The organism is Prosthecobacter sp., from assembly GCF_034366625.1.
Classification (GTDB): domain Bacteria; phylum Verrucomicrobiota; class Verrucomicrobiia; order Verrucomicrobiales; family Verrucomicrobiaceae; genus Prosthecobacter.
Window position 1 is genome coordinate 1 of the sequence record NZ_JAXMIH010000019.1, and the last position, 114,117, is coordinate 114,117.

99 protein-coding genes and 2 tRNA genes (1 of these 101 only partly in view) are annotated in these 114,117 nt (G+C 60.1%); 51 read left to right on the forward strand and 50 right to left on the reverse strand.

Annotated elements, in window-relative coordinates; genetic code table 11:
* Positions 1-87: 87 nt before the first annotated feature.
* Together U1A53_RS18890 and U1A53_RS18895 are read right to left on the reverse strand one after the other, a co-directional pair.
* Entirely contained in the window at positions 88-690 is a 603-nt protein-coding gene (locus tag U1A53_RS18890) for an alpha/beta hydrolase-fold protein (RefSeq protein WP_322283391.1), read from the reverse strand.
* Between the two features lie 147 nt (positions 691-837).
* Positions 838-1,170 (reverse strand): hypothetical protein, encoded by a 333-nt coding sequence (locus U1A53_RS18895; RefSeq protein WP_322283393.1) that lies wholly within the window; start codon positions 1,168-1,170, stop codon positions 838-840.
* Positions 1,171-1,299: 129 nt separating this feature from the next.
* Between U1A53_RS18895 and U1A53_RS18900 the strand changes: the two genes are divergently transcribed.
* Positions 1,300-4,428, forward strand: coding sequence for an SIR2 family protein (locus U1A53_RS18900; protein ID WP_322283395.1), 3,129 nt, complete (start codon positions 1,300-1,302; stop codon positions 4,426-4,428).
* Between the two features lie 46 nt (positions 4,429-4,474).
* On the opposite strand, the gene U1A53_RS18905 is transcribed toward U1A53_RS18900, so the two are convergent.
* The 3 genes from U1A53_RS18905 to U1A53_RS18915 all read right to left on the reverse strand — a co-directional run bounded on the left by U1A53_RS18905 (position 4,475) and on the right by U1A53_RS18915 (position 8,600).
* A complete protein-coding gene (locus U1A53_RS18905; RefSeq protein ID WP_322283397.1) occupies positions 4,475-6,496 on the reverse strand; it encodes an ATP-dependent helicase in 2,022 nt (673 codons plus the stop codon).
* 259 nt (positions 6,497-6,755) lie between these two features.
* Positions 6,756-8,066, reverse strand: a complete 1,311-nt coding sequence (locus U1A53_RS18910; protein ID WP_322283399.1) for a Gfo/Idh/MocA family oxidoreductase — start codon at positions 8,064-8,066, stop codon at positions 6,756-6,758.
* A gap of 78 nt (positions 8,067-8,144) precedes the next feature.
* Positions 8,145-8,600, reverse strand: coding sequence for a hypothetical protein (locus U1A53_RS18915; protein WP_322283400.1), 456 nt, complete (start codon positions 8,598-8,600; stop codon positions 8,145-8,147).
* 216 nt (positions 8,601-8,816) lie between these two features.
* Between U1A53_RS18915 and U1A53_RS18920 the strand changes: the two genes are divergently transcribed.
* Positions 8,817-10,010 carry an acyltransferase family protein gene (locus U1A53_RS18920; protein WP_322283401.1) on the forward strand — a complete coding sequence of 398 codons (1,194 nt, stop codon included), beginning with the start codon at positions 8,817-8,819 and terminating at the stop codon, positions 10,008-10,010.
* Positions 10,011-10,079: 69 nt separating this feature from the next.
* Here U1A53_RS18920 and U1A53_RS18925 read toward each other — a convergent pair whose 3' ends face one another.
* Together U1A53_RS18925 and U1A53_RS18930 are read right to left on the reverse strand one after the other, a co-directional pair.
* Positions 10,080-11,369, reverse strand: a complete 1,290-nt coding sequence (locus tag U1A53_RS18925) for a DUF1501 domain-containing protein (RefSeq protein WP_322283402.1) — start codon at positions 11,367-11,369, stop codon at positions 10,080-10,082.
* Between the two features lie 24 nt (positions 11,370-11,393).
* Complete coding sequence (locus U1A53_RS18930) at positions 11,394-13,487, reverse strand: DUF1549 domain-containing protein (RefSeq protein ID WP_322283403.1); 2,094 nt, start codon at positions 13,485-13,487, stop codon at positions 11,394-11,396.
* 182 nt (positions 13,488-13,669) lie between these two features.
* On the opposite strand from U1A53_RS18930, the gene U1A53_RS18935 reads away from it, so the two are divergent.
* Positions 13,670-14,503 carry a DUF3806 domain-containing protein gene (locus U1A53_RS18935; RefSeq protein ID WP_322283404.1) on the forward strand — a complete coding sequence of 278 codons (834 nt, stop codon included), beginning with the start codon at positions 13,670-13,672 and terminating at the stop codon, positions 14,501-14,503.
* An 82-nt stretch (positions 14,504-14,585) separates the two neighbouring features.
* Here U1A53_RS18935 and U1A53_RS18940 read toward each other — a convergent pair whose 3' ends face one another.
* Positions 14,586-15,998, reverse strand: coding sequence for a sulfatase-like hydrolase/transferase (locus U1A53_RS18940; RefSeq protein WP_322283406.1), 1,413 nt, complete (start codon positions 15,996-15,998; stop codon positions 14,586-14,588).
* A gap of 145 nt (positions 15,999-16,143) precedes the next feature.
* Here U1A53_RS18940 and U1A53_RS18945 point away from each other — a divergent pair, with 145 nt between their 5' ends.
* The 11 genes from U1A53_RS18945 (at position 16,144) to U1A53_RS18995 (ending at position 30,405) form a co-directional block, all read left to right on the forward strand.
* A complete protein-coding gene (locus U1A53_RS18945; protein WP_322283408.1) occupies positions 16,144-18,429 on the forward strand; it encodes a M48 family metallopeptidase in 2,286 nt (761 codons plus the stop codon).
* Between the two features lie 89 nt (positions 18,430-18,518).
* Positions 18,519-20,789 carry a hypothetical protein gene (locus U1A53_RS18950; protein ID WP_322283410.1) on the forward strand — a complete coding sequence of 757 codons (2,271 nt, stop codon included), beginning with the start codon at positions 18,519-18,521 and terminating at the stop codon, positions 20,787-20,789.
* A complete protein-coding gene (locus U1A53_RS18955; protein WP_322283412.1) occupies positions 20,786-21,346 on the forward strand; it encodes a hypothetical protein in 561 nt (186 codons plus the stop codon). Before U1A53_RS18950 ends, U1A53_RS18955 begins: the two co-directional genes overlap by 4 nt.
* Positions 21,343-22,284 (forward strand): metallophosphoesterase, encoded by a 942-nt coding sequence (locus tag U1A53_RS18960; protein ID WP_322283413.1) that lies wholly within the window; start codon positions 21,343-21,345, stop codon positions 22,282-22,284. The genes U1A53_RS18955 and U1A53_RS18960 overlap by 4 nt, the downstream gene beginning before the upstream one ends.
* A gap of 85 nt (positions 22,285-22,369) precedes the next feature.
* Positions 22,370-22,897, forward strand: coding sequence for a hypothetical protein (locus U1A53_RS18965; protein ID WP_322283415.1), 528 nt, complete (start codon positions 22,370-22,372; stop codon positions 22,895-22,897).
* Positions 22,898-22,908: 11 nt separating this feature from the next.
* The gene (locus tag U1A53_RS18970) at positions 22,909-23,352 is read left to right on the forward strand and encodes a hypothetical protein (RefSeq protein WP_322283417.1); all 444 of its coding nucleotides are present in this window, start codon (positions 22,909-22,911) and stop codon (positions 23,350-23,352) included.
* Positions 23,353-23,356: 4 nt separating this feature from the next.
* Positions 23,357-24,016 carry a phosphoribosylanthranilate isomerase gene (locus tag U1A53_RS18975; RefSeq protein ID WP_322283419.1) on the forward strand — a complete coding sequence of 220 codons (660 nt, stop codon included), beginning with the start codon at positions 23,357-23,359 and terminating at the stop codon, positions 24,014-24,016.
* Positions 24,017-24,108: 92 nt separating this feature from the next.
* Positions 24,109-28,224: an SUMF1/EgtB/PvdO family nonheme iron enzyme gene (locus tag U1A53_RS18980; RefSeq protein WP_322283421.1), complete on the forward strand. Its 4,116-nt coding sequence runs from the start codon at positions 24,109-24,111 to the stop codon at positions 28,222-28,224.
* A 54-nt stretch (positions 28,225-28,278) separates the two neighbouring features.
* Complete coding sequence (locus U1A53_RS18985) at positions 28,279-29,769, forward strand: DUF1501 domain-containing protein (RefSeq protein WP_322283423.1); 1,491 nt, start codon at positions 28,279-28,281, stop codon at positions 29,767-29,769.
* Positions 29,770-29,873: 104 nt separating this feature from the next.
* A complete protein-coding gene (locus U1A53_RS18990; RefSeq protein ID WP_322283425.1) occupies positions 29,874-30,248 on the forward strand; it encodes a DUF423 domain-containing protein in 375 nt (124 codons plus the stop codon).
* An 84-nt stretch (positions 30,249-30,332) separates the two neighbouring features.
* A tRNA-Phe gene (locus tag U1A53_RS18995) sits at positions 30,333-30,405 on the forward strand.
* Positions 30,406-30,420: 15 nt separating this feature from the next.
* Here U1A53_RS18995 and U1A53_RS19000 read toward each other — a convergent pair.
* The 3 genes from U1A53_RS19000 to pssA form a co-directional block, all read right to left on the reverse strand.
* The gene (locus tag U1A53_RS19000) at positions 30,421-30,822 is read right to left on the reverse strand and encodes a hypothetical protein (protein WP_322283427.1); all 402 of its coding nucleotides are present in this window, start codon (positions 30,820-30,822) and stop codon (positions 30,421-30,423) included.
* A 35-nt stretch (positions 30,823-30,857) separates the two neighbouring features.
* Positions 30,858-32,081 (reverse strand): hypothetical protein, encoded by a 1,224-nt coding sequence (locus U1A53_RS19005; RefSeq protein ID WP_322283429.1) that lies wholly within the window; start codon positions 32,079-32,081, stop codon positions 30,858-30,860.
* Positions 32,082-32,145: 64 nt separating this feature from the next.
* Positions 32,146-33,018, reverse strand: a complete 873-nt coding sequence (gene pssA / locus U1A53_RS19010; RefSeq protein WP_322283430.1) for a CDP-diacylglycerol--serine O-phosphatidyltransferase — start codon at positions 33,016-33,018, stop codon at positions 32,146-32,148.
* A gap of 103 nt (positions 33,019-33,121) precedes the next feature.
* On the opposite strand from pssA, the gene U1A53_RS19015 reads away from it, so the two are divergent.
* From U1A53_RS19015 to thiE, 4 genes are all read left to right on the forward strand, one after another.
* Positions 33,122-33,685 carry a rhodanese-like domain-containing protein gene (locus tag U1A53_RS19015; protein ID WP_322283433.1) on the forward strand — a complete coding sequence of 188 codons (564 nt, stop codon included), beginning with the start codon at positions 33,122-33,124 and terminating at the stop codon, positions 33,683-33,685.
* Between the two features lie 9 nt (positions 33,686-33,694).
* Positions 33,695-34,183: an iron-sulfur cluster assembly scaffold protein gene (locus U1A53_RS19020; protein WP_322283434.1), complete on the forward strand. Its 489-nt coding sequence runs from the start codon at positions 33,695-33,697 to the stop codon at positions 34,181-34,183.
* Between the two features lie 54 nt (positions 34,184-34,237).
* Complete coding sequence (sufT, locus tag U1A53_RS19025) at positions 34,238-34,795, forward strand: putative Fe-S cluster assembly protein SufT (RefSeq protein WP_322283435.1); 558 nt, start codon at positions 34,238-34,240, stop codon at positions 34,793-34,795.
* A gap of 208 nt (positions 34,796-35,003) precedes the next feature.
* Positions 35,004-35,648, forward strand: coding sequence for a thiamine phosphate synthase (thiE, locus tag U1A53_RS19030; RefSeq protein ID WP_322283436.1), 645 nt, complete (start codon positions 35,004-35,006; stop codon positions 35,646-35,648).
* On the opposite strand, the gene U1A53_RS19035 is transcribed toward thiE, so the two are convergent.
* Positions 35,626-38,445: an insulinase family protein gene (locus U1A53_RS19035; protein ID WP_322283437.1), complete on the reverse strand. Its 2,820-nt coding sequence runs from the start codon at positions 38,443-38,445 to the stop codon at positions 35,626-35,628. The two genes, thiE and U1A53_RS19035, sit on opposite strands and share 23 nt — an antisense overlap.
* Before the next feature lie 180 nt (positions 38,446-38,625).
* On the opposite strand from U1A53_RS19035, the gene U1A53_RS19040 reads away from it, so the two are divergent.
* Positions 38,626-39,822 (forward strand): adenylate/guanylate cyclase domain-containing protein, encoded by a 1,197-nt coding sequence (locus U1A53_RS19040; protein WP_322283438.1) that lies wholly within the window; start codon positions 38,626-38,628, stop codon positions 39,820-39,822.
* 16 nt (positions 39,823-39,838) lie between these two features.
* Here the strand turns inward: U1A53_RS19040 and U1A53_RS19045 are convergent, their stop codons facing one another.
* Entirely contained in the window at positions 39,839-40,711 is an 873-nt protein-coding gene (locus U1A53_RS19045; protein WP_322283439.1) for an alpha/beta hydrolase, read from the reverse strand.
* A 175-nt stretch (positions 40,712-40,886) separates the two neighbouring features.
* On the opposite strand from U1A53_RS19045, the gene U1A53_RS19050 reads away from it, so the two are divergent.
* The 6 genes from U1A53_RS19050 to dhaL all read left to right on the forward strand — a co-directional run bounded on the left by U1A53_RS19050 (position 40,887) and on the right by dhaL (position 45,092).
* Positions 40,887-41,762 carry a hypothetical protein gene (locus U1A53_RS19050; protein WP_322283440.1) on the forward strand — a complete coding sequence of 292 codons (876 nt, stop codon included), beginning with the start codon at positions 40,887-40,889 and terminating at the stop codon, positions 41,760-41,762.
* 30 nt (positions 41,763-41,792) lie between these two features.
* Complete coding sequence (locus tag U1A53_RS19055) at positions 41,793-42,410, forward strand: ribonuclease HII (RefSeq protein WP_322283441.1); 618 nt, start codon at positions 41,793-41,795, stop codon at positions 42,408-42,410.
* A complete protein-coding gene (locus U1A53_RS19060) occupies positions 42,407-42,937 on the forward strand; it encodes a YraN family protein (RefSeq protein WP_322283442.1) in 531 nt (176 codons plus the stop codon). The genes U1A53_RS19055 and U1A53_RS19060 overlap by 4 nt, the downstream gene beginning before the upstream one ends.
* A 69-nt stretch (positions 42,938-43,006) precedes the next feature.
* Positions 43,007-44,020, forward strand: coding sequence for a dihydroxyacetone kinase subunit DhaK (locus U1A53_RS19065; RefSeq protein WP_322283443.1), 1,014 nt, complete (start codon positions 43,007-43,009; stop codon positions 44,018-44,020).
* 12 nt (positions 44,021-44,032) lie between these two features.
* Positions 44,033-44,395, forward strand: a complete 363-nt coding sequence (locus U1A53_RS19070; RefSeq protein WP_322283444.1) for a Crp/Fnr family transcriptional regulator — start codon at positions 44,033-44,035, stop codon at positions 44,393-44,395.
* A 61-nt stretch (positions 44,396-44,456) separates the two neighbouring features.
* On the forward strand, positions 44,457-45,092 hold the full coding sequence (dhaL, locus tag U1A53_RS19075) for a dihydroxyacetone kinase subunit DhaL (protein ID WP_322283445.1): 636 nt from the start codon (positions 44,457-44,459) through the stop codon (positions 45,090-45,092).
* Here dhaL and menD read toward each other — a convergent pair.
* Together menD and U1A53_RS19085 are read right to left on the reverse strand one after the other, a co-directional pair.
* Positions 45,079-46,617 carry a 2-succinyl-5-enolpyruvyl-6-hydroxy-3-cyclohexene-1-carboxylic-acid synthase gene (gene menD, locus U1A53_RS19080; RefSeq protein WP_322283446.1) on the reverse strand — a complete coding sequence of 513 codons (1,539 nt, stop codon included), beginning with the start codon at positions 46,615-46,617 and terminating at the stop codon, positions 45,079-45,081. The genes dhaL and menD overlap by 14 nt on opposite strands.
* Entirely contained in the window at positions 46,614-47,633 is a 1,020-nt protein-coding gene (locus U1A53_RS19085; RefSeq protein WP_322283447.1) for a chorismate-binding protein, read from the reverse strand. Before U1A53_RS19085 ends, menD begins: the two co-directional genes overlap by 4 nt.
* Positions 47,634-47,731: 98 nt before the next feature.
* Between U1A53_RS19085 and U1A53_RS19090 the strand changes: the two genes are divergently transcribed.
* Both U1A53_RS19090 and U1A53_RS19095 read left to right on the forward strand, forming a co-directional pair.
* The gene (locus tag U1A53_RS19090; protein WP_322283448.1) at positions 47,732-49,261 is read left to right on the forward strand and encodes an SIS domain-containing protein; all 1,530 of its coding nucleotides are present in this window, start codon (positions 47,732-47,734) and stop codon (positions 49,259-49,261) included.
* 42 nt (positions 49,262-49,303) lie between these two features.
* Entirely contained in the window at positions 49,304-50,755 is a 1,452-nt protein-coding gene (locus U1A53_RS19095) for a DUF1501 domain-containing protein (protein WP_322283449.1), read from the forward strand.
* A 54-nt stretch (positions 50,756-50,809) separates the two neighbouring features.
* Here the strand turns inward: U1A53_RS19095 and U1A53_RS19100 are convergent, their stop codons facing one another.
* Positions 50,810-51,514, reverse strand: a complete 705-nt coding sequence (locus U1A53_RS19100; protein ID WP_322283450.1) for a C4-type zinc ribbon domain-containing protein — start codon at positions 51,512-51,514, stop codon at positions 50,810-50,812.
* Positions 51,515-51,617: 103 nt separating this feature from the next.
* Here U1A53_RS19100 and U1A53_RS19105 point away from each other — a divergent pair, with 103 nt between their 5' ends.
* Positions 51,618-52,529, forward strand: a complete 912-nt coding sequence (locus U1A53_RS19105; RefSeq protein WP_322283451.1) for a sugar phosphate nucleotidyltransferase — start codon at positions 51,618-51,620, stop codon at positions 52,527-52,529.
* 11 nt (positions 52,530-52,540) lie between these two features.
* On the opposite strand, the gene U1A53_RS19110 is transcribed toward U1A53_RS19105, so the two are convergent.
* From U1A53_RS19110 to U1A53_RS19130, 5 genes are all read right to left on the reverse strand, one after another.
* Entirely contained in the window at positions 52,541-53,869 is a 1,329-nt protein-coding gene (locus tag U1A53_RS19110) for a glycosyltransferase N-terminal domain-containing protein (RefSeq protein WP_322283452.1), read from the reverse strand.
* Positions 53,850-54,431, reverse strand: a complete 582-nt coding sequence (gene rsmD, locus U1A53_RS19115; RefSeq protein WP_322283453.1) for a 16S rRNA (guanine(966)-N(2))-methyltransferase RsmD — start codon at positions 54,429-54,431, stop codon at positions 53,850-53,852. Before rsmD ends, U1A53_RS19110 begins: the two co-directional genes overlap by 20 nt.
* Before the next feature lie 118 nt (positions 54,432-54,549).
* Positions 54,550-55,542 carry a Fic family protein gene (locus U1A53_RS19120; protein ID WP_322283454.1) on the reverse strand — a complete coding sequence of 331 codons (993 nt, stop codon included), beginning with the start codon at positions 55,540-55,542 and terminating at the stop codon, positions 54,550-54,552.
* Positions 55,543-55,713: 171 nt separating this feature from the next.
* Entirely contained in the window at positions 55,714-56,109 is a 396-nt protein-coding gene (locus U1A53_RS19125; RefSeq protein WP_322283455.1) for a DUF2750 domain-containing protein, read from the reverse strand.
* 88 nt (positions 56,110-56,197) lie between these two features.
* Complete coding sequence (locus U1A53_RS19130; protein ID WP_322283456.1) at positions 56,198-57,331, reverse strand: PQQ-binding-like beta-propeller repeat protein; 1,134 nt, start codon at positions 57,329-57,331, stop codon at positions 56,198-56,200.
* A gap of 51 nt (positions 57,332-57,382) precedes the next feature.
* On the opposite strand from U1A53_RS19130, the gene U1A53_RS19135 reads away from it, so the two are divergent.
* Positions 57,383-57,931, forward strand: coding sequence for a hypothetical protein (locus tag U1A53_RS19135; RefSeq protein WP_322283457.1), 549 nt, complete (start codon positions 57,383-57,385; stop codon positions 57,929-57,931).
* Between the two features lie 99 nt (positions 57,932-58,030).
* On the opposite strand, the gene U1A53_RS19140 is transcribed toward U1A53_RS19135, so the two are convergent.
* On the reverse strand, positions 58,031-58,921 hold the full coding sequence (locus U1A53_RS19140; protein ID WP_322283458.1) for a peptidyl-prolyl cis-trans isomerase: 891 nt from the start codon (positions 58,919-58,921) through the stop codon (positions 58,031-58,033).
* A 152-nt stretch (positions 58,922-59,073) separates the two neighbouring features.
* On the opposite strand from U1A53_RS19140, the gene U1A53_RS19145 reads away from it, so the two are divergent.
* The 3 genes from U1A53_RS19145 (at position 59,074) to U1A53_RS19155 (ending at position 62,736) form a co-directional block, all read left to right on the forward strand.
* Complete coding sequence (locus tag U1A53_RS19145; RefSeq protein ID WP_322283459.1) at positions 59,074-60,021, forward strand: D-alanyl-D-alanine carboxypeptidase family protein; 948 nt, start codon at positions 59,074-59,076, stop codon at positions 60,019-60,021.
* Between the two features lie 66 nt (positions 60,022-60,087).
* Positions 60,088-61,290, forward strand: coding sequence for a hypothetical protein (locus tag U1A53_RS19150; protein ID WP_322283460.1), 1,203 nt, complete (start codon positions 60,088-60,090; stop codon positions 61,288-61,290).
* A gap of 111 nt (positions 61,291-61,401) precedes the next feature.
* Positions 61,402-62,736 carry a DUF1501 domain-containing protein gene (locus U1A53_RS19155; protein ID WP_322283461.1) on the forward strand — a complete coding sequence of 445 codons (1,335 nt, stop codon included), beginning with the start codon at positions 61,402-61,404 and terminating at the stop codon, positions 62,734-62,736.
* 60 nt (positions 62,737-62,796) lie between these two features.
* On the opposite strand, the gene U1A53_RS19160 is transcribed toward U1A53_RS19155, so the two are convergent.
* Complete coding sequence (locus tag U1A53_RS19160) at positions 62,797-63,684, reverse strand: prenyltransferase/squalene oxidase repeat-containing protein (RefSeq protein ID WP_322283462.1); 888 nt, start codon at positions 63,682-63,684, stop codon at positions 62,797-62,799.
* 111 nt (positions 63,685-63,795) lie between these two features.
* Between U1A53_RS19160 and U1A53_RS19165 the strand changes: the two genes are divergently transcribed.
* The 7 genes from U1A53_RS19165 to U1A53_RS19195 all read left to right on the forward strand — a co-directional run bounded on the left by U1A53_RS19165 (position 63,796) and on the right by U1A53_RS19195 (position 70,980).
* Positions 63,796-63,880: transfer RNA gene (locus U1A53_RS19165), tRNA-Leu, on the forward strand.
* On the forward strand, positions 63,871-64,608 hold the full coding sequence (locus U1A53_RS19170; RefSeq protein WP_322283463.1) for a ubiquinone/menaquinone biosynthesis methyltransferase: 738 nt from the start codon (positions 63,871-63,873) through the stop codon (positions 64,606-64,608). Before U1A53_RS19165 ends, U1A53_RS19170 begins: the two co-directional genes overlap by 10 nt.
* A 95-nt stretch (positions 64,609-64,703) precedes the next feature.
* A complete protein-coding gene (locus tag U1A53_RS19175) occupies positions 64,704-65,606 on the forward strand; it encodes a sugar phosphate isomerase/epimerase (RefSeq protein ID WP_322283464.1) in 903 nt (300 codons plus the stop codon).
* Between the two features lie 36 nt (positions 65,607-65,642).
* On the forward strand, positions 65,643-66,218 hold the full coding sequence (locus U1A53_RS19180; protein WP_322283465.1) for a DJ-1/PfpI family protein: 576 nt from the start codon (positions 65,643-65,645) through the stop codon (positions 66,216-66,218).
* Between the two features lie 62 nt (positions 66,219-66,280).
* On the forward strand, positions 66,281-68,422 hold the full coding sequence (locus tag U1A53_RS19185; protein WP_322283466.1) for a c-type cytochrome: 2,142 nt from the start codon (positions 66,281-66,283) through the stop codon (positions 68,420-68,422).
* Positions 68,423-68,523: 101 nt separating this feature from the next.
* Complete coding sequence (locus tag U1A53_RS19190) at positions 68,524-69,966, forward strand: hypothetical protein (RefSeq protein WP_322283467.1); 1,443 nt, start codon at positions 68,524-68,526, stop codon at positions 69,964-69,966.
* A 138-nt stretch (positions 69,967-70,104) separates the two neighbouring features.
* On the forward strand, positions 70,105-70,980 hold the full coding sequence (locus tag U1A53_RS19195; RefSeq protein WP_322283468.1) for a DUF4159 domain-containing protein: 876 nt from the start codon (positions 70,105-70,107) through the stop codon (positions 70,978-70,980).
* Between the two features lie 379 nt (positions 70,981-71,359).
* Here U1A53_RS19195 and U1A53_RS19200 read toward each other — a convergent pair whose 3' ends face one another.
* The 6 genes from U1A53_RS19200 to U1A53_RS19225 all read right to left on the reverse strand — a co-directional run bounded on the left by U1A53_RS19200 (position 71,360) and on the right by U1A53_RS19225 (position 77,466).
* On the reverse strand, positions 71,360-72,352 hold the full coding sequence (locus U1A53_RS19200) for a hypothetical protein (protein ID WP_322283469.1): 993 nt from the start codon (positions 72,350-72,352) through the stop codon (positions 71,360-71,362).
* A 158-nt stretch (positions 72,353-72,510) separates the two neighbouring features.
* Positions 72,511-73,680: a class I SAM-dependent rRNA methyltransferase gene (locus U1A53_RS19205; protein WP_322283470.1), complete on the reverse strand. Its 1,170-nt coding sequence runs from the start codon at positions 73,678-73,680 to the stop codon at positions 72,511-72,513.
* Between the two features lie 454 nt (positions 73,681-74,134).
* Complete coding sequence (locus U1A53_RS19210) at positions 74,135-75,121, reverse strand: zinc-binding alcohol dehydrogenase family protein (RefSeq protein WP_322283471.1); 987 nt, start codon at positions 75,119-75,121, stop codon at positions 74,135-74,137.
* Positions 75,122-75,136: 15 nt separating this feature from the next.
* On the reverse strand, positions 75,137-75,859 hold the full coding sequence (locus U1A53_RS19215; protein ID WP_322283472.1) for a murein L,D-transpeptidase family protein: 723 nt from the start codon (positions 75,857-75,859) through the stop codon (positions 75,137-75,139).
* 120 nt (positions 75,860-75,979) lie between these two features.
* Positions 75,980-77,014: a polymer-forming cytoskeletal protein gene (locus tag U1A53_RS19220; protein WP_322283473.1), complete on the reverse strand. Its 1,035-nt coding sequence runs from the start codon at positions 77,012-77,014 to the stop codon at positions 75,980-75,982.
* Between the two features lie 83 nt (positions 77,015-77,097).
* A complete protein-coding gene (locus U1A53_RS19225; protein WP_294385304.1) occupies positions 77,098-77,466 on the reverse strand; it encodes a polymer-forming cytoskeletal protein in 369 nt (122 codons plus the stop codon).
* Positions 77,467-77,746: 280 nt separating this feature from the next.
* Between U1A53_RS19225 and U1A53_RS19230 the strand changes: the two genes are divergently transcribed.
* The 3 genes from U1A53_RS19230 (at position 77,747) to U1A53_RS19240 (ending at position 81,060) form a co-directional block, all read left to right on the forward strand.
* The gene (locus tag U1A53_RS19230) at positions 77,747-78,925 is read left to right on the forward strand and encodes a beta-ketoacyl synthase N-terminal-like domain-containing protein (protein WP_322283474.1); all 1,179 of its coding nucleotides are present in this window, start codon (positions 77,747-77,749) and stop codon (positions 78,923-78,925) included.
* A 150-nt stretch (positions 78,926-79,075) separates the two neighbouring features.
* Positions 79,076-79,861, forward strand: a complete 786-nt coding sequence (locus U1A53_RS19235; protein ID WP_322283475.1) for a glycosyltransferase family 2 protein — start codon at positions 79,076-79,078, stop codon at positions 79,859-79,861.
* A 95-nt stretch (positions 79,862-79,956) separates the two neighbouring features.
* Positions 79,957-81,060, forward strand: a complete 1,104-nt coding sequence (locus tag U1A53_RS19240) for a glycosyltransferase family 4 protein (RefSeq protein ID WP_322283476.1) — start codon at positions 79,957-79,959, stop codon at positions 81,058-81,060.
* Positions 81,061-82,219: 1,159 nt separating this feature from the next.
* On the opposite strand, the gene U1A53_RS19245 is transcribed toward U1A53_RS19240, so the two are convergent.
* The 10 genes from U1A53_RS19245 to U1A53_RS19290 all read right to left on the reverse strand — a co-directional run bounded on the left by U1A53_RS19245 (position 82,220) and on the right by U1A53_RS19290 (position 92,273).
* A complete protein-coding gene (locus tag U1A53_RS19245; protein WP_322283477.1) occupies positions 82,220-83,446 on the reverse strand; it encodes a type II secretion system F family protein in 1,227 nt (408 codons plus the stop codon).
* An 82-nt stretch (positions 83,447-83,528) separates the two neighbouring features.
* Entirely contained in the window at positions 83,529-84,083 is a 555-nt protein-coding gene (locus U1A53_RS19250) for a prepilin-type N-terminal cleavage/methylation domain-containing protein (RefSeq protein ID WP_322283478.1), read from the reverse strand.
* Positions 84,080-85,702, reverse strand: a complete 1,623-nt coding sequence (locus U1A53_RS19255; RefSeq protein ID WP_322283479.1) for a hypothetical protein — start codon at positions 85,700-85,702, stop codon at positions 84,080-84,082. Before U1A53_RS19255 ends, U1A53_RS19250 begins: the two co-directional genes overlap by 4 nt.
* Positions 85,703-85,711: 9 nt before the next feature.
* Positions 85,712-86,695 carry a hypothetical protein gene (locus U1A53_RS19260; protein WP_322283480.1) on the reverse strand — a complete coding sequence of 328 codons (984 nt, stop codon included), beginning with the start codon at positions 86,693-86,695 and terminating at the stop codon, positions 85,712-85,714.
* Entirely contained in the window at positions 86,692-87,534 is an 843-nt protein-coding gene (locus U1A53_RS19265) for a hypothetical protein (RefSeq protein ID WP_322283481.1), read from the reverse strand. Before U1A53_RS19265 ends, U1A53_RS19260 begins: the two co-directional genes overlap by 4 nt.
* A gap of 3 nt (positions 87,535-87,537) precedes the next feature.
* Positions 87,538-88,149 (reverse strand): hypothetical protein, encoded by a 612-nt coding sequence (locus U1A53_RS19270; RefSeq protein ID WP_322283482.1) that lies wholly within the window; start codon positions 88,147-88,149, stop codon positions 87,538-87,540.
* 24 nt (positions 88,150-88,173) lie between these two features.
* On the reverse strand, positions 88,174-88,728 hold the full coding sequence (locus U1A53_RS19275; RefSeq protein ID WP_322283483.1) for a hypothetical protein: 555 nt from the start codon (positions 88,726-88,728) through the stop codon (positions 88,174-88,176).
* A 14-nt stretch (positions 88,729-88,742) separates the two neighbouring features.
* Entirely contained in the window at positions 88,743-89,612 is an 870-nt protein-coding gene (locus tag U1A53_RS19280; RefSeq protein WP_322283484.1) for a hypothetical protein, read from the reverse strand.
* On the reverse strand, positions 89,599-90,663 hold the full coding sequence (locus tag U1A53_RS19285; RefSeq protein ID WP_322283485.1) for an ATPase, T2SS/T4P/T4SS family: 1,065 nt from the start codon (positions 90,661-90,663) through the stop codon (positions 89,599-89,601). Before U1A53_RS19285 ends, U1A53_RS19280 begins: the two co-directional genes overlap by 14 nt.
* A gap of 20 nt (positions 90,664-90,683) precedes the next feature.
* Positions 90,684-92,273 carry a choice-of-anchor K domain-containing protein gene (locus U1A53_RS19290; RefSeq protein WP_322283486.1) on the reverse strand — a complete coding sequence of 530 codons (1,590 nt, stop codon included), beginning with the start codon at positions 92,271-92,273 and terminating at the stop codon, positions 90,684-90,686.
* Between the two features lie 196 nt (positions 92,274-92,469).
* Here U1A53_RS19290 and U1A53_RS19295 point away from each other — a divergent pair, with 196 nt between their 5' ends.
* Positions 92,470-94,506, forward strand: coding sequence for a hypothetical protein (locus U1A53_RS19295; RefSeq protein ID WP_322283487.1), 2,037 nt, complete (start codon positions 92,470-92,472; stop codon positions 94,504-94,506).
* Here the strand turns inward: U1A53_RS19295 and U1A53_RS19300 are convergent, their stop codons facing one another.
* The 7 genes from U1A53_RS19300 to U1A53_RS19330 form a co-directional block, all read right to left on the reverse strand.
* Positions 94,507-95,481: a ThuA domain-containing protein gene (locus U1A53_RS19300; RefSeq protein ID WP_322283488.1), complete on the reverse strand. Its 975-nt coding sequence runs from the start codon at positions 95,479-95,481 to the stop codon at positions 94,507-94,509.
* A 90-nt stretch (positions 95,482-95,571) separates the two neighbouring features.
* Entirely contained in the window at positions 95,572-96,330 is a 759-nt protein-coding gene (locus U1A53_RS19305) for a DUF1326 domain-containing protein (RefSeq protein WP_322283489.1), read from the reverse strand.
* Between the two features lie 126 nt (positions 96,331-96,456).
* The gene (locus tag U1A53_RS19310; RefSeq protein WP_322283490.1) at positions 96,457-96,660 is read right to left on the reverse strand and encodes a hypothetical protein; all 204 of its coding nucleotides are present in this window, start codon (positions 96,658-96,660) and stop codon (positions 96,457-96,459) included.
* A gap of 63 nt (positions 96,661-96,723) precedes the next feature.
* On the reverse strand, positions 96,724-97,137 hold the full coding sequence (locus U1A53_RS19315) for a hypothetical protein (RefSeq protein ID WP_322283491.1): 414 nt from the start codon (positions 97,135-97,137) through the stop codon (positions 96,724-96,726).
* A gap of 7 nt (positions 97,138-97,144) precedes the next feature.
* The gene (locus tag U1A53_RS19320) at positions 97,145-97,663 is read right to left on the reverse strand and encodes a hypothetical protein (protein WP_322283492.1); all 519 of its coding nucleotides are present in this window, start codon (positions 97,661-97,663) and stop codon (positions 97,145-97,147) included.
* 13 nt (positions 97,664-97,676) lie between these two features.
* Positions 97,677-98,051, reverse strand: a complete 375-nt coding sequence (locus tag U1A53_RS19325; RefSeq protein ID WP_322283493.1) for a hypothetical protein — start codon at positions 98,049-98,051, stop codon at positions 97,677-97,679.
* 40 nt (positions 98,052-98,091) lie between these two features.
* Positions 98,092-99,132 carry an aldo/keto reductase gene (locus tag U1A53_RS19330; RefSeq protein ID WP_322283494.1) on the reverse strand — a complete coding sequence of 347 codons (1,041 nt, stop codon included), beginning with the start codon at positions 99,130-99,132 and terminating at the stop codon, positions 98,092-98,094.
* A gap of 126 nt (positions 99,133-99,258) precedes the next feature.
* On the opposite strand from U1A53_RS19330, the gene U1A53_RS19335 reads away from it, so the two are divergent.
* The 8 genes from U1A53_RS19335 to ybeY all read left to right on the forward strand — a co-directional run bounded on the left by U1A53_RS19335 (position 99,259) and on the right by ybeY (position 108,430).
* Complete coding sequence (locus tag U1A53_RS19335; protein WP_322283495.1) at positions 99,259-101,796, forward strand: bifunctional serine/threonine-protein kinase/formylglycine-generating enzyme family protein; 2,538 nt, start codon at positions 99,259-99,261, stop codon at positions 101,794-101,796.
* 79 nt (positions 101,797-101,875) lie between these two features.
* Positions 101,876-103,240: a coproporphyrinogen-III oxidase family protein gene (locus tag U1A53_RS19340; protein ID WP_322283496.1), complete on the forward strand. Its 1,365-nt coding sequence runs from the start codon at positions 101,876-101,878 to the stop codon at positions 103,238-103,240.
* On the forward strand, positions 103,224-103,790 hold the full coding sequence (locus U1A53_RS19345) for a hypothetical protein (RefSeq protein WP_322283497.1): 567 nt from the start codon (positions 103,224-103,226) through the stop codon (positions 103,788-103,790). Before U1A53_RS19340 ends, U1A53_RS19345 begins: the two co-directional genes overlap by 17 nt.
* 124 nt (positions 103,791-103,914) lie before the next feature.
* Positions 103,915-104,739, forward strand: coding sequence for a hypothetical protein (locus tag U1A53_RS19350; RefSeq protein WP_322283498.1), 825 nt, complete (start codon positions 103,915-103,917; stop codon positions 104,737-104,739).
* Between the two features lie 30 nt (positions 104,740-104,769).
* The gene (locus tag U1A53_RS19355) at positions 104,770-105,213 is read left to right on the forward strand and encodes a hypothetical protein (protein ID WP_322283499.1); all 444 of its coding nucleotides are present in this window, start codon (positions 104,770-104,772) and stop codon (positions 105,211-105,213) included.
* Positions 105,213-106,238 carry a PhoH family protein gene (locus U1A53_RS19360; RefSeq protein ID WP_322283500.1) on the forward strand — a complete coding sequence of 342 codons (1,026 nt, stop codon included), beginning with the start codon at positions 105,213-105,215 and terminating at the stop codon, positions 106,236-106,238. The genes U1A53_RS19355 and U1A53_RS19360 overlap by 1 nt, the downstream gene beginning before the upstream one ends.
* Positions 106,239-106,268: 30 nt before the next feature.
* The gene (locus U1A53_RS19365; protein ID WP_322283501.1) at positions 106,269-107,981 is read left to right on the forward strand and encodes an HDIG domain-containing metalloprotein; all 1,713 of its coding nucleotides are present in this window, start codon (positions 106,269-106,271) and stop codon (positions 107,979-107,981) included.
* Positions 107,981-108,430 (forward strand): rRNA maturation RNase YbeY, encoded by a 450-nt coding sequence (gene ybeY / locus U1A53_RS19370; protein WP_322283502.1) that lies wholly within the window; start codon positions 107,981-107,983, stop codon positions 108,428-108,430. The genes U1A53_RS19365 and ybeY overlap by 1 nt, the downstream gene beginning before the upstream one ends.
* Positions 108,431-108,557: 127 nt before the next feature.
* Here the strand turns inward: ybeY and hisH are convergent, their stop codons facing one another.
* The 4 genes from hisH to U1A53_RS19390 form a co-directional block, all read right to left on the reverse strand.
* The gene (gene hisH, locus U1A53_RS19375) at positions 108,558-109,187 is read right to left on the reverse strand and encodes an imidazole glycerol phosphate synthase subunit HisH (protein ID WP_322283503.1); all 630 of its coding nucleotides are present in this window, start codon (positions 109,185-109,187) and stop codon (positions 108,558-108,560) included.
* The gene (gene hisB / locus U1A53_RS19380) at positions 109,187-109,789 is read right to left on the reverse strand and encodes an imidazoleglycerol-phosphate dehydratase HisB (RefSeq protein ID WP_322283504.1); all 603 of its coding nucleotides are present in this window, start codon (positions 109,787-109,789) and stop codon (positions 109,187-109,189) included. Before hisB ends, hisH begins: the two co-directional genes overlap by 1 nt.
* A gap of 75 nt (positions 109,790-109,864) precedes the next feature.
* Positions 109,865-111,298, reverse strand: coding sequence for a DUF1501 domain-containing protein (locus U1A53_RS19385; RefSeq protein ID WP_322283505.1), 1,434 nt, complete (start codon positions 111,296-111,298; stop codon positions 109,865-109,867).
* Between the two features lie 13 nt (positions 111,299-111,311).
* Positions 111,312-114,117 carry the 3' portion of a DUF1553 domain-containing protein gene (locus U1A53_RS19390; RefSeq protein ID WP_322283506.1) on the reverse strand. 170 nt of this gene lie beyond the right edge of the window, so the window shows 2,806 of its 2,976 coding nt (coding positions 171-2,976); its start codon lies beyond the right edge, outside the window; it ends in the stop codon at positions 111,312-111,314.

The following is a 114,117-nucleotide window of genomic DNA, read 5'->3' on the forward strand; positions in this document are numbered from 1 at the left end:
TGATCGCTTCTGGTGAATGGCCGCTCTTGGCGATCAATACGTCCAGCGCTTCATCAAGCGCTTGGTCTTCATTCGTTTTGGGTCTTCTCATCTGTTCCTGTCCTCGGTCTTGCCCCTCCACACAAACTTTCTGACAGGCTCCTGTGCTCCGCTCCAGAGGGCAACATCGCGAAGAAGAAGTCCCTTTCGGGGGAGTCCGCCCACGCTCAGCCAGAAGCGGTTCGGTGTCGTTGGCATCGCGGGGAGGGATTCGGCGAGCCATTCGTCCTGCCACCACGCGGAGGGCGACTGCGCCAGCACACCGGCAAAGACGCCGGGATGCCGCAGCGCGGTGAACACGGCCTGCAAGGCACTCAAACTCAGCCCGCACAGAAACAGCCGCTCAAACCGCCCCGCCTCCCGCTCGATCCACGGCGGCATCTCCCGCGCCAGGAAGTCCGCGAAGGCCGCGTTGCAGGTGTAATCCGCCTGCCGCCCCGCCGCGCTCGCATTCGTCAGATAGACACACGTCACCGGCTTCAACGCACCCGTCGCTTTCGCCTCGAGGATGGCCGGAGCCTTCACGCGCTCCGTGTACAGCTCGCCATCGAGAAACAGCAGGCAGTCCTTCGCTTCGACATTGGTGGAGCGATGAATCCACGCCTTGCGCGGCGCGGGGAGAATGGTGCTGGGGATTTGGTGTTCGGTCATGAAGGCATTAAAACACTTTTGAGTGGCCTACGGAACACGCGGAACAAACGGAAAGAGGAATCCGCACCGATGGAGTCGATTCAAACCCATCTTTCAGTGAATCTGTCTTCCGCGTATTCCGTGTGTTCCGTAGGCCCTCATTTCTTTTCAAATCCTGATCTCCGGGCCTTCCTCCCGTCGCAGGAGCGTCCATGAGGAGCCTTGGCGGCGGAAGGTGTGGCGGACTTGGGTGAGGTTGGGGGATTGGTGGACGATGTAAAGGGCGGTGGTGATCGTGTCGGCGGTTTGGGACTCGATGTCGATGGTTACGCGAGTGGCGAGGGCGTCGTCGGAACGGCGATGGCTCCAGGTGAGCGAGGGCCAGTCCTTCACCGGGGCGGTGTAGGTCTCGACAGCATGCCGCAGCGTGAAGCCGGGCAAATCCCGTTGCAGCGGCGGCGCGGGGAGGTGGACGCTGTGGATGGAGTGTTCGGTGATCACTTGGAATCTGGATGTGCTGCGATTCAAACCGGAGAGCAAGTTCCAGCTCTCTTCCTGAATCCTTGTTGCCATCCCAACTGGCCTCCGCTTTGATGGCAAAGCCTCATAGGAGAATTCCGAAACACCACTGTGATTAAGCTCCTCGACAAAGCCGCGCTCATCTCAATCGCCCGCTACTGCGACCACCCGATTGCATTCCTAGTAGGCGCACCTTTGTCTGGTGATACAGGCGGCGGCGTTCCCGGCGTTGCACCGATGCTTGAACTTGTTCGTGAAGAAATCTGCAAGCGAGCCGCGCCAGAACTTCCGCGCTATAACGCTGCGATGGCAGGAAAATCCGGCGGTGACGCCTACCAAGCAGCGATGGAGTGGTTGCAAGGGAATGTTGGTCAGCCCGCCGTGAATCGCGTCATTGAGGCTGCGGTCTTAAAAAGCCGAAAGGCCGGCACCGACTCGAACTTCGCCAAAAACGGCAAGGACTGCGACTGGTATATCCCAGCCGGCACACAGCAACTCGCGCAACTTGTCTGTCGGGACCTGAGCCAACCGAAGCCTCATTTTCCTGGCCCCATCCTCACGACTAACTTCGACCCCCTGCTGTCTCTCGCGATTGAGTCGTGCAAGGCGCGGGCGCTCTGGCGTGTCGTTCAGTCAGACGGCAAACTTGCAGATGTTCGTGAGAGTGGCGCAGTGGAGGTCATCCACCTTCACGGTTTCTGGCGCGATTCCGACACGTTACACACATCGGCTCAACTGACTTCAGAACGTCCCGACCTTCGGGATTCTCTTCGCAGAATCCTGAAACAGAAAACTCTCATTGTTGCGGCCTATGGTGGCTGGGATGACGTGTTCGCCCGGACTCTCGCCAAGGTTGCCGCTGAAGATGACGCTCAGTTGAACGTCATCTGGTGTTTCCGCGAAACCGATGAGGCCGCGGTGAACTTGAAATACAAGGAGCTGTTTGAGCGAGTCGCGCCCGCCATCACTCGGGGCCGCTTCCTCTGCTACGGCGGCATAGACTGCCATTCCATCTTCGGTGAGATCGCAGGCGTTGCGCCAAGCACACCCGCTGCCGCAGCGGTCATCACGCCCCCGCTGGCTGGGTGGGAACTCATTGACTCACCTTACCTCGCTGGCCTGTCACCGCTCCGCCCCGAGGAAGTCATCCGATACTTCGACGGGGCGACTCCGACTTGGCGGCACGCAATCTCCGCAGACATCCCGCGCCGGGCCGCCGTTGCGGAGATAGCCAGACGATTCGCTTCCGCTCGAACCGTCAAAGACGACGGTTCACTGCAACTCATCCGGGCCGCTGGTGGCGAAGGCAAGACGACGCTTCTCCTGCAAGCCGCCGCCGATGCCGTGAACAGCGGAAGCTGGAATGTCCTCTGGCGACCGACCACTCGTGTGGGTCTGCCACCCGAGCACGTCATTTCCCTGAACCCTGCCAAGCACTGGCTCATCGTCGCCGACGACGCCGAGAATCTTGTGAAGGACTTTCGTGAGGCCGCGCGGCTTCTTCACGCCGCCGGGCATTCACACGTTCACTTCCTGTTCGCCGCGCGAGACTCGGACTGGCTCTACTTTCGGTGTGAACAAGACGCACGGACGGCGTCGTTGAAGCGGCATGAAGACATCACGCTGAAAATCTTGAGGCCGGAAGACGCGAACGTGCTCGTCGAAGCGTGGCGCAAATGCGGTGCCGACGGCTTGCGCGAGCTTGCATCCTTGGGCACGGCGGACGAGCAGGTGACCGCGCTCCTGCACGCGGTGCAAGGCGATGCCCCGGAGCGTGACGAAGGCTCATTCTTTGGCGGATTGCTCGCCGTGCGCTTCGGGCCGGAAGGACTGCGGAACCACGTCGTCTCCCTGCTCACCCGGTTGAAGGAGGAGAAGATTCAAAAAAGCGACCGCACTCTTTTCGATGCGCTCGTTTACGTCGCCGCATGTCATGCCGTCGGCATTCCCGGACTCGATGAAAAAGTCCTCGCCGACTTGGTCGGCGTGGACCGTCAGTGGGTGCAAACGCTCGTCGTGGATTTGCTGGGTGAAGAAGCGGCAGCCGTCCGAAGCGCCGGGCATGTGTTCACCCGACACCGCAAAGTAGCCGCCGCAATCCTGGTTGCTGCGGAACAAGCCTTGGGAGCCAATATCGCAGAAGTCTGGAGTGCCATCGTTCGCCAGACCGTTCAGACGAGTCGGGACGGTGGAGTCAGTCGCGAAACCCATTCGAAAATCATCCACGCCGGTCCACGGCTACAGCGCGAACTGCCGCACCAGTTCAGCGAACAACGTCGAAAGGAAATAGCCGTCGCGGCGGCGAGGGCCGACATCGCTGCCGAACCTGAAAGGCTTTGTGCATTGGTTGACCTCGGAAAGACCTATCGGAGCGCTGGCGATATTGAAGCAGCGATTAGACTGTTCCGCGAAAACCTTCCTGCCCTTCCAACCAAAGTCGACTATCAGACCGACGTTCGTGGATACTGGTATGAATGGGGCGGGGCGGAGGGACGGCGTGGATCTGAAAAACTGAATGCACTACAAAGCGCCTGGGTGTGTGGACTATCTCTTTCGGACCACATAAAAGCGGAAATCACGGATGAGCGGGTAAAACTGAGTTGCGCTGGAACCGGAGTTGCATTCGGAAACCTTGCACAAGCGCGCTCTGATTGTCCGTTTGCGCTTGCTCGGCGGGCAACGGCTTATCTTGGCTTACTCGCAAACCCGGATGAAAAAGGCAGGCGCTTTTTCATGTCTGACCACCGAGCGGCGGACAAGATTAACACACCTCAACCGAAGACCATCGAAGAAGCGATTGGTTGGCTGACGACCGCCGTAGCCCAAGCGGGTCGCGAACTCCAAGACCCGTTCCTGAAGGCCCTGCTCAAGCCCGAGCAAGTCTCCTTCAACATGCTCCGCGAATTCCTCAATCCAGCCCCGCCTCCCTGCCCGCGTCCCAAGCAACACGAACACGCCCGACGCGCAGCCGCCAGTATCCCAGTGACGAGCACTGCAAATCCGCAACTTCACAAAGCGCCATCACTCGATGATCGGATGCGTGAAGCGGTTGAAAAAGTCGCAAAAAAAGCATGGGAAGCCGCTTCTTCTGAGACCACAGATGAAGAACGTCTGGCAAAAGCCAAACGTGTCGCGGGAGACTTATTCAATGGACTCTCTCCTCATGTGCGCCGCCAAGTTGCAAACTACTTCACTTCTCAAAAGTGGAGGCCATTGATCGAACGTGAACCAAAAAAATGAGGCAAGTAAGTGTGCTCATGGTGACACCTTGCCCGCACGAAGCGCGCTACCACCCGCTCTTCACATTCCACACCTCGACCAAATCCTTCGGCAGATCGGTGATGAAGCGTGAGGGACGCATCATGATGTCACCGTCTCTCGCCTGGTGGTTGATGACGGGGTAGGTGAGATACAGCTCGTCCTTGGCTCTTGTCACCGTGACATAGAAGAGGCGGCGTTCTTCTTCGAGGGCGGTGTCGCCGCCTTCGTCGATGGCGCGTTTGTGGGGGAACATGCCGTCGGCGAGCCAGATGGCGAAGACGACTTTCCATTCGAGGCCTTTGGCCTGATGGCCGGTGGTTAACGTGACGGCGTCGCGGTCCTGCTGCTGCTGGTCGGGTTTGTTGTCGGTATCGACGCCGCTGAGCAGGGAAAGCTGGCTGAGGAATTCGAGGGGATCGGTGAAGCGGTCGCTGAAGTTGCTGAGCTGTTCGAGATCCTGCTGGCGCTGTTCGTAGTTTTTGAACTTGGTCTTCATGTAGTCCTCATACACGCCTTCGACGATGCTGCGGATCATCAAAGCGGGTGCGGCGGGTCGGCCTTCGGCACCGATCATTTCATCGAGCACGTAGGCGACCTGATCCCAGGTTTCCTTGGCCTTCTTCGGCACTTTGAGCGGCAGCAGGATCTCGGAGAAGCTGGCGGGCATGGCTTCGGACTTAGCGGCGTCGGTTTTGAGCCAGTCGGTCCACAGCTTGACGGCGCTGGCGTTGCCGATGCCGGGGATGAGGCGGACCATGCGCATGAAGCTGACCTCGTCCTGGCGGTTCACGGCAAACTTCATGAAGGCGGCGACGTCTTTGACATGCGCCTGCTCGAAGAAGCGCAATCCGCTGGTGATCTGGAACGGAATGCCGCGCTGGGTGAGTTCCATCTGCACCTCCATGCTGTGGAAGTGGGCGCGGTAGAGGATGGCGATGTCGTTGAGGTCGAGGCCCTGCTCGTCCTGCAACTCGAGGATGCGTTGGGCGATGAAGGCGGCCTGCGCGGAGGAGGAATCGAGCGCGACGAGGGCGGGCAGCGTGCCGCTGGACTCGCGGGCAGGGCGCAGGGTCTTCGGCACCTGGCCGCGATTCATGGCGATGGCGGCATTGGCGAGATTCAGTACCTCGGGGACGCTGCGGTAGTTGATCTCGATCTTGTGCGTGCGGGCACGGGGCCAGTGCTCGGCGAAGTTGAGGATGTTCGAGACATCGGCACCGCGCCAGGAGTAGATGGACTGCGCGTCATCGCCCACGACCATGAGATTGCCCTGCGGGCCGGTGAGCAGCTCGATGAAGCAGCACTGGAGGCTGTTGGTGTCCTGATACTCATCGACGAGGATGAACTCGAACTGGCGGCGGTAGCGCTCCAGCAGGTCGTCGTTTTCCTCCAAGAGCTGGACAGTGAGCGACAGCAGATCGTCGAAGTCCATGCAGTTGGTCTCGCGCTTCTTGTCCTGGTAGAGCTTGCGCAGCTTCAAGATGCCCTCGGCGACTTGCTCAAAGTAAGGATAACGCGAGGTGATGATCTCGGGGAGCTTGCAGAGCGTGTTGTCGGCGAGCGAGTAGATGTCGCCGAGGACTTCGGCCTTGGGGAACTTGTAACTGGTGACGTCGATGCCGCTAGCACCGATGACGGTCTCCATGAGGTCTTTTTGATCCTCGCGGTCCATGATGGAGAATCCTTTGCGGTAGCCGAGGCGCTCGGCGTTGTAGCGCAGCAGGCGATTGCCGATGGAATGGAAGGTGCCGCCCCAGAGGCGCGTGGTGTCCGTGGTGACGAGCGCCTGCACGCGCTCCAGCATCTCGCGCGCGGCCTTGTTGGTGAAGGTGAGCAGCAGGATGGACTCCGGCGGGATGCCATTGTCCAGCAACCACGCCACGCGGTAGGTCAGCGTGCGCGTCTTGCCCGATCCCGCGCCCGCAATGACCAGCGCCTGCCCCGGCGGGCTGGTGACGGCGGCGTACTGCTGCTCGTTGAGCTCCGCCTTGTAGTCGATGCGTGGGGCGGAGTCGTGCGTGCTGTGCAGCGTGTAGTTGCGGGGCATGGGGGGAGGTAGAGGGAGGCGGTCGAGAGGTCAAGGGATCGTCAAGTCGGCTGCGCCGGTCAAGGCGGGGTCAAGGTGGGAGCGGATCGGCAAAATCCTACTCCTACTCGTCCTCCTACTCCTCCTCGATGGTTGCGGGTGAATCGAAGCCACGAGATTCGAGCTTCACGAAAGCAGGTTCAGCGCGGGCTTGGAATCGCTGGGTGTGGCTCAGCGGAAGAATAGAGGACGAGTAGGAGGACGAGTAGGATTGCTTCGCCTACACGGGATATTTCCACTCGCCGCGATACGCGCGGCTCAGCAGTTTGCTCGCCTCCGCATCCCCAACGATCTCTTCCTTCTCCGCATCCCACTGGATGCTGCGGCCGGCTTTGTAGCTGAGCATGCCGAGCATGGGCAGGCAGGAGGAGCGGTGGGCGCTTTCGATGTCGGCGACGGGTTTCCGCTTTTTCTCGATGGCGTCGATGAAATCAGCCCAGAGGAGGGCGATGTTGTGGCCGTCGGGTTCTTGAAGCTGGTGGTTGCCGTGCTTCTCGCCGCTCTTCGGATCGACGGGGTAAAAGGTCCAGCCGTCGCGCCAGCCGATGTGCAGCACGCCTTTCTCGCCGTAGAAGTAGCAGCCGATCTTGTGCTTCTCGTTGTTGTTGTCGGCAAATTTGCGGTGCTCCCAGGTGGCGGTGAACTGCTCGAACTCGAACGTGGCCATCTGATGATCCGGCGCGTCGGTGGTCTGCTCCTGGTCATTGAGCACAGCAGGACCGGCGATGTTGCGGCCGCCGGTGCAGAAGACTTTCTTCGGGCCCTTCTCACCGCTCCATAGAAGCACTTGGTCGAGCCAATGCACACCCCAGTCGCCCATGGTGCCGTTCGCGTAATCGAGGAAGTGCCGCCAGCCGCCGGGATGCAGCTTGGTGTTGAAGGGGCGCATCGGCGCCGGGCCGCACCACATCTCCCAGTCCATTCCCTCGGGCACCTGGCTGTTCGGCTTCGGCTGTTCAGCGCCGCCCTTGCTGATCGCGAAGGCGCGCACCATGCCGACCTTGCCCACGGCACCGGACTTGAGGAAATTCATCGCCTCGACGTGATGCGGGCCGATGCGGCGGTGCAAACCGACCTGCACGACGACTCCGGCCTCACGCGCGACCTTCACCATCGCCTTGCTCTCGTTGATCGTGTGTCCCGTCGGTTTTTCCACCAGCACATGCGCGCCCGCTTTGCACGCGGCGATGGTTTGCAGTGCATGCCAGTGATCCGGCGTGGCGATGATGACGATCTCGGGCTTCTCCTTCTCCAGCAGCTCACGGTAGTCCTTGTACAGTTTTGGATCGTCGCCGGAGAGGCCGTTCACATCGTCACCGGCATTCGAAGCGACGTCCTCATGCGCATCGCACAGCGCACAGACCTTGATGCGGCCAGAAGCGAGCGCCTCCTTCAAAAGGTTCATCCCCCACCAGCCGGAACCGATCAAAGCCGTGCGATACTTCTTTGCCGGATCTGCGCCAAAGATGTGAAACGACGAGGCGGCAAAGGCTGCCGTAGTAGCAGAAAGGAAATGGCGGCGGGAGGTCATGGTGGAGGACGATGAAAGCATGCGGAGCAGGAAAACGCCATCAGTTCACGCAGCTTTGCATGTTTGCTCATTCCCCACTCACGGATAGCGGAACTCGACCTTTCGAATGTCCGTCCGCGCTGGAATCTTCACCAGCCAGTAGAACGCATTCTCGTCGAAGATGATCGCCGGCTTGTAATCAAACCAGGGCGTCCAGTGCAGATCGCCATAATAAACCTGGATCGGGGGTTCGGTGAACGGATAAAGAACGGGATGCAGATTCAGGAGTTGCGCCGTGCGTTTGCCGTCTTTGAAGGTCCATTTGCCCTGGAGCGCGAACAGGGTCGCTCCATGGGCAATGTATGACTTTTCATCCGCATACAGCTCATGACGGAAGGTGCCGTCGGCATTGAAGTTCAGCGACTCGACATGGCCCTGTTTGCCGCGATACACATACTCGCCTGGAAACTTTTTCGGATCATCATGATCACACGAAGCCAGACCGACCGTGAGAACGATCCCAAGGAAGCCCAAAGCCCGGCGGCAGGATGGCATCCGTGACGATGCGCGAGTTGAACCACTATGCAAACACGTTCATCGCCGGCTTGCCTTTGTCGCCGACGATGAAAGCATGCGTCGCAGAAAACGCCAGATGTCCAGGAGACTTGCTCGAAACGGGACGCTTCGGAATGTGCCCAGTGCCCAGTGCGCGATTGCGGGCAGGCGTGGCTAAGCGCTTGAGTTTTGCCGGGTGATGCGTGAGAGGGAAGCATGTCCAACAAGGCGGAACGTCTTTACTTTTTAGACAACATGAGATCTCTCGTGGCCATCTGGGTGGTGGTGCTGCACGGAGCGATCAGCTACATGGAATATGGACCGCCCTATTATGCGGTGATCGATTCGCAACGCAGTGTGGTCTTCTCGCTCATGGTCATGCTGGTGGAGCCCACCTTGATGACGGCGATGTTTTTTATTGCCGCTTACTTTGCACTGCCGTCGCTGGCTGCCAGAGGGGCGGGGGAGTTCTTGAAGAGCAAGTTTCTCCGAATCGGCGGCCCCTGGGTGCTGGGAGTGCTGCTGGTGAATCCGTCTGCGGATTATCTGATTTACCTGGCCCGGAAGAATCCGATCGGATGGTTTGAGTTCTGCACCGGCGAGTTCTGGCGGCTGCATTACCACCAGGGGCCTTACTGGTTCCTGGGGGTGCTGATGGTGTTCTTTGTGCTGTTCACACTGGCCTGCAAGGTGATGCCGGGGCTGATGAGACGACCTGATCGTGTCTGGATCCCGTCCTGGTGGATGCTGGTCGTCTTTTGGGCGGTCATGACGCTCGGCATGTTTGCGGTGCAGGCAGTGTGGGACACGCACGGGCGGTTTCACATCTTTGGTCATATTGTGGCCGTCATGCCCCACCGGATTCACATTTACTCGAGCTTTTTCATCCTCGGGCTGGTGGCGTGGCGCAATCGCTGGTTCACTTCCGAGGGCTACAATCCCCGGCCTGCGCCGTGGCTGGTGCTGCTCGGGGTTTCCATGGCGCTTTATGCCGCCATCCTCGGCCTCGGGACCGACGAACGCTCTCTAGAAACCTTGGCGCGGGTGCTGCACTTGGACAGCGAGTCCTCGACACTGCATGCGGCATCGCAAATGAAGCCTGTGTTGAAGCTGCTGACCGCTGCCGTGTTCAATGCCTTGAGCCTGTCCGGGTTGCTGGGAGTGGGGGCGTTGTTTAAGCGCTGCTTCAATTCCCCCGGTCCTGTTCAGCGCAGCCTCGCGGCCAATTCTCTGGGCATCTACTTCATCCACCCGGTGGTGCTTTATCCCATCGCCTATCTCTTCCTGGACATCACCACACTGCCGCTGGCGGTAAAATTCTCCGTTGTGGTCAGCCTGGGCTTTTTCCTGTCGTGGGCGGCGAGCGCCTTGATTTTGCGCAAGGCTCCTTTGTTGCGACAGCTCTTCTGAACAAGATTCAAAGGGAGCCCGTGAGCATTGGGTGCTTCGGATGCGGAGGATGTCCTGAACACATCATCCTCACGCAAACACGTCCATCACCGGCTTGCCTTTGTCGCCGACGGTGAAGGGGCGGTTGCTGGGGGACATGACAACTTCATCGACGGGCAGGCCGAGGCTCCAGCCGATGGTGCTGAGGAAGTCCTGCGGGCTGGTCTGTTTGTCGGCCACGGCCATGCCTTCCTTGTCACTGGAGCCGTAGATGAAGCCGCCTTTGATGCCGCCACCGGCGAGCAGGGTGGAGAAGACCTTCGGATGATGGTCGCGTCCGGCGTTGCCATTGATCTTGGGGCCGCGTCCGAATTCGGAGCAAAGGACGACGAGCGTGCTTTCGAGCAGGCCGCGTGACTGGAGATCTTCGAGCAGGGCGGAGAGAGCCACGTCGAGCTCGGCACCGTGCTCTTCGAGACCTTCCTCAATGTTGTTATGCATGTCCCAGCCACCTTTGGCGACTTCGATGTAGCGGATGCCTTTCTCAACGAGGCGACGTGCGAGCAGGCAGCCCTGGCCGAATTTGTTCTGGCCGTATTTTTCACGGAGCGCGGCGGGTTCGTCGTCGAGGCGGAAGGCTTCGAGATCCGTGCTGGACATGATGCTGACGGTTTTCTCGTAGAACTGGGTGTAGCTCTTCACCCCAGCGGTTTGGAAGCGCTCGCGGAAACCGGCGTCGAGCTTGTCGAGCATGGCGAGGCGCTTGGAGAGCACATCGGGGGTGGCGTCGCTCTGCGAGTATTGCAGGCCGGCATCGGGATCGAGGATGGGCAGCGGGGCGAAGCTGGAGGGGAAGAAGCCGTTGCCGTTTTGCGGCTGACGATTGATGCAGACATTGGAGGGCAGCGTCTTGTGGCTGCTGCCTTTGAAATGCTGCGCCCAGGCGCCGATGTTCGGGTGCTTGATGGTGCCGCGCTCCTCGTAACCGCTACGGATGACGTATTGACCTGCCGCATGCACGCCGGTCTTTGAGGTCATGCTGCGGATGATGCTGATTTTGTCCGCATGCTTCGCGAGATTTTCCATGGTGCCACCGAGCTGGAAGTCGGCCTTCGTTTTGATCGGCGCTTTAGGTCCCTGTGTCGGTCCGTCTTTCGGATCAAGTGTGTCGATGTGCGACATGCCGCCGATCATCTGTAGGAAGATGATGTTCTTGGCCTTGCCGAAGCCGGGACCGCTGACAGGTGTAGCGGCGGCGGTTTCTGCGGCAAATCCATGACGTGCGGCTCCGTGCAGCACGGTGACGCCGAGTGTTGCTTTGGCCCAGCGTTCGCAGAAGGTCCGGCGGGTGATCGAATCGAGTTGGTTTTGAAGGTTCATGGAGTGGCGACGTTGAAGGTTTGATTATTCCACGAAGACGAATTCGCGTGTGTTGAAGAGCACCCAGCTCAAATCACGCATAGTGAGGCCGGAACCGATGGCACCGACAGCGTCGGCGAGTTCGTCGGGCTTGGGTTTGCGGCTGAAGAAGCTGAGGTAGAGGCTCTCGATCTGCTGCTCGGGCGATTTTTGCGCGGAGGCCGTTTTGATGACGAGGGAATCGTTCTGGCCGATGACGCGCTGCGCTTCGCCGTTCATGAGCATGAGCACCTGCGGGATGCTGCCTTCATCACTGTTGCTGTCGGCGATCTGGCGGTCGCTCTGGCCAAACATGCGGAGGAAATGCTGGTCACGCTCCGGCTGCGGGAGTTCGGAGGCGCGGGCGAGGACGAGGCCGTCGCGCACAGGCGGGGCGACGGTGAGGTCTTCCTCACCACCACTGGCGGGCTGCATGCGCATGCGCTTCTTCTTGGCGTTGTTCTTCGGATTGCCGCCATTCGGGCCGCCATACTGGCGCATACCGGTGATGGCGTTTTCAATCTGCGTCTTGATCGCGTCAGGCGAGGCGTCCTTGCCGAAGTCGATGTTCATGACCTTGGCGTAGGTTTCACCGCGATTGGCTTTGAATTTGTCCACATCGGCACCGACGACGAGCGTGGCGCAGGAGTCCCAGGCCTGTTCGGCGCTCATGCGGCGTAGAATTGGGCCGGGGAAAAGATACGCGCCGCTGTCGGCCATCTCGTGGCTGGTGGCCTCACGCTGATAAGTCTGCGTGTTGTAGAGCAGGCGCATGAACTGCTTCAGATCAAACTTCAGGCGCACCATCTCGGCGGCGAGGTGGCGCAGCAGCGGTGGATTCACAGAAGCTTCGGGATCATCGAGATCGGTGACGGGTTCGCGCACACCGATGCCGAAGGCGCGCTTCCACAGGCGGTTCGCAATGGTCATGGCGAAGCGTGGATTGTCCGGCGAGGTCATCCATTTGGCGAACTGGGCGCGGAGATCCTCCTCGCTCTTCGTTTGCACGCCTTGGTAGGCCTTGGTGTTCTTTGTGTCGCCCCAAGTGACGAGCTTGGGTTTGACCGGTTCGCCGGGCTTGCCGTCAGGATACTTGTAATCATCCGGCAGCTTGAGGTCGTTTTCCGTGCCGTCATCCACGGCCATGGCATTCACGCGGAGCAGATTCTTGGCCTGCTGCTGCAAACGGCGGTCATCGAGCGAGGCGAGCACCTTGCGCATTTCCTGCATGCCGTAGCCTCCTTTGGAACCGCGTGTGCCGAAGGTCTCAGTGGCACCGAAGAAGGACGCCATTTCATAGAACTGGCGCTGCGTCCAGTCGGCGAAGGGATGGTCATGGCACTGGGCGCAGGAGACGTTCGCGCCGAGGAAGGTGCTGAGCGTGAGGCTGAGATTGTCGAGGCGCATGCCGGCATCGCGCAGGAGGTAGCCAGTGGCTCCATTGTCGAGCAGACGGCCATCGGCGGTCATCATGCTGTAAACCATCTTGTCCCACGGGATGTTGTCGGCGATCTGGCTCTTCATCCAGTCCTGGTAGGTGTAGAAGCGGGCCTTCTGCGCCAGATCGGCCACGCGCATCATGTCAGCGAAGTAATTGAAGAGGTGGCTGTTGTAGCCATCGGAGTTGAGCAGCTTATCGATGACCTTCGCGCGCTTGGAGAGGCTGGTGTCATTGATGAATTCGAGCGCTTCCTCGCGGGTGGGAATGCGACCGACGACGTCGAGATAGACGCGGCGCACGAACTGCTCGTCGGAAGCGAGCGGATTGGACTTCTGCCCGGCTTTCTTCAAGCCACCATCGACCAGCATGTCGATGCGTGCGGCGGCCTGGGCGAGGTTTGGGTCAGCAGGGATGCCGAGACCTTCGGGCTTGAGTGTTTTGGCGGCCTGCTGGTCTTCGGCGGAGAGTTTTTCGAGCGGGAGGCGATAGACGTAGCCGTTGCGGACTTGCAGGAAGACATTGCCGCTTTCGATGCCGCGGAAGGTGGCCTCCAGCTTGCGGCCCTGGGAGTCGGTCCAGGTTCGATAAACCTCATTTTCGGCCAGCAGGCTGGTGGCAAGCAAGGTGCAGGCAAGGGGGAGAAGAAGGCGCGTTTTCATAAGCAGATCGTCCGGTGTTCCGGTCGGATGCGCGATGAAACGATGAGGGAGCCGGGAAGTTGCAACAGATTCTGCCTCAATCGGGGACATGAGCCTGCCTATCATCGATTCACTGGCACCGGTGCTGGATATAAAGGTGCTGACAAACCGTCAAAGGTGTTAATCATCTGAGCAGTTAGCGCATGAAACACTTTGCAATCGGAGACGGCCACAAACGTATTACCACGCCAGATCGGTACCGTGCTGATCGCGAGTCAGACCAGACGACTGTGTTGTGGGATCCAGAACATGTCGATATCGTAATCCGTGTTTCAGTGATCACAGTCGCCCCGAAGGACAAAGCCGAAGAAGATCTGGCATTCTGGCGGACGATTAAGAAAGCCCAAGTGAACAATAGCAAACCCAAGGCCGACGGCAAAAAGGCCATCTATGCATATCGGGAGGCTTCTTCAGCGGCCAATGACTTTCTCCATTTTTACGAAGTGGGTCTGGGCAATCACTTTTGTGTTTTCTCCATAACTGTCGCGGAGTCCGAGGAGCATTCGCCTGCGTTCGCGGAGGCTCGTGCTGACCTAGAGGACATGATTCACACACTTGTGGAGCGCGGTGAAGGTGAGCAATTTACCTGTGGTCTTTTGGAGTGCGAGTTCGAGCGGATTGACGAATCTGTATCCTCGCTGCTCCCGACCGGTCTTGATGATTCGTCATGGACTGCTCTTCAGAAAGAGTTTGATCGGGCTTTTGACGATAGGAATGAAGAATTGGCAGGCCGAGTTGGATTGGTATTTGGTGAAATGATGAGGAGTGAAATTCCTTCATTGTCATGGTCAGCAAAAATCGATGCTGACGGCAGCGCCCGAGCACTTGACCTCGCTGAATCAGGTATTTCGATATTCCCCGAAGACATGATCCTGAAGCGATTTGACCGCAACGAACGGCTCGATCTCAGGCAATTTTTATCCGACACGGTTGATACCATGGAAAGAATATTTCGCGAACATCAAGAAGAGCGCTGACAAGCGGGGCTGCACCTAGCGATTCCGTTGATTATCGAGCAAGAGTTCGGGGCTTCCGAGCCTAGTGGCGTTAAGCCTCGACTTACTTCGTGTGCAGCTTGGCCTTCGAGCCGCCGCCTTTCCAGATGTCGTATTTGGGATCGGCGTAAGTGGCGAAGAAGGTTTCGAGCTGTTTGGCGAGATCGGCTTTGATCTCGTCGGTGCCGGGCTGGCCGAACTGGTTGAAGCGTTCCATGGGGTCGGATTGCATGTCGTATAGTTCAAAGGGGCCATCGGGGAAGCGGGCGACGTATTTCCAGCGCTCGGTGCGGATGGCGCGGGTGGTTTCCATCTCGTAGCAGACGGTGTTGTCCCAATTGGCGAGTTGTTGGCCGCGCAGGGCAGGGGAGAAGTCGCGGCCTGGAGATTTGGGCTGCTGCGGCATTTTTTCGGCGAGACTGAGGTGGGCGAGGACGCTGGGCATGAAGTCGTAGTTGCTGACGAGGGCGTCACAGGTCTGGGCAGGCGGGATTTGGCCGGGATGGCGGAAGATGAGGGGGATTTGCATCATCAACTCATGCGCGCCGGTGGGGCGGAAGTGATCGCCCATGCCCCACATGCCGTTCTGGCCGCCCATCCAGCCTTGGTCGCTGGAATAAACGACGAGGGTGTTGTCATCGAGGCCGTTGGCTTTGAGCGCGGCCATGATCTCGCCCACACCGTCATCGACACCGCTGACCTCGGCGGCCATGCGGCGGCGCCCGGCATCGGTGTTGTGAAATTCTTTGTTGGCGTGCTGCCAGGGGTGCATGGTGTCGCGCGGGAAGGAATGCAGCGGTTTGTCGGCGTAGTAGGCGGCGTGGCGATTTTTGGCCTCGTTGAGCATGAGTTTGCCGAGCGAATAAGGGCCGTTGTAGGCGAGGTAGAGGAAGAAGGGCCGGTCTTTGTGCTGCTGGATGAACTCGATGCCCTTGCGGGTCCAAAGATCGGTGGTGTAGCCGGGTTCGGCGCGCTGTTGACCGTCTTCGATGATCTGCTGGTCGTAAAACTCGCGCGTGCTGCCGTCGGGCTTCGTGGTCCAGGTGGTGAAGCCTTCGCTGGGCGTCATGTTGGCCCCGAGATGCCATTTGCCGCTCAATCCGCAGGTGTAACCGGCATCGCGCAAGACTTCGCCAAGGGAGGTGAACTCCTGGAGCGTGTTGTAGGCCGCCGGCCCCATCATGAACTTGGGATCGAGGAAGGAGTGAACGCCATGCTGCGACGGGATAAGGCCAGTGAGAAAGGTGGCCCGCGTAGGGGAGCAGACGGGGTTGCTACTGAGCGCATGAGTGAAGCGGATGCCCTCGGCGGCCAGCTTGTCGATGTGCGGGGTGCGGATGTCGGGATTGCCGTAGCAGCCAAGGGTCCACGCGCCTTGGTTGTCCGTGAGAATGAAGACGAGGTTTGGCGGACGCTGAGCCGCAGTGGCAGACCCAAAGCAGGCGGAAAGGAGAGCGAGGAAGCAGGCGGCCTTCATGGGAGGGAAACGGTTTATGGGCGGCAAACTTGCCCGTTGGAAGAACCGAAAGGCTGGCAAATGCCAATAATTAACTAGAATTACCATATTAAACGAGGTTAATTATGTGCCATTGAGCCGGGGTTTCGCCGGTTTTTGCCCCTCCATGTCCGCACCCAACGCCCCACCGCAACCCGCCAAGCCAGTGCGCATCGCACCGTGGCGCGGGCCGTTGCATTTTGGCCTGTTGGTGATTTCCGCCGTGGTTTCGCTGACCTTGCAGTTCACCTACCTGCTGCTGGTCGTGGGATTATTCCTGTGGATGTGCTGGCAGGTTTATCTCATCACCGGCAGCATGGCGCGGACGGGATTGTTCCAATGGCGCATGATTCCGGAGCTACTGAAGTTTGCCTTCATGGGCGTCACGTGGGTGCTCATGCTGCGCCCGCTCCGCCCACGGCCCAAACATGCGAAGGTGGCGATCCAGATCACCGCCGCCACGCAGCCGCAGCTTTTTGAGCTCATCCACACCCTCTGCTGGCATCTCCGCGCGCAACCTCCCACGCAGGTGTGGCTGGACACGACGATTTCCGTGCGCAGCTCGATGTTCGGCGGTCTTCTCGGCATTCTCACCGGTCAGACGATGCTGCATCTCGGCCTGCCGGTGGTCTCGGTGATCACCTCGCGCGAACTCAGCGGCCTGCTGGCCCATGAGCTCAGCCACAATGCCGGCGGCATGAGCACGATCTTTGTGCATGCCGTGCGCGAGATGAACGCGTGGTTTTTCCGCGCGGTGATGGAGCGTGACGAATGGGAGATGCATCTGCGCGAGAAGCCGAAAAAAGAATCCGAGTGGCGCAGGCAGGGCCGCAGAATCGTTCGCGGCTGGATGTGGGCGGCCAAGATTCCCTTCATGATCCTGGCGCTCGCATCACGCACGGTTAGCGCGGTGACCTTGTGGCTCATCACACGTTCGGCGGAACGCTGTGGTGCCAATGTGATCGGCGAACTCATGTATGACCGCATGCAGCGCAAGCTCTCACTGCTCGGCGCGGCGTGGAAGGCGGCGGAGCAGGAAATTCAGCGCGGTGTTATTCAACATCGCCTGCCGGAGAATCTCTCGCTCCTCATGGCGCGTCATGTGGCAGCGGCGGCCAAGGCCAGGGCTTCTGCCCGTGCTGAATCTGAAGAGGGACCGCCTGAGCCGAAAGCCGAGGGCAAACCAGCGAAAGGAGCCGGACTCGTCGCCTATCTTTCGCATGCACAGCCTGCGGCCTCGGTGATGCGGCAGTTCGTCGATCTCTCGCGCCAGGTCACTTACTTTTATTACCAGCATGACCTCGGGTTGAATCTCCACGAGCACCGCATGGTCGCGGATGAGGAGGTCATTCATCAAAACCGTCGTGAGGAGGATGCGCTGCTGGTCATTCGTCGTTATTTCGGCGGACTCGCGCACCCCGAGCGTGCCATGTGCGGTCTCGGCAGCACGCCGGCGAGTGCCACGGCACGAAGTGAACTCCAGCGCGAGATTTTGCGCGTGCGCGATGAGATCGTCGTCTGGGGGCCGCAGTTCAAAATGGCGCTGCAGGAATGGAATCAGGCCTGGCAGCGCCGTCGCGATCTGGAGGCCGCCGCCACACTCAGCCTCGCCGGATTCACCGTCTCACGCATGCAGTTTGGCACCGAGGACGCCAGCCCGAACGCATTGCGTGCCGAGGCCGCGCGCCAGCGCATGGTCATGGAGCACATGGAAGGGCCGCTGCAGGAGCGTGAGCGCATTTTGGAAGGCCGCTTCGCCGCCGCGCTCGGCATGCTGTGGTGGAGTGAAATCACCGATCTCAACGAGTGGTTGCGCAAGCGCCGCAAAGATCTGCCCGCGTGGGTGACGATCTACGAGGCGATGGCCGGGGCGCTGCCCTCCTTCCGCGAACTGCTCACCACCTTCTTCGCCTTCCAGACGCTCGGCGCGAAGTTCGCCAACGTCGATGATCCCAGCGCCTTCCTCACGGCGTTGCAGTCCGTCGTGCCGAAAATGCTCAACCTCGTGCGCCAGATCGTTTCCACGATGGACGGCGCGCCTTATCCTTTCACGGACAGCGGCCGGATCACCTCGCTGAATGATCATCTGCTGCCTGCTCCTTTGCCAGAAATGCCCGGTGTTTCGATGACGCTGCTGGATGCGTCCAGCATGCGTGCCATCGCCTTGAAAATGGCCTCCCAGGCCTCCGAATGCATCGCTCCGTATGTCGATGCCTTCCTCGGTCTCTACCATCGCGCCTTCGCCTGGCTGGCCGAATCCGCCGAACGCACCGAAACACACTTCGTCGGCGCCCTCAGTCTCGGCTCCGCCACGGAAATCCTCCTGCCGGACGAGTTCACCACCCAGCGCCTCGGCATGAAGTCGAGATCTCCTGATGCCATTGCCGCGTGGAAACCGCCGGTGTCGGCGTGAGGAACCAGTGCTTCGTTCAAAACGAAACGCTGGCTTGAACATCCGGCGCAAGGCAGGATAGTCGCCGCACCTTTCCTTCCAGCGCCCCCATGTCGGAGCCGAGTCAATTCAGGCATTATCAAATCGTTCAGGACGCCGACGGCAACAACGTCGAGCTGGTTCGCAATGCCGAACAGGTGGCCGTGCTGGCCTTTGACATGCAACATCTCGGCTACGTCCACTGCCATGTGCTGCTGGAGCCGCTGTCCAACCGCGCCTCCTTTGAAGAGGCCTGCAAATCACTGCAAAAGCGCGGCCATCCGGCGCTGGCGCGCATGATCGAGTTTGGTGAGGACGAGGGAAACCCCTTTTACATCACCAGCAATATCGACGGCGAAGCCCTGCGCGGCTATCTGGCCCGCCAGCAGGAGGTTCCCGGCTGGCTCGCGGTCATGATCGCCTGCCGTGCGCTGGAAACGGCCGTGGCGGTGTGCGAACGCGGCGAATTCCTCACCGAATCACCGCTCGACAGCTTCCGCGTCGTGCAAACCGCGCCGCAGGCCGTGCAGGTGCTGGCGGCGGACTTCCGCGTGCTCGACAACAGCGCCGGCAAGAAACGCGCGCTGAAGACCAGTTTCGAGAAGCAGGCCAAGTTCCTGCGCACCTTCCTCGTCGAGCAGGGCGGCGGCGGCCCCACCATGCCGGATCATCTCCTGCCTGCCGCAGATTTTGCCGAGCTGCTCGGCGCCTGCCTTTCCAGCGCGAGCGTCGGTGTCATCGCCGCCATGCGCGAATTGCGCAACGCTTTGCAGAACCTCGCGCCCGAACAGCTCTCCGGCGAAATCCCCACTGCGCAGAAACCGCGTGCCTTGCTCGCACCGCTGCTCGCCAGTTATCAGGAGGTCGCGCGCGGTCTCGTCAATCTCGTGCGTATTCAAAGCCAGCGCCTCGACATGGCGAATCCTTACAGCATGCGCGGCACGCTCACCAAAACGGGCCGCTCCGTGCTCATCGAGCAGGTGCCGCCGTCACGCATCGCCTGTGCGCGGGTGAAGGAAGTCGATGATTCCGCCTTCAAGATCACCAAGCAGCGTGACAACTCCGGCCTCGTCACGCTCGCCCTCGTCAATGAGGCCGAGGACATCACCTGTCTGGCCGAGGAAATCGTCGAAGGCATCAGTCTCGCCGATGTGATGCGCGAACGTCGTTTTCTGGATGTGCAGGAGGCCTATCTGGTGCTCGCCGGGCTCGACTCCGCGCTCACACAACTCGACAACTCCACGCTTCCTGCCAGCAAGCTGCGGCTGGAGGACATCTTCTTGCTCACCGGCTTCGCGCGTGAGGACTCGCGCAGCACGAAGCTGCTTGTCTCAAAGCTCAACGAGTGGCCTGCCTTCAATGTCATCGTGCGCGCGCATCCCACACTTGCCTCCATGTCCGGGCGCGGTACCGATCCCGCTTCGTTGCTGCCACCGGCACGCGCCAGCACCACCACGGCATGGCATGCCGGGTGGCTCGCGGCTTTGTGCAAATTTCTGCTCGGCCTCGAATCACCCGTGGGCATTCACTCGGAGCCGGAGGGCGGAGCGCGCGAGCGTGAAACCGTCGCCCGCCTGCTCGATGATGAAATCGCCAAGATCGCCGAGTCGAAGCCCGGCCAGCGCAGCGATTTTCTGGCCCGTTACGCGCGCATCATCCAGCATTACGATCTCGTCAAACCGAACGAGCCCATGCGTGCAGGCGGCACGGATCCTGCGATGGACTTTGGTTTGAAGCCACGTCCCAAAACTGTTCCTGTCACGAAATCCGTGGTGAAACGCGAGTTCTCCGCGCCGCTTGCCTCCGAATCCCTGCGTTCGCCGGTCGCATTGACCACTGGCGGCGCTGTCAGCAAGGATGAGACCAACATCGGCTTCGCCGAACTGCTGTTCCGCAATGCTGGCAACGAGCCTTCGCCGCCCGACGCCACGGATTGGGCACGCGCTGCCGCGAGCGCGCCACCAACGCTGCCCGCGCATCTCATTCCGGTCGATGACGTGCCCATGTGGTTGAAGGCCGCTGTCTTCATCGGCGGTTCGATGGTCATTGGAGCGATGTGCGCGCATCTGTCCGGCGGTGCCTTGTGGCAGAAAAAACGCGGTGCTGTGCCGATGGAGGCCGCCAAAGGCAGCAAATCATCCGCCATCATGCCTGCGCCTGCGTTTTCCACGCAGCCTGCAGTGCCCAAGGCCATTCCAGTTGTCGAACCGCCGGTCGTCGTCGCTCCACCGGATGACGAAGCGCAGCGCGGGCGCGGTGTTTCTCTCTCGTTGCCGCCCGGAGCCGGTAGTTTGCGCGAACAACTGGCACCAGAGCCGAATCCGCCCAAGCCACCTCCATGAAAACGTGCCTCGTCCGCGTCCTTGCCTGTGTCCTGCTTGCCTGCGCCTTGACGGCCTGCCCGGAGACCACGGTGAACGAGGATTTCGGCCTCAAGCCCGTGGCATTGGAGGCGGACGACTGGAACGGCCTGTGGATGCCTGTGGATGACGACGACAAGATTCAATTCACCGTCACCGATGCCGCGAAGGGTGTTCTGCAAATGACCGAGCCGGACGTGAAGAAGAACAAGCCCATGGACTTCCGCATGCGCCGCGCCAGCAATGACGACAAGGTGAAGCTCTGCTTCATTCTCACCCGCGACGAGGATGGCAAGGAAGCGAAAATGCAGATCCAGCTCCTCCGTCTGCCCGAGGAAGGCGTGCTCCTGGCCTGGATGATCAACGATGAGGCCGTCGAAACGGCGATCAAGGCCGGCCAGCTCAAAGGCACCACGCAGCGGGTCAAAGACGATCCCCACAACCATCTCGACTCCGATCCAGCCAACTACACGAAGCTGCTGGAGCCGCAGTTCTGGGACTGGTCCGAGCCTTCGATCCTGAAGCGTGCGAAGCCATGAATTCACCCGCCACCTTTTCCCGCCGCCATTTCCTCACCAGCGCTGCTTCACTCACCGGGGCGGCGGGTCTTCTAAATGACGTGCAGGCCGCGACAGCCGAGTCCAAACCCTTCTCCTTCGTCTTCTTCACCGATCCGCACGTGCAGCCGGAAAAAGGTGCTGTCGATGGCGTGAAGATGGCTTTGGCGAAGGTCAACGCGCTGGAACAGAAGCCGGACTTCGTCATCACCGGTGGCGATTTGATCATGGATGCGCTCGAAGTCGGCATCGATCGTGTGGAGACGCAGTGGAAGCTCTGGGATGAGTGCCTCAAGACGCTCGAAGCGCCGTCCTACCACACCGTCGGCAACCACGACGTCGCCGGCTGGTCGCCCAAGGCCATGATCAAGCCCGGCGAAAGCGCCTACGGCAAGGCGCTCTTCGCCGACCGCTACGGCCAGGGGAGAACGTATCGCAGTTTCGACCACGGCGGCTGGCACTTCATCATCCTCGACTCCATCGGTCTCGACAAGGCCACCAACGACTACATGGGTTGGATCGACGACGACCAGCTCGCCTGGCTCCAGGCCGATCTCGAAAAGACCGGCAAGCAGACACCCATCATCCTCGTCACCCACATTCCGTTCTACAGCGTGTGGCATCAGGTCATCCTCGGCCCCAAGATCAACATTGGCGGCAAGGCGCTCGTTGGCAACGTCCACGATTTCCGCAAGATGCTCGGCCAATACAACCTCAAGCTCGTCCTCAGCGGCCATGGTCACATCTCCGAGCGCATCCAGTTCGACAAAGTCGTCTATCTTCAGGGCGGCGCTGTCTGCGGCATGTGGTGGAAAGGCCCCGTCCATGGCAATCCCGAAGGCTTCCTACAAGTCGAATGCCACCCCGACGGCACCTTCACCGACCGCTACCATGGCTACGGCTGGAAGGCGCAGGCTTGATTCTTGGTCTGGCGGCAGTTTGTTCGGGCTGGACCATCTTTATGATTGTCATGGGAAAGGCGGCATGATAAAAACGCGCCCGCCTGTGAATTTCCCCACCTCCCGACTGCTCGTCTGCCTGGTTCTCTGTTCTGCCGCATCCCATGCGGAAGAGCCGGTTTTGCCGCAATCGCTGGGCGCTGGAGCTGGTTTCAATGCCAACGGCCCGCGTGGCTTCTTGAAGCCCTCGAAGTCGATCAAGCCGCCCGTGAGTGATGCGGTGGCCGCGGCTCCCATTTCGATCGTGCAGACGCCCACGGCTGAAACGCGCCTGCGCCGTCTGATCGTTGTCTCCGGGGACATGACGCCGGAGGCGATTCGTGAGGCGATTCTTGCCTGCGGCCAGACCCGCACGCCGGTGACCACTGCTGGTGGTGTGAATGCTTCCGCGCTTGTTTTGACCGATCTCGCGGGCCTTTTCGGCTCCGCTGCGACCGAGGACACGCAGAAAAAAGTGCTGGAAACCGTGCGCAAGGGCATGGGCGCCTCCTCGAAGCCGCTCAAGCGCGCGGAAGTCGTCGGCTGGCTGCCCAGCGAGGGCGTCATGGCAGTGGCGGTGTATCCTGAAAGCTGAGAGCGCTTTCCATGACACCTGACCCGGCCACACCTGCCGTTCCACGAGTGCTGCTGGCGGAGGAAAGCCTGCCTTATCGCCGCGTCATTCGCGAAGCCCTCATGGCCTTCCGTGTTTGCGAGGTCGATGACGCGCCCAGTGGCGAGCGTGCCTTTGAAATGGCCCTGCGCCGTGAGTACTCGCTGTTTTTGTTTTCCCTGCCGTTGCCGGACATGACGGGCGACATGCTCGACCGTCTGCTGAGCAAAGCCTATCCCTTGGTGCATCGCGGCGTCCACACCGCGCCTCCAGTGATCTTCCTGATGCGCCCCACGGATTCATTGCGCTTTCAGGAACTCCAGCGCGACGTGCGTGTGCGCGGCAGCATGCCGTTGCCGCCCAAGCTCGACGTGCTGCTCTCGCTGACTGCCTCGCTGCTGCCCGAGCGCACCAATCCTGCTTTTCCGCCTCTGTAACAGCATGTTTCCTGATCCACATCGTCACAGCGTCAAAATCTGCGGCATCACACGCCCGGAGCAGGCGGCGGAGATTTTTGCGCTCGGCGCGGACGCGGTGGGCATCAATCTCTGGCCCAAATCGAAACGTCACATGCCGTTGTCGGTCACAGTGGATTCGCTGCAGGACGTGGCGGCGAAAAACGCCCTTGTCGCTGTGCTGGTGAATCCTGATGATGCCCTGCTCGATGCTGCGATCTCCAGCCAGTTGTTTCAAGCACTGCAACTCCACGGCGATGAAACGCCCCGCGATGTCGAACGCCTCATGCAGCGCGGAGTGAACGTCATCAAAGCCCTGCAAGTGAGCGATGCCGCGTCATTGCCGCAGATTGGCGAGTTTCCATGCACTGCCATCCTGCTTGATGCCTACAACCCCGGCACCTATGGCGGTGGCGGGCATGCGTTTCCGTGGGAACTGGCTGTGCGTGCGCAAGAGATGTTTCCAGACAAGCACATCCTGCTCTCCGGTGGCCTCAACGCTGACAACGTCCGTCAGGCCGTGCAGCAGACGCATCCCATCGCCGTCGATGTCGCCAGCGGTGTCGAATCACAGCCTGGGATCAAGGATCTCGCCTTGGTGGCGCGGTTCATCGCGGAAGCTCGTGCTGGATGGCTCACGCCATGATTGCTCCTGTCATCCGGTGCGGCGTTGCTTTACCCTTCACGCAGCATTCGCGGCTTGCCATCCCGCGTCGTTTTTCGTAAAAGCTGCTCCGCATGGCCGACGATTCCATTCCCGCTCCTGCGTCTTCGGGTTCGCCGTCATCGCGTACCTCGGGCGGGGGCATGCGCTGGGAGCCGCCAACCGCCGCCGAACTTCAGGCGCTGATGCCGGGCTACACCATTGAAAAGCTCCTCGGTCGTGGCGGCATGGGCGCGGTGTATCGCGGTGTTCAAACCAATCTCGACCGGACGGTTGCCATCAAAATCCTGCCGCCGGGGGTGGAACAGGAAGATCCCAGCTTTGCCGAACGCTTCAAAAACGAGGCGCGTCTCATGGCGAAGCTGGCTCATCCAGGCGTGGTGGGCGTGTATGACTTCGGCAGCACGAGTGCCGGCCAGCTCTACTTCGTCATGGAGTATGTGGATGGCAGCGATGTCTCGCAGTTGTTGAAGGAGCAAGGCAGACTGCCGCCGGAGCATGCGCTGGCCATCACGGCGCATGTGCTGGACGCCTTGGGCGCGGCGCACAAGCTGGGCATCGTCCATCGCGACATCAAGCCGGCGAACATCCTCATCAACATGGCGGGCGCGGTGAAGGTGGCGGATTTCGGCCTGGCCAAGATTGATGATCCAGGCGGTCACGGCCTCACCAGGACGGGCTTTTCGATGGGCACGCCGGATTTCGTCTCGCCGGAGGCGTTGATGCTGGGGTCACAGGTCGATGGCCGCGCCGATCTCTATGCCGTCGGCGTGATGCTCTACCAGATGCTCACGGGCAACATTCCACGCGGCGCCTTCAAGCCCGCGTCGGTGCTGCGGTCCACGCTGGACCCGCGTTACGACCCGATCATCACGAAGGCGATGCAGCACGACCGCGAGGAGCGCTACCAGAACTCGGCGGAGATGCGGCAGGCGCTGGATGTGATCCTGACCACGCCCTACGTCGCCCCGGAGGCCACCTCTCCGGTGGCCGCGGTGCCCGCACCGCAGGGGGAGGCACCACGCACCCGCCAGCCACAGCAGCGGATGCCGCAGCCTGCGCGCCACTACCCACCGCCACCGCCGAAGAAGAAGTCGGGCGCAGGGATGATGATCGGTGTGCTGGGTGTGATCGCGGTCATCGCCGCAGGCGCGTTCTTCTTTTTGAAGAAGCCTCAGCCAGTTCCCGCTGGTCAAGGTTCCGGATCCGTGGTGACCACGCCATCGCAGGGCGGGAGCGCTTCGCCATCTCCTTCTCCCCCAGTCTCATCTTCTTCACCCCTCGCGACTGCCACCAAGGACGCGCCCTTCATCAACACCCTCGGCATGAAGTTCGTCCCGGTGCCTATCACCGGCGGACCGACGGTCGGGAAGCGCGTGATCTTCAGTGTGTGGGAGACGCGGATGCAGGACTTCGGGGTGTTTGTGAAGGAGACCAAGCGCGAGTGGACGAGTGCGGGTATTCCGCGAGGCCCCACGCATCCGGCGGTGAATGTGAGCTGGGAGGATGCGCAGGCGTTCTGCGTGTGGTTGACTGAGCGTGAGCGAAAGGCTGGGAAGCTGGCCGCAAACGAGCGCTACCGGCTGCCGAGTGACCACGAATGGAGCTGTGCGGTGGGGATCGGCGAGCGCGAAGACGCGGCTAGGCTGCCCTCGGAGAAGTATGGAAAACTCGCGGACGTGTTCCCCTGGGGCAGCGTGTGGCCCCCGCCCGTGGGAGCGGGCAACTTCAGCGGCGAGGAGACCATTGGCAAAGAGATCAACAAGGCGACCCAGATATCCCTGACGGGTTATCGCGATGCTTTCATCGCGACGGCACCTGTGGGGAGCTTTCCGCCGAGCCGCTTTGGCATTTTTGATCTGGGCGGGAATGTCTGGGAATGGTGTGAGGACTGGTTTGATGCCTCGCAAAAAGACCGGGTGTTGCGTGGCGGTTCCTGGGGCAACTTCGAGCGCGACCGTCTGCTGTCGTCCAACCGCGGTCACCGCACGACCGTCTCTCGCGCCGACAAGCAAGGCTTCCGTTGTGTGTTGTCTGCTGGGGCCGCGTCGGCGTCGGCCGACTCCACAGTGAGCAACACCCCGGCACCGATGACCGTCGTCCCAAGCCCGGCTGCGCCTGCCCCATCACTCGTGGCAGCGACCACGCCCACAATGCCCAGCATCGCACCCGCCGCGCCCGCCACTCCGCCTCCCGCAATCCCGACTCCGCCTTCCACCGACCCGCGCCTCGTGCAACTCGAAGCCGGATTTCAGGCCCGCTACGAAAGCGATGCGCAGAAACCCTTCCTCGCCGCCGTCGCCACGTTGAACCAGAGCTATGTCGCCAACGGCATCGCCCGTGCGCGGGCCGCAGCGCAATCCAAAGGCAGCCTGCCGGAAGTCACCGCGCTGGACGCGGAGAAAGCCGCCATCGAGAAAGGTGCCGGCGTTCCCGCCGAGGATGCGGCGGACACATCCGAGTCGCTCAAGAGCCTGCGCGCCACCTACCGCACGGCCTTGGCCAAGCTCGAAGCCGACCGCGCGAAAAAGGCCGCGCCGCTCTACGACATTTACGTCAAGGCGCTCGACGCCTATGTGATCGAACTCACCAAGGCCAACAAGATCGAAGACGCGACGAAGGTGAAGACCTTGCGCGAAGAGATCGCCACAAGACGCGTCGCTCCGGTTGCATCTATTGCAGGCGGAAGCGCGCCAGCGTCTTCAAAGGACGGCATCACCAACACCCTTGGCATGAAGTTCGTGCCTGTGAAGGGCACCGATGTGCTCTTCTGCATCCACGAGACGCGCAGGCAGGACTACGCGGCGTATGCTGCAGAGGAGCCTGACGTGGACGGCTCGTGGAAAAACCAGCAGAAGAACGGCGTCCCGTGCGGTGACAAGGACAACCACCCCGTGGTCGGTGTGAACTGGGAGGATGCGCATGCGTTCTGCGCGTGGCTCAGCAAGAAGGAAGGCAAAACGTATCGCCTGCCCACGGATGAAGAATGGAGCCTTGCTGTGGGTCTGGGGCGTGCGGAGAAGCCCCAAAGCACCGAGTTCCCGTGGGGTGGCGACTTCCCGCCAAAGACCAAAGATCAAGCCGGCAACTACTCTGACAGCTCATGGCACGAGAGCTTCCCTGCGCTGCAGGGGATCGAGGACTACACCGATGGCTTCCCCACCACCGCTCCGGTGATGAGATTCAAACCGAACAAGCTGGGCCTCTACGACTTGGGCGGCAATGTTTGGGAATGGGTCGAAGACGGGAACGCCGCACCAACAGACCCGGTCGCGCGCGGCTCCTCGTTCGCGAACTTCGAGCGAGGCACGCTGCTCTCCTCCTACCGCGCCCGTCTTCCTCGCTCGTCTCGCATCGACGACTACGGCTTCCGGTGTGTGCTGGTGCTGTCCAGTCCCGCTCCAGCGACCGCCATGCCGCCCTCGGTGCAACCCATCAACCCCGCCGCCGCTCTTGTGCTCAAGAACGGCTTCACCAACACTCTCGGCATGAAGTTCCTCCCCGTGAAGGGCACGGACGTGCTGTTCTGCATCCACGAGACGCGCCGGCAGGACTACGCGGCTTATGCAGCGGGAGTCTCGGGCGTTGACGGATCCTGGCAGAACAAGATGCAAGAGGAAGTGCCTGCGGGGCATGAGGACAGTCACCCGGTGGTCGGGGTGAGTTGGGACGATGCGCAGGCATTCTGCGTATGGCTGGGCCAGAAAGAGGGCAAGACCTACCGGTTGCCAACCGACCGGGAGTGGAGCATCGCCGTGGGTCTCGGCCGCGATGAGAAGTGGACCGCGGACACCACGCCGGATACGGTCGAAAAGAACCCAAACAAATTTCCCTGGGGCACGGACTATCCGCCGCGGACCAGCATGCGAGTCGGGAACCTGGGTGACACGGAGTGGAAGGCCAAGTTTCCAGAGAAAAAGTTCCTGGAGGACTACACCGACGGCTATGCCACCACGGCTCCCGTCATGAGCTTTGAGCCGAACTCCTTCGGCCTCTACGACATGGGCGGCAGCGTCTGGGAGTGGGTGGAGGATTGGCACAGTGCCGAGCGCATCCATCGCACGCTGCGTGGTTCCTCCTACTTCTTCTTCAGTCGTGGCCGGGAGTCCATGCTTTCATCCTACAGGGACAAGCGTCTGCCCGAGGACCGCTCCGCCATCAACGGGTTTCGTGTGGTGTTGGTGCCATGATGCTTGTGGTGCAGCCACCTGTTAGTAACGCAGGCCCCGGCACGTTATGAAGACATGCATCCGGTCGAACAACAGATTCTTCAAAAACGCCGCGAATTCCTCACCACCAGTGCCAATGGCATCGGGGCGCTGGCGCTGGGTGCCTTGTTGACGGAGGAAGGGCTTATTTCACGCGCCTCGGCGATGGAACCGGGAGCGGTGATTGATCCGTTGACGCCGAAGGCTGGGCATTTCCCGGCGAAGGCGAAGAACTGCATCTTTATCTTCTTTGAAGGTGGACCGAGCCAGATGGATCTGTTCGATCCGAAGCCGAAGCTGAACGAATTGAACGGCCAGGCGCTGCCGGAGAGCATGACGAAGAACGTCCGCTTCGCCTTCATCCGCAAAGAGACCGCGAAGCTGATGGGCAGCCCGCGCAAGTTCGCGAAGCACGGCCAATGCGGCATGGATTTCAGCGATTTGCTGCCGCACATGGCGAAGCATGCCGACGACTGGCTCATGATCCGCAGCCTGCACACGGATCAGTTCAATCATCATCCCGGCCAGCTCGTGCTGCACTGTGGTCGCGCGCAATTCGGCCTTCCCACGATTGGTTCATGGCTCAACTACGGCCTCGGCAGCATGTCGCGCAATCTTCCCGGCTACGTCGTGCTCAGTGCCGGTCGCGGCACCAGCGGCGGCGCTTCACTTTGGCAAAGCGGCTTCCTGCCGAGCACTTACGCCGGTGTGTTGTTCCGTAATCAAGGTGAGCCGGTGCTCAATTTGAAAAACCCTCCTGGCATCCCGATGAATCTTCAGCGCAAGGGCCTGGACACGCTCATGGAGTTGAATCAGAGCCGCTACGAGCATCTGCGTGATCCTGAGATCGCCAGTCGCATCGCCGCGTATGAGCTGGCCTTCCGCATGCAGTCCTCCGCGCCGGAATTGATCGACCTGAAGGACGAAAGTCAGCAAACGCTCGAAATGTACGGTGTGAACCGCAAAGATCCGCCGATCAAAGCCTCGCGCGGCGGCGGGCCGGGCCAGTATCAAGCCTTTGCCAAGAACTGCCTGCTCGCACGACGCCTTGTTGAACGCGGTGTGCGCTTCGTGAGCCTCATGCACGCGAGCTGGGATCATCACAGCGACCTCAACAACGAACTCAGTTACAACGCCGGCATGGCCGACCAGCCGATCGCCGCGCTCCTCAAGGATTTGAAGCAACGTGGCATGTTGGAGGACACGATGGTCATCTGGGGCAGCGAATTCGGCCGCACACCGCTCGGCGAGAACCGCGGCGGCAATCCGAACGCCACCGGACGTGATCATCATCCCTTTGCCTTCACCATGCTCGCCGCCGGCGGCGGCATCAAAGGCGGTCAAACCTATGGCGAGACTGACGAGATTGGCTGGAGCATCGTGCGCGATCCTGTCGATCTGCACGACTTCCATGCCACGGTGCTCAATCAATTCGGTTTCGACCATCTGCGCCTCACGCATCGCTTCCAAGGCCGCGATTTCCGTCTCACAGATGTGTCGGGGCGGGTGATCAAGGAGTGGATTTGAAAAAATGACAAAATCCGAATGAGGAATGACGAAACTGGCAAAGGCCGGGCTTGTGCAGACTCTCCCATTCGTCATTCTGCATTCGACATTCGTCATTATTTCCCATGCAGCCCGATCCTTTCCGTCTCCGTCTTTCCGCCCTCATGGGTTTTCTCGCCATCGCCCTCGGTGCTTCCGGCGCGCACGGCAGCGTGCATGACAAGCTCAAGGCTGCGGGCGAATTGGAACATTGGGGGACGGCGGTGCAGTATCATCTGCCGCATGCCGTGGTTCTGCTGCTGCTGACGTTGTTTGCCAGCACGAAGCCCGCGATGCTCTGGGCCTGGCGCATGTTTCTGGCGGGCATTTTCCTCTTCAGCGGATCGCTCTATGTGCTCGCCTACACCGGCATGAAATGGCTCGGGGCCGTCACTCCGCTGGGCGGCCTGAGCTTCATGATCGGCTGGGCGCTCATCGCGATCTCCGCGAAGGGAAAATGAGCCTTCGGCCCAATCTGCGCAGGGCACGAAAAACACGTTGCGCCAGGATTGAAGCATGCTCCAATAGCGGCCCTTCAAGTCAGAGGCTCGGTAGCTCAGTTGGTAGAGCATGGGATTGAAGATCCTAGTGTCGGCGGTTCGATCCCGTCCCGAGCCACCTCTTAAAAAGTGGTCAAACCTCCAGAAAGTAATCCGCAGGCAGGGCGAAGTGACGAGCGAGCTTCCGAATGTGCGTCGTGGTCAGTTGTCGTGTGCCGTTGACGATCTTGCTGCCCATGCTCGGCTCCAGTTCCAGCAGCCGTCCCAAGTCGGCCGCTGTCATGCCGTGCGTTTCCAGCAGTCCGGCCAGGCGTTGGGTCACTGGTAGCGGTTTGGTTTTCTTTTCCGTGTTGGCCTCATAGTCGGCGATGAGATCCGCCACCAGTTCAAACCAGTCGGCCTGATCTTTGTTCATTTGCTTCTCATGCCCCCAAAGCGGTTCAATGGCTGCCAGCGCCGCCGCATGGTCCGTCTTGTCCCGGATAGGACGCGGCAGCCACACGGAACGGCAAAGGGTGTCGTAGTCACCGGGCATGGTTTCAAAAGATGCGGCAGGGGAGATGGTGCTGCTCACACCACCGTCGCGCTCGCCAGAATTTCCTCGGCCAAGCCTGGGATTCGTTCGAGCGTTTTGGCTGGAGTTTCGCGCAGGGCGGGCACCCGCAGGCCGTCTTCGCCCAAAGTTTGCAGCAATTGGTCCAAGGCCTGGCCGAAGGCGGTGACGGCGGCGGTTTCTTCCGCGTGGTCGTGACGCAGGCCGTTGAGCAGGGCCACATGCTCGTAGCGCTGGAGCCATTCGGCGGCACGCGGGCGGTAGCGTTCGATGATGAGGCGCATCAAGCTTTCGGCGGAGCGCGGTTCGGCTTCACGCAGAACCTGGAAGGCAAGACAGCGCGCCACATCGGCAGCGGCGGAGATCAATCCCGGCTCGTTCACGCCGATCTGATCATGCGCGAGGCTGCGGTGGCGGTGCTCGAAGTGAAAGCCGAGATCGACCTGGCATTGACGCTCGCCGGGGAGGTGGCGGAAAGCCTCGCACAGGATGGAGATTTCGAGACCCCAACCGCCGGGCAGGCTGAAGCGCTCGATGGCATTCATCTCGGCGGCGAACTCACCGGAGAGCGGGTAGCGGTAGCTGTCGAGCTGCTCGATCAGCGGCTTGGAGCCCAGCACATCGCGGCAGGCCTGGATGAGCGGGAAGATCAGCAGCCGTGTGACGCGGCCATACAAACGATCCGAGACGCGGCTGTAGTAGCCTTTGGCAAAGTGATAGCCCATGCGCGGGTGCAGCAGCGGATAGCACAGGCGCCACAGCAGATCACGGCTGTAGTTCAAAATGTCGGTGTCGTGACTGACGATGATGCCTTTGAAGCCGCGTGCATGAAGGTAAGCGATGCCCATCCAGATGTTCGAGCCTTTGCCAGCGTGATGACCGGCCAGTCCGGCCTCCTCCATGCGCTGATACACTTGGGAGAGCTGCGGGCCGTCGTTCCAGAGGATATGCGCCTTCTTGTCCTTCAAGTTCTGCCGGCAAAGAATCAGCGCGCGCTCATGCTCGGCGGCGTCCATGCCGTTCATGCTCAGCACGACCTCGCTGATATGCCCGGCCTGCGACACTTCCTCCAAAATGCGCGGCAGCGCGGGGCGCTCGCATTCGGCGTAGAGGGCGGGAAGCAGCAGCACCACCGGCTTGTTCCGCGCCCATTCCAGCATCTCGCTCTCACGCGCGGAACTGTCCGCGTGCGCCAGATGATGAAGGGTGGGCACGCGCGCGTGCTGGTAAAAGTCTGCCATGGAGAGTTCGGTGAACGCTCAATTACGAGCGTGCCGGGCGTTTGCGAAACGATTTTGTTTCAAATCAAATATGCACCCCATGGTCATGGCCCGAACGGCGCGACGGCTCCGGTTCGCCGTTGAGCACAAGGGTTTCGGCATCCGCATCGATCTCGATTGATTCCGCGTCGATCTCGATCTCCTGCCGCCATTTGCGCGAGACCCACGGCCGGGCGAGTCCGTAAAGCAGGTAGGTCACGAAGATCACCGAGGGCATCCAGTGCCAGTTCATCACCGTGAAGGCGATGACCACGATGCTGATGAGCACCCAGTGGAAGGAACGCTTCGTGCGCCAGTTCACCGCCTTGAAGCTCGGGTATTCGAGATTGCTCACCATCAGGTAGGACAACAGCGCCATCAGGCCCGCCAGGGCATACTTCCAGTTGCCGATTTCCTTGCCGTTGCTGTCCAGCCAGATGACCAGCAGTGTCAGCGAGGAGATCACGCCCGCCGCCGCCGGAATCGGGCAGCCGCGGAAGCTCTTGCTGCTGCTTTTCACATCCGCCGCCGCGAGACAATTGAAGCGCGCCAGACGCATCGCCCCACACACGAGATACACGCACGAAATCAGCCAGCCGAGGCCTTTGGGCGTGTCGATCTCCTTCAGCACGATGTCATGCACCAGCAGGGCAGGGGCCACGCCGAAGGAGACAATGTCCGCCAGCGAATCGAGTTCGCGGCCAAACGGGCTTTCCGTGCCGCCCATGCGCGCCACACGGCCGTCCAGCGCGTCAAACAGGCAGGCCAGCAGGATGAACACGATCGCATAATAGTAATGCTGGTGTTCGTCGAGATGCCTGCCGTCGAAGATTTGCAGGATGGCGACGAAGCCACAGAGAATGTTGCCCGCCGTCATCAAAGTCGGCAGCACCGGAATGCGAGGTTCGTGGGCGCTCATGAGTGAAAAGTCAGATTCGGACGACTTTAACGCCTCCGGCCTCGTTGCCTAGATGAACTTTGCGGTTTCCAAGCCCGCCACACCGTCTAATCTCACCGCCCCCATGCCCCCCGCTGAACTTCCACCCCTGAATGGCGACATGACCATGAGCCAGGTGCTCCAGGCCTACCCTGGCGCGCAGCGGGCCTTGTTCGCGCATTACCACATCGGCGGCTGCCGCAGTTGCGGCTTCCAGCCCGGCGAGACGCTGGCCCAGGTGTGTGAGCGGAATGAAAACATCCCCATCACCGAGGCGGTGACGCACATTCAAGAAAGTCATCAAGGCGATGCCTCGCTGCAAATTTCCCCGCAGGACTTCGATCAGCTCCGCCGCATCAAGACCGACCTCATCATCCTCGATGTCCGCACCCGCGAAGAACATGAAGCCGTGAAGCTCCCCGGCGCACGCTTGCTCACCCAGGAACTCGTGCAGGAGATATTCACCAGCGGCGACAAGACGCAGACGCTGGTGCTTTACGATCATACCGGCTCACGCTCGCTCGATGCTGCCGCTTACTTCATCGGCCACGGCTTCGCCGAAACGAAATGCCTCTCCGGCGGCATTGATGCCTACAGCCGCGACATTGATCCAAGCCTGCCGCGCTATCGTATCGAAATCGAAGACTGATTTAGCACCATGGACGAAGCCGCTCTCCAGCAAGCCCTCACGGACACCCAGAACCTCGGCGAGATGCCCGATGCCGACGCCGTCGGCACCGTCGGCAGTCCTGACTGTGGCGACATGGTGCGCCTGTGGATCAAGTACAAGGAGAAGGACGGCAGAAAGGTCATCGACAAGGCAAGCTTCCAGAGTTTCGGCTGCCAGACCGCCATCGCCGTCGCCAGCATCGCCACCGAATTGATCCGCGGCAAAACCAAGGAGGAGGCGCTCTCCATGTCCGCCGAGGAATTGAGCAAGCCGCTCGGCCCGTTGCCGCCGATGAAGATCCATTGCGGTCAGATGGTTGAAGGCGCGCTGCGTGCCGCGCTCGAAGCGGAAAGCAAAGAGCCAAGGGCGAAGGGCGAAGAGTCCAAACCCCAAACTGACCAATCTGGCACGCTTGCTGATGCCTTGAACCTCGCCGGCAAAACATCAGGCAAAATCAAGATCGTCATCACTTCATAAAACGTGTCTTTTTTGTTTGTCTCTTTGCCCTCCGCTCTTAGCCCTTAGCCCCCCATGCACTCCTCCCTCGAACTCAAACGCGAAGTCGAAGCCGTCCAAATCCCCAGCGGCGATCTCATCAAGCTGCCGCTCGGCATGAAGATCATCATCACGCAATCCCTCGGCGGCACCTACACCGTCGCCACAGACTTCGGCCTCGCCCGCATTCAATCCAAGGATGTCGATGCGCTCGGCATTGATCCCGAGGCCGCCAAGAAGGAACTGGACGGCACCTCCTCCAACATCCCCGCCGATGTCAGCGATCTCGAAGGCCAGGTCTGGAACCAGCTCAAGAACGTCTATGACCCCGAAATTCCAGTCAACATCGTCGATCTCGGACTCGTCTATGACTGCAAGGTCGAAGCCGATGCCGAAGGCAAGAACAGGGCGTTGGTCAAGATGACCCTCACCGCTCCCGGTTGCGGCATGGGTCCCACCATCGCCGCAGACGCGCAGAGCCGCATCATGACCATCGAGGACATGGACGCCGCCGCCGTCGAGCTCGTCTGGGATCCCGCCTGGAACCAGGGCATGATCAGCGTCGAGGGCAAGATGAAGCTCGGCATGATTTGACCCCCTGGAGCGCGGTTTTCAAAAGCCGCTCTGGTTTCGTGTCAGTGAAGTGGTCCGCCTATGGAATGTCTCGGTTGCGACTGCTGCGGCAAGACCGCGTTCTGGAGCGGTATGCGGATGCTCCATCCAAGCCTGTTGAGATTCGCAACCGAACGAATGCTTTCTCAGGCTTGCACGAGTCATCATCACACCTCATCAGATAACACGCATGAAACGCATTCAGGAAGCAAGGCTTTATGGCATCGTTGATCTCGGTTATCTGACGCCAGATAAGGTGGAACACATGACCGCGCAGCTTTGCATGGGAGGGGTCGATGTGCTGCAACTCCGCGCCAAAAAGCTAGCGCCCAACGAGGTCGAACGCCTGGCTCGACTCATGCTCCCGATCACACGCGAGCATGCTGTGCCGTTGGTGATCAACGATCATCTCGATGTGGCCGCCGTTATTGGCAGCGAGGGCGTTCACGTCGGTCAGGATGACGATGTGGTCGCCAAAGCACGTGCGGTGGTCGGTCCGACGTGTTTTGTCGGCAAATCAACGCACAGCATGGCCCAAGCCGTCGCGGCGCAGGCGGAAGGGGCGGATTACATCGGCTTTGGACCGTTGTATGCCACAGGAACGAAGCCGGACTATGTGCCGATTGGTTTGAATGACATCGCGGAGGTACATCGCCGCGTGACGCTGCCGATTTTCTGCATCGGCGGCGTGAATGCAGTGCGATTGGATGAAATCATCGACGCTGGAGCGAAGCGCGTCGTGGTGGTGTCCGCGTTTCTGCTGGCGGCAGATGTGAGCGGTGAGGTGCGGGAGTTGAAGCGGCGTTTGACGGCTACTTCTTCTCCAGCGGAATGATGCCGGCGGTCACGGCGCGTTTCGCACCGAGGTATTCCTTGGCGAGGGCTTCGATCTCTTCCTTTTTGATGCCGGAGAAGTCACTGACGAAGGTGCGCGCCCAGTCGAGGCGTTCAGGGTGCTCCTGGGAGCAGCGCAGGACGTTCATGGACCAGTAGCGGTTGTCACGGCGCATCTGCTCAAGCTGGGCGAGCATGGGTTTGATGGCGCGATCGAATTCATCGTCGGTGATGGGACCAGCGGCGAGCTTGTCGCCGATATCGATGACGAGCTTGGTCAGCGAACCGGCCAGCTCGGGTTTGCACTCAATCATCGTGGTCATGTAGCCGTAGCCGGTGAAGGAGTCGCTGCCGACGTGGTAGCAGGCGGGGCTGTAGGTGTCGCCCAGCTCCTCGCGCACCTTGATGCGCAGGCGGTCATCGAGGATGGAGCCGAGCAAGGTGAGGCGACGGCTGCGTTGGATGTTGCTCATGTCCGTGGTGGGCCAGTAGATCGTGGCGATGGCTTTTGGAATCTCGGTTTCAAAGGGGAACTGCTTGCTCGCTTCCGGTTTGGGGAAGGCGACGGCGCGTTCTTTTTCATACGCGGGCTTCTTGGCCGCGCGTTTGGGCAGAGCACCGAGCGTTTTGGCCACGGCGTTGAGCGCGGCGTCGGCATCGACATCACCGAGCACGCTGATTTCGAGGTAATCCTCCTTCAGGGCCGATGTGAGCCATTCCTTGAGCTCGGCAAGGTTGCGCTTCCTGAGTTCCTCCATCTTCGGGAAACCCCAGCGCGTATCGCCGGAGTGCATGAAGGCGACGACTTCGTTGTTCATGACGCCCTCGGCAGTGTGCTGAAGCTGCGTGTACATCGGGTCGATGTTCTTTTCGAACTGGCGTGCTGCCTCGTCGCGATAACCGGGGGCGGTGAGATAGGCGGTGAGCAGTTGAAGCTGCGCCTCAAGGTCGGCAGGCGTGGTGCGTCCGCTGAGGAGGAAGGCTTCGTCGCCGACAGTGAAATCACTGCCAACCGTGCGGCTGGCGAAGATGCGGCGGATATCATCGACACCGTGCTTTTCGAGTCCGCCAAGCTGGAAGGTGCTTTGCGCGAAAGGAATGATGCCGGGCTTGTCCGCAGGAGCTGACAGCTTGCCTCCACCGAAGTTGATGAGCACGCGGATGGTACCTTTTTCGAACTCGGTGCGCTTGTGGTTGAAGCGTACGTTGTTTTCAAACACAGCCTGGGTGATTTCGAGATCCTTGGCCTCGGTGCGATTCGCGACCTTGCCCGCAGGGCCGAAGTCGGTGTAAGCGAAGGCGGCGGTTTCCTCCTTGGCAGGTGGTGCCACGGGCTTGGCGCGGCTGTCCTTGAACGTGGCGATGATCTGCTTCCCGGCATCGCCTTCGAGCTTCAAATTGCCACCGAGGAAGAGCTGGATGTCATCACCCTTCCAATCTTCAACGAGCGCAGCGTGGCTGTCTTCCTTCTTCAAACCGGCGAGAACGGTCGAAATGCGGGCGAGATCGTCGGCGGGATGAGTGAAGACTTTTTTTGAGGCCAGGACGCTGACGATGCCGCTGGCGAGATCGCGCGATTTACGGCTGTCGGCCTGATCGGCGCGGAGTTTGGCGCTTTTCAGCAGGGTGGCTTGGGCCTCCTGGAATTCAGCATCGGTGAAACCGTGCTCGATGGCGCGGCGGAGTTCGGTTTCGAGCAGTGTGAGCGTGGCCTGCCAGTTTTTCGGGTCACACTGGGCCTGGATACCATTGATGCTGACGAATTCGAGATACTCGTAACTGTAGCTTTCCGCACCGATGAACGGAGCGCCTTCTGCCTTGGCGAGTTTTGAGAGGCGCTGGTTGATCATCATGTCGGCGAGGTCACGAATGGTCTTCTCACGACGTGTGGCGGCGCTGTCGGGCTTGTTTTTGGCAGAGCGCGGGATTTCGACGGAAAGGGTGAGCGCCTCGGCCTGCATTTCGGTGTGCAGTTTGGCCACGATGCCGTAGCCGGAGGTGATCTTGCCCAGATTCGGATCCTTGGAATCGTCACGACTCGGTTTGGCATCGGCGAACTGCTTTTCGATCTCCGCTTTGACGGCGGCGGTGTCTTTGAAATCGCCCACGGCGACGATGGTGGCGCGCTTCGGTGTGTAATACGTTTTGTAGAAATCGACGAAGCGCGGACGCTTCATCGTCTTGATCGTCTCCTCCGTGCCGATGGGCATGCGGTGCGGCAGGATGGATTCAGGCAGTGCGAATTTGTAGCCTTCGATCATTGTGCGGTACTCGATGGAGTCGCGGCTGAGTTTCTCGCTGAGGATGATGCCGCGCTCTTTGTCGATCTCGGCTTCGCCGAGCAACATGCCATCAAGATAATCACGGAAGAGCTGCACACCTTCGGTGATGAGCTTCGGCTCCACCTTGGGCAGTTCGAGCATGTACACGGTTTCTTTGAAGGAGGTGTGCGCGTTGGTATCCGCACCAAATCCCATACCGAGGCGCTGAAAGTATTCGACCATTTCGCCGCCCTTGAAGTGACGGGAGCCATTGAAGGCCATGTGTTCGAGGTAGTGGGCCATGCCCTGCTGATCGTCCTGCTCCATCAAAGAACCCACATCCATGTAAAGGCGGATGCTGGCACGACCGGGCGGTTCGTCATGCGGGAGGATGATGTAGCGCAGCCCGTTTTCGAGCGTGCCGTACTGGGCTTTCGGGTCGGCTTTGAGATCGCTGCTGTCCTGGGGCCATGTGGCGGCGGAAAGGGTGGTGGAGAAGACGAGTCCAAAGAGGAGGGCGGCGAGCGGCTGGTGCATAGGGTGGTGAAAGAACGTGCGGGGGCGGGGAATTGTCGAGAAAAAGTGCGGAACTGGCAAACGAGCACGATGAGGCGGAGCTGTCATCAGAGGAATCGAAAAGGAACTGAGATGAGGGCTGGCATTTTCCGATGGAGGGCGGCTATTCTGCGCCCTCCTCTATTGCTGATGAAGGATCTCATGTTACATGCCCTGAACGAGGCACGCGTGTCGAACGCCCGCCTGATCAATGTGCTGCGTCTGGCGACGATTTCGGTGCTGCTGCTCATTCATACTCTGGTGCCGCAATACACGGCGGATGTGACGGGCGAACGTGTGCAGACGGGTGTTGTCATTGCCACCGGACTGGCTTTTCTGCTCTGGCGCATCGGCAGGCATTCGGACAAAGCAGCACGCAGAACGGCGCTGGCGGTGCCGCTGCTGGACATGCCTACGGCCTTTTTGATTCAGTGGCTGAGCATGTCTGGTGTGCAAGGGGATCGTGCGGTGGCGAACTGGACGCTGGCGGCGTTTGTCTGCTTGTTGATGATGTCCGCCTTGTCACTGGGGCGAGTGGTGTTGTTTGGTTCATGGCTTCTGGCGACGGTGCTGTCCGTCAGCCTGCAATGGCATGCGCAAGAGTCGCCGCTGGGAATGACAGGCGGCGTGGTGCTGCTGGCACTCGCGATGATCGTCTGCCACAGCCAGCAGCGCATCCGCATTCAGATGGTGGAACGGCTGTCGGTGGAACAGGAGCAACGCGAACGGCTGGGGCGGTATTTTTCACCGGAGGTGGCTCGGCAGATCACGGAATCCGAGGCGGGACTGGCGGCAGGGCAGGACCGGCTTTTGACCGTGCTGTTCACCGATTTGCGCAGCTTCACCTCAATGGCCGAACGTCTGGAGGCCTCGCAGATTGTGCCACTGCTGAACGCTTACTTCGAGGAGATGGTGGCCGTGGTGTTCAAGCATGGTGGAACCTTGGACAAATACCTCGGTGACGGGCTCATGATTTATTTCGGTGCTCCGCTCCCGCAGCCGGATCATGCCGCGCGGGCGGTGCGCTGTGCGATGGAGATGCTGGAGCGTCTGGACGCATTGAATCACGCCCATGGTTTGGTGGGGCGCCCGGCGCTGCGCATGGGCATCGGCATTCACACGGGCATGGCGGTGGTGGGCACGATGGGGGCTTCACACCGTCAGGATTATACTGCGATCGGCTCGACGGTGAATCTGGCCTCACGTCTGGAGCAACTGACCAAAGACTACGAGTTTGACATCATTGTGTCCGAGGAAACCCGCAAGGCGGCGGGAGATGCCGTGCGGCTGCGTGATGCTGGCATGGCGAGTGTCAAAGGCGTTGCCGAACCACTGAAAATCTTCACGCCAGAGTGCTGAATCAGCCGATGGGCGCCTATTCCACTTTGCCCAGCCCGGCGTTGGGGTCGGGTTCGAGGAAACCGAGTTCGACGAACAGTTCGTCCATCGCCATGAGGGTGGCTTCGTACATCTCGAAGGAGAGATTGAAATTGAAGAAGCCGTGGCCCTGGCCTTCGAACTCGATCAAACGGCAGAGATTCTTCTTCTTGCTCGATTTACGGGCGAACTCGTAGGAGCCGCCGAAGGGCACCACGCGGTCGGCGGTGCCGTGCATGAGAAGCATCGGCGGCAGGCCGGGCTTGATGCCACGGATGAGGTCGGCGGCCTTGCTGGTGGCCTGGTCCGGCCAGCGGTCGCGTCCGAAGGCATGCTTCGAATACGTGTCCATCACCGGATTGAAGAGCACTATGGCGTTCGGTGCGGGGCTGCAGTCGAGCGCGTCGGAAGGATCGTCGAAGCCGTTGAGAATGGCCGCGGAGGCAATGGCGTGACCACCACCGGAACCACCGACGCCGACGATCTTGCCAGGGTTGATGCCAAGCTCGACGGCGTTCATCCGAATCCAACGGATGGCGGAACGGGCATCGGCCATGGCTTCGACCGGACCTGTGCTGTGGCGGGTTGCAACGCGGTAGTCGAAGCAGATCGTCGTCATGCCGCGAGAGGCAAAATAAACGCAATGCGGGGCGAACTGCGCCACCTGGCCGTTGTCCCAACCACTGCTGAAGAAGAAGGCAGCCACTGATTTGGGATACGAAGGAGCCTTGTCCATCTCGGGTTCCCAGATGTAGGCGGAGAGATTCACTCCTCCGACACTCTTATAGATTTCTTCGCGGGCGGTCTTCAGCAGCTCCCGATTTCGGTCGATCGGGGGTGTGCGTGGCTGGCCTTCGCTGAATGACTCCATGTTTTGGGGGTGAGGAAAGTTTGACGTTTACCAGAATCGCCAAAACGGGCAAATGGTTTTCTGGTCGGAACAAAACTATCAAGGCGATTTTCCCCTGATGCGAGTCTTAAAATGGTGATCAATGGTTGTTTTCGCCTAAAACGTGGACTTCTTTGGCACCTTCATCTCCCACGTCATGCGCCAGATCTTCCTGCTGTTCCTTGGCTTCAGCCTGTTTCATCATCCTTCTCCATTATCTGGCCAGACCAGTGATGCCGAGCTGCATGCCACTTTGGAAAAGGTCTATTTGAGGTGGCGTGAGGCGATGATTCGCAAGGATGCGCAGGCATGGGCGGCGACCATCACACGCTATCGCCAGACAGTGATCCGCAATCTGGTGGTGAGTGAACGGCGGAAGTTTCCAGACGCCGTGTTTGCTTCCGAGGTGCAGCCGCCGGCGCTGGCGGGCCTGCGCCTGCTCGAAGTGCAGGAGGTGGGATTGACGGCGCATCTGGTTTACTTTGGCAAGATCAATATGGGCCAGGATCAGGAACTGGTTCGCGACAACATCCTCAAGCTGAAATTCTATCGCGAGAACGGTGAGTGGAAGTACGACAGCAATCGCATCACCCGCCTGGAAAATGCCCCTGAGGTGCTCAAGGAGCTGCAAGCAGGCAAACGGCCTGACTTTCTCGATTTGCCCGAATACACACCGCCCGGCAGCATGCCGCCGCCGCCGCCGCTGTGTCGTGTGCCGGATCACAAGGCCGGCTACAAGCTGCAGACCCTCGGTTACGAAACGACCATCAGCATGAACGGCATCGATTACGAGCCTGTGCAGGATGCTTTGGACCAGCAAGTTCTCATCGGCGGCCTCGTCAACAGGCACAACGAAATCACGCTGAAGATCAAACCGGTGCCCGTGCCGGAGGGCAGCAAGGCCTCGTTGCAATTCCGCGTTTACATCCTGGCCAACGATCCCGACAAGCCTGGGACCGAAGTCCTGCGCTGGCAGGCACCGGAAACCGGTGCTCCTGCCCAAGTCACGCTGCCCTTCGAGGTGAAACCGTGAGTTCGTTGGCAGTTCATTCCGCCCTTTCCCATGCCAACGCTCGACCACGAGAACACGCTGAGAGCCTCGGGTTTCCGCATCGTTGCGGGCATTGATGAAGCTGGGCGCGGGCCACTGGCCGGGCCGGTGTGTGTGGCGGCGGTGGTTCTGCCGGATGACTTCACCCATGCCGTGCTCAACGACTCGAAGCAGCTCAGCGAATCGAAGCGCGAGCGGCTGTATGGCGAGATCACCGGCGATGCACGCATCCAGTGGCATTGCGTGAGCATCGAACCCGATGAAATCGACCGCATCAACATCCTCCAGGCCACTTGGGAGGGCATGCGCCGTGCCGCACTTGGGTTGAATCCAGCGCCTGATGCCGCGCTCATTGATGGCAAGCCGGTGAAACGCTTCCCGCTGCACCACGTCGCCCTGGTCAAAGGTGACAGCCTCAGCTACTCCATCGCCGCCGCCAGCATCATCGCGAAAGTCACGCGTGATCGCATCATGGTCGCGATGGCGCAGCAGCATCCTGAGTATGGCTTTGAGATTCACAAAGGCTACCCCACGCCCGCTCATCTCGCCGCTTTGAAGAAGCATGGGCCGTGTCCACATCACCGTCGCAGCTTCAGGCCTGTGGCACAGCTTAAACTCGACCCGGCATGAAGCACCGTACCTTCCGCCCCGAAAGCTTGTGGCGCTGGCTGCGGCGGCGGGCGACAGGTGATGCTCGTGTGCGAGAGGCGGCGCTTTGGATGCATGCTCAACCCCTGTCATTGTTTCGTCGCCGTCTTGCCGGTCGAAAAATGGATCGTCCTGAAATCGGCCGCATGGGCGAATGGATTGCCGCCCGCTGGCTGGCTTCGCATGACCGCCGTGTGCTCCATCGCAACTACCGTGGCGTCAATCGTGGTGAGGTGGACATCGTGGCCCGCCATCGCGATGTGCTGACGTTTGTTGAGGTCAAAACCCGCACCAGCACCGCCTTCGGTCGTCCCGCCGATGCTGTTGGCCCTGACAAGCAGCGACTCATTCAACGCGGGGCCATGGACTGGATGCGTCTGCTCGGCAATCCGCGCATCAAGTTCCGTTTCGACATCGCCGAGGTCATTCTCACCGAGGGTGAGCTGCCGCATGTCCACATCATCGAAAATGCCTTCCAGATGCCGGACAGCTCGGTGGCCGGGCGGTGAAACGTGCTTTGACAGCCTCGGCTCACGCCGTAAAACTGGCGCTCCTTTTCCAACCCCCACGCCCCGACCATGAGCCAAGCCAACCCTGCCAAGAAGATCATCAACAACCCGCTCAAATGCGCCGACGAGCTCTTTGAAGGCCTCGTGCTGGCCTATGATGGCAAGGCACGTCGTGTCGGCACGCGTTCCATCGTGATGAACGATCTGCGCCCGGATGCTCCAGCGCTGTTGGTGGGTGGTGGCGCGGGTCATGAGCCGATTTATCATGGCCTCGTTGGCAAAGGCATGGCTGATGGTGCTGCCGTGGGCGAAATCTTCGCCGCTCCGCCTCCTGACATCGTGCTCGAAGCCGCGCAGGCCGTGAACCGTGGCAAAGGCGTGCTGTTCCTCTACGGTAACTATGCCGGTGATGTGATGAACTTCGACATTGGCGCGGAACTCGCTGCGGAAGAAGGCATCACCGTGAAAACCGTCATCATCGCCGACGATGTCTGCTCCGCTCCGCCAGCGGAGAAGCACAAGCGTCGCGGAGTCGCCGGGCTTGTGCCGATCACCAAGATCGCCGGTGCCGCCGCCCAGATCGTCGATTCACTCGATGAACTCGCCCGCATCGCTCAAAAAGCCTGCGACAACACGCGCACTGTCGGTGTCTCAACCAAGCCAGGCAGCATCCCCGCCACCGGCAAGCCGACCTTCGAACTCGCTGACGATGTGATCGGCCTGGGCATGGGCATTCACGGCGAAAAGGGCGTGGGCTTGATCCCAATGTGCAGCGCTGATGAACTCGCCGCCAAAATTCTCGACTTGCTGTTTGCTGATGATCTGGCGCTCAATTCTGGTGATGAAATCGTCTTCTTCGTCAACAGTCTGGGATCCACGCACATGATGGAGCTGCTCATCCTGCTGCGCGGTGCGAAGCCGATCCTCGAAAAGCGCGGCATTAAAATCCACCAGACCATCGTTGATAACATCGTCACCTGCCAGGAAATGGCCGGTGTGAGCTTCAGCATCACCAAGCTCGACGCCGAGCTGAAAAAACTCTGGGACATGCCCTGCGAGAGCGTGGGCTACACCAAGCTCTAAATCATCAAGGCCATGAAACTCCCCGAAATCTTTGCCAGCCCCGTCAACATCCGCTCCTTTGTCCAAGGAGCAGCGATCTTTAACGCCGGCGACGATTCAGGGGAGATGTTCGTCGTTCAAAGCGGCGAGGTGGACATCATCATTAACGGGACTGTCGTCGAGACCGTCGGTCCCGAAGGTTTCTTTGGTGAAATCTCGCTCATCGAGGATTCCGCCCGCGCTGCTGATGCCATCGCCAAATCCGATTGCAAGCTGGTGCCCGTGAACCGTCACCATTTCCTCTACATGGTCGATGAGATGCCGCAGTTCGCCCTCCACGTCATGAAAGGCATGGCAGACCGGCTGCGCAATGCGGACAAGCGCGCGGAAGCGTGAGGGGCTGTCATTTGGGCTTCGCATTTGACTTCGCGGCCAATGCGCCAACAATCGCTGCCCCATGCCCAAAGCCACCCTCTCCAAAGACGAAGTCAAAGCCATGCTCATCCTCGCGTGCGAGCGCATCATCGCCGCGGAGCCAATGCTGTCCCAAGCCGACCGTGATCTCGGTGATGGCGACCACGGCATGGGCATGGAGCGTGGCATGAGAGCCGCGATTGAAAAACTCAACGCCGGTGATGTGGAAAGTATCGAGAAAGCCTTCGCCACCGTCGGCATGGCGATGATGAGCAGCATGGGCGGCGCCAGCGGCGCGATCTTTGGCACCTTCTTCCGCAACGGCGGCAAGGCTTTGAATGGCAAAGATGCCTTCGATGCCGCCGGGCTCGCTGTTTTCCTCAAAGCGGGCGTGGATGGCGTGAAACAGCGCGGCGGTGCCGCCATTGGCGACAAGACCTGCGTGGATGCGATGGAACCTGCCGCGAACAAAGCCGCTGAAGTGGCGACTCAATCATTGCCCGAGGCGATTACCGCAGTCGCAGCGGCCACAGATGCTGGCAAAGAAGCCAGCAAGGCTATGATCGCCAAGTTTGGCCGTGCGAAGACCCTCGGCGAGGCCTGCATCGGTTTTCCGGATGCTGGAGCCTGCTCCGTTGTCGTGATCATCGACGCGTTCCGCGATTTTATCGTGGCCTGATCACGGGACGCTGCCAGTCCTTCCAAAAAGCCTCCGTTTGCAGCGGATCGGGCCGGATTTCGATCACGATCGGCATCGGTAGCAGGTCTTCCAAATCGAGGGCATCATCGGTTTGCAGGTATTCCATGCCCCACATCTGCGCCCATGGCTCAAAGCTCATCGAGTGGCGATTTTCGATCACGCTGCGGGCTGCATCCGGCAGCGCGCGCATGCTGGCCACGCGGGAGAAAATTTTGCCGCCGCCGTTGTTGATGATTACGATACGCAGCTTCGGATGATCCATCTGCGCGATGATCCACGGCGCGGCGAGATCATACAGCGCGCTCAGATCGCCGAGAATCAGCCAGCATTCGCCGTGGTGAACCGCACTGGTGCCGAGAAAGGTCGAAACCAGCCCGTCGATGCCGTTGGCACCGCGATTTGCGAAGAACTTCACGCCGGGCTTCGAAGTTTGCAGCGCCAGATTGAATTCACGAATCGGCAGGCTGTTGCCGAGAAACACCCGTGAGCCTGCGGGAATGACATCCGCGATCTTTCTCACCCATCCCGGTTCTGAACCGGCAAACTTGTCGAGATCGGGTTCAAATTTCAGGATGCCGCACGAATCGCCGTGTTTTGAGCATTGGGCGCCATGCAATGCCTCCCAAGGCATCGTTGTCACATTCTCCGTCCGCGCCAGACCGCTGAAGCCAGTCCGCGTGATGTTGGTGACGTGAATTCTAGGCTGCGACTCCAAATCCCGCCACCAACGCCACGAGGGCACCGCGCCGAGACGCAGCACATGCGCGGGGCGGGCGGATTGCAGCGCTCGCTCGCCGCCTGGAGTCAACAGCGGCAGCAGATCGCGGAAGCCATGCAGATTTGAGGTGGCCTCCGCGATGATTGGGACGCCGAGTTTGGCAAGCAATGGCGCTGCTTCCGCCGCATCTTCAGGATGCATGCCTGAGGCGAGCACCAGGTCACACTGCAAGGAGCAGGGGCTTCCAGCCGCCGCAGTCTGCGACACACGCGCGCCAGAAAAATCAATGCCTGGAGCATTCGTTTCCAAGGGCTCATCCAGGCATACGTTCAGATGCCGGGGACGATCATTCCGTGTCTCATACATCCCCAGCGGATCATCCGTGGCGTCCCAGTCGCCGAGAGTTTGTGCATACACGCCAAACAAACCATGCTGCTCAATGGCCTGCGGCGCGCCGCTGCCACGGTAGCTCTTCGGGCGGTCTGCGGTCAGCAGGAACAGGGGCAGAGCCTGGTAGTGCGCCTCGATCACCGCTGGCAGCAGTTCCGCGGCAGCGGTGCCGCTGGTAGTCACGACCGCCACGGGCTGGCGATCCGCCATGATGCGGCCCAACGCAAAAAACGCTGCGCTGCGCTCCTCGAAGAAATTCCACACCTTCAGCCCCTGGCTTGCCAGCAAAGAGGCGACCAGTGGCGCATTGCGTGCGCCAGCGGCGACGCAGACCTCGCGCACACCGAAGTGGGCGAGTGTGCTCAGAGTTTGTTGGATGAGCTGGGACTGGGTCATGAATGCAGTGCCAGCAGACGCAGGACGGCCTCGCGTTTCAACCGCAATTCACGCCATTCGTGATCAAACGCACTGCCGCCCACGATACCGCAGCCAGACGGGAGGCTGATCTTGTCGCCTTCCCAGCAGATGCCGCGGATGGCAACAATGATGTGGGTGGTGCCGTCGCTTTCAATGAACCCGAAGGGAGCACCGAAAAATCCTGGCACCTTCAACTGCTGGCGATACTCACGCAGCTTCGCGAGTGACGCGTCATCACGTGGCAGGCAGCCGACGGCAGGTGTGGGGTGCAGCAGCGGCACCAATTGCGCAGGATCGGCGGTCTCGCGCATTTTCACGCTGAGCTTTGATTGGAAATGCACGAGACCGGAGGTCTGGCAGAGCGAGCGCGGCAGGCGGGTCACTTTGCCAAGGGTTTGCAGTCGGTCGGCGAGGTAGCGCACGACGATTTCATGCTCCTCGATCTCTTTCACATCCGTGAGGAAGGCGTCCTGATTGCCTGGCTTCGCGGTTCCGGCCAGCGCCATCGTTTCAAGATCATGTCCTTTCGCGGTGAACAGCAGTTCTGGCGTCGCGCCCAGGAAGCCGCCGGAGTCTTTCACATGAGCGTAACCCCACATGTTTTCAGGGGCCTTCATGATGGCGTCCAGCAGACGTCTGGGGTCGCCCGAGGTCAAAGTGCCGGACTCGGTGAGCACGGGCACCATCTTTTCGATGCGTTTGGCCAGCACCTCGCGGCGGATGCGCCGGAAGGCCATCTTGAACCATTCGGTGGCCGGTTTGGCCCAGTGAATCTGCGGTGTGGCGGCTCCGTTGAGATGAATCGTTTTAGCCAGGCTTTCCGCCGTGATGGCGTGCAGTTTGGCAGGCACTTTCCAGGGCTTGGGATCGCTCAGATCGAAGTCATTGATGTAGAAGGCACCTCCCGCGGCCGGCGCGGCGGCCAGCGCGGTGAAGGGGCCTTCTCCCAGCCACGCCCGTCCGTCGGGCAGCCTGAACAATGCGAATTCCATCATGCGAGTTTGTGTGCATAGTGAAACGTACCGCGCAGCGTGCAAGATGGGAAAGTGTCACAACTGAACATCCGTTCTGCCACGCCGGTCGAATCCCTTGCATGAACGCCGCTGACGAATTCCTCCGTGTCGCTTCCGACTATCAGCTCGGCGCGCTGGACACGGAGTCCCAGCACCCCTTCACCTTGTCCCTTTCCCAGATGGCCCGGGAGGATGTGGGAGAGGCGGTCAAACTGATGCATCAGGTCGATATACATGCATTGCGGCAGATGCAGGCCAAGGCCGCGCCGTTGGCGGACCTTGCCCGCGCCGTGGCTGCCACGTTTGATGCCGACCATCGTGTGTTTCTCTGCGGCTGCGGTGCCACGGGCCGTCTCTCGCTCAGCATCGAGATTTTTTGCCGCATGGGGGTGCTGCCTGCGCCGGACCCGGAGCGTGTCGTGGCTTTCATGGCCGGAGGCGATCTCGCCTTGATCAAAGCCATCGAAACCTTCGAGGATCATCCCGAATACGGTGCGCGGCAGCTTGAAGAACTGGGATTTGCCGCGGGTGACTTGCTGATTTCATCGACCGAAGGTGGCGAAACACCCTTCGTCATCGGGGCCACTGAACGTGCTGCCGAACTGTCCGCCAACCACCCGTGGTTCCTGTATTGCAATCCTGACGATCAGCTCATCAAAGCCGCCGAGCGGTCCAAACGTGTGATTCAAAGCAAAAAGATTCGCAAACTGAACCTCGCCGTCGGGGCGATGGCGGTGGCAGGCAGCACCCGCATGCAGGCCAGCACGGTGCTCATGGCGGCGATCGGCTTCGCCTTCATGCACCAGCGTGATCCAGAACAAGCGCCTGCGGAGGTGTTGCAACTCCTGCGTCATGTGGCGCATTGCGACGGCCAGTTTCTCGTGCCGTTCATCGAGCACGAGGCGGCGGTGTATGAGCGCGGTGCGTTCGTGTTGTATGAAAGCGCGCGTTTTGGCATCACCGTCGTCACGGACACCACCGAACGGGCCCCGACCTTCAGTCTGGCTGCGTTTGAAAAACAGGACGATCCTGCCGCGTCCGCCTCGTGGTGCCATTTCATCATGCCGGAACAGCCGGAGGCGCATGTGGCCTGGAAGGCGCTGCTGCATCGTGCTCCACGCACGCTGGAGTGGCCGGATGTGCGGCACGTCGCCGGGGCGGAGGTGCTGGCCTGCTACGACTTCTCCGCGCAACTGAGCGCTCGCCGACAAATCCGCACGCAGAACGCTGAACATCTGCCTTTCCGCATCGGTGGCGGGGCGGGGGAGATGGTCTGGGAGTTCGATGGTTTGTGTGAGCGGATCAATCTCGCGGGCGTGCATGAGTTTCACGCTCATCTGATGCTCAAGATGCTCATCAACATCCATTCCACGCTCGTCATGGGCCGGCTGGGCCGTTACCTGGACAATCTCATGACCTATGTGAAGCCCAGCAACAACAAGCTCATCGACCGCTCCGTGCGCTACGTGCGTCTGCTGGCCCAGCGCCGCACGGGCAAGCTGCCCGGCTATCAGAAGGTGACGCGGGTGTTGTTTGCGGAGCGCGAGAAACTGAAACCCGGAGACCCGGTCGTTCTCAAGACGCTGGCAGCGCTCGGGGTGACGGTTTGATCGTTTGAAACATGACCGTCAGCGGCTTCGTAAGCCCGTGTGATGATTCCTCAGAACGACAGCCGCCTGCGCGACCTCACGCGACGCCATTTCTTCAGCCAGTGTGGCATGGGGATCGGCTCGGTGGCGCTGGCCTCGATGATGGCTGAGCGGGGATTGAGCGCGGCCAGCGCGGCGGCCTCTGCGGGGCCGGGAGTGATGAAAAAGACACATGTCACGCCACGGGCGAAGAATGTGATCTACCTGTTCATGGCGGGCGGACCATCACAGCTCGAACTGTTCGACTACAAGCCGAAGCTCATCGAATTGAACGCCCAGCCGATCCCGCAGAGCTACATCGAAGGGAAACGCTTCGCCTTCATGGGCAGCAGCAACGGTTTCAACCTGCTCGGCACACGGCGCAGCTTCAAACAACATGGCCAGAGCGGTTCCTGGGTGAGCGACATGCTGCCCTATACCTCCGGCGTCGTGGATGACATCAGCATCGTCACCACCTGCAAAACGGAGCTCTTCAATCATGCGCCAGCGAAGCTGTTCATGAACACGGGCAGCGGCCAGTTCGGGCGGCCGTCGATGGGCGCGTGGGCCACGTATGGCATCGGCAGTGAGTCGAGCGACCTGCCGGGCTTTGTCGTGCTGCAAAGCGGCCCACGCGGTCCTCGTGGTGGCGCGGTGCTGTGGGGCAGCGGGTTTTTGCCCACAACGTATCAAGGCGTGCCGTTGCGTGGCACCGGTGAGCCGATTTTAAATCTCTCCACGCCCGCGAGCTACAGCGCGGCGAGTCAGCGGCGGGTGATCGACACGGCACGCGAGCTGAATCTCGCCCGACTCGTCGAAACGGGTGACGAGGAGATTCAAACGCGCATCAACGCCTATGAAATGGCCTGGCGCATGCAGAGCAGCGCGCCGGAGCTGATTGATCTGCGTGGTGAATCGAAGGCGACGCTCGACCTTTACGGCATTGATCCCTCGCAACCGTCGTTTGCGCGCAACTGCCTTCTCGCACGGCGTCTCGTCGAACGCGGCACACGTTTCGTGCAGCTCTATCACACGAGCTGGGACAATCACGGTGGCAAAGGCGAGACGCTGGAGGATGATTTTCCGAAGGTCGTCAAAGATGTCGATCAGGCCTGCGCGGCGTTGATCCGCGATTTGAAGTCACGTGGCCTGCTGGAGGAGACGCTGGTCATCTGGGGCGGTGAGTTTGGCCGCACGCCGATGGGTGAGAATCGCGACAAGACCGGCCGCAATCACCACATCGACGCGTTCACGATGTGGTTTGCTGGTGGTGGCGTGAAGGCGGGGCAAACGCTCGGCAAAACGGACGAACTGGGCTTCGGCGTGGCTGAAGATCCAGCGCATGTGCATGATCTGCATGCCACCATCCTCCATCTGCTCGGGCTGGAGCATGAAAAACTGACCTTCAAATTCCAAGGCCGCGATTTCCGCCTGACGGACGTCCACGGCAAGGTGATCGAGAAGTTGTTGGCCTGAGGAAGGGGAACATCTTGTTCCCCTTTTCCTGAAGGGATCAGGATGATCCCTCTCCTACTCCACCAAGTAAAGAATGCGGCCACAGGCTTCGCACTGCGTGAGCGACTCGGACTGTTTCAGTGATTGGATCACGCCGACCACCACCTTCATGTGGCAGCCGCCGCACATGGCGTTTTCCATCGGCACGATGGCTGCATCGCCTTTCTTGATGAAGATGCGCGTGTAGAGATCAAGCGCGTCCGGGTCGATGGGCGCGGCGAGGGTGGCGCGCTCGGCGTTGAGGTCTTCGAGGCGCTTCTTCACGCCCACCGCACGTTCGTCGAGGTTCTTGATTTCCTCGGTCACACGCTTCTGTGTCTCGGCCAGTTTGGCCTGGGCTTCCTTGAGTTTGGCCTTGGCGGTTTCGAGCGCCTCCATCTGGTCGAGCTCACCGTCTTCGAGTTTGGTGACTTCCGCCTCGTAACGTTTGATCTCATGGCCGAGGGCGGCGAACTCGTCGTTTTTGCGCGTCTCGAACTGCTGGTCGTGCAGGCGCTTGATCGAAAGCTGGCGTGTTTGCACATCGAGCTGGATGCTCTTGATCTTCACCTCGACTTCCTTCATCGCCAGATTCGCGGCCTCGACGGCGGCCTGATCACCGGCGAGCTGCGTTTTTGCCCTGGCTTGCAGGTTGGGGATGTCTTTGAGATCTTTTTGCAGCGCGCGGATGCGTTGATCGCGTTCCTGAAGCTGGATGAGTTTCGTGATGTCTGGAAGCATGTGTCACGGATGTAAGCCGAGGCGGTGGCAGAGCACAAGTCTGTGTTCTCTGTCTCTTGACGCATCGGCGGACCGCTCCCATGGATGCAGCCCGATTTTACCCATGAAACCCACACTTCTCATCCTCGCTGCCGGCATGGGCAGCCGTTACGGCGGTCTCAAGCAACTTGATGCGATGGGGCCTTCGGGTGAAGTGGTGCTGGATTACTCGGTGTTCGACGCGATCCGTGCCGGTTTCGGCAAGGTGGTGTTCGTCATCCGCCGCGACTTCGAGGAGCTGTTCCGCACGCAGATTGGCTCCAAGTTCGAGGGTCGTATCGCCGTGGATTACGCGTTTCAGGATTTAAACGACCTGCCCGCCGGTTTCTCCCTGCCGGAAGGCCGCACCAAGCCCTGGGGCACGGCGCATGCGCTGCTCGCTGCCGCGAATGTGGTGAACGAGCCTTTCCTCATGATCAATGCCGACGACTTCTACGGCCAGGACGCCTTCAAAAAGATCGCCGCTGATCTCACTCAGCCGCGCTCGAAAGACGGCAAGAGCCACTGGTCGATGGTGGGCTTCTATTTGAAGAACACGCTCTCGGAACACGGCAGCGTGTCACGTGGCGTCTGCAAACGCGATGCGAACGGCATGCTCGTGACGGTCACGGAGATGACAAAGATCTTCAAACATGGCCACGGTGCGGAGAACCGCGAGGTGGAGGGTGCTTACGTGCCGCTCACGGGTGACGAAGTCGTGTCGATGAACTTCTTTGGCTTCACGCCGGACATCTTCGACCATCTGCGCCAGGCCTTCGCCGAATTCCTCACGAAGCGCGGCAACGAACTCAAGTCAGAGTGCTATGTGCCTGCCGAAGTCGATGCTCTCATTCACGCAGGCAAGGCTGAGGTCCGCGTACTCGAAACCACCGGCAAGTGGTTCGGTGTCACCTATCCCGAGGACAAGGCCGAAGTCGTCGCCAGCATTCGCAAGTTGATCGACGCGGGTGAGTATCCGCAGTCGCTGTTGGGTTGATCGGCAGTCTTTTATTTCTGCTCAAGCAGGCGTTCGACACTGCGTTGCGTCGCGCCTTGGTGGATTTGCAGGGCCTTGTGGCCTGCGTGCGCCATGTGAAAGGCTTTTGGTTTGTTTTGCAGCAGTGTGAGGCAGGCGGAGGTGAGTTCCTTGAAGTCAGCGACCTGTTGAGCGCCGCCGTGCTTTAACAGGAGATCGACGAGCGGTGTGAAGTTCTCCATGTGCGGGCCGAAGAGGACGGGCTTTTGTGCCAGCGCAGCCTCGGCGGGGTTTTGGCCGCCTTCGGCAAGGAAACTTTTGCCGACGACGACGAGTGTGGCGAGATGCTGCCAGGCGGCGAGTTCGCCGGTGGTGTCGATGAGGAAGACGGGAGCGTTTGGATCGACGCGGGAGAGGGAATCGCTGCGCAGGGCAGGGGTGATGCCGATGGTGTTGAGCGCTGCGGTGATTTCGGCACGACGTTCGACGTGACGCGGCACGATCAGCAGCGCGAGATCATGGATTTTTTCGCGCAGGTGTTGGAAGACGCGGGCGAGTTCGATTTCTTCGCCAGCGTGCGTGCTGGCGGCGAGGAGGATGGGTTGCTGGGGCGAAATGCCGACCTGGGTGAGCACAGCGTGCAGGGCGTCGATTTTCACAGGGAGCACGATGGCTCCATCGGGATCGTACTTGATGCTGCCGGCGAGATGGATGCGGTCGCGTTCGACTCCGAGACCCTGCCAGCGGGTGATGTCGGACTCTTCCTGCACGAGGACTTGATGCAGCAGGCGGAAGATGGGCTCCACAAGCCAGCGGAACTTGCGATAGCGGCGTTCGGAGCGCGGGGAGAGCCGTGCGTTGACCAAGGAGACGGGAATGCCGAGGCGTTCAGCGGCGGAGGTCAGGTTGGGCCATACTTCGGCCTCCACGAGCACGAGCTGTGTGGGCTGGATGATCTCCAGCATAAGGCGACCGATGCCAGGGAGATCGACGGGGCTGTAAATGGCGACCACCCGGCCAAGATGTTGTGCCGCAAGCTCCACTGCGAGCGCATGACCGGTGGGAGTCGTGGTGCTGAGCACGATGCCCAGATAGGCATCCGTTTGCAGCAGCCGGGTGATCAGTTTTTTGGCGACACCGACTTCACCAACACTCACGGCGTGCACCCAGAAGCGCTCATGCTGCGGCAGGGCGGCGATGGCTTTTTGCGTCTTCTTGCTGTGCCAGCCGAGGCGCTGGGCGAGATCACGCCAGCGGCCATTGCGGCGGCGCATCTTGATGAAGGCGCTTGGCAGCATGAAGGCGAGACCGAAGGGCAGCGCCAGATTGTAGAGGATGAGGCTAAGCGCTTTCGATGCCATGCGGAAGTTTTCGCAGCCAGACGATGCGGGTGGAACCGTAATTGCGGTCGGTCAGCACCTCCCAGCCGGGCCAGTTTTTTGTTTCGCGGTTGAAGTGGTGACTTTCGAGAATGAGGTGGCTCTCCGCATGCAGCAGCGCGGGAAGAGCCTCATCGGCGAGCAGTTTCGCGACGAAATCCGTGTCCGCATCGCAATGCGTGTAGGGCGGGTCGGCGAAGATGAGATCGAACTGCTTGCCGTCGCGTTGCAGCAGCGGCAGCAGGCGGAAGACATCGCTTTGGCGCACGGTGGCACCGGCGAGCTTGGTTTTGGCGATGTTGCGGCGGATCACGTCGCAAGCCCCTTTGTTTTCATCCACCATCAAGGCAGACGTGGCTCCACGGCTCAGGCATTCGAGGGCGATGGCGCCCGTGCCGGCGAAAAGATCGAGCACATGCGCGCCAGGAACGAGTTCGCCGAGCATCGAGAACACAGCCTGCCGCACACGATCCTGCGTGGGTCGTGTGACGGTTTTCGGGACTTCGAGTGCAAGCCCGCCTGCTGTGCCGGAGATGATGCGCACCCGTTTCCTTTAGCTGGGCAAGGTTCGGGGTTCAAGGTTTCTTGCCGGAGGTTTGAATGAGGAAAGCAGGAAGGCAGGAAATGAATGAATCTGGTTCCTGTCTTCCTCATCAAGCGACTCAGGCTTTGGAGGTGCGGCGGTATTTTTGCAGGCTGCTGTTGGGCTTGTCTGGCAGGGTGCGTTCGATCAGGCCGGCGGCGAGCGCGGGTTGCAGGTAGTTTTTACGGAAGGTCGGACGATGGGCCAGACCGAGCTTTTTCATGCAGGCCAGGGCGGTGAGCGGCTGTTTGGCCAGGCATTTGAGCAGGGCTTTGACTTGGTCGCTGACTTGATCGCCCACTTGGTCGGTGGCCGCCACCTCATGAATGGCCTGGAGGAGGGCGGAGAGCAGGAATTCGATGAAGATCGTGGACTGGCCGGCTTTGTCTGATGCCGCGAGCGCGGCGTAATACTCCGCCTGTCGCTCGCGGATCACGCTTTCCACGGGGAGGAAGGCCAGTTCGGGCTTCCAGCGGCTCAGGATGAGCGTTTGCCACAGTCGTCCGATGCGACCGTTGCCATCGGCAAAGGGATGAATGAACTCCAGTTCGTAATGGAACACGCAGCTCGCGATCAAGGGATGCTCCACCTTCCGTTTCAGCCAGCCGAGCAGATCCTGCATCAATCCCGGCACGCGCTCCGCAGGCGGCGCCACATGCACGAGCTTGGAACCCTTCACGATGCCCACGCCGCCGGAGCGGAAGCGCCCCGGATGATCCACGAGGCTTTGCATGAGCAGGTGATGCGCCGCGAGGAGGTCTTTGGCCGAGGCGGGGTTCCAGGCATCCAGCGCCTCATAGGCGGCGAAGGCGTTGCGCACTTCCTGGATGTCCTTGGCCGGACCGAGCACTCGCTTGCCTTCGATCACGGCTGTCACCTGCTCCAGGGACAGCGAGTTGTTTTCGATGGCGAGGGAGGAATGGATGGTGCGCAGCCGTCGGCTTCGTCGCAGTTTCGGCGTCATCGCCGTCGGAGCCTGCGCGCTCAAGCGTCCCAGCGCCTCGCTGACCTGCACGACAAGGTCGAGCGCCTTGGGCGTGATCGTGAAGGGTGGGGTGTAAAGCGCGGGCATGGATTCAATAGCGCCGGGTGCTGCATGGCTTCAATCGGCAACTTCTGGCGGAAGGCTGCCGGCTGTGCCGGAGATGATCCGCGCTTTTTTCTTTTTAGCGGTGGGAGGTGGGGATGCAAGGTGGGGATGGCAATTCAAACGTGTCGTCGTTCGCGGAGCAGTGATTGGGCGTTACTCAAATTTAGAAATCTCATCTGCCAATGCCTCACGAAGATCGGATGGCTCGGTGATCCATAGATTCCATTCTTCGTTTGGGAAAACCGCTACTTTGGCCCCGTCATGTTGCAGTCTTGGTAACAATTCTCCCATGAAATCATCCAGTTCAATTTCTGTCGCCACATGTCCGGGGAAATGTTTGTCGGCAATCTTCTGGGCGTATTCTGAATGTGGCCAGACTGGGAAATACTCGAGCTTGTCAGGTGTGACTGGCACCAGCCATCCATCATCGTTGCGAACACCCCAAAGGAATTCGGAATCGGCGACTTTGCCGATAAAATGTGAGCATCTTTCAGCGTCGCTTAATGCTACAACTGCCTTGTATTGAGCTTCATTCAGTTTGTATGGCATGCTTGTAATTGGTTTATCGTTTTGAGTTTTTTGTGCCGGGAGTGAGAATAGCGTGTTCCCTGACGAACATGGGTGTCCGTCATATGATTCACTTCCCATTCTTGAACGCATACAGCACGCCATCATCCGCGCCGACGATGATGTAGTCACCGGCGATGGCGGGGGAGGTCTTTACTGGGGCACCGAGTTCGTTGTGCCAGACTTCTTTGCCGGTGGCGAGGTCGAGGGCGTACACATAACCGTCGTCGCTGCCGAAGATCGCGGTTTTGCCGGCGCAGATGACGGCGCTGCTGTCGATGCGGTCGCGGGCGCGGAATTCCCAGAGCTGCTTGCCGGTGACGCGGTCGATGGCGTGGAAACGTTTGTCTCTGCCGCCGACATAGACGGCTTTTTCCCAGATGGCGGGGGCGGCGTAGTATTCGAACTCGCGCACGCCGTATTCCCAGACCTGCATGCCGTCACTGATACTGTAAGCGCCGACGCGGTTGCCATAATGGCTGACGTAGATGACGCCGTCGGCGATGGCGACGTTGTTGCCGATGTAGGCACCGACTTCGATCTGCTTTTCTTCTTTGCCAGTCTTCACGTCGTGGACGTGCAGGACGCTGTCGCAGCCGCCGAAGACGACCTTGCCGTCGCCGACGGCGGAGCCGCCGTTGATGTAGTAGCCGGTTTCAGCGGCCCAGTCTTTTTTGCCGTTCTTGGCGTCGAGGCAGTACACGTTGTAGTCGTAGGAGCCGATGATGATTTTCTGCGCCTTGGTCTCGGGATCGGTCCAGACGTTGGCGGCGGCATGAATTTCGGCCTGGGTCTCAAACTTCCAGACTTCTTTGCCGGTGTCGGCGTTCCAAGCATAGATGAAGCCGTCCTGGCAGCCAGCGACGACGAGATCACCTGCAAAAGCGGCGGCACCGTCGAAAGCGCCTTTGGCCTCGGCTTTCCACTTTTCTTTGCCGGTGGCGAGGTCGAGGCAGAAGAATTTGCCGTCTTTGCAGCCGGCATAGACTTTGCCCGCACGCACGATGGCGCTGGAGACAAGCATTTCACTTTGGCCCTTGGGTTTGTCCATGAGCTTGAACTGCCAGGCGAGTTCGAGGGGGAATTTGAGTTCGACGGGCGAGGTGCCGGTCATGGCTTCATTGCCACGGGAGTGAATCCAGTCGGCGTTTTGCGCGTGCAGGACGGAAGACAGGAGGAGGCACAGGAAAAAGATGGAGCGCATGAGTTTGGACTGTGAAACTGGCCTGAGATACGCTTTGTTGCAAACAAGCCGATGCCTGATCACGATCTCCAGAAGCCGCCGCCGATTCCACCCGACCTGCGGTGCGAGTATGAGGAGCGTCCGTTTCAGCACTGCACGCGCTGTGGTGAGTCGCTGCCGGATTTCCCCGGCGGGTTCCAAATCTCGAAGGCTTACAAGCGCGGCGAGTGCGTGATGGAGTATGCGCTGTGCGATCACTGCCGCTCGATGATGATGGAGGAGTTCTCCGTGGAATCGAAGAAGCGGCTGGCGCAGTTTCAGGACGAGGAGGTGACACTGGACCGCGGGCTGGACTCGTGCGCGGTGTGCCATGCGCCGCGAAACGCGCCGGGGATGGATGATTTTGTGATCACGGGCGTGTGCGAGGGGATCTCGCTTCTTCACAGCGTGATGATCTGCGGCAAGTGCGGCGACACGGTGCAGGGGATGATCTCGCAGAAGACGCGGGATACTTGGCGGCGCTTTGTGGATGATAATTTTCCCGGCCCACCACCGATGGATTCGCTGCCGGAGCCGGTGCAGGAGTTTCGCACGCCCGTGCCGGTGATGTCGAAGATGTGAACGGAGCCGTTCTTGGTTCGCTGTTCTTCGTTGTTGGTTTTGTAGTCCCGCCTTGAGGTGGTTGTGGAAGACCGGCTGAAGCCGGGACTACGGAACAGGTCAATGGCCGCAGTTGGCACCTTCTTCAGGATCGGTGTCCTCGATCTTGGCGGTGGCTTTGAGCTCTTCGAGGAAGGCGTTGAACTTTTTGTCGCGGTGCTCTTCAAGGAAGCGGATTTTCACGTCCTCCTTCACCTCGTCGAAAGGACGAGCGACCGAAGGTTTGCGGCCGGTGACGGTGCAGACGTGGAAGCCGAGCTGGGTGTTGAAGACGGGGCTGATCTCGCTCTCGCCCATGGAGAAGGCGATGGTTTCAAACTCCTCCATGAACTCGCCGCGCTTGAACCAGCCGAGGTCGATCTGCTGCTGCTCGTCGGCGCGGTGTTCCTCGGCGATTTTGGCGAAATCGGCCCCGGCGAGGAGCTGGGAACGGACATCGCGCATGGCCTGATAGACTTCCTGGCGGCTTTTGGCTCCCTGGAGGCTCTTGGTGATGTGGGAGGCTTTGATTTCCTCCTCGGTCATGTAGTGCTTGAGATTGGCCTCGTAGCAGGCCCGCAGCTCGGCCTCGGTGGGCACGGGTTCCGGGGCGTAGATTTCCTGGAGCGTTTTGTCAAGGCGCACGCCACCGGCGACGTTGTCGCGGATGAGGGCCTCGTCTTTGACGGCCATGCCGAGATTCATGTAGAACTGCGTTTCGCCACCGGCGTCGTCGATGAGCTTGGTCAAACGGGCGGTGACATCCGCTTCGGCGACTTCAGGGAAACGGCGGCGGCTTTCCTGGCCGAGGATGGCCCGGGAGACAAGGTTGTCCTTGGCCATGGTGCGGAATTCGGGGTCACGTTCGCAGCAGGCGACCTGGAGGGTGCGTTCAAAGTGTCCTTTGATCTGGCGGAATTCCGCCTCGATTATTTCGTCGTCGATGTGTTCGCCGTTGATGATGAGAGCCATGGTGACGATCATGGAGCGCGGAGCGAGGGGCGCAAGGTTTGACAACAAGAGCGTGGTGGCCTAGATGCCCAAAGCCCGGCCGTCTGATCGGCATGAAAACTGCGAGCCGGTGCTGCGTTGCTTTTACGATGATGAGACTTATTCAGCTTTTGATGACAGGAGCGGCCGTGTGGTCGCTGGCGAGTTGTGCGAACCAAGGAGTGGTGCGCGCGATTCCCGTGGCACCGGGCACCACTTACCTCCAGCCCGGCGCGGCAGAACAGAGCGATGGTGCACCTCACATGATGCAGGTGATGCTACCGGAGCAGCCGATGCTGGTGGCGACGTCTGGTCCCTCGATTCGCGCGGCATCGTATCTGCTGCTGGATGCGCGTACGGGCCAGCACCTGGCTGGGCGCAATTTTGAAACCGCGCGGGCAGTGGCAAGCACCCAGAAGCTAGTGACGGCGCTGGTGGTGCTGGATGCAGGAAATCTCGACAAGATGGTGCGCGTGCAGGCATCGGACGTGGCGGTGGAGCCGACACGCCTGGGGTTGAAGCCTGGGGAGGTCTATTCCCGGCGTATGCTGCTGTATGCCTTCCTGGTGAAGAGCTGTAACGACGTGGCCAATGTGCTGGCGCGTGACAATGCGGGCAGCATCGGCGCCTTTGCGGACAAGATGAACGCGAAGGTGCGCTCGCTAGGGGCCACAAATTCCCACTTCTGCAATCCGCATGGGCTGACCGTCAGAGGGCAGTATTCCACCGCGCGTGACATGGCCCGTGTGGCGATGGCCGCCTATCGCAATGGTGTGATTCGCGACGCGGTGCGGCGGAAGTACTACACCTTCCACCGGGCGGACGGGCGCACGGTCACGCTGGAGAGCACCAACGAGCTGTTGGGCGTGATGCCAGAGTGCAACGGCATGAAAACCGGCTACACGGTGGCCAGCGGACGTTGTTTGATCTCAAGTGCGGCCAGCGGCAGCCGTGAGGTGATTCTGGTGCAGCTCGGCACCAAGACGAAGTACATCTGGGAGGATGCCCGCATCATGATGGGCTGGGGTCTGCAACGGCTGCGCTCACGCGGTGGTGTGGCGGTGGCGTGGACGGCAAATTGAACAACACAAGTTGCGGCGAATCGTTCCCAACGGCAGAATACCCCACCCCCAATCGCCCAGCCAAGAATGCCGGCCACCACCCTCGTCTGCCCCCATTGCGAAAAAACTGTCGAAATTCAGGCTTCGGCAGTCACCCGATCACGTCCATGCCCGGAATGCGGCCAGATGGTGATGCTGCAAATGGCGGAGAAGACCACCAAGACGAAGCGTCGTGCGCTGTTGATGTCGCAGAATGAACCGCCGACCACGACGACTCTGCCGCGCCCGGTGATGGAGCCTTCCCATGAGCCGCAACCGCTTCCTGGCGATGCCTTTGAACGCATGCGCATGGACCCGGAGATCCACCAGTTCCGGCGTCGGCTGCTGTTTGGAGCGAGCGTGGTAGGGTTGATCGTGATCGTGCTTCTGGTGGTGAGCCTGTATCAGTCGGCCAAAGAGAGGGAGGGGATGAAACAGCTTTTCGGTTCGGAACAAGCCAAAGCGGGCGGTGCCAACACTCCCGCCGTGACACCCATGATTCCACCGGAAGAGGTTCTGCCACCGGTGACCACCGGCAACCTGGTCTTCCGCCCGCCAGGGAGCGAGGAACTCAAAACTGCCACCGCCCTTCCTAGCCGCAGCGACTCCACGGAGAATCTGGCCAAACTCGCTGCCGCCGAAGAAGTGCTGGGCAAGTTTCTCCAGGCGCCCGACTGGAAGCAGCGTGCGCTGCTGGTGCGCAACAAGCTGCGCGCGGCTCCTTTGATGAGCCTCTATTACGCGAAGAACGCCGACGGGCCGATGGTGTTTGATTCCATGGTCGAGGCGACGGAACTCCCCCCCCATTTCAGCGAGCATGTGGTGGTGTTTGAGGGCGGTGGTCGTCGTCTTGCCACCGTCGAGCACACCGCCGAAGGGCCGCGTGTGGACTGGGAGTCCTTTGTCGGAGCGGGTGAAATGGCCTGGTCGGATTTTCTCGAGTCAAAACCGGTGTCGCCCACGCTGTTTCGCGTGCTGGTGTCTCCAGCGGGGCACTTTGAAAACCAGTTCGGAGATCCTGGTGTTTTGAAGTGCTACAGCCTGCGCAACATCTCCGAACCGGGTGCCAAGGTGGTCTATGGTTACGCGGACAAGGCCAGTTCGCTGGCCAAGGAGCTGGATTACTGGCTGCAGCAGAGCAGTGATGCGACTGTGCCGATGATTCTGCGGCTGAAGTTCCCCCCCGACGCGCCAGTGGACTTCCAGGTCTGGATCCACCAGTTCGCGCAAGCCGGCTGGGTGGCCAAATAAGGCCATGATGGCCGATGGTCACGATTCGTGTAATTTTTCGCAAGATTTGCAAGAACCCTCGGGCCGCCTCGTAACTCCTCACGATTCCAGCAACAACACCCCTCCCTTATTATGAAAATGCATTCTCTCTGCCAAGGCAATCACCTTGATCTGCGCTCTGGTGCCAGCCGTCGTGACTTCCTCTATGTCGGCATGCTCGGCGGCCTGGGCCTCACGCTTCCTGAAATGCTGCGCCTCCAGGCTGCGGCCGTGATGCCCGAAGTGGAAACTTTCAAGCCGATCGCAGACTCGGTCATCCACATTTATCTTCCTGGCGGCATGGCACAGCATGAGTCGTGGGATCCGAAGCCTTTCGCCTCGCCCGACTACCGTGGTCCGTTTACTCCGATCAAGACTTCGATCCCTGGTGAATACGTCGGCGAAAAGTTTGCCAACATCGCCAAGATCATGAACAAGCTCACCGTCATCCGTTCGATGACCCACGGTGAGGCCGCCCATGAGCGTGGCACGCACAACATGTTCACCGGCTATCGTCCGAGCCCGGCCATCAAGTTCCCCAGCTACGGCTCCATCATTTCGCACGAGCAGGGCAGCCGCAACAATCTGCCTCCTTATGTGGCGGTGCCGGGCGTCTTCGCTCCTGAGCAAGGAACCGGTTACATGAGCAGTGCTTTTGGTCCGTTTGCCTTGGGCAGCGATCCTGCTGACAAAGGCTTCAGCGTTCGCGATCTGCTCACTCCCAAAGATGTGGATGACAAGCGTTTCGACCGTCGCCGTAACCTGCTGGGTGCCGTGGACGAACACTTCAAGGCCGTCGAAAAATCCGACGCGATCAGCGCCATGGACAGCTTCTATCAGGCTGCCTACGGTCTTATCAGCAGTTCGCAGGCTCGTGAAGCCTTCGATATCTCGAAGGAAAGCGACAAACTCCGTGACGAATACGGTCGCAACTCCGCTGGTCAGCGCTTCCTGCTGGCCCGTCGCCTTGTGGAAGCCGGCGTGCGCATGGTTTCCGTCAACTACGGCGGCTGGGATCACCACTCGAACATCAAGGGAGCTTTTGACGGTCAGGCTCCGAACTTCGATCAGGCCTTCGCCCGCCTCATCACCGATCTTTCGGACCGTGGCATGCTCAAGAAGACGCTCGTCATCGTCAGTTCCGAATTCGGTCGCACGCCGAAGATCAACGGCACCAATGGTCGTGACCACTGGCCGCGCGTGTTCTCCGTTGCCATGGCCGGTGGCGGTGTCAAAGAGGGCTACATCCATGGTGCCTCCGATGCCCTTGGCGGTGAGCCTGATCGCGACGCGGTCGGTCCAGAAGATCTGGCCAAGACCATGTATCGTCTGCTCGGCATCAACGGTGAGAAGCGTATCATGGCCGATGGCGTTCGTCCGATTGACATCGTCAACGGTGGCCGCATCCTCACGGAAGCCCTCGCTTAAACCGACGAAGAAAGTTCCAACGAGAAGCCCGGACAGCGATGTCCGGGCTTTTTTGTGTTTTCAGAGACTCAGGTGCCCCAGCGCCAGCAGTCCGTAATAGGTGTACTCGCAGTCCAGCGTGTCATCGGTCCAGTTGCCGTGGAAGCCTCCGGCCGCGTTCCAGAGGGAATCGACAAAATCCAGGCATGGCTCCTTGAGGCGTGAAAAATCGGCCTGCACCGCATCCAGTGCGTGCAAAGCCACCGCCGAGGAGAGCAAATCGGGCAGGGGAGCCGCAGGCAGCGCCAGGAAACCTCCTTGCGGCAGGCATTGCCGCATCAGCCAGTCCACCGCCTCCGGCGGCGGCGGCATGTCCATGTGCCGGTGCAGCGCCACCATGGCCGCCGTGGCCGTCGTGGAGCCAACGGGGATGCCCGGCTCATTGGACCACGCACCGTCGGGGGTTCTCAGTCCGCCCATGCATTCCGCCAGCCGCCAAGGCTCCGGCGGCAGTCCGCCGAGATCCTGGTAAGCGCCCCAGGCCAGCAGACAGCCATAAGCACTGCCTTTTTTCCTGCCTGGGGCTTGATGGTAGCCGCCGTCGGCACAGCGAAAGGTTTCGATGCGTGACGCCAAAGCCTCACGCGATGCCACGGGCAGCTCATCCAAGCCCGCATTCGCCCAGCAACGGGCCAGGCAGCACAGATGCACAAAATCCAGCCGTTCACCGTCGCCAAAACCCTTCAACCATGGACGCACGTCCGGGATCGTTTTGGCATCAACCGACAGCGCCTGCAAACCCTCCAGCCCGAATACAGTGTAGTAGAGGTCAGACTTGTCATTGCGGTCCAAAAAACCGCCCTCAGGCGAGAGGCGCGAACGATAAAACGCCTCCACCAAGGCCGCTGACTCACCGAGCAGTTTCGGAGCCAGCCGTGCCACCTGCAGCATCTCAAGACGAAAGGACATGCGCACGCGCCTAACCCGAAGCATGCCACGCCGCCAGAAGAAACTCATTTTCCCGCTTGAGAAATCCCTGCCTTGGTCAAAACTCGCCGTCCCGGTCAACCCGACTCCTTTGCTCACGTGGCGGAATTGGTAGACGCGCTAGATTCAGGTTCTAGTGAGTAACATCGTGGAGGTTCGAGTCCTCTCGTGAGCACCATCCAGCGGCATCCTGCCGCACGGGTGACCGGTCATACATTCAGCCACATGCAGGACGCAGGATTCGTGAGGAAGGCATTTGCGGGAATCGCATCGCGTTATGTGCTCGCGAACCATGTGCTCAGTCTTGGCATCGACTGCCTCTGGCGGCGCACCACCTCGCGGCGCATCGCCCAGCTCAATCCCCGGCGCGTGCTCGATCTCGCCACCGGCAGCGGAGATCTCGCCCGGTCGATTCAATCCGCCTGTCCTGCGGCCAAAGTGCTCGGCGCGGACTTCTCCGTGCCCATGATGCGTGAAGCCCAGGCCCGGCAGTTTCAGTCACTCATCGCCGCCGACGGACTTGCACTGCCGTTTCAAGACGGCGTCTTCGATGTTCTCACCGTGGCCTTTGGCCTGCGCAACATGGCTTCCTGGCCGGCTGCCTTGCAGGAAATGAGCCGCGTGCTGCGGCCGGGCGGCAGCCTGTTCGTCCTCGATTTCTCCATTCCCCGCACTCCGGGCATCCGGCAGTTTTACCTGTTCTACTTGAAGCACATCATGCCCCGCATCGCCGGCTGGATCACCGGCCAGCGCGAGGCTTATGTGTATCTGTGCGGCTCCATCGAGCGTTTTCCATCTGGCAAAGACATGGAGTCATTGATTTGTGCCAACGGCTTTCAATCAGCCGGCACAACGCCGCTCACGTTTGGCATCGCTTCGCTTTACGAGGCGAAAAAGCCGGGTTGATGGAAAATCGCCGTTCTAGGGAGGCCGCAAAACCTGAAGACGGTAAATCAAAGTCTGAATGAAGTGAGGGCGGGGCGGGCGTTTACTCGCCCACCATGAACCGCCGTTGTTTCCTCCAATCCATCGCCGCAGTCGCAGCCGTGCCTGCTTTCGCGGCGGAATCGCCGTGGAAACTGAATTACATGCTTGCCTCGTCGATGTGCGGCAGTCTGCCGCTGGCGGAAATCCTGCCGGAAGTGAAGAAGACCGGTGCGACGGCCATCGAGCTGTGGCCGAAGAAGCACGGCACGCAGCGCGAGGAAATGGATGCCATGGGGCATGACAAGTTTGCGGCGATGTTGAAAGAGCACGGTGTCGGCTTTGGTGGAACGACCCGCTATGACCTCGGGCCGTTCAAGCTGACGGAGGAGATCGCCATCGTGAGGAAATTCGGCGGCAGTTTCATCGTCACCGGAGGCAAGGGTGAATACAAAGTCCCCGCAGAGCAGCTCAAGGCGAACGTGAAGGACTTCGTGGAAAAGATGAAACCGCATGCGGCGCTCGCGGCGGAAAACGGTGTCGAGATCGGCATTGAGAATCACGTCAACAACCTCATCGACACGCCGGACTCGCTCCACTGGCTCGCGGACTTCACGCGGGACATCGCAGGCATCGGCATCGCTCTCGCACCCGCGCATCTGCCGCAGGAGCCGGCGTTGTTGGCCGCGATGGTCCGGCACATCGGCGAAAAGTTGACTCTGTTTTATGCTTGGGAACGCGGTTTGGGCTTTAGCAAGGTCATGCCGAAGGAAGAAGAACTCCAGCAGATGCCCGGACGTGGACCGCTCGACTACAAACCCATCGTTGCCGCGCTCAAGGAAATCCAATTCACCGGCCCCACCGAAATCTTCATGCACCCCACGCCACGCGGCATCCCGATCATGCCCACCGTGGCGGAGACGACCGCCGAGATCGTGCGTGCGAAAAATCATCTCGACGCCATCGTCGCCTCTCTCTGATCAGCACTCCAAAACTCCACCACTCCATCCAAGCCCATGCCCGAAGCCAAAGTCCTCCTCATCGTCGGTGACGCCACCGAGACCGTTGACACTCTCTACCCCTTCTACCGCCTCATCGAGAGCGGCTACAAGCCCATCGTCGCCGCGCCGGAAAAGCGGAAGTACCAGATGGTGCTGCATGAAGTGAAGCCCGGCTGGACGATCACCAAGGAGTGGGAAGGCTACAGCATCGACGCCGACATCGCCTTCAAGGACATCAAGCCGGAGGAATACGTGGGCATTTTCTTCAGCGGTGGCCGCGCGCCCGAATACATCCGCGAGGACGCCGACCTGCTGCGCATCACCAAGTGGTTCTGGGAACAGAAGAAGCCCTGCGCCAGCGTCTGCCACGGCGTTGAGATCCCCGCCCGTGCCGACATCGTCAAAGGCCTGCGCATGGCCACCGTCGCCAAGTGCAAATTCGACCTCGAAATCTGCGGCGGCATTTATGTGAACGAACCCTGCGTCATCGACCAGCACATGTATTCGGGACGCACTTATCATGACTCCGGCCATTTCATTGGCCCATGGATCAAGGCGCTGGATGCCGAACGCACGAAGATGGGACTGTGAAATGATGAATGTCGAATTCCGAATGACGAATGCTGAGCTTCATTGAATCTGTGCCGCCGCCCATGAGTTTCATTCGTCATTCTGCATTCGTCATTCTGCATTCCGCACTGCTGCTGGCAGCCTTTCTCCTCAACGCGTCGTCAGCGCGGTCTCATCCGTTGCAGGCAGAACCCATCAACCACGCCTACGTCTTCAACTTCGATCAATTCTACCTCGATCAAGATCCTGATGAGCATGTGGTGAGCGGTGGCTTCCTGCTACTGGCGGAATTGAATTGCACGGCCTGTCATATGGCACCGGAGTCATGGCAGGAAAGATTGAAGGCGAAGCCGGGACCGAATCTGGGTGGTGTGGGCTCGCGCTTGGATGCGGACACGCTCTGGCTGATGATTCGCAGCCCGCAGCATCGCAAGAAGGGCACGCAGATGCCCGGCTTGTTTGCCGGGGAGGAAGGTGATGAAGAGAAGGTAGAGGCGCTGGTGGAGTTCTTGAGCGCGAGCAAGTGGGACGCGCCGCAGATGCCTGCGGGTGATGTGGAGCGCGGCAAGGAGCTGTATCACAAAGTCGGCTGCGTGGCCTGTCATGAGCCTGCGCTGGATGTGCGACCACCGAAGGTGGCGGCGAATGCCGAGGTGGAGAAGCCTGGGCTTGGCTCGGTGCCCATCGCGCTGGCGGATGCTTACGATGTGAACGCGCTGGCTTATTTTCTGCATGATCCGCTCTCCATGCGCCCTGCAGGCCGCATGCCGGACATGCGTCTGAGCAAGCAGGAGGCGGCGGACATCGCGGCGTATCTGCATGTGGGTCGCATTGCGGAAAAAGCCACGGCACGTGCGGCGTTGAAGCTTCCGCCGCAAGGCATCGAGAAAGGCCGCGAGGTGTTCCAGCAGATGAACTGCGTGGCCTGCCACACTCTGGGCACTGTAGTCCCGGCTTTAGCCGGTTCTGGGATTCCGGCTGAAGCCGGGACTACAAAACGCATGGCAGACCTCGCGCCCGACAAAGGCTGCCTCGCTGAAAAACAAGCCAGCGGCACGCCGCGCTTTGATTTGAACGATCTGCAAAAACGCGCGCTGAAACTGGCGCTGGCGGCGATTCAGAAAGAGGAAGCGCCGAAGCTGACGGCGCAGGAGAAGGTGGACTGGCAGATGTCTCGCCTGAACTGCTACGCGTGTCATGATCGCGAGGGCAAGGGCGGGCCGGAGGATCCGCGGGCGCAGTTTTTTGGCGTGAATGATCCGGGGGCTGAATCGCTGGGGCAATTGGCGCATCTGCCGCCGAGTCTGGACAAGATCGGTCGCAAACTGACGCGGGGCTGGTTTGAGAAGATCCTGTGGGGCAAGGATGGCAGCGTGCGGCCTTACATGGACACGCGAATGCCGAATTTTGGCCGTGAGCAGACGGAGATGATGATCGGCTGGTTGAATGAGGCCGATGTGGCGGAGAAGCCGGTGACGATTGATGTCAGTGGATTGGGGAAACATCATCGTGCGGAGGCGGGACGGCAGTTGCTGGGAGCGAAGGGACTGGCGTGCGTGGCGTGCCATGGATTGAAGGATCGCAAGTCGCTCGGGCCGCCGGTGATCCGGCTGACGCACACGGTGGAGCGCATCCAGCCGGAGTATTTCAAAGAGCTGCTGCTCAATCCGCAGGTCACGCAGCTCGGCACGGTGATGCCGCCGATGTTTGTGGGCCGCAAGAAGGCCGACCTGGAGATCGAGAGCATCTGGACTTACCTGCGCGAGGTCGAAGGCCAGCCGCTGCCAGAAGGGCTCATGTCGGCGGAGGATTTTGAGTTGAAGCCGGGCAAGGCGAAGCGCGTGATCGTGTTTCGCAGCTTCATCGAGGGCGTGGGCACGCATGCGATTGGTGTGGGTTTCCCCAGCGGCGTGAATGCGGCGTTTGATGGAAAGACGAGCCGCTGGGCATTGATTTGGAAAGGCCGTTTCCTCGATGCGATGAGCAACTGGCAGGAGCGTGCGATGCCGCCGATCAAGCCGCTCGGCACGGCAGTGAAGGAGTTACCTCCCGCCACAGGCGAACGCGTGTTTGGTGGTTACAAGGTCGGCAAGGACGGCGTGCCGACGTTTTTGTATCGCGAAGATGGCCAGCAGGTTGAGGACACGCTGCGTCCGGTGAAGAACGGCTTTGAGCGCAGCGTGAAGATCAACGGCAAGGAAACGAAGGAGGCACTGTCATGGTAAATCAAGGGACGTTCGGTTTTACCGCAGAGGGGCAGAGGAGCAGAGATGCAAAGATCTGTCAGAAGGCTCTGCCTCTCCGCCTCTTTGCCCCTCTGCGGCAAATGCTGAGTCTCCTGGCTCTCGCCACGTTCTGCCACGCTCAAGAGCAATCCGACTACTACCGCATCGAGACTTACGAGTTGCCGAAGGGCGTGAATTTTGAGGCGAGTGGTCTGGCGGTCCTGCCGGATGGGAAGCTGGCGGTGGCGTTGCGCAAAGGAGAGATCTGGATCGCGCAGAGTCCGTCGAATGTGGCGAAACCTAGCTTCAAGCTGTTTGCCAGCGGCCTGCATGAGATCCTGGGCCTGGCCTGGCGTGACGGCGCGCTGTATGCCACGCAGCGGTCGGAGGTGACGAAGCTGCGGGATGTGAATGGCGATGGCGTGGCCGATGAATACCTCACCGCCGCCACCGGCTGGGGTGTTTCGGGCAATTACCACGAGTACGCCTACGGGCCGGTCTTCGACCAGGAAGGCAATCTCTACACCTCGCTCAATACCGGCATGGGCAAGGGCTGGAAAGGCGCGGGCGAGGATGAAAAGCATGCGCCTTGGCGCGGCTGGGTGATGCGTACGACGCCGGAGGGCAAGATGGAGCCGTGGTGCGCGGGTTTTCGCAGTCCATGCGGCATCGGGCAGGACGCGGACGGCGAAATCTTCATCACCGACCAGCAGGGGAACTGGATGCCGACCACGCCGCTGTTTCACATTCGCAAAGGCGCTTACTTTTCGCATGCGGACTCGATTACCGATGCCATGCGGCCGGAATCGCCGGTGAAGATCGCGGCGAAGCAGGCGGATGGCATCACCGTGGCCGAGGCGATGAAGACGGTGCAGGGCTACACGCCGCCCGCCGTGTGGCTGCCGTATGTGAAGATGGGCCAGAGCGGCACGGGCATCGTGTGCGACAAAAGCGGCGGCAAGTTCGGCCCGTTCGAGAAGCAGCTCTTTCTCGGCGAGTTCGTGCTGTCGGGTGTGAACCGCGTGTTCCTTGAAAAAGTCGGCGGCGAGTTTCAGGGCGCGTGCTTTCCGTTTGTGGAAGGTTTGCAATGCGCCGCGCTGGCGCTGACCACGCTGCCGGATGGATCGCTCGTCGTGGGCGAGTCGAATCGCGGCTGGAACAGCAAGGGCAACCGGCCCTTCGGGCTGCAAAAGCTTGTGTGGACGAAAAAGACGCCGCTGGAGGTGCAGAAGATGGAACTCACGAAGTCCGGTTTCCGCTTCACCTTCACCCTGCCAGTGGACAAGGCCAGCGTGGGCGATCTGACCGGCCAGAGCTACACCTATCCCTTCCAGAGCAAGTATGGCGGCGAGGAACTCGATGCGAAGCCGCTGCAAATCACCTCCTCCACCTTGAGCGACGATGGCCTGACGCTGGAAGTGGTCATCGCCAATCTCCGCACCGGCTATGTGCATGAGTTTGAGCTGCCGCAGCTCAAAGCGAAGGACGGCACGTTGCTGTGGCATCGCATGGCGTATTACACGGTGAACCGGCTGAAGGAGTGAGGCGGCTTGTACGTTGTTCACGCTTCAGCGTGTCTGGCTGGAGTTCGGAGCACGCTAAAGCGTGAACAACGTACCCGATCCCCGAACCGGCGCAGAAAGAGTTGGCTTTTGAGTCGTCGCTTCGGGTAGAAGAGATCGATGAAACTTTGGAAATGGCTGCTGCTGATCCTCGGGCTGCTGGCGTTGGGGAGATCCCTTTCGCAGGTGGCGCCTGAGATTCGTCGCGGCGTTTACAAGGGCCGGGAGGTTCAGTTTCCGCATGACGCGCGCCAGTTCCGTGGCTGGCGGCATTACGGTCGGAATCTGCCGGTGTGGAAGGTGTCGGAGGAGCTGCCGAAGGACGTCTTCACTTTTGCGCGGCTGTGCTACCCCTTTCGTCGCGGCTTGCGCTGGACGGCGGACTATCCAGAGGCCGAGCTGAATTTCTCCTGGCGGCTGCATCAGCTTACCTCGGTGCAGGTGAATCCGTTCCCGGTCATCATCGACATCGACGCCGGGCAGCTCCGCCATCATCCCTTCCTCTACGTTTCTGAGCCGAGCAACATGGACATCAGTGACGAACAGGCACGCGTGCTGCGCGAGTACATGCTCAATGGCGGCTTCATCCTGATGGATGACTTCTGGGGCGGGGAGGAGTGGCAGGCCTTTGTTGCCACCTTCAAAAAGATCTGGCCGGACCGCGGCTTCACCGAGCTCAAGCCGGATCATCCCCTTTTTCACTGCGTGTTCGACCTGCCAGCCCCACCGCAGGTGCATAGCAATGTCTATTGGGCGCACAAGCACAAGGGCACCCGCAACACCACGAGCAACGAAATCCGCCCCGATGCCGCCCAGCCCGTCTTCCGCGCGGTGCATGACGACCGTGGCCGCATGGTGATGCTGATCTGCCTCAACAACGACATGGGCGACGGCTGGGAGCAGGAATCCTTCGACGCCGACTACTTCCGCGAGGTTTCCGAGAAGCACGCCTATCCCCTCGGCATCAACATCGTGTTCTACGCGCTGACGCATTAGCTTCGGGAGGTCCGAGTGACAAGTGGGCGTGCGCTCCTCCTGTTCGGATTTGCCGCAGAGAGGCAGAGGAGCAGTGGGGCAGAGAGATTCGGCACATTGAAGCCAAGACAAGGATGCCTACGGAACACACGGAATGACACGGAAAGGGATCCATGGTTAAGATTCTGATTCCGTGCTTTCCGCGTGTTCCGTAGGCCATTCTTTCTGACTCCGCGCCTCTCTGCCTCTTTGCTCCTCTGCGGCCAAATCGAACGTTCTTGGCGTGGGTTTATTCGCTGCGCTACAGTGAGAGGAACGCGAAGCATGGCACTGCTTGTCACGCAGTTGCAGATTGGCCTAGCCTCTCGACGAAGGCGGTGTCATGGACTGCTTTTGCCGTTCAGTCTCTCAGTGGGCCTCTGCCAATCGTTGCTTCGATGCGAAGTTTTAAAGCATCGCGCAACTCATTGAGTTTGTCCTCTGTCCAAGTGATGTGGTTGAACTGACGGGTATCGAAATGAAGCTTGCCAAGCCAATCATGACGAACGGTCCAGATCACAGGCTTACCAAGTCCATTTGCGAAACCCGCTTCAAAATAGACGCCTCCTCGTTCACCAGTGAAATCAGCAACAGTGAATCGAGCACCTCGAATGGATGCCATAATTTCGTCGTCGATCTTGTTGTTATGCTCTTTTTTGTCGATCCTCAGTGGTGCATATCCCGCTGCTTTTATTGCCGGGTAGAACGCCTGTTCCCAGGCAATATTCACTGAATCGTCAAACCACATAGCGACAAACCCGCTTGTGCTATTCGACAAGCCAGAAGATTGCAAATGGTCCCACCCTTTGGCGGAGACCTTGAAGCAAACTCGTGGATCCTGATCTGATGACATCAATTCAAGAAACCCGACACCTCGTATGAGGTAATCGATCAATAAGAAGCTCAGTTCTGCGCCATTTTGGGACCATGAAGCGCTGAGAGCAGGAAACATTGTCAGCGCGGCTCGATCCCCATTCGGATCACTTTCAAAACTAGGCGCGGTATTAACCGAGTACATCCGCGACTGACTGTCGATGAATCCGCAATCAAGTCGGAGTGATGCTCCGGGAAGTGGATGATTCCGAGCGAATGTCGCAAGGAGCTTATGCGCTTTGTCGGCAACTGTCGGAGTCGAGAGTTGGGAAAGAAAATCAATATCCATCTCGGATTCGATTTTCAAACCTCGGTTCTCACGAATGTACCCGGAAATATTGGCAATTTGGAGCGGGCATAATTTACGCCATCTTGCATCAATCGAAATATGCCAAGGAATTGAGTAATTGCCGCAACGTGTGCAGAATACTCCAGAAACCATCTCGCCTGCGACCATATGTCCGCCGATATATGCAGGCATTCGGCAAACTACGCACCGCCCCTTGAACTGACCGAGGAGTTCTTCAGTAAGTATAGGAAATGCGTCAAGGAACTCAGTCATCTGCTGTGGGTGAAGAAGTTCATGAATCGATATTCGATCTGGCGCAGTAACGGGCTGAAGCCCGAACTACGAACGCCTCACCACGAAGCCACCACCTCATACGCGTAGCCGCGGAGGTATTCGGTTTCGGGGATGGTGGCGAGGATGGGGTGGTCGGGGCGCTGGGTGTAGGTGGTGACGCGGCGGAGAGTTTTTTTGGCATCGACGGCGGCGTCGGTGATGCTGCTGTGGAATTCCTCGGCGCTCACATGATGGGAGCAGGTGAAGGTGGCGAAGATGCCGCCGGGCTCGAGCATCTTCATGGCGCGGAGGTGGATCTCCTTGTAGCCACGGAGCGCATCGCGCACGGAGCTTTTGGTTTTGGTGAAGGAGGGCGGATCGAGGATGATGAGGTCGTAGCGGGCATCGGCGGCTTCGTTGCGCTTGAGGAAGTCGAAGCAGTTTTCGGCGATGCATTCAATCTTCGTGCCGGAGATGGCGGCGTTTTCTTTGGCGACGGCGGTGGCGCTGTCGCTGATGTCCACGGCGGTGACTTCGCTGGCTCCGGCGAGGGCGCAGGCCTGGGCGAAGCCGCCCTGATTGGAGAAGCAGTCGAGCACGCGGCGGCCTTTGGCCAAAGCGGCGACGAGCTGGTAGTTGTCGAGCTGATCGAGGTAGAGGCCGGTCTTCTGGCCTTCGAGGAGGTCGGCGTGGAAGGCGCTGCCCTGATAACGGACAACGAAGGGCGCGGGCGACTCGCCGCTGATGACGCCTTTGATGAGTTCCATGCCTTCGGCCTTGCGCACGGCGCCTTCGTTGCGCTCGACGATGCCGCGTGGCTTTAAGATGTCGTTGAGGGCCTGGATGATGAGGTCTTTGCGCAGATCCATCGCGAGGGTGAGCGTTTGCAGCACGAGGAAGTCGCCGTAGCGGTCGATGATGACGCCGGGGAGGCCGTCGGACTCGCTCCAGACGAGGCGGCAGAGATTCAGATCGACGCCGGCGGCTTCGCGGACCTTGATGGCGCGCTGGATGCGGCGGGTGAAGAAGTCGAGATCGAGATCCTGGCGGCGGTAGGAGAAGAGCCGCGCGGAGATTTGGGACACCGGGTTGTAGATGGCGCTGCCGAGCGGCTTGCCACGCACGTCTTGCAGATGAACGACGTCACCGGGCTTGGGATCGCCAAAGCGCTTTTGGATTTCAGTGGCGTACACCCAGAGGTGACCGTGGAAGAGGCGGGCGCGGGGCTGGACGGTGAGAGTGGGCATGGTGGGAAAAGCTGAAAGCTGAAATTGGGAAAGCTGAAATGACGAAGGCCGAATGAAGGCGGATCAGGTCAACCACAGAGGGCACCGAGGCTCACAGAGATCAGAGTGCAGAGGCTCTGTGTTTCTCGGTGTCCTCTGTGGTAAACTCAGAGCGGACTTGCCGGACGGCTTTGAATGAGTGGCGCGTGCCGCCTCACAAGGCAACGACGGCTTTGATGGATGACATGGATGGGGGTCAACCACAGAGGGCACGGAGGTTCACAGAGATCAGAGTTTAGGAGCTTTGTGGTTGTCGGTGTTCTCCCGAATAACTTGGCTGGTAAAAGATTGGCGGTAAAAAATGGGAACCGCCGTTTTTCTGGTCTTTTACCGCCCATTTTTTACCAGAGAAAGTTGCTCCCTGGTTCACACGCCCACCCGTCGCTCCAGTGCTCTGTGGTGAATGCATGGCCGATCACAATGAGACGACGGCTTTGATGACACGCGAATCGGGCAAGAGCCAATGATCCATTTGCGACGGGAGGTCTTTGAACTCACAGCGGTGGCTGATCCAGGGGCGGGTGTTGATCTGGGCGGACTGGATCATGGCGAGGATGCGGGGGAAGTCGGCGGCGACGGCGTTGCGGCTGGCGAGGAGGGACAATTCGCGGCGGTGGAAGAGGGGATCGTCGATGAGGACGGGCTCTTTGGTGATGCCGACATAGACGATGCGGCCGGTGAAGCGGGCGAAGCGCAGCGTGGCGGCCATGGAGTTGGGATTGCCGGTGGCGTCGAAGACGATCTGGAAGGCGGGTGCGTCGGGCAGTGAAGCGACGACATTCACACCGGGGTAGTTTTGCGCGACGAACTCGCGGCGTGCGGCGTTGAGTTCGAGGATGGTGATGGCGGCGTTGGCAGCGCGGGCGAATTCGAGCACGGTGAGGCCGATGGGGCCGGCGCCGATGATGAGGACGTCGTCGGAGGCGGTGACTTGGGCGCGATTCACAGCGTGGCAACCGATGGCGAGGGTTTCGACGAGGGCGAGCTGCTCGAAGTCGAGCGCGTTGCAGGGATGGAGCTTGTGCGCGGGGAGGATCATGCGCTCGCGCATGCCGCCATCGCAATGGACACCGAGGACTTGCAGCGTTTCGCAGCAGTTGGTGCTGCCACGCAGGCAGGAGTGACAGGTGCCGCAGTTGAGGTAGGGCTCGACGGAGCAGCGGTCGCCGACGTGGAGATGCGTGACGCCTTCACCGATGGCGAGGACTTCGACGCCGAGTTCATGACCGAGGATGCGCGGGAACTCGATGAAGGGCATTTTGCCGAGGTAACCGCTGAAGTCCGTGCCGCAGATGCCGATGGCGCGGATGGCGACGAGGGCTTCGCCGTTTTGCGGAGAATGCGCTTCGGGGAGCGTGGTCCAAGTGAAGGTTTTTGGGGCGGTGAGGGTGAGGGAGGTCATTCGGGTTCGCTGTTCTCAGTTCGCTGTTCGCGGTTGAATGGTGTAGCGGCCGTTTGCCACGGTGATTTGGGGAACGCGGTGGTCTTTCTCGAAGAGGTCGTGGGCGGTTTGAAGATTGCGCCAGAAGTCGAGGTGTTTGGGATCGGCGGATTTCAGTCGCGCTTCGGTCATGCGGAAGGGGAAGCTGTGGACGGGTACTGTCTCGGAGTTGTTGAGCGCGGCATCGACGATGAGGTAAATTTCCTCGATGAGGGGATCGGTCATGGCGAAGCAGCCGATGCTGACGACATTGCCATGCACCATGATGAGGCTGCCGGTGCGCTGGTGCGCGAGGTCGTAGGTGTTGGGGTAGCCGATGTTGAAGGAGAGATGGTAGCTGCTGGCGGCATTGAGCAGACTTTTCGTGACCGAGTAAAAGCCTTCGGGTGCCTGCATGTCGCCTTCGCGGGTCTTGGGGCCGAGGGTGCCGGAGAAGGTGGCGATGGGGTAGTTGCGGAAGAGCTGCCAGCCTTCGTTGGTTTGGAGCCAGAGTTCGAGCTCGCGGCTTTCTTTGAAAATGCGAATGAAGGCGGGCTGGCCGAGCTTGAGTTGTTTGGCGGCGAGTTCGTCATGCACTTTGGGCAGCAGACGAGAGCGCACGTTGGCTAGGCGATCTGCCGCGTTCATAGGCTGCCATTGTTCCGGCGGGGGCGGAGGAGCGTAGGGCAGGGAAAGGCGATCGCGGGTGATGATCTGCATGACGTGAGATGCGCCAAGGCGGACAGGTTTCAACGAGTACAACCATGCGATTAACACACCGGAGGCGATGAGTGACACCACGAGGAGAATGGCGCGCCGTCTCATACGCGAAGGGCTGGATCAAGCGCCAGGTGCGGGAGCTGGTGTCGTGGACTTGCCGCGCACGATGTTCATCGCGCCATTGAGTTCACCACCGGGCTCGATGGAGACGGAGCGTGCGGTGACATCGCCGTTGACGGAGCCGTTGCTGTTGATGAGCACGAGGCCGGTGCTGTAGATGGTGCCGGTGACGCGCGCCTGGATTTCGACATCCGTGGCATGCACCGCATTGAGGAAGGCGACATCGGCGCCTTTTTCCACGACGAAGCGATTGCAGCGGATTTCACCGATGATGCTGCCGGTGGTGCGGAAGGTGGCGTCGCCGGAGCAGGTGACGTTGGCCTCGATGATGCCGTGGCATTCGAGATCGCGGCAGTGCACGCTGCTGGTGGAAAGACGGCCGCGTTTGCGGATGAGGACATCGCCGCGTGTCTTGACGACCTGGGTGGAGGTCATGTTGATCTCCACGTCTTCGAGAGAAAAATAAGCTCCGCAGGCGGGACAGTTGGCGGATTTGGCGGAGCGGCCGGTTTTGAACTTGTGCCCGCAGTCGAAGCACTCGGCATCCTTGAAATACTGATTCCGGTACATGCCCTGTTCCTTCATCTTCTGAAGGGAGCTGGCCGTGTGCGGTGCTGGTGCGGGCGTGGGAGGAGGGGAATTGGACTGCGGCCTGCGCATGCTGGCCGTCATGGGTTCGCCACTCGCGTTGATTTCCGCAGGAGCTGTGGAAGGAGGGGGAGATTCGGGTGACTGGCCCTGGCTTTGCAGGAAGGCCCCGAACCCATCTGCCGGGGAAAGTGTTTCGGCGGGCGCCGGCTTTTCTTCAGGCTTGCTGACGGGAGGGGCTGTTTTCAATGCCTCCGGTTTGGCTGCCTCCGCCCCCGTCCAGGCATCCACGGTGGTCCAAGCATCGGCCATGCCTGCTCCCGAGCGTGTGACGCTGGAGGCAGTGACCCGGCGTTTATGCACGGTGAGATGCACGCCGCACTTTTTGCAGAACGTGTAAACGACGAGGCGCGGCTCATACTGCGCCGCGCCACAAGACGGACACACCACTTCGATCAGGTGTTTAGGCGGTGTGGGAAGTTTGCTGGACTTCGAGCCGAAGAACCTCCCGAACACTCGGTTTTAGCGGGTTAAGGTTGTGGTTTTGGGCCGCCGGCGAAGGCAGGCTTCGTCTCGGCCTTCTTGCCGACCTGAGACTGACCCATGAAGGTGGCGCCTTCTTCGATGGCAAGGGTGCCCGCAGCGATGTCGCCGACGAGGATGGCGTTGCTCTTGAGCTCGCAACGTTCCGCGACGGTGATGTTGCCTTCGACCTTGCCGAAAATGATGACGGAGCGGGTTTTGACCTCGCCTTTGATGAGAGCATTTTCGCCAACGGTGAGGCTGCCGTCGGAGATGACTTCGCCTTCGATTTTGCCGTCAATGATGAGGTCGTGGGAGAATTTGATGGAGCCTTTGATTTCGACGTCGTTCGCGAGAACGTTTTTACTGGTGGTCATGACGGGAGCTGAGTGAGTACGTTGAGGTTGTGCAGCGGGAGCGGATGCGGTGGAGAGAATGGGTGCGCGCTCGGCTGCGGGAGCCGGTGCGGATGCCTCGGAACGCCTGTCTTCCTTTTGCCCTTCGGGTTGTCCTATGATTTGCCTTAACATGAGGTTGAAAATATAGCTGGTTATCAAGTTCAGTGTCAATCTTTGGCTTGCTTATTTTTTGTGAGTTTGATGTAACGGGATTGTTTGATGGGGTTGCATGGCGTGAGTTTTGCGGCTGTGTCGAGTCATGATGGAATCTGTGTTCATCACAGCCGTGGAGACGGTCTGTGCGCTTGGTTTGAAGGTGGAGGAGTGTCTGCTGGTGATGCGTGAGCGTCGTGGCTGGCTGGTACCTTTGGGGGGGCGCATGCGGGGGCTGGAGGAGTTTGACTCCTTGCCTGTGGGGCTGCTGCCATCACACGAACTGGTGAAAGGCCGGCGTTATGGCGCCGCGAGCAATGCTGCAGTGCAGGTGGGACGCGAGGCGGTGCGGCGTGCGGGCTGGACGCAGCAGGCGGTGGGTGAGTCCTGGCTGTTTGCCGCCAGCAGCCGTGGCAACGTGGGAGAAATACTGGGTTCCAATGCATGGCGCAGGCCTGTGCGCAAGTTCAGTGCCAGCAACACGATGCACAGTGAGATTGCGGCGGCGGTGAGCGTCGAACTGGGGATTCGCGGCCCGTGGCAGATGGTTTCGAACGGCTGCTCCTCCGGGCTGGATGCGCTGGGCATGGCCTGGATGGCCGTGGCTTGTGGCCTGGCTCCGAGGGCGGTGGTGGTGGCGGTCGATCTGCCGCTGGTGTCGGAGCTGCTGCGGGATTTCCGGGATACGGGGCTGCTTTCCAGCACAGGTCTGAATGATCCTTTTGCCCTCGGTGCGAAGGCCGGGGAAGCGGCCACCTGCGGTTTTTTGCCAGGCGAGGCCGCCGTGGCGGTGACGCTGGAGCGTGGCGATGCCAACCGCCGCCTGTGCCGCTTTGAGCATTACACCGCGAACAGCGATGCCTGCGACATGCTCAGGATGCCTGAGGACGGCGGTGGCATACCGGACTGCGTGCGCTCAGCTTTGAATGCAGGAGACCGCCGCAAAGTGGTGGCGCTGTGTCCGCATGCGACGGGCACACTGAATCATGCCCGGGTCGAGCCGCTGGCGCTGCTGCGCGCCCTGGAGGGCAGGGATGTCCCGCTTGTGCCGCTGAAACCTCACACCGGCCATACGCTGGGGGCCAGCGGTCTGCTTGATGTGGCGTTGCTGGCCGCCTGCATGGCGGAAGGCTGGCTGCCGGCGGTGCTGCCAGGTCTGACGCCGCCAGCGTGCGGCCTGCGGCTCAATGAAGCGGCGCTGAAGGTCGTTGCGGGGGACCGGGTGATCAAACTGGCCTCCGGCATGGGCGGGCACAATGCGGCGGTGTCTCTGGCGGTGGTGTAAAAGCGAAGAGCGTAGGGCGGAGAGCGAAGAGACACGTCCTGGTCTTTGCGCGTCGTTGAACGACTCGTAACGCTTTGCTCTTGGCCCTCTGCTCCTCTTGCCGCTTTCCCGCTTGGCACCGGCGGTGGATTCGCGACAGTCGCGCACCGCATGACCCGGCTGCCGCTTTCGATCTCCATCATCTCGCTCAACGAGGAGGCCAACCTCCGCCGCTGCCTCGCCAGCGTGGTGGATCTGGCGCAGGAGATCGTAATCGTCGATTCCGGCTCCACCGACCGCACGGCGGTGATCGCCGAGGAGTTCGGCGCAAAGTTCGTGCATCAGGACTGGCTGGGCTACACGGCGCAGAAGAATCACTGCCTCGCATTCTGCTCGCAGCCGTGGATTCTGGCGCTGGACTGCGATGAAGAACTCACGCCCGAGCTGCGCGGCTCGATCCAGCGCTTCTTCGAGAATGGCGATCACGAAAAATTCGATGGCGCGTGGATGCCTCGCCTCGTCTGGTTCATGGGCCGCTGGATTCATCATGGCGACTGGTATCCCGACCGCAAAGTGCGTCTCTTCCGTCGGGGCAAAAGCCGCTGGGCCGCCGATGGCGGCGGGCAGGTGCATGAGCGGCTCGATGTCGATGGGCCCTGCACCACGTTGCAGGGTGATCTGCTGCACTACTCGTTCAAGAACATCGAGCACTACCTCGTGAAGCACGTGCAGTATTCCACCGTGTTCTTGCAGACGCAGCAGGGCAAAGGGAAGCGCTGGTCCCTGCTGCACACGCTGTTCCGGCCTTGGTGGCGCTTTGTGCGGGCCTACGTGTTCAAGCTCGGCTTCCTCGACGGCTTTCCTGGCTTCTGGATCGCCGTGGCCACGGCCTTCTTCACCCTGGACCGCTACAGCCGCCTGTTTGAGCACGAGGTAGAGAAGATGAAACGCGAATGAGCACGAATGGCCGCGAATTTTCACGAATGAGCATGCCCGCTTGCGGCATTCGCGACGATTCGCGTTCCTGACCTTGAAATCATCTCCAAGACCGCATGAAGCTGGCCCTGATCCATCCGCAAATCATCCGCAGCACTGCGGTGGAGACCTTCCTCATCGAGTTCGCGAGGCGTCTCGTGGCGGCGGGGCATGAGCTGACGTACATCACCACGCTCACCACGCCGCAGATCGGCGCGGCGCTGCCGGGGCGCTGGGAACTGCTGCCGCGCCTGCGTGGTTCGGCCACGCTGCGCCTGTGGCATTTCAACCGCCTCGCCCCGCGTGCGGCGATGGAGGCGGGCGTGGACTTGAGCATCGGCTTTGGCCGCACCTGCGTGCAGGACATCCACCGCAACGGCACCGGCTGCCACCGGCTCTACGGCAATCTGCTGCCGCTCTGGCAGCGCTACAGCGTGAGGCACCTCTACGAGCTGCATCTGGAGCGCCGGCTCTACACTGGCGGGGAAACCCTGCGGTTCGTCACCAGTTCCGCCCGTGTCGCCTCGCAGTTGCAGGGCATTCACGGCACCGATGGCGGTCGCTTCCACGTTTTGGCACCACCCGTCGAGACGCAGAGCTTCAAACCGGCCGAAAACCGCGCCAACACGCGCGAAATCCTCTGCCGCAAGCTGCAAACCGATCCCGCGAAGCCCGTGCTGCTGTTCATCTCCCTCAGCCACCGCCGCCGCGGCCTGGAGCCGCTGCTGGAGGCCATGAAAAGCATCGATGCCACCCTCTGGATCGCCGGAAAGGGGCTGAATGCCGCGCAGCGTGATTTCATCCAGCGCCATGGTCTCGCGGCGAAAATCCGTGGCGTGCCCGTCACGATGAATCTCGTCGAGTTGTACCAGTCCGCCGACTGGTTCGTGCATCCCACGCAGTACGACGCCTTTTCCAACACCGTGCTGCAAAGCATGGCCTGCGGCCTGCCCGGCATCGTCTCCGTCATGGACGGTGCCGTCGATCACATCCGCAACGGTGAAAACGGCTTCATGCTCTACCACCCGCAGCAGCCGCAGGAACTCGCCTCACGCGTCCAGGAGGCGCTCGATCTCGGCGAGACGGCGTGGCAGTCGCTTTCCACCGCCGCCCGCGAAACCGTCCTGCCGCTGACTTGGGAACGGCACATGACGGCGTGGGCGGCTTTGATGGGCTCCTAACGTCCCGGATCAGGCGACGGCGAGCGGGACGCCACGATTGCAACCGCGACACTCGCGCCGGGTTCGCTGCAGCGCATGGTTAGCGCCGCTGGTGTGTCATAACTCAATGCAGAACATCCGGTGACGCAGCAGGAGCGCAATACTCTGCTGGCACTATCCAAACCTCGGGATGCAGACCACCAACTCCGCCCTTCGAGATACGAGTGCATCGTGGGTCACCATACCAAAGTGCGAGATGGTCTTCCGCTGCGCCGCCATCCTCGTCAGTGCCGACGACTACCGCTAGCAAGCCATCGTGCTCGATGAAGTCTCCTCTCTTGAATGTGCTCATAGCGTGTGAAGCGGCCTAACGACCCAAGCTCAGCGACCCGGCCCACGAGGGCGTTCGATTGCAACCGCGAGGCGATGGCCGGGTTCGCTGCAGCGCATGGTTAGCGGATAATCTCTGTCTAATCTCATCTCGTTTCCCTTGCTGCAAGAGTAACCAAAGCTCAAGTGCCACGTCACGCGTAACGTCCCGACGCTCGCAAATATCCTCGGACTGGTGAGTGAAGATGACCAAGCCACTCTCATAAACATCCACAGTCCAGCCGTCGTCATCTGAAAGCCAAGTGCTCGGGTGCTCCATGTCTGGCGTATCTAACTCGGCCAATGCTGCACGCATCTCCTCAACTGTCGGATTATCAGGCCCTCCGCCCCACCGAGTCTCAAGACCGGTGTCCACGGTAGAAGATGGGCTGCGCTTGCGAGGCGGGGAAGGAACTGGCGGCGCGGTGCAAAAGGGACAAAAATCTTCGGAGGCGGGTCGCGAGCGTCCGCAAGCTCTGCATACTTTTTCGAGGGTGGCCATATCCGCCTAACAGTGTGGATGGTTAACAGATTGCGAGGTTTGTCAGCAGCTTTATAGCCAACGATTTTGTCGGAAAAGTACGGGCTGAGGCGCTCATGGGTGTCGTTTTACCCTCCTATGCCGTTGCTGGGCAACAAAAATGTGGCTTTGCAACGGCATAGGAGGGTAAATTCCATGTGTGAATATTCCAAACCCCCAACCCAAACTGGAGGAACGGCTGCGCATGACGTGGCTGAGGGAGGAGCGGACAGGCTGCGCAGCCGCGAAGCGAATGCCCGCGCTGCCTTCGACGGTGGCGGTGCAACGGGGCTACTTCTTCTTCAAGATGACGTCGCCGAGGCTGAACATGGGGCCGTAGATGGCGTAGATGAGGAAGCCGACCATGATGCCGAGAATGAGCATCGTGAGAGGTTCGATCATCTTGTCGAGAGTGGCGGCGAGGTTGTCGAGCTCCTCCTCGTAGTCGTCGGCGATTTCGGCGAGCATTTCGGTGCCGGAGCCGGTTTCGGAGGCGAGTTCGATGAGGCCACAGAGATTTCGAGCGTCCGGGCCGAGCCAGTGGGCCTCCATGAGGAAGGCTTCATGCAAGGTGCGGCCGACGGCGATGTGCTCGCGCAGGCGGACGAACAATTCCTTGTAGTGGTAGTGCCAGCTTGCCTGGGCGGTGATGTCGAGCGCGCTGGAGAGGCGCACGTTCGACTCGGTGAGCATGGAGAGGGTGCGGAAGCCGGTGGCGGCGGCGGATTTGCGGACGAGGACGCCGACGACGGGGATCTTGAGAAAGAGATCCTGCATGGGCCGGAGGGAGCTGATTTTGCCCCAGTTCTTGAAAAAGAAGTACAGGCCGACGAAAGGAAGGATGGCCATGTAGGGCCGGTGGATGAAGAGATCGGACAGGGCGATGAGAACCTTGGTGCCCATGGGCAGCTCGGTTTTGAAGGAGCTGAAGAGCTTGGCCATGGCGGGCACGAGCGTGAAACTCATGACGATGACGACGGCGACGCCGAGCACGATGACGACGGCGGGGTAGATGAGGCCGCCTTTGAGTTTCTTGATGACCTTGGAGGATTTTTTTTGTGAGACGGCGATGCGCTTGCAGACCTTGGAGAGCTGACCGGCCTCCTCACCGGCGAGGATGAGGGAGAGCATGTCATCCGGGAAGAGCTTGGGGAACTTGGAGATGGCGTCGCTGAATTTGTCGCCCACGGAGATGGCATGGACGACCTCGGCGATCATGCCTTTGTAAACGGCGGATTTGACGCGGTTGGTCTGGAGCAGGAGGGCCTTGGTGAGCGAGATGTTGCGCTCAAGGCAGCGTCCGAGGCCGGAGAAGAAGGCGGCGCTGTCGTCGGTGGTGGGCCCAGGGCTGGTGAGGCGGTGGAGTTTTTCATCGACGCCAGTGATGGACAGGACGGTGGTGGTCTCGTTGGGGGCGACGCCCGCGCCAATGAGGGCTTTTTCATCGGTATCCGTCTCCACGAGGGCCTCGCAGGACTTGCCGGAGTGGACGTTGGTGATTTTGACTTTTTTGAGCATGGGAGTTGGAAAAGCTGAAATTTGAAAAGCTGAAAGCTGAAATGAATTTCTGTTTTTTGATTTCTATTTTCTGCTTTGGGCCTCACGGCGGCAGGGTGCGGAGGTCGGTGATGAGACGCGGACGGTAGGCGGTGAGGGTGAAGGAGGCGCCGGCGGTTTCGGTGGCGGGATTCTGCGAGAGGTTCACGATTGCGGTGCAGAGCGCGGTCTCCATGACGACGCCGTTGATGGTGGTGAGGCCGCTTTCGATGAACGTGGGGCTGCCGAAGACAGCCTGCTGAAGGAGGGCGTTCTGCGCCTGGGAGGGCATGAGCGCGGTGATTTGCACGGTGGAAAGACCGAGCTGCCAGAGACGCACCATGTTTTCTTGGTAGTTGCGCGTGACGGCGACACGGGTGGCCAGCTCCTCCTGCAGCATGAGCGTGGAAGAGAGGCTGACCATGGCGGTGGTGCCGATGGAGATGATGGCCCCGGCGGCGAGCACCTCGATGAGGGTGTAGCCCGCTCTTCGAGCGGTTGACCATTGTTGACGATGGTTGAGGCCGCTGCGCGGCGTTGACGGTGGTTTGGTAAACCACCGCAAACAACGGTCAACCATCGTAAACAACCGTAAACTCTGCTGTCGGGTGTTCTTCATGGTGGGGCGACGGGAAGGAAGTAGGACTCCAGCCACGCATCACGCGGCAGGAAGGTGGCAAAGGCGGGGCCGCTGTTGGTGGCGGCGGGGACGGCGGGATCGCTGTCGCCGGTGAAGAGAAGGCGGCTGGGATTGGTGCCACCGGCGGCACGGCGTTTGACCGTCCAGTTGGTCATGACACCACCGATCCAGCGCACGGTGCGTGTCAGCGCATTGGGCATGTTGAACATGATGCTCTGGAATTCGTTTACGAGGACGCAGCGCCAGCGGAACTCGGTGCCGCTGATGGGATTGTTGACCCAGGAGAATTCGACGGGGCGGCCGTTGTCGTCCTGGAAGGCGAGGACATGGCGGCGGTTGTTCTCGCGCTCGAAGCGGACGTCACGCACCCAGCGCCCCTTGGCGCCGTTGGGCATGACGGTGATGATGACGGGCTTCAAGGAGGCCGCATTTTCAAAGGCGGCGGCGTTGCTCTGACCGACGAAGATGATCTGATCGACGACGCCATAGATACGCATGTTTTTGAGATAGGCGCTGTCGAGCTTGATGAAGAGCACCTTCAGCTTGTCATCGTAACCGGAAGGCCAGCCGGGCGGTGTGTAGGTGGGGTTCTTCTGTTCGGCGATCCAGTAGGCCTCGGTGGCGGAGTTGAAAACGCCGGACACGTCGATGGTGATGGTGGCGGTGCGGCCTGCGGCGGCCTCGCGATCCTGGAAGTGCCAGAGGGAGTTGTCGGGGTTGTCGTCATTGCGCACGACTTTGAGGTAGCCGAGGTGACGGCGGTCGCCGCTGCCACCGATGGGGCCGGTAGTGCTGGGAACGACGGGCATGTTGGATGGCATCAATGGATTGCCATTCATGTCCGTGCCATAAACGGGGTAGGGGATGGAGGGCGGCTCCGCCGCCGCATGCGACTGGATGTAGAGCGACTTCGTACGGAAGGGAAGCTGCAACGGGCTGGGCGTGCTGCTGACGAAGAACGAAGGCGGATGACGCACGACGGTGCGGCCTTCGACGGTCCAGTGGGCGTTATGTCCGGCGCTGCCGGAGCCGGCATTGCGGTAGATGTCGAGTTCGGTGCCGATGCTGTCGGGTTTGCGATAGACGCAGAAGACATCGCCATTGAGCACGGGCGGCATGGTTTTGAGGAACTGCCAGGCGTTGTAGTCGTCGATGTTGCCGGCGACACCGGAGGAGGGACGTGCAAGCTGCTCGACGGTGAGGTACGAGGCGCCTGGACGCAGACCGGTGTGGTTGAAGGGAAACACGGTGGTCATGCCGCCCGCCGTGCTGGTGGAGGTGTACACGTTGAGATTGTTCCAACCGTTGACGGTGTTGAAGCCGCCGATGTCGCTGCCGAGAACGGTGTTTTGAGCAGCGGCCATCGTGCCGTTGCGCTCGAAACCCTTGTCAGTGATGCACTGCCAGCTGAGGAGGCGTGAGCTCTCGACACCGATGCGGCGTTTGGTGATGTCCTCCAGATAACTGACCTGCGCGGCCCGTGTGCTCATGAGGGTAACCCAGGAAGAGACAAAGATGCCGCTCACAATCATGAGCATGAGCGCCGCTGCCATGAGGGCGCCGCGTGTGCTGCGATGAGAGTGGCGTGGGATGCGCATGAGGTGGATTCAAAGGGCCGGGAACATCGGCACGGTGAACATGAAGGCGGTGCGCCCGGCCATTTGGTTGTAGGCCTGGCGCGGATCGCTGGTGGCAAAGGTGTTCGCCACCGGGCCGAGATGGCGCGCGGCGGGATCCGGCCACCAGATGAAATAGAAGGGGCGTTCCGAGGCACGCTTGAAGCGTTCGATGGTGGCGGGCGTCTCCCGCAGCGCGAGACGTGTGGCACGTTCGAAAGTGATGAACAGCGGCGTGAAGCCATCACTGGCCCACTGGGTGGTGTTGGTGGGATTCGGCACGGATGGCGAAAAAAACACCTCGTAACCGCCCATGTAGCTGAGGGTGGATGGCGTGGTGCTCGTGGCAGAGTCGGCGTAGCGTTTCACCGAGGCAAAAGTGCCGTTCGGCTCGGTGGTTCCGGTGAAACGGATGATGTCGATGTCGTAAATGGCGTTCACCTTGAGATAACCGGCATACTTGCTGTAACCGAGCACGAAGATGCTGGCGTTCTGCGGCACCGCCGTGCCGTCATTGAGCGGATTGCGGTAGTCGCGGTACAACGTGTCCGGCACGCTGGCGTTGGTGATGATGTGGACACGAAATTTCTGCGGTGTGTCGAGTTCTTCATGCAGCGCCGGGTTGTAGGCGATGATGGACGGCCTCCAGGTGTTCATGCCATCGCGCGGCAGACAGAAAACGGTGGTGGCGCTGAGCGTGTCAGTCACGAATTGCTCGCGCAGCTCCTCCGCCTGTGACAGCGCGCCGTATTGAGGTGCCATGGCGGTATTGAGAGTGGCGCTGGAGAGACCGTAAAAATTCTGCATGCGGGCGGTGCCCAGCGGCACGGTGACGATGGAGGAGACGCTCGGCTGACTGCGCACAATGGTGCCGTAGGAAACGACGGCCCCGCCGATGACCACGGCGGAGAGCGCGAGCACCAGCAGGAGTTCCACGGAGGTGAAGCCCCCCGGCTGATGGACGCGACGGTTCATTTGGGCGCAGGCGTTGGATTGCCGAAGAGCATGCGGACCACGGATTCAACGGCGGGCGAGGGCGGTGGTGCGGCCGGTGGCGGTGTCTCCACCGGTTTTTGCGGAGCAGCGGCCTGCACGGGCGGCGGCGTGACCGGCCCTTTCACTGTCTGCGGCTGCGGTGGCGTGGTGGCAGGAATGGGATCCTCCGGGACGGCTTCCGCGCGCAGCGGTTGCGGCTCGGCGGCAGGCGTTGCTGGCGGGGCATTCTGCTGACGGGACTCAAGATCGTGCAAAGGGAGATCCATCGTGGCATTGGCCCCCTTGGTGTTTTGCCCTTCCTCTTCGGTCTGGCCGAGCATCTGGTAGCGCACCTTGGGGGAGATGTTGATCGGAATGATCATGAGCTTCGGTGGCAGGCCGGTGGCGCGCTTTTCCTGCCAGGCGAGTTCGATGTACTGCGAGGTGATGTTTTTTACTTTCAATTCCACCAGCTGTTCCGGCAGCACGGGCGGCACGACACCGCCGGTTTCGAGAATGATGTTTCCCAGCAGCACGCGCATGCGTCCGTCCTGCATGCGCTTTGTGCCCACCACAGGGAGTTTCAACAACTTGTCACGAACGCGGTTTTCCTCGGTGTCACCGGGCGCCAGGCGGTTCTGCGCCTCGGATTCGGATTCAAAGGGATTGTGTTCCTCTGGTTTGACGTTTTCAGGCGTCTTCTCATCCGGCAGGACCAGTTGGTATTGCACACGCTTTTCGCCTTCCTCTCCCACGACTGCCTCCTGGGCATGGAGGCAGGGAGCCATGATCGTGCAGATCAGGCAGGAGAGCAGAATCAGTCTGTAAATGCGGTTCATGGGTTAGGATTTTTTGGCTTTGTCCTTTTCCTTGGCCGCTTTCTCCTTGGCCTTGATCTTGTCGGCATCTGCGGCGGCGAGATCAAAGATGGGGGTTTCAAAGGAGACCTCCATCTTCAACTGGCGTCCGGTGCTGCCGCCGGTGATCTGCACCACTTTCATGCGTGCCGTAGGCAGGCGGCGTTCGATGTCGCCCAGCCAGTTGAGCACCTTGGCATATTCTTCCTCGATGGTGAGCGTGGTGAGGACGGATTTTGGGATGAGTTTGTTCCCTGCGGCCATTTTCAACTCGGTCTTGCGTTCGCGCACGAGATTGATGCCACGTTCACGCAGACTCAGCTCGATGGTTTGTTCCGCCTCCTGCTGGGTTTGCACGCGGTCAATCGCCGGCAGCCAGGAACGCAGGAAGCGGCGCACATCCTCGGTGTCCGTTTTGAACATGGCGGTTTCGATCTCGGCGGTGGAGCGCTCGGTTTCGGCGGTGACGGCGGCGTTTTCGGCTTCCTCAGCAGCGGCGCGTGTGGTGCCCACCGTGTTGTGGATGATCTGCGCGGTGTAGGTCATCGCGCCGATGATCAGCAGCAGGAAGACGCAGGCGAGTTGTTTCGGGTTCATGGCAGAAGGGCGAAGTTGAGGAGGTTATTCCGTCTGGCGCACGAGCGTGGAGTGGTACTCGACGACATCGTCGTTTTTGGTCTGCTGCGGCGAATAGGAGCGGTAGAGAAGCTGGCCGAGTGCGGATTCGATGGCGGCAAGTTCGTTGGACACTTTGGAGCCGTTCAGATGAATCGTGAGCGCGATGTTGGCAGGCACCTGCTCACTGCGTTCGAGGGCCACCTGGGTGATGCGCGTCTCCGTTTGCACGGCACGGGCGATCTTGACGGCGATGGGCTGGATGTTGCGCGCGCCTTCCATCCACTGGGCGACCTTCTCCGCCTTCGTGGCCTCGGATTCGAGATCCGACATTTCGTTTTTGAAGGAGTCACGCTGGGCTTCACTGAGTTTCTGGCGCTCCTCGGCTTCTGTTTTCTGCTTGAGGGCACGTTTGTAGTTGAAGTAATCCATCGTCATCACGTAGGCGCTGCCGACCAGCGCCACGTAAAAGATCACCGGAATCGCGCGGAAGGTCGAGGGCAGACGGCGCGAGGTGTCGGTGCGCGGCGTCTTGAAATCGTGGCAGAGGTATTCGTTCATGGGGTGCGGTTGGATCAATGTTCGCCAATGATGGTCCAGAGCAGGTCATCCTGCGTGAGATCGGCGGCGCCGACCTTTTCGAGATGCAGCATCAGTTCAGTGCGGAATTTATTGTCATGGCCGTCGCCGACGAAATAAACCGGGCTGCCCTGCGGGACTTTGGTGAGCAGCGGGCTGATGATTTGCAACGCGGTTTCAACCGCCTCAGGCCCGAGGCCGCTGCGGCAGCGAATGTCGCGCCACTGGCCTTCCTGCTGTACCAGAACGGCCAGCGAACCTTCACACGCGGCGATGAGGACGAAATCCGTGGGGGTTCCGCCGGAACTCGCGCGGTAGATGCTCAGGATCGCATGCTCCAGCATGGAAAACAGGCCGCAGCAGACACGCCCAGGCTTCAGATTGACCGTTTTGAGCACGTCCTCGGTTACTTTGACCAGCGACTCTTCGACGGCGAGCAGGAGGCTCGCGGTGGTCTCGGGGTGATGGCAGATGGCGTAGCGTTTGCCACGATCATATTTGGGACCGAGCACGGCGCGCGGGTTGGTGCGCAGCAGGCTCACACAGTTGTCGCCACGCATGAGGTTGTTTTCGAGGCTGATGATGAACCGGTGGTTCACGGAAACAGAGCACCAGCCGCCTTCCACCATGCCACGCCATTCATCCCCGCGCTGCGGAGCGGCGTCGGCGAGTTCGCCCTCCTGCATGCCGCCCTCCTCGAACCGGCCGCGTTTGTTGATGGAACGCCAGCTCACGGAGCCGCGGCTGACGTTGATAAGAAGAGATTTGCGCGATTCAAAGCGTTTTCCCCACGGGACTGCGGAGTCGTCGGGGTCGGCTTTGAAAGCGGCGAAGCTCAAGACAGATTTGATTTCATCCAACAGCATAAATAGAAGTGAGTTGTTCTTTGGAAAGGAAGTCGTACACCTCATGTTCGGTGTAGCCGGTCTTGCGTGCGGTGGAAGGCTTCCAGCCGTCGGCCATGCGCATGTTCAAACAGCGCTCGAAGCTCACCATGCCGCGTGTGAATCCCGCCTCGAGCTCCTGGTCGAGGTTTTTGAATTCACCGCGGCGGATCATGCCGCACACGGAATCGTAGGGGAGCAGCAGTTCGTGAATGGGGAAGCGTTTGCCGCGGTTTTCATCAAACAGCAGGCGCTGGCAGAGAATGCCGCGGATGGAGTCTGCGAAAGAGAGCATGGCGTTCTCCATGCGGTCGCTCGGGATGAGCTTGAGATAGCGTTGCACCGTCTGTGCTGCCGAGGATGTGTGCAGTGTGGCGACGACGACGTGGCCGGTTTCCGCCGCCTGTAGCGCGATCTCTGCGGTCTCGCCGTCACGAATTTCTCCCACCAGAATCACGTCGGGCGCCTGACGAAGAGCGGCACGCAGGGATTTGTTGAAGTCGAGTTCATCCGTGCCGATCTCACGTTGCGAGACGAGCGAGGGAATGCCGGAAGGATAGACGAACTCGATGGGATCCTCGAACGTGAGCACATGCTCCTGCCGGCGCTTGGCCCGTTCGAGAATCATGGAGGCAATCGTGGTCGATTTACCGGAGCCGGTGGCACCACAGACCAGAAACAGACCGTTCTTTGCCTCCAGGAAAGCTTTGATGGCAGGCGGCGGCACCATGAGCTTGCTGATGTCCGGGATGCATTCGGGCAGCAGTCGCAGCACCCAGCGCGGACGACCACGCGTGACCATGCGGTTCACACGATAGCGGCGGGGGCCGAGCTGGAGGGCGTAGTCGATGCAGCCGGCGGTGAACTCCAGCGGGCGTTCCGGCTGGTAGATGAATGAGTCGTAGAACAGCTTGCCGTTGCGCTTGTAGGTGAGCGCTTCCCACGGAGTGACGTAAAAGTCGCTGACGCCGGAATCCTTCGACAGATGAAGCATCCGGTAGCCGAGCTGACTGCGTTCGTGAATGTCTTCCATGAGGTGGTGGTGGTGGCGTGTTAATGGTTGCTGGTGAAGCGAGCGCGCAGTTCCGCCTTCGCAGTGGCACCTTCAAAAATGAGGAATTTGTTTCCCTGCACGACGCCGGCACCTGGATCGAGCGTGACCCAGGAAAGCTCCAGGCGGTATTCGACGCCGTCGATGGTGACACGGACATCCGTGGTGGGATTTTTGAGTTCCACGACGTCGGCGCTGGCGAGGCGGTCGCTCGTGTTTTCGGTGCTGGTGAGGCCGAGGTCGATGTGCGTGGTGAAATTCAACGCCGGCTGAGTCATGGTCAGATTCACGGAGAGGGTGACGCCGGTGGCCTCGCTGTTGTAGAACGTGGTGCCGTTGAGCATCATCAGCTCCCCAAACTTGAACCAGGTGTTCGGCGTGATGGTGTCGAATGCCTCGCGTGTGAAGCTGAGTACGTTTTCGACGCCGGCATCGAGGTATTCGCCGTTGCCGAGGTCAAGCTTGGTGTTGCCGTGCTTGAAGGTGGAGGTTTCGCTGCCGTTTTGAATGGTGGTGACGAGGTTGGTGCCACCGATGGCGTTGCCCCAGTTGCCTTCGCCGGTGCCGCTGAAACTACTGGTAAGCCGGTAGTAGGTCTGGGAGGTCGTGGAACTGGTGGAGTATTCGGCGGGGCGCGTCGTTTCATTGCGCGCCTGGAGATTCATCGCTGGAGTGAGCGGAATGGAAGCACCGGTGAATTCGATCCAGGTACCAGAGTTGATGCGATACATGAGCTTGGAAACCTCAGGCAAAGCACCGTTGGGACTGATGGTGGCCGAGCTGGGAAAACTGGCGAAGGCAAAGGTGCCGCCGGCCGGAGTGATGACGGGGCGCGGCAGTTTCGTCACCGTGGGAGGCGTGGAAGGGTCTCCACCACCGCCGCCTGAGCCCCCGCTGCCGCCATCGCTCTCATCTGCAGGCGGGTCGCCTGATGTGGGGGAGGATTCGTTCGGATCGAACCCATTGGCAGGGGTTGGGGTACCAAAAGGTTGTGGATTGAGGTAATTGGCCGCCGGATCTGAAACCGAAGCACCCCAAATCCAGCCTTTGGTGCTCGAATTGAAAGCCACGGACGACTTGGTCCGTGTTTCGGTGCCGAAGTCCGTTCCGGCGAGGGATTCGTCGAGATAGAATTCAGAAACGGCGGTTCCACTGGCCTTGGTCAATTCGAAACGGTTCTTGGTTCGGTTCCAGACCACTCTCGGATTGTTGTCATTGTCTGGCTGCGAAGTCATCTTGGCGCGCAGCCGTCCATCTAACAGCCTGCCTGAGACAGCTCCTACATGACGCTGCCATTCCGACTGCGGGCGGATGCGCTTCATTTTGTCGAGGACCGCCTGGGGACTGGTAAGGCCAGCCAGATTGCCACCATCTGCCACATACAAGGCCACCATTTGATTGAGTGTCGAGACATCCGATTCGAGCTTGGCCACGCGGGCGGAACCGGCATCATCAGTGATGAGGGAGACGCCCAAGGTAACAATCACCCCGATGATGGCGATTGTGATGACCAGTTCGAGCAACGAAAAGCCGGCACGGCAGATCGAACTGCGTGAGGCTGAATCGCAAACCGTGAATCTGCTCGATAGCATAACTGGCATAGTAAATATTCAAACAGACCTAAATTCAAGGTAAAGATATGGAAATTATTGTTTAAGTCAGTGATTTGAATGAAAACTTGACGTTTACTTCACTAAGCATGAGATTCTTCATAAACGAAAAGTCAGCACGCTGTGGTGTTAAATGCCATTTGATTTGTTTTTCCATTAATGTTATAATTATAATAATATGCGCTATTTCACAGCACAGTTCCAGCTCATTCTCTGCTTCGCCCTGACGAGTTTGTCGGGAACCACACTGCGTGCTCAGTTCAACCAAAGTAACATGCACCTCCTCTCGCCGGAGTATGAGGCAGAAGCAGCTAGGCTGCGTTCGTCCGCGCCGCAGCAGTATGATTTTTCCAAAGCCATGCTCAGCGATGTTCTACGATTCCTCGCCACGGATGCGGGCATTTCCTTCTTCTCTCTGCCTGATGACAGTGCTGATGGTGGGCGACTGATCACGTTCTCGATCAAGTCCAGTCCGTTTCAAGTTTTGGAGACTCTCTGCAAGGCCAATGGGCTGGCCATCATTCCTGACAACGGTATTTGGTACATTCGTCCGGCTGATGATCGTGAGCTCATCGGTAAATCCTATGAGATCCGGCACAATGCGCTGGAACGTGTAGAACGTATCAGTTCGGGCGGGGGATTGACTTCTGCGGCTGCCAGCAGCAGCGGCGGTGGCGCGAGCCGTGGCGGCGGTGGCGGAGGAGGTGGGTCCGGTGGACTCGATCTTCAGGGGGCGAGCCAGACTTTTGCCGTGCGCCGTAGTGAGGTCATCAATGACATTCGAGCCCTGCTTGGTCTGCCTCCTGAGGAGCTTGAGGCAGGTCAGGGCGGTGTTGCCAGTGCTCTTGGCGGCAGTGAGGATGAAAATGCCGCACGCGCGATGAATTCGAATGAACTCAGCGCCGTGCGCAAACCCAAGGTGATTTGGAAATCCGATTCCAACACGCTCTACATCGTTGCCACCCGTCTCCAGCATCTGTGGGTGGAGGGTTATCTTGACGCGGCAGACAAGCCGCAGTCCCTCATCGCTATCGAAGTGAAGTTTATCGAAACCTCTCGTGACCCGAAACGTGAATTCGGCATCGATTGGTCAGGCACCTTTGAAAATGGCAACTTTCGCCAGGTGGACAAAACCGAAGTGGAAACCGATGCCACCACTGGAGAGCAGACACTTAAGGTGGAATACAACTCCGTTCCCACGACTGGCGGCTTCCGCACGGATCTGGCCCCGTTGCTCAGTTCCTTGGATCTGAACAACGTGGGTGCCACGCTCGGCTGGCCCGCCCTGAGCATTCTCAGTGCGCAGGATTTGAATGTGAAATTGCGTGCCATCCTGCGTGATGAGGAAACCAACACTACCTCCTACCCGCGCATGGTCACCATGAGCAACCGCGAAGTCGCCATCCGCAGTGTCGTGAACCAGCCGGTGCTCGATGCCAGCTCGACCGCCAGTGCCGGTGCCGTTGGCGCCACCACCACCACCCAGGTGGCCTATCTGCCCATCGGCACCGTGCTGAACATCCTGCCCAAGCGCATGCAATCCGACAAGGTTCTGCTCAACATGGCCATCACCGTCTCCAGCATTATCGGGACCGAGGTCATTTCCGGCAATCCCTATCCCATCGCCTCGTCACGTGTTTACAGTGCTCCCGTGGAGATCGATTCCGGTTATACCGTGGCAGTTGGCGGGCTGGATGAGGCTCGTGAGCGTGAAGGCGAGGTCGGAGTTCCATTCCTCAGCAAAATCCCCGGCTTGAAGTGGCTCTTCAAATACAAAAGTCGCAGCAAGAACCACAAGAACCTGATGCTCTTCATCACGCCGACCATCATCGATGCGCGCAACGGTGGTCTGCCGCCGGAACCGCAGTCGGTCGTGCCGCAGCGCCCAAATCTGCCTGGCCGTCCCAAGGTTGACACCAACAGCGGTGCGTTGATCGGCGGCAGTGCCGCGCTCCCAAACACCGTGGACTATCTCTCGCGTGAGGCGGAGAAACTTGGCAATACCATTCAGGAAGGACGCATCACCGATGAAGTCAGCCGGAAGCTCAAAGAGCTCAAGATCGCCGTCGAACAGGTGCATGCGCAGTGTGAAATACTGAAGCTCTCCGAGCCGGCGAAGTTCGCGATGATCGACCAGCATCAACTGCTGCTCAAAAACATCCTGGAACGCCTCGCCTACTTCCAGCGCACGCTGTTCACGAAGAAGTACCTCTGATCAACGGATCGCCACGCGTTGAAACACGCGTGGCATTTCGATCCCGGCGCTCTTTGGTTTTGGCGCGGCTTTGGGATCGAGGTTATGTTTCAAATCGTCCGCCGTCACGGTCGATTCGACGCCTTTCTCAGGAACTTCGACCTTCGTTACCCACAGTAGCGCGTTCAGCACGGCCTTGCGCACGTTGTTGTTGCCCCAGTTGTCGTGGAAATGACCACCGGTGAAGCCGAATCCGCGTCCGCCGTCGGCACGTTCGATGGCCCACATCATCGTCTCAGGGCTGCCTTTCTCCGCCTGGATGTGCGGATACGGGCCTTTGGGATAAACATAAGGGCCGTCACGTGTCGCATCCGCTGGCGTTGCCACCAGGATCGGCGCAAACTTAGCCGCGCCATCGTTCGCTGATCTCACCCCATGACCGAAGGCCGGGCGGAAGCGCATGTGGAAGTACCACTCATCCTTCGTCGTAAACGGCTCCACGCCGCGCGTGATCGCATGCTTGGGCAGTTCCGCGTAGTTTGCATCCCAGATGGGATTGCAGGAATAGGCGTTCTCATAGTGCCCGCCCAGCCATTCCTGAAACTCCTTGCCCGCCTGATCTGGCACGATCTCCACGCCGTAGTGCATGCAGCCGAAGCCCACTCCCTTCGCGATCAGCTTGCGCAGCGTTTCGAGATGTCCATCGACCACAGCGGGATGCTTGCCACCGCCGTCCGCGTAAATTACCACCGCGTCTGCGTTGTCGAAGGTCTTCTCATCACTCACCCAGCCCAGTTCATGGCGGTCCACGATCAGATTCGGCACGCTTTGCAGGCACTTTTCCAGCAGTATCGTTCCCGCGCGGAATTCATGCATGCCCGGCGGATGCGAGGGCTTGCCGGCGATCAAAACGAGCTTCTGTTTGCCCTCCGACGTGGCTGCCTGGAGTGAAACGGCACTAGCGACGAGGAAGGTAAGCAGTTGGATCGGCTTCATAAGATTGGAGGGGGTGAATTGCGGCATCATTCCCGGTGCCATGATCAAATCAAGAGCCGAAGCATCTCCTGTTGCTCTCAGTGACTGTGTTTATTTCTTCGGAGCGTTCATGGCGGCCATTTTCTTGGCCATGTCGGCTTCGAACTTCGCATACTGGCGGTCGTCCACCTTGAACTTGTTGCGCATGTAGTTGGAGTTTTCGTATTTCCATTTCTGGCCGGAGTCGTTGTAGGTCATGACGGTGGCCTGGCCCTGCAGGTATTCCTTGTGCGTGGGATCGGCCAGCGGCGGGTTCGACACTTTCGGCGGGCCGCCGAGTCCGCCCTCGATCAGATGCCCGGAGAAACTGCCGAACGTGCCGACGGTCACAAGGTGTTCCGCGCCTTGGATCTGACGGGTGATGGGCACGAACTTGAACTCGCGCTTCTTAGCCGCCAGCGGGAAGAGGTGCGCGCTGATCTCCTTCAGAGCGGTGCGCTGCGCCTCGGTCGCGCGTTCGTCGATATAGACGTTGTCGAAGTTCCAGTTGCCGAAGGACTCGAACATGCTCTTGCCCTCCGGGCTTTGCACGAACTGGGCCACTGCGAGACCATCAAGCGAGGTCTTGCCATAGCTGCCTTTGGTAATGAAGACCATCTGCGCTCCGTCGCAGGTCATGCGCGAAGGCACCGATTTGAACCAGCAGGGGCAGGGCGCATGGCACGAGCAGGCTTCCTCCAGCTCGCCTGTCACATTCCACGAGGGTTGTTTCGTCTCTGTCTTGGCCGTGTCGGCAGCGATGCTGGATTGCAAAGCGCCACACAGAGTGAGCACAGCGGCCATGGCCGCTTTCCAAAGAATCGTTTTCATGATGGGATGAATCTCCTTTGAGGCAAGACTACGAACCACCGAGCCATCTGGACACAGTCTCGTGCATCTTTTCTTCGGACTGTTCTGCCTCCCCCGGGTCGGCGGCGTTGCGGGCAGGGGGCTATTTCATTTCGCGGCGTTGCGGGCAAGTTTCCACAACCACAGGCTGAGGCCGCTCAGGGCGAGGAAGGCCAGCCCGCTGGGCCACAAGGGCAGGGTGTTACCTGCGACAAGGATATCAGTGCGCAGCAGCAAGCGCGTCAGTTGGGCGAGTGCCATCAATCCGAACACGGTGCCGGCCAAGCGCAGACCAAGGAGGGGTGAGTTCATGAATGTGATGCTTTGTTGTGAAGCGGTCATTCATCTATACGGACGTCACACGCTTGGCTGATTTCAAATTCCGCGATGTGAGGGGTCGTTCGCAGGCTGGCGTGACGGACTGACGAAGCGTGGGGTCGTGGCGACCCATTCGCGATGCTCGTGGAGCGCTGCGGAGATTTGCTCCAGCGCCGCCAATGGCAGGTTCATGGAAACGCCCCAGGATTCATCATCCGGTCCGATCAGCAGGGTGATTCCCTTGTCATCTGAGCACCAGAAAACGGGTGAGCCGACACATTGCCCGATACGAAGGGAGCCACGGCTTTGCCAGTCCGCGTCACGCACCTTGGAAAACAAATCCATCTCCTCCAAGCGCACCCACACCACGACGCAGGTGCTGTTCCAGATGATGCCCAGGGAGGCGATGGGAAACCCCTCGTTGTCGTAGGCTTGATTGGCGTAGATGGAGAGTGCGGGAGGCGTTTCCATGAGAAGATCAGATGGTCCAGTCCACTTTGCATTGCCAGTCAGGACTGACGTCCATGATGGGAGATAACATATAATCTCCTGAATACGGAGTGTCCATGATCACGGTAAAACTGCCGTTTTCATTCATGATCACGAGGCTGGCCTGGATCGATGCGGTATCGAAATGCTCGAACTTGTGGCCCCAGCCGTCATCGTCCGGCGGTGGCGGCGTCTGCCTGAGCAGCCCAGGCAAGCGTGCCTCAATCTCCCGCCAGCGTTCGATCTGGGCCTCCGTCGGTCCCGCCACCTTGCAGCTTAAACTCAGCTCATACCCGAGGCGCTCGCTGGTGATCCGTGCCCACCAATGGCCATCGTCAAACTCGCGGTAGGTTCCCAGCACCGGGTGCGGCTTGTCCACAAACGTCGCGGGAGACGGCGGCTGCCGCCTGGGTTTGAGGGTGATGATGCGGCGTGCCAGCACGATGAACGCGATCACGATCAGACCCGCGCAGAGGCAGCCAAAGAGGAGATGCGGGTTGAACGACATGCGGGCGAAAAGGTCAATGCGGCGCGGCTGAAAGAAGATGAGTGAAGTTCTGGTCCGCGATCATGCGGGCAAACTCCTCCGGGCTAAGCGTGACGCCAGACTGCTGTGCACGTTGTTGGTTTTCTGCCCACATTTGCCGGAGAGAGTCGTCCAGTGAATCGCCAAGATGCAAGGTGGTGCGCAGGGTGACGCGCCAGTCTGCGTCGCCTCCGAAGATTCTCTGCGTGATCGAGGCGACCAACTGCTCCTTGTCTGGCGCGAGATTGCCGATGGCGCTCAGGACATAGTTTTCCAGCAAGATGAGCAGAGGGCGGCCATCGTAACGACCACCCATCGCCGTGGCTAAAGACGGCTTGGGCGATTTGCGCAGGAAGTCAAACAGGCCCATGGATCGAAATGACCGTGCTCAGGTTTGAAAAGGCTCCCTGCTACAACCTCCTCAACCCATCCTCGGTCATCGCACACGGAATCTCGGCGTCGATTTCATCAATGCGTGCCAGCGTTTCGGCGCTGAGCACGAGATCGGCGGCTTGGAGACTTTCTTCAAACTGCGCGACGGTGGTGGCGCCGACGATGGTGGAGGCGACGAAGTCGTGCTGCTTGCTCCAGGCGAGGGCGAGCGCGGTGACGCTGATGCCGAGGTCGGCGGCGATGAGCTGGAGGCGTGCCGTGGTTTCGAGGCTGCGCTCATTCACGAAGCGGGCGGCCATGCGTTTCTGACGCGGGCCGCCGTTCTGGATGTAGTCGGTGAAGCGGGCGCCTTTCGGCAAAGCACCGCCGTTGTATTTGCCGCAGAGCACGCCACCGCCGAGCGGGGAGTAGGGCAGGAGGCTGACGTTTTCTTGGCGGCAGACCTGCGCGAGTTCGCTTTCGCAGCGGCGGTTGATGAGGGAGAAGTTGTTCTGCACGGAGGCCATGCGGGCGAGGCCGTGCTTCTCGGCCTCCCAGAGGTTTTTCATCACGCCCCAGCTTGTCTCATTGCTGCTGCCCCAGGCGCGGATTTTGCCCTGGTCGATGAGATCGGTCAGTGCGCCGAGCGTTTCGGCCTGCTCCATGCCGTGGTCGGGCCAATGCGTCTGGTAGAGGTCGATGTAATCAGTTTGCAGGCGGCGCAGGCTGTCCTCGCAGGCCTGGAAGATCTGGCGGCGGTCCAGCGCGGTGAAGCCGCCGCGAATCGGCGGACGGAACCAGCCATGACCGGGGCCGGTGACTTTGCTGGCGACGATGAGCTCGCCCCGAGTGCGGCCCTTGAGCCATTTGCCGACGATCTGCTCGGTGACGCCGAAGAGTTCGGCGCTCGGTGGCACAGGATACATCTCGGCGGTGTCGAAAAAGTCGATCCCGGCGTCGATGGCGCGGTCCATGATGGCGAAGGAGGTCTTCTCATCGGCCTGGAGGCCGAAGGTCATGGTTCCCATGCAGATGTCCGTGACGACGATGCCGGTGCGGCCGAGGCGGTTGCGTTTCATAAGACGCGGATGCTAGCAGCGAAGGGCAGGGAGCCAAGAACGAAGCGGCGTCTTTTGAAATTCGTGACTTCGCAACTCGACAAGGGGACGGGGTTGAAGTGTAATTCCACTATTCCAACCTTTTTCATGCAGTCTTCGTCACGCACGCCCCCGGACATTCGCGATCATGAAACGCTCCGCCTCATCGGGCGGGGGGCGTTTGGGGAGGTGTGGCTGGCGCGGAGTGTGACGGGCGTGCTGCGCGCGGTGAAAGTGGTGTGGCGGGAGGATTACGACCGGCCGGACTCGTTTGAGCGTGAGTTTGAAGCGATCAAACGCTTCGAGCCGATCTCACGCCGCCATGAGGCGCTGGTGCCGATCCTGCAAGTCGGGCGCAACGATCATGATGGCTTCTACTATTACGTGATGGAGCTGGCGGATGATCTGGAACGCGGACGTGACATCGACGCGGAGACGTACAAGCCCCACACGCTGGGTTTGCAGATGCGGAAGGACAAATGCGTGTCCGCAGAGCAATGCATCAAGCTGGGAGCGACGATTGCGGAGGGGCTCGATTATTTGCACCGCAATCAGCTCATTCATCGCGACGTGAAGCCGTCGAATTTGATTTTCATCGACGGCATCTGCCGGCTGGCGGACATCGGGCTGGTGGCGTTGCTGGGGCAGCGCAGTTTCGTGGGTACGGAAGGCTTTGTGGCTCCCGAGGGGCCGGGAACGGCGGCGTCGGATATTTTTTCGCTGGGCATGGTACTGTATGAAGCGAGTACGGGGAAGGACCGGCTGGATTTTCCTGATTTGCCGTCATGCACGGAATCAGGAGCCGATTTGGAGGTGTGGCGCAGATTGCAGGATGCAATTTGCACGGCCTGCGCGCCGAAGGCGAAGCAGCGCTTCGTCAATGCGCGTGAGATGGCGCTGGCTCTGCGTGGCGAGCCGTTGCCATCGTCACGTCGTCTGATGTGGACGTGGATCGCGGCTGGTTCAGCGGCGTTGATGCTGGCGGTGGGCTTTGGCATGTGGCTGGCACAGAACCACCGCGCCCGGGCACTGATGGCGATGAACAACAGCGTGCCGCGGCTCAAGATCGTGACAACGCCGCCAGACGTGGTGGTGTTTGCCGGTGAGGAGCAACTCGGCGTGACGCCACTGGAACTGAACCCCGCCGAGGGCGTGCCGGTGATCTATCAACTGCGCCTTCCGGGGCACAAGCAGATCGAGATCGAGCACATCGCGTCAGATCGAAAGCCGGCGGTGTTTGATTTGAAAATGGAGCCGTCGCGTTTGCCACAGAAAGGTGAGCGCTGGATGAACAGCCTGGGCATGGCATTCAAACCGGGGCAGGGCGGGCATGTCAGCGCCGATCCGGTGGAGATGAAGTTTTTCCGCCGCTTCCTGGAGGCCACAGGTCGTTCGTTCGAAGGCAAGGTGGTGCGGTTTCAGCAAGGCAAGGAGACGGCATATCTCGTCGTCGTGCCTGATGGCGATGCGGAGGCGTTTCGCTACTGGCTGACGGATCGTGACCGCAGCGAGGCGTTTTTGAGCCAGGAACATCATTACGAGGTAGAGCCGTTCTACTTTGTCGAGAGCGGCCTGCCTGCGGCGGATGAAATGCCTGATGGCCGCGAGGCTGATACGAGTCCTGACGAAGAGAAAAACTGGCGTGCGTTTCTGCTGCGCGTGGAACGCCAGACCTACGGCAGTGTAATCGTGCGCAGCCAGCCGGAGAAGGTGCGGGTGTTTCAGCACGAGCAGTTTCTGGGTGAGACACCGCTGGAACTGCCGCGTGTGCGCACGGGTCCGGTGGAGTTTGAACTGCGGGAAGAAGGCTTCGCCGACGTGGTTCTCGAAGGAGAGGTGAAGGAAGGTGAGCAGGCGGAACTGTTTGCCGACATGCAGACACGCAAGGCGGTGACCTTTGGCCGACAATGGAAGGCAAACAGTCTGGGCATGAATTTTGTGCCGCTAGGAGATGTGATGATCTCCGCCTGGGAGACACGGCATCGCGATTTCATCGAATACTCCAAGGCTGCACAGGCTCGTCGCCCTGGTCGGGTGGAAGACAGCGGCAAAGGCGGCTCGCTGCCTGTGGCTGGGGTGGATCGCAATGAAGCGCGGGCGTTTTGTGCCTGGCTTACCGAGCGCGAACGCAACGCCGGTCTGATTGCTCCCAAGGATGTGTATCGTCTGCCGACGGATGAGGAATGGAGTCGCGCGGTCGGCCTGCCGCTCGAACGCGGCACTACACCTGAAGATCGCAACGGACGCATCCGTGGCATTTATTCCTGGGGCTTCGACTGGCCACCGCCCTCGGGCGTGGACAATCTCGCGGACATGAATGCCGCGCGCAAAGCCAGCCTCGACAGCGCCATCGCTGGTTACGAGGACAAATTTCCGTTTCTGGCGCCCGTGACGGCCCTGCAGCCGAATGAGCGCGGCATTTCGGGTCTTGCCGGCAATGTTTCCGAATGGGTGGAGACGGACTACGAGCCGGTTCCTGCCGCAAAACCCGGCGAGCTTCCCAAACCAGTGCTGGGCACGATGCGTGGTGGTAACTGGCGTACCGCCTCGCAGGAGGAGCTGCTGGCCTCGGCCCGCATGCCCGTGCCGCCGGAGACTCGGCGGAACACGATCGGCTTCCGCGTGGTGCTGGCCCACGGGAAATAGCAAAGTCGTTCGAGGCTTTGCTTTGCAACTTTGGTTCTAGAACTAGACTGGCACAGTCGTATCCCAATTACCCCCAATCATGCAAACCTCTCTCGATTCCCCGTTGGCTTCGGCCGTGACCGAGGTCAACGCGCCGAAGAAGCTCGAACAGACCGAGGCCGGCAATTACTTCGTCTCAAACTACCCGCCCTTCTCATTCTGGAAGCCTGATCAGGTTTCACTCGTCGATGAAGTGCTGCAACGTCCTGCGCCATCCGACATTCCGCTTGGCGTTTACTTTCACATCCCGTTCTGCCGCAAGCGCTGCCACTTTTGTTACTTCAAGGTTTATACCGATAAAAATGCCCAGGAGGTCAAGGCCTACATTGACGCTGGCATGCGTGAGATGGCGACCTTTGCCAGCCAGCCCTATCTGAAGGGCCGCAAGGCGCACTTCGTGTACTTCGGCGGCGGCACGCCGAGTTATCTCTCGGTGCCGCAGCTCAAAGACCTCACGAACCGCATGAAAGACCTCGTGTCGTGGGAAGGTGCGGCGGAGGTGGCCTTCGAGGCGGAACCCGGCACGCTGAACGAGGTCAAGCTCACTGGCATTCGCGAGATCGGTGTCACGCGCCTGAGCCTCGGCGTGGAAAACTTTGACGACCACATTCTTGAAACGAACGGTCGTGCGCACCGCAGTGGCGAGATCGAAAAATCCTACCGTTTTGCCCGCACGCTGGGCTTTGAGCACATCAACATCGACCTCATCGCTGGCATGATGAACGAGACGCATGCGAACTGGAAGGACACCGTGGCCAAGGCCGTCGCCATGCAGCCGGATGCGGTCACGATTTATCAGATGGAGGTGCCCTACAACACCACCATGTACCAGCAGATGAAAGCTGAGGGCAAAGTGACTGCGCCCGTGGCCGACTGGCCGACAAAGCGTGACTGGGTCAGCTACGCGTTCGACGAGTTTCAGAAGGCTGGTTACACCGTCACCAGCGCCTACACCGTGGTGAAAGACCCTCAGCGCATCAAATTCGTCTATCGCGATGCTTTGTGGGAAGGTGCCGATTTGCTGAGCTGTGGCGTGGCATCGTTCGGCCATCTGGGCGGCGTGCATTACCAAAATCAGTCGGATGTCGGCCCGTACATGCAGGCGCTTGATGCCGGTCAGCGGCCGATTTACCGCGCCTATCAAACCACGGCCGAAGACCGCTTCGTGCGCGAGTTCATTCTCAAGCTCAAGCTCGGCCGCAGCGAGTTCGACTATTACATCAAGAAGTTCGGCGAAGATCCGCGCCAGCACTTCGGACCGCAGCTCGACTATCTCGCGAAAGAAGGCTTTGCCACGCTCGATGCCGAGGGCATCACGCTCACACGCGATGGATTGCTTCAGGTGGACCGCCTGCTGCACGACTTTTTCCTGCCCCAGCACCGCCAGTATGCGCGCTATACCTGATGTCGATGCCGCACGTCCCGACGAGGACATCCTGGCTCCCCTGATCTTCTTTTACGGCATCGGCAGCACGCGACCGCGTGTGACGTTTGTCGAGCCGGACGCGCTGGCGGAGCAGGAGCGCAGCCTGCTGGTGCATGAGAAGGACATGACGCCTCGTCTGCGCGAGTTCCACGGCTGCGATATCGACCTCGACGTGGCCGCCCGTGCTCGTATCGGCAATTATCTCGTTCGCGCCTCTGTTCTGCACCGCCACAGCGATGGCAAGCCCGTGGAATTTGGTGCCATCGGCATTCATCTCGATTTTTTGCCCGAAGAGGCCCAAAAACTCGTCCTTGAAGGCCATGTGCCGTTCGGAGCGATCTTGGAGCGTTACGAAGTGCCGCATTCCAGCCACCCGCGCGGTTATTTCCGCATTTCCGTGGATCAGCGACTCGCCGACCTCCTCGGCGCGACGAGCGGGCAGATGCTGTTTGGCCGCTGCAACGAGCTGCGCCACGGCAGCGGCCGCGTACTGGCGGATGTGGTCGAGGTGCTGCCACGCCTGCCATAGCTGCGCCTGTCAGAGCGTGGATTGCGCCTTGTGTCGCACTCGCCGGTCAAACCAGTTGCGACTTGGGGCATCTGCGGTTTGATTCACTCCGTAACAATCTGCTGATAAACCTGCCCTCATTGCCATGATTCGTCCCCATTTCTCGCGCTCCGCCCTCACGGCGGGATTGATGCTTCTCGGAAGCCTGAACCTCTCTGCTGCGCCACAAGGCACCAAAGGAGTGGAGAATTTTGATCCTTTGGCCTTCCCGGGCAAGGTTGTCGATGACGTGGTCGTGCCGGTGCCGAGCGAGGTCTTTTCCGTGCTCGACAAGCTTGGCGAACCCAACTGGCGTGCTGAGCTGCGCAAGGAAGATCTGCCCACCACCAGCGACCGCACGAAGCTCTCCTTGCTGTTTGGCTACACCGTTGCGGAAGGTTTTGTGGCCGTGCAGGCGGAGGACAAGGAGGCAGTGAAGGACATCGGCCGTGATGTAATCTCCCTCGCCAAGAGCCTCGGTCTGAGCAAATCGGTGCTGCCACACGCCCAGAGCATTCTGGATGCTGCCGACAAGGCCAACTGGAGCGCGATCCGCAAGGAGTTTGACCAGACACAGAAGACGGTGCGCGACACGATGGAGCAGATGAAGGATGTCGATCTCTCACAGTGCGTGAGCTTGGGTGGCTGGTTGCGTGGCACGGCCTCGGTCACTTCGGTGGTTAAGAAGAGTTTTTCCGCTGATCGCGCTGAATTGCTCAATCAACCGATGCTGGTGGAACATTTCCTGAGTTCGATCGCGAAGATGCCGGCCGGAACCCGTGAGCACGATGTGGTAAGATCCATCCTGAAGGGCCTCGGCTCAGTGCTACAACAAATGGAGGGCGCGGTGGACGGTTTCTCAAAGGATGCCGTGTCTGACATCGGCAAGACCTGCGACTCCCTGCTGGTTGAAATCCTCGCCAAGAAATAATTTGTGCCAACCTCTGGAGGAAACATGACAATGAAGCGTCCATGGAAACGGTTCGGCAGGATGGTCAGTGCAGCGCTATTGATGGCGGTCGCCACCTTGGTACACGCGACGGTGGATGAATCGCATGATTTTGCGATGGAGGCCGCCACGCCGTTTGTGGAGGAGGGCTTCATTGTGCGTGAAGACTATTGGAACGGTGAGGTCAAGAGCGGTCAGAAGCTCATGATCACGCACCAGCTTTTCAAGGGCAACGAATACGCCTTTTGGCTCGGCACGAGCCAGGAAGGAGTGACGCTGGACATGAAAGTGTTCGATGAAAAGAACCAGCCGGTGCAGATCAAGCCGACCGCTGACAAGTTCTTCATGAGCGTGCGGGTGAATCCGCCCAAGACCGGAACGTATAAAATTGTCTTCGAGTTGAAGTCGAAGAAGGAGCCAAGCGTGCTCTGGGCGCTGGCATATGGCTACCGCTGATGCCCGTCGAAACGCTCACTTACGAGACGCCGCAGTTTCTCCACAAGCTGATTGGCAATGACCTCGGCAGTCTGCGGCTGGTGGGAGAGACGTTTGGCGTGAACGTGATCAGCCGCGAGGGCTGGGTGCGGATTGAAGGTGAGGACGCCGGAGTCGCCTCGGCACGTGAAGTCTTTGTGCAGCTCGAGCGTGTGCGCCGACAGGGCGGTGAAATCTCCACCGGCATGGTGCGTCTCGTCACCGAAAGCGTGCAGCGTGAGACCGGCGATGCGCCTGCTGAGGCCATCATGCAGTTGAAACTGCTCGGCTCCACCAAACGTCCCGCCGTTCTGGCGAAGACACGCGGCCAGATCGCCTACGTGCAGGCCATGCGTGAGAGCGAGGTCGTTTTCGGCGTCGGGCCGGCTGGCACAGGCAAGACCTACCTGGCGATGGCGCAGGGATTGCATTGGCTGAAGGAAAAGGTGGTTCAGCGGCTCGTTCTAACACGTCCTGCTGTCGAAGCTGGTGAGGCGCTGGGCTTTTTGCCCGGGGATTTGAAGGAAAAAATCTTCCCCTACCTGCGCCCGCTCTATGACGCGCTTTACGACATGCTGGAGCCGGAGGAGGCGGAGCGTCTCATCGAGCGCGGCAGCATCGAGATCGCCCCTCTGGCCTACATGCGCGGCCGAACGCTCAAAAACGCCTTCATCATCCTCGATGAGGCTCAAAACACGACCACCGAGCAGATGCTCATGTTCCTGACCCGCCTCGGGGAGGGAGCCCGCTGCGTGGTCACGGGTGATCCATCACAGGTGGACCTCCGCCGTCATGTGAAGTCCGGTTTGCGGGAGGCCGTGGAACTGCTCCAAGACGTGGAAGGCGTGCGTTTTGTGAACTTTGCCCCGAAGGACATCGTCCGCCTGCCGGTCGTACAGCGCATCATTGAGGCCTATCAGACAGGCCGAACCCGGAAAACTGAGCCACAACGGCTCAAAGAACCCGAAGGGGAGGGGAAAGATTCTTGTCCGACCCCCGATGTATGATAGCTTCCGAACCATCTCCCTTCCCGAATCATGTTTGAGTCCATTCGTCGTGCCCGTCTGCAACGCGAAGGGCTTTCCTGCGGTAAAACTCGCCGGAAGCACCAGGAAGGCGATCTCTTTGACGAGATGCGGACCCATCCGGCTGGCACCGTCGGTGTCTATGTGCTGTTCTTCATCGGCGTCGTCGTGCTGATGCGCCTTGGCACCCGTGTCGAGGATGGCTTGCCTGCCCTCACGTGGCTGCATGCGCTTTATGCAGCCGCTATCGGCTTTGCATTGGTGGCGCACGAGCGTGTGGTGTTGCGGCAGGAAATCAGTGACAATGGCGTCTTGCTGCTCGTTCTGGGGACGATTTTCACCCACCTCGCCTTGATCGTTTTCACGCTCGACATGTCCTCGGGGCAAAGCTGGGGCAAGACGCTCAAGGCCGTCGTTCTGCCACATGCCTTCGGGCCGCTCGTGCTCTCAGTCATCCTGGGCCGCCGCATCGGACTCTTTGGGGCCATCTATGCCACGCTGTTGGGAGTTTTGGTCTGCGTGTCGGTCTCAGCGCCGACCTACATGGCCACCTCGGTCATCATCGGTTTTACCGGCGTTCTGCTGACCAAACGCGTTCGTCGGCGCAATCGTCTGTTCATGGCAGGTCTCTACGTGGGTGTCGTGGCAATGGCCTATTCGCTGCTGCTGCATGAGGCTGCTGGCGTCATCATGGAGGAAAAAATCGGACGCATGGTCGGTCTTCCCTTGGTGATAGGCATTGTCACCGGCATGGCTGTTGGTGGACTCCTCCCCGTGCTGGAAAGCGTGTTCGGAGTCACCACCGATGTTTCCTGGCTCGAACTCGCGGATTTGAACCATCCGCTCATGCGTCGGCTCAGCATCGAAGCTCCCGGCACCTACCATCACAGCCTCGTCGTTGCGAACCTGTCAGAGGCCGCCGCCGAAAACATCGGTGCCAGTGCTGGCATGTGCCGTGTGTGCTCCTACTTCCATGACATCGGCAAGCTCAGCAAGCCGGAGTACTTCATCGAGAACATGGATCCCTCGGCCAATCCGCACGAGGATCTCACGCCGCGCATGAGCGCCCTCGTCATCATCGCCCACGTCAAAGATGGCGTCGATCTCGCCATCAAGCACAACCTCAACTCACGCATCATCGACGTGATCGAGCAGCATCACGGAACCTCGCTCGCGTGGTTTTTCTACCGTCAGGCGCTCGATCAAAAGGCGGAGATGGAACGTCTGGTCAGGCAGTCCAAGGCCAAGGAAGATGACGTGCCGCAGGTCAGCGAGGAAACCTTCCGTTATCCCGGCCCGAGGCCGCAATACAAGGAATCCGCCATCATCTCGCTTGCCGACGCCGTCGAGAGCGCCTCACGCACGCTTGAAAAGCCGAATGCCTCGCGCATCGAGACGATGATCGATGAAATTGTGCAGGCCCGCATGGTGGATGGGCAGCTTGATGAATGCGATCTCACCATCGCTGAGCTTGCCAGGATCAAGGCCAGCTTTGCCAAAACCCTGCTCAGCATGATGCATGGCCGCATCAAATATCAGAAGGCCGTCGAATCCAAGCCTCAGGCACCTGTGCGTGATGAGTCCAAACCTCTCCTGGCCGGGGATGACGAAACTCCTTCTGCCGCATCCAACAAAATCGTGGAGGCCTCTTTCGCCGGGTCTGCCGCCGAGTCCACGGTCAAAAAGAGCCGCAGCCGTAAATCGCCTCCTGCTTCCGCCGCCTGATGCCGCTCCCGAAGCTTTGCATCTACAACCGTCAGAAGGCGCACGTCATCCCGCTGCCCTGGCTTCGACGCATCGGCAAAGCCGCGTTGCCCGGCTGCCTCGCGGCTCTCAAATCATCCGACGCACCGCTCGCATCACTTCCCGAGATCGAGATCACCATCGTCGATGATGCCGACATCGCTCGCGTGCATGGCGATTTCCTCGATGATCCCACGCCCACCGACGTCATCACCTTTCACCACGGCGAGATCCTCATCAGTGCCGATACCGCGCAGCGCCAAGGCCTCGATCACGGTCAATCAGTTGATCACGAAGTCGCACTCTACCTCGTTCACGGCCTGCTTCACCTCGCCGGCTGGGACGATCATGAAACAGACGAAGCACGCGAGATGGCGAAACTTCAAAGCTCCATCCTCAAAGACGCGGTCAAAGCTGTTCAATCAGTTTGATCCCGGAGGGATCAAAGAAGGTAGCCGGGGGTTGAGCAAGGAACGAGCGACCACCCCCGGATCGAATGGAGAAACGCCTTCTCTCAAGGGCGCATGCCGGAGGCATGCAAGAAACTCCCGCTTGCAGTTACGCTCGCGACTCTTCCAAAACCTTCAGCGCATTGCGCAGCAGGGTGAGGCCCGCCTCCTGGCTCTTTTCCGGGTGAAACTGCACCGCGACGAGGTTCTTCTTCGCGATGCCGCTGATGAAGCTCACGCCGTAATCCGTGCGGCACAGAGCCAGCGATTCATCCTGCACCTCGGGGTAATAGGAGTGAACGAAATAGATGTAAGTCGGGTTCGGCAGCCCGCTCCAAACCGCTGACTGGCTCGTTTCCCACTGCGCGACGTTCCAGCCCATGTGCGGGATCTTCAAACCGCTCGCCGCATCGAATTTGCGCACTTTGCCAGCCACTGCGGACAAACCTTCGACACCGGGGCATTCTTCGCTGCTTTCAAACAGGAGCTGGTAGCCGAGACAGATGCCGAGATACGGCTTCTCCGCTTTCAACCAGGCCCGCAGCGGCTCCCACAGCCCGGTTTCCTTCAGAATGCGCACGGAATCCCCGAACGCGCCCTGACCCGGAAACACGAGCACATCAATGCCGTCGAAGTCCTCCGGCTTCGTGACGAGATTCGCATGCGCTCCGATGGCCTCGAAGGCATTCAACACGCTGCGCAGGTTCCCCGCGCCATAATCCAGCACGCCGAGTTTCATCACAGAACGTCTTTTGTGCTGGGGATGCCGGTGACGCGCGGATCGTGCTTGGTGGCCGCATCCAGCGCGCGTGCGAGACCTTTGAAGATTGCTTCCGCCATGTGATGCGCGTCGCGTCCGCGACGGATTTCGACGTGAAGCGTCGCCAGTAGGCTCGAAGCGAAGGCGCGCAGGAATTCCTCCACGAGCTGGTAGCTGAAGCGGTTCACTCCGCCAATGGCTTCGACGTTCTCAGGCGCGTGATAGCTGAGGAAGGAGCGTCCGCTGAGGTCGAGCGCGACTTCGGCGAGCGTTTCATCCATGGGAAGAAGCCAGAAGCCGTAGCGCACGATGCCAGCCTTGTTGCCCAAGGCTTCGCGGAAGCAGTTGCCTAGCACGATGCCGGTGTCCTCGACCGTGTGATGGTAATCGACTTCAATGTCGCCCACGACCTTCACCTTGAGGTCAAAAAGGCCGTGCTTCGTGAACAGAGTCAGCATGTGGTCGAAGAACGGCACTCCTGTGTCGATCTGCGATTTGCCGCTCCCATCGACATTGAGTTCGATCTCAATGTCCGTCTCGGCGGTTTTGCGGTGCTGCTTGGCGGTTCTGGCTTGGCTCATGAGCCGCGAATGAACACGCGGTTGGTGCGTAGTGCAACCGTCCCGGTTGCAGTTTGGGCAAGCGGGACGCTCGCCCTACGCCACGATGCCCTTCACCAGATGCCCATGCACATCCGTGAGCCGGTAGCGGCGTCCCTGGAACTTGTACGTCAGCCGTTCGTGGTCGATGCCGAGCAGGTGCATCAGCGTGGCGTGGAAATCGTGGATGTGCAGGCCGTCCTTGACCGTGTTGTAGCCGAAATCGTCCGTCTCGCCATACACCGACCCTGCCTTGATGCCGCCGCCCGCGAACCACGCGCTGAAACAGCGAGGATGATGATCTCGGCCAAAGTTCGTGCTGATCTTGCCCTGGCAATAGGCCGTGCGGCCAAACTCGCCGCCCCAGACGACGAGTGTATCATCCAGCAAACCGCGCTGTTTGAGGTCTTTGACCAGTGCTGCGGCTGGCTGGTCGGTTTCCTTGCACAACTTCGGCAGCGCACCGGGCAGACCGCCGTGATGATCCCAGTCCTGATGGTAGAGTTGGATGAAACGCACGCCTTTTTCCGCCAGACGACGCGCTTGCAGGCAGTTCGCGGCAAAAGTGCCCGGCGTCTTCACATCCGGCCCGTAGCTGTCGAGCACATGCTGCGGCTCATCGCTCAGATCCGTCACTTCGGGAATGCTCGTCTGCATGCGGAAGGCCATTTCATAGTGGTCGATGCGATTCTGAATCTCCGCGTCCGGCGTTCCGGCAAACTGATGCTCATTCAGTTCCTTGAGGCGATCTAGCATCAGTCTGCGGCTGTCAGCGCTCACGCCCGCCGGATTGCCGAGATACAGCACCGGGTCCTTCGCCGCACGGAACAGCACGCCCTGATGTCTCGTCGGCAAGAAACCGCTGCCCCACAGGTGCGATCCCAGCGGCTGCCCACCCTTACCCTTCGTGATCAGCACCGTGAAAGACGGCAGATTCGCATTCTCCGCACCAAGCCCATAACTCAGCCACGAGCCAAAACTCGGCCGCCCCGCGATCTGCGATCCCGTCTGGAAAAACGTCACTCCCGGCCCGTGATTGATCGACTCTGTGAACATCGACCGCGCCACGCAGATGTCGTCCGCGATGCTCGCTGTGTGCGGCAGCAACTCGCTGAACCATCCACCCGCCTGCCCATGCTGCGTGAACTTGAACGGCGATCCCACCATTGGAATCGACGACTGATTCCCCGACATCCCCGTCAACCGCTGCCCACCGCGCACCGAGTCAGGAAGCTGCTCGCCGTTCCGCTGGTTCAGCAGCGGCTTGTAATCGAACAGATCCAGATGCGACGGCCCGCCCGACATGAACAGATAAATGATCCGCTTCGCCTTCGCAAAATGATGCGTGCTGCCCAAAACGCCCCGATCCACCGCCGCAGCGGCACCGTGGCTCTCCTGGGCCAGCATTTCATTCAAAGCGATGCCGCCCAAGCCTAAACCAAAGCGGTTCAGAAAGGAGCGGCGATGAAGCAAGTTGGCGGAAGTGGTCATCGAGTGAAGTCGGTTAACGTTTAACGACAGAGGCATCATGATTCATCAAAGCCTGCGCCAGAACCGCCGCAGCCGCCGCTTCAGGAGCCGTAACGGAGACATCTCGCTTGGCATTCCCTGTTTTGAAAAGTTCTTCGGCCTCCTTCGGCACCGCTTTGAAATGAGCGAGCTGTTCCTGATAGAGCTGGGTGCAGATTTGCATCTCTTTCGCATCCGGTTTCCGGCTCAGGCAGCGCAGGAAGCCGGATTCGATCATCTGGGGCAGGTTGCCCTTCGCTTCGAGATGCAGCTTCTCGCCGAGCACACGCGCCGCCTCTACATACTGCACGCCGTTGAGCAGAATGAGCGCTTGGAGTGGTGAATCGGTGCGTTCGCGTCGCGAAATGCACACCGCACGTCGTGGCGCATCGAAGGCGACCATGGCGGGCGGAGGGCTGGTGCGGCGCCAGTTGGAGTAGAGACTGCGGCGATAGACCGTGTCGCCTGCGCCTGGGGTGACGGGCTTGAAGGCTTCGGACATCTCATAGGAATGCACGGGCGGGCCACCCATCGTGAGCTTGATCAAGCCAGCAGTAGCCAAGGCATTGTCACGAATCATCTCCGCAGGCAGCCGGAAGCTTGGACCGCGAGCAAGCCATTGGTTGTCGGGATCATCCGCCATCGTCTTCGCATCGGCGATGCTGTTCTGACGATACGCCTGGCTTGTGACGATCTCCTTCACCAGCGCCTTCACATCCCAGCCGCTCTGAATGAACTTCATGGCGAGGTAATCGATCAGCTCGGGATACAACGGCCGCTCGCCCTGACTGCCGAAGTCTTCCGTCGTCTTCACCAGTCCGCGTCCGAACAAACTCTGCCACAGGCGGTTCACCGTGACCCGCGCCATGAGCGGATGATCCGGCGCGGTGAGCCATTGCGCGTAACCGAGGCGGTTCTTCGGCGCTCCCTTTGGAAACGGTGACAGCGACGCAGGAGTGGTGGGGCCGACTTCTTCGCCGCGCTTGTCATACTCGCCACGAGTGAGCACGTAGGCCTTCTTGGGCTGCGGCAGCTCCTTCATGACCATCAGCTCCTTCTGCGCATCCTGAAAAGCATACAGCTCGGCCCGCGCCTTTTGCAGGTCGGCGTTCGTCTCCGTGGTCAGATCGCGGCCAAACACGCGGAAGTCATCAATCAGGCCGCCTTTGAAGCCGCGATCCCGCATGCGCTCGCCGAGGCTGATGTTGTCATGGCCGCCACCGGCGATGGTTTTCGTCAGGTTGTCTTTGATGACATCCACTGCGGCTTGTTTGCCTTCCACGAAGATCTTCAACCCATCCGCACGGCTGCTGCCATCATACGTCACCAACACATTCAGCCATTGCTTCAGCGGGATGTTCTCCTTGGTTCGGATGCTGATCGCATTGCCTGGCCAGAAGTGAATCAGCGACCACTTGAGCTTTCCTTCTTCAATCAGCAGCTCGTAGCCGCGGCTTGCTGCGTCCGTCCAGGCCTGTGAGCGATGAAACACCACCGCACGGTCCTTCACATCCGGTGTTTGCATCCACAGAGACACGCTGAAGGGCTCGTGGCGCTGGAAATTGCCCAGCGGCGTGTCCACCGCGTCATCGCCGGTGAATTGGATGGCATTGCCGATCTTGCCGGGCACCAGTTTGTTCTCACCCTTCAGCACGGCGGCGGGATCAGGTGGACCTTTGTCTTTGGCGTCCTTCTTCGGCTGCGGCGGAGGTGCCGCATGCAGCGAATCGGCCAGCTTGTTGCCCTTCAGCTCGTCAAACGTGAAGTGAGCCAGTTCATCGCGGCTTAGGTCGGGCTGAGTGGGTGAGTTTGGCTTCTCCAAGGCTGCCACCTTGGCTTTGAGCGCCACCATCTTGTCCTTCGCAGGCTGATCCATCAGCATCATTGCCGGAGTCGGCGGTGAAGGCGTGAAGAAGGAATACAAGCCAGCTTCGTCGATGTTCTGCAGCATCGAAAAGAGTCCGTAATAGTCCTTCTGCGTGATCGGGTCATACTTGTGATCGTGACAGCGAGAGCACTCGAAGGTCAGGCCGAGAAATGCTGTCGCCACGGTCTGCACGCGGTCGGCGACGTATTCGACGCGGTATTCCTCCTCCACGCTGCCGCCTTCGTTCTCCTGCTGATGCAGGCGATTGAACGCGGTGGCGAGGATCTGTTCATCCGTGGCATTCGGCAGCAGATCACCCGCAAGCTGCCAGGTCACGAACTTGTCGTATGGCAGGTTGTCGTTGAAGGCCTTCACCACCCAGTCGCGCCAAGGCCACACCTCGCGTTCGCGATCCACCTGGAAGCCGTAGCTGTCCGCGTAGCGCGCCACGTCGAGCCAGTCCACCGCCATGCGTTCGCCGTATTGCGGTGAGGCGAGGAGCCTCGTCACTAGATGCTGGATGCTTGATGCTGGATCAAACTGATGCTCGGTGACAAAGGCGGTGACTTCCTCCGGCGTCGGTGGCAGGCCGGTGAGATCGAAGCTAAGGCGGCGGATGAGTGTTTCCGGCGTCGCTTCGGGCTGAAGCTTCAAACCGCGCTCTGCCAGACCAGTGCTGACGATCTTGTCGATGCTCTGGTCCTTGGTCGCCTCCGGCTTCAACGAAATGAATGCCCAATGCGCCTCATATTCCGCCCCTTCGTCGATCCACTGCTTCAGGATGGCGATTTCATCTGCCGTGAGGTCGCCGAGCTTCGATTTGGCCGGAGGCATGTGGTCGTCGGCATCCGTGGAGAGGATGCGCTGGATCATCTCGCTCACTTCGGCTTTGCCAGGGACAAATGCCTTCGCTTCCACGGCAGCGTTGCGCTCA

What these genes read in the sequence shown, in the direction of transcription:
- U1A53_RS18890 (WP_322283391.1), bottom strand. Translation starts at nt 690, where the DNA reads ATGACCGAACACCAAATCCCCAGCACCATTCTCCCCGCGCCGCGCAAG.
- U1A53_RS18905 (WP_322283397.1), bottom strand. Translation starts at nt 6,496, where the DNA reads ATGCCCCGCAACTACACGCTGCACAGCACGCACGACTCCGCCCCACGC.
- U1A53_RS18910 (WP_322283399.1), bottom strand. Translation starts at nt 8,066, where the DNA reads ATGACCTCCCGCCGCCATTTCCTTTCTGCTACTACGGCAGCCTTTGCC.
- U1A53_RS18915 (WP_322283400.1), bottom strand. Translation starts at nt 8,600, where the DNA reads ATGCCATCCTGCCGCCGGGCTTTGGGCTTCCTTGGGATCGTTCTCACG.
- U1A53_RS18920 (WP_322283401.1), top strand. Translation starts at nt 8,817, where the DNA reads ATGTCCAACAAGGCGGAACGTCTTTACTTTTTAGACAACATGAGATCT.
- U1A53_RS18925 (WP_322283402.1), bottom strand. Translation starts at nt 11,369, where the DNA reads ATGAACCTTCAAAACCAACTCGATTCGATCACCCGCCGGACCTTCTGC.
- U1A53_RS18930 (WP_322283403.1), bottom strand. Translation starts at nt 13,487, where the DNA reads ATGAAAACGCGCCTTCTTCTCCCCCTTGCCTGCACCTTGCTTGCCACC.
- U1A53_RS18935 (WP_322283404.1), top strand. Translation starts at nt 13,670, where the DNA reads ATGAAACACTTTGCAATCGGAGACGGCCACAAACGTATTACCACGCCA.
- U1A53_RS18940 (WP_322283406.1), bottom strand. Translation starts at nt 15,998, where the DNA reads ATGAAGGCCGCCTGCTTCCTCGCTCTCCTTTCCGCCTGCTTTGGGTCT.
- U1A53_RS18945 (WP_322283408.1), top strand. Translation starts at nt 16,144, where the DNA reads ATGTCCGCACCCAACGCCCCACCGCAACCCGCCAAGCCAGTGCGCATC.
- U1A53_RS18950 (WP_322283410.1), top strand. Translation starts at nt 18,519, where the DNA reads ATGTCGGAGCCGAGTCAATTCAGGCATTATCAAATCGTTCAGGACGCC.
- U1A53_RS18955 (WP_322283412.1), top strand. Translation starts at nt 20,786, where the DNA reads ATGAAAACGTGCCTCGTCCGCGTCCTTGCCTGTGTCCTGCTTGCCTGC.
- U1A53_RS18960 (WP_322283413.1), top strand. Translation starts at nt 21,343, where the DNA reads ATGAATTCACCCGCCACCTTTTCCCGCCGCCATTTCCTCACCAGCGCT.
- U1A53_RS18970 (WP_322283417.1), top strand. Translation starts at nt 22,909, where the DNA reads ATGACACCTGACCCGGCCACACCTGCCGTTCCACGAGTGCTGCTGGCG.
- U1A53_RS18975 (WP_322283419.1), top strand. Translation starts at nt 23,357, where the DNA reads ATGTTTCCTGATCCACATCGTCACAGCGTCAAAATCTGCGGCATCACA.
- U1A53_RS18980 (WP_322283421.1), top strand. Translation starts at nt 24,109, where the DNA reads ATGGCCGACGATTCCATTCCCGCTCCTGCGTCTTCGGGTTCGCCGTCA.
- U1A53_RS18985 (WP_322283423.1), top strand. Translation starts at nt 28,279, where the DNA reads ATGCATCCGGTCGAACAACAGATTCTTCAAAAACGCCGCGAATTCCTC.
- U1A53_RS18990 (WP_322283425.1), top strand. Translation starts at nt 29,874, where the DNA reads ATGCAGCCCGATCCTTTCCGTCTCCGTCTTTCCGCCCTCATGGGTTTT.
- U1A53_RS19000 (WP_322283427.1), bottom strand. Translation starts at nt 30,822, where the DNA reads ATGCCCGGTGACTACGACACCCTTTGCCGTTCCGTGTGGCTGCCGCGT.
- U1A53_RS19005 (WP_322283429.1), bottom strand. Translation starts at nt 32,081, where the DNA reads ATGGCAGACTTTTACCAGCACGCGCGCGTGCCCACCCTTCATCATCTG.
- pssA (WP_322283430.1), bottom strand. Translation starts at nt 33,018, where the DNA reads ATGAGCGCCCACGAACCTCGCATTCCGGTGCTGCCGACTTTGATGACG.
- U1A53_RS19015 (WP_322283433.1), top strand. Translation starts at nt 33,122, where the DNA reads ATGCCCCCCGCTGAACTTCCACCCCTGAATGGCGACATGACCATGAGC.
- U1A53_RS19020 (WP_322283434.1), top strand. Translation starts at nt 33,695, where the DNA reads ATGGACGAAGCCGCTCTCCAGCAAGCCCTCACGGACACCCAGAACCTC.
- sufT (WP_322283435.1), top strand. Translation starts at nt 34,238, where the DNA reads ATGCACTCCTCCCTCGAACTCAAACGCGAAGTCGAAGCCGTCCAAATC.
- thiE (WP_322283436.1), top strand. Translation starts at nt 35,004, where the DNA reads ATGAAACGCATTCAGGAAGCAAGGCTTTATGGCATCGTTGATCTCGGT.
- U1A53_RS19035 (WP_322283437.1), bottom strand. Translation starts at nt 38,445, where the DNA reads ATGCACCAGCCGCTCGCCGCCCTCCTCTTTGGACTCGTCTTCTCCACC.
- U1A53_RS19040 (WP_322283438.1), top strand. Translation starts at nt 38,626, where the DNA reads ATGTTACATGCCCTGAACGAGGCACGCGTGTCGAACGCCCGCCTGATC.
- U1A53_RS19045 (WP_322283439.1), bottom strand. Translation starts at nt 40,711, where the DNA reads ATGGAGTCATTCAGCGAAGGCCAGCCACGCACACCCCCGATCGACCGA.
- U1A53_RS19050 (WP_322283440.1), top strand. Translation starts at nt 40,887, where the DNA reads ATGCGCCAGATCTTCCTGCTGTTCCTTGGCTTCAGCCTGTTTCATCAT.
- U1A53_RS19055 (WP_322283441.1), top strand. Translation starts at nt 41,793, where the DNA reads ATGCCAACGCTCGACCACGAGAACACGCTGAGAGCCTCGGGTTTCCGC.
- U1A53_RS19060 (WP_322283442.1), top strand. Translation starts at nt 42,407, where the DNA reads ATGAAGCACCGTACCTTCCGCCCCGAAAGCTTGTGGCGCTGGCTGCGG.
- U1A53_RS19065 (WP_322283443.1), top strand. Translation starts at nt 43,007, where the DNA reads ATGAGCCAAGCCAACCCTGCCAAGAAGATCATCAACAACCCGCTCAAA.
- U1A53_RS19070 (WP_322283444.1), top strand. Translation starts at nt 44,033, where the DNA reads ATGAAACTCCCCGAAATCTTTGCCAGCCCCGTCAACATCCGCTCCTTT.
- dhaL (WP_322283445.1), top strand. Translation starts at nt 44,457, where the DNA reads ATGCCCAAAGCCACCCTCTCCAAAGACGAAGTCAAAGCCATGCTCATC.
- menD (WP_322283446.1), bottom strand. Translation starts at nt 46,617, where the DNA reads ATGACCCAGTCCCAGCTCATCCAACAAACTCTGAGCACACTCGCCCAC.
- U1A53_RS19085 (WP_322283447.1), bottom strand. Translation starts at nt 47,633, where the DNA reads ATGATGGAATTCGCATTGTTCAGGCTGCCCGACGGACGGGCGTGGCTG.
- U1A53_RS19090 (WP_322283448.1), top strand. Translation starts at nt 47,732, where the DNA reads ATGAACGCCGCTGACGAATTCCTCCGTGTCGCTTCCGACTATCAGCTC.
- U1A53_RS19095 (WP_322283449.1), top strand. Translation starts at nt 49,304, where the DNA reads ATGATTCCTCAGAACGACAGCCGCCTGCGCGACCTCACGCGACGCCAT.
- U1A53_RS19100 (WP_322283450.1), bottom strand. Translation starts at nt 51,514, where the DNA reads ATGCTTCCAGACATCACGAAACTCATCCAGCTTCAGGAACGCGATCAA.
- U1A53_RS19105 (WP_322283451.1), top strand. Translation starts at nt 51,618, where the DNA reads ATGAAACCCACACTTCTCATCCTCGCTGCCGGCATGGGCAGCCGTTAC.
- U1A53_RS19110 (WP_322283452.1), bottom strand. Translation starts at nt 53,869, where the DNA reads ATGGCATCGAAAGCGCTTAGCCTCATCCTCTACAATCTGGCGCTGCCC.
- U1A53_RS19120 (WP_322283454.1), bottom strand. Translation starts at nt 55,542, where the DNA reads ATGCCCGCGCTTTACACCCCACCCTTCACGATCACGCCCAAGGCGCTC.
- U1A53_RS19125 (WP_322283455.1), bottom strand. Translation starts at nt 56,109, where the DNA reads ATGCCATACAAACTGAATGAAGCTCAATACAAGGCAGTTGTAGCATTA.
- U1A53_RS19130 (WP_322283456.1), bottom strand. Translation starts at nt 57,331, where the DNA reads ATGCGCTCCATCTTTTTCCTGTGCCTCCTCCTGTCTTCCGTCCTGCAC.
- U1A53_RS19135 (WP_322283457.1), top strand. Translation starts at nt 57,383, where the DNA reads ATGCCTGATCACGATCTCCAGAAGCCGCCGCCGATTCCACCCGACCTG.
- U1A53_RS19140 (WP_322283458.1), bottom strand. Translation starts at nt 58,921, where the DNA reads ATGGCTCTCATCATCAACGGCGAACACATCGACGACGAAATAATCGAG.
- U1A53_RS19145 (WP_322283459.1), top strand. Translation starts at nt 59,074, where the DNA reads ATGACAGGAGCGGCCGTGTGGTCGCTGGCGAGTTGTGCGAACCAAGGA.
- U1A53_RS19150 (WP_322283460.1), top strand. Translation starts at nt 60,088, where the DNA reads ATGCCGGCCACCACCCTCGTCTGCCCCCATTGCGAAAAAACTGTCGAA.
- U1A53_RS19155 (WP_322283461.1), top strand. Translation starts at nt 61,402, where the DNA reads ATGAAAATGCATTCTCTCTGCCAAGGCAATCACCTTGATCTGCGCTCT.
- U1A53_RS19160 (WP_322283462.1), bottom strand. Translation starts at nt 63,684, where the DNA reads ATGTCCTTTCGTCTTGAGATGCTGCAGGTGGCACGGCTGGCTCCGAAA.
- U1A53_RS19175 (WP_322283464.1), top strand. Translation starts at nt 64,704, where the DNA reads ATGAACCGCCGTTGTTTCCTCCAATCCATCGCCGCAGTCGCAGCCGTG.
- U1A53_RS19180 (WP_322283465.1), top strand. Translation starts at nt 65,643, where the DNA reads ATGCCCGAAGCCAAAGTCCTCCTCATCGTCGGTGACGCCACCGAGACC.
- U1A53_RS19185 (WP_322283466.1), top strand. Translation starts at nt 66,281, where the DNA reads ATGAGTTTCATTCGTCATTCTGCATTCGTCATTCTGCATTCCGCACTG.
- U1A53_RS19190 (WP_322283467.1), top strand. Translation starts at nt 68,524, where the DNA reads ATGCTGAGTCTCCTGGCTCTCGCCACGTTCTGCCACGCTCAAGAGCAA.
- U1A53_RS19195 (WP_322283468.1), top strand. Translation starts at nt 70,105, where the DNA reads ATGAAACTTTGGAAATGGCTGCTGCTGATCCTCGGGCTGCTGGCGTTG.
- U1A53_RS19200 (WP_322283469.1), bottom strand. Translation starts at nt 72,352, where the DNA reads ATGCCTGCATATATCGGCGGACATATGGTCGCAGGCGAGATGGTTTCT.
- U1A53_RS19205 (WP_322283470.1), bottom strand. Translation starts at nt 73,680, where the DNA reads ATGCCCACTCTCACCGTCCAGCCCCGCGCCCGCCTCTTCCACGGTCAC.
- U1A53_RS19210 (WP_322283471.1), bottom strand. Translation starts at nt 75,121, where the DNA reads ATGACCTCCCTCACCCTCACCGCCCCAAAAACCTTCACTTGGACCACG.
- U1A53_RS19215 (WP_322283472.1), bottom strand. Translation starts at nt 75,859, where the DNA reads ATGCAGATCATCACCCGCGATCGCCTTTCCCTGCCCTACGCTCCTCCG.
- U1A53_RS19225 (WP_294385304.1), bottom strand. Translation starts at nt 77,466, where the DNA reads ATGACCACCAGTAAAAACGTTCTCGCGAACGACGTCGAAATCAAAGGC.
- U1A53_RS19230 (WP_322283474.1), top strand. Translation starts at nt 77,747, where the DNA reads ATGATGGAATCTGTGTTCATCACAGCCGTGGAGACGGTCTGTGCGCTT.
- U1A53_RS19235 (WP_322283475.1), top strand. Translation starts at nt 79,076, where the DNA reads ATGACCCGGCTGCCGCTTTCGATCTCCATCATCTCGCTCAACGAGGAG.
- U1A53_RS19240 (WP_322283476.1), top strand. Translation starts at nt 79,957, where the DNA reads ATGAAGCTGGCCCTGATCCATCCGCAAATCATCCGCAGCACTGCGGTG.
- U1A53_RS19245 (WP_322283477.1), bottom strand. Translation starts at nt 83,446, where the DNA reads ATGCTCAAAAAAGTCAAAATCACCAACGTCCACTCCGGCAAGTCCTGC.
- U1A53_RS19250 (WP_322283478.1), bottom strand. Translation starts at nt 84,083, where the DNA reads ATGAAGAACACCCGACAGCAGAGTTTACGGTTGTTTACGATGGTTGAC.
- U1A53_RS19255 (WP_322283479.1), bottom strand. Translation starts at nt 85,702, where the DNA reads ATGCGCATCCCACGCCACTCTCATCGCAGCACACGCGGCGCCCTCATG.
- U1A53_RS19260 (WP_322283480.1), bottom strand. Translation starts at nt 86,695, where the DNA reads ATGAACCGTCGCGTCCATCAGCCGGGGGGCTTCACCTCCGTGGAACTC.
- U1A53_RS19265 (WP_322283481.1), bottom strand. Translation starts at nt 87,534, where the DNA reads ATGAACCGCATTTACAGACTGATTCTGCTCTCCTGCCTGATCTGCACG.
- U1A53_RS19270 (WP_322283482.1), bottom strand. Translation starts at nt 88,149, where the DNA reads ATGAACCCGAAACAACTCGCCTGCGTCTTCCTGCTGCTGATCATCGGC.
- U1A53_RS19275 (WP_322283483.1), bottom strand. Translation starts at nt 88,728, where the DNA reads ATGAACGAATACCTCTGCCACGATTTCAAGACGCCGCGCACCGACACC.
- U1A53_RS19280 (WP_322283484.1), bottom strand. Translation starts at nt 89,612, where the DNA reads ATGCTGTTGGATGAAATCAAATCTGTCTTGAGCTTCGCCGCTTTCAAA.
- U1A53_RS19285 (WP_322283485.1), bottom strand. Translation starts at nt 90,663, where the DNA reads ATGGAAGACATTCACGAACGCAGTCAGCTCGGCTACCGGATGCTTCAT.
- U1A53_RS19290 (WP_322283486.1), bottom strand. Translation starts at nt 92,273, where the DNA reads ATGCTATCGAGCAGATTCACGGTTTGCGATTCAGCCTCACGCAGTTCG.
- U1A53_RS19295 (WP_322283487.1), top strand. Translation starts at nt 92,470, where the DNA reads ATGCGCTATTTCACAGCACAGTTCCAGCTCATTCTCTGCTTCGCCCTG.
- U1A53_RS19300 (WP_322283488.1), bottom strand. Translation starts at nt 95,481, where the DNA reads ATGAAGCCGATCCAACTGCTTACCTTCCTCGTCGCTAGTGCCGTTTCA.
- U1A53_RS19305 (WP_322283489.1), bottom strand. Translation starts at nt 96,330, where the DNA reads ATGAAAACGATTCTTTGGAAAGCGGCCATGGCCGCTGTGCTCACTCTG.
- U1A53_RS19310 (WP_322283490.1), bottom strand. Translation starts at nt 96,660, where the DNA reads ATGAACTCACCCCTCCTTGGTCTGCGCTTGGCCGGCACCGTGTTCGGA.
- U1A53_RS19315 (WP_322283491.1), bottom strand. Translation starts at nt 97,137, where the DNA reads ATGGAAACGCCTCCCGCACTCTCCATCTACGCCAATCAAGCCTACGAC.
- U1A53_RS19320 (WP_322283492.1), bottom strand. Translation starts at nt 97,663, where the DNA reads ATGTCGTTCAACCCGCATCTCCTCTTTGGCTGCCTCTGCGCGGGTCTG.
- U1A53_RS19325 (WP_322283493.1), bottom strand. Translation starts at nt 98,051, where the DNA reads ATGGGCCTGTTTGACTTCCTGCGCAAATCGCCCAAGCCGTCTTTAGCC.
- U1A53_RS19330 (WP_322283494.1), bottom strand. Translation starts at nt 99,132, where the DNA reads ATGAAACGCAACCGCCTCGGCCGCACCGGCATCGTCGTCACGGACATC.
- U1A53_RS19335 (WP_322283495.1), top strand. Translation starts at nt 99,259, where the DNA reads ATGCAGTCTTCGTCACGCACGCCCCCGGACATTCGCGATCATGAAACG.
- U1A53_RS19340 (WP_322283496.1), top strand. Translation starts at nt 101,876, where the DNA reads ATGCAAACCTCTCTCGATTCCCCGTTGGCTTCGGCCGTGACCGAGGTC.
- U1A53_RS19345 (WP_322283497.1), top strand. Translation starts at nt 103,224, where the DNA reads ATGCGCGCTATACCTGATGTCGATGCCGCACGTCCCGACGAGGACATC.
- U1A53_RS19350 (WP_322283498.1), top strand. Translation starts at nt 103,915, where the DNA reads ATGATTCGTCCCCATTTCTCGCGCTCCGCCCTCACGGCGGGATTGATG.
- U1A53_RS19355 (WP_322283499.1), top strand. Translation starts at nt 104,770, where the DNA reads ATGAAGCGTCCATGGAAACGGTTCGGCAGGATGGTCAGTGCAGCGCTA.
- U1A53_RS19360 (WP_322283500.1), top strand. Translation starts at nt 105,213, where the DNA reads ATGCCCGTCGAAACGCTCACTTACGAGACGCCGCAGTTTCTCCACAAG.
- U1A53_RS19365 (WP_322283501.1), top strand. Translation starts at nt 106,269, where the DNA reads ATGTTTGAGTCCATTCGTCGTGCCCGTCTGCAACGCGAAGGGCTTTCC.
- ybeY (WP_322283502.1), top strand. Translation starts at nt 107,981, where the DNA reads ATGCCGCTCCCGAAGCTTTGCATCTACAACCGTCAGAAGGCGCACGTC.
- hisH (WP_322283503.1), bottom strand. Translation starts at nt 109,187, where the DNA reads ATGAAACTCGGCGTGCTGGATTATGGCGCGGGGAACCTGCGCAGCGTG.
- hisB (WP_322283504.1), bottom strand. Translation starts at nt 109,789, where the DNA reads ATGAGCCAAGCCAGAACCGCCAAGCAGCACCGCAAAACCGCCGAGACG.
- U1A53_RS19385 (WP_322283505.1), bottom strand. Translation starts at nt 111,298, where the DNA reads ATGACCACTTCCGCCAACTTGCTTCATCGCCGCTCCTTTCTGAACCGC.